Consider the following 115,343-nt stretch of genomic DNA (forward strand, 5'->3'; position numbering starts at 1 on the left):
GGCCAGCTCGCGCAGCGACTTGCCGTCCAGCAGCCCGTCCTTGCATGTCACCCGCGGCGCGGTGTCCACCGGGACGATCTCGCAGGGCATGACCGACTCGGAGTAGCCCGGGATGCTGGCCGCGGGCGCCGGCACGTAGGCGTCCGGAGCCGGCTTGTTCTTCTGGGCCCACGCGGACGGGGCCCAGAGGGCCAGCGCCAGGGCGGGCACGACGAGGGAGCGCGCGACACTCATGGAGACGGCCTCTCGCGGGAAGACAGGTCAGTAGAGCTTGCGCAGGCGCGCGGCGAAGAATCCATCGAATCCCTCCGGGCCTGGCAGGGTGCGCAGCCACGCCTGCGCCAGCGGCAGCTTGAGGCCCGGGAGCACCGGCGGCTCCGCGGTCCACTCCGGATGGCTGCGCAGGAACATGTCCACCTGGTCCTGCCCTTCCTGCGGCTCGGGGGTGCACACCGCGTACACCAGCAGCCCGCCGGGCGGCACCGCCTCCTGGCAGTTCTCCAGGATGCGACGCTGGAGGGTGGCCAGCCGCGCCACGTCCGACTCCTGTCGGCGGTAGCGCAGCTCCGGGTGACGGCGCAGCGTGCCCAGACCGGAGCACGGCGCGTCCACCATCACCGCGTCGAAGGTGCCCCACGCTTCGGGGAAGGGCTCGGAGGCGTCGTGCGCATGCGCCTTCAGTCGCGACAGGAGGCCCAGGCGCTTCGCCTCGGACTCAATCTTGCGCAGCTTGTGGGCGTGCAGGTCGACCGCCACCACGTCGTGTGACTCGGCCTGATGGCAGGCCTTGCCGCCGGGCGCCGCGCACGCATCCAGCACGCGGGCGGACTCGGGGAGGGCGCCGTAGACGCCCACGAGCTGCGCGGCCTCGTCCTGCACCTGCCAGAGGCCCTCCGCGTAGCCGTACACGTCCTCCACGCGCCCCACGGGCGGCAGCACGATGCCCACGGGGGACATGTCCGTGGCGCGCGCCTCCACGCCCTGCTCGCGAAACTGGGCCAGCAGCGCGTCGCGCGTCACCTTGGAGGTGTTGGCGCGCACCACCACGGCGGGGGCCTGGTTGTCGGCCACCAGCATGGCCTCGGCGCGCTCACGGCCGAACTGCCGCACCCAGCGCTCCACCAGCCAGCGCGGGTGACTCTCGCGCACGGACAGGTACTGCACGGGGTCGGACGGGGACGGCAGGGGCGCCGAGGGCAGCTCGGACAGCTTGCGGAGGATGGCGTTGGTGAAGCCCGCCGCGCGCGCGAGGCCCACGTCCTTGAGGGCCTGCACCGTCTCCGCCACCGCCGCGCGCGCGGGCACGCGGGTGTGGAAGAGCTGGTAGGCCCCCACGCGCAGGGCCGCGAGGACCTTGTCCTCCAGGGCGTCCAGCTTGCGGTCCGCGAAGCGCGCGATGGCGTAGTCCAGCGCCATCTGCCGGCGCGTGGCGCCGTAGCACAGCTCCGTCGCGAGCGCCGCGTCGCGCGGGTCCTTGAGCGGCGACTCGGACAGCAGCGTGTCCAGCACCACGTTGAGGTACGCGTCCGTCGCGCGCACGCGCGCGAGCACCAGGATCGACAGGGCGCGAGCGTTCATCCTTCTTCCAACCGGGTCATCAGGTCCACGAGTTGCTCATCCCTCAAGCGCGTCGCCGCTACCGTGGAGAGGGTGAGACTCTGAAGGATGTCCTCCAGCAGCTCGCGGTGGCCACTCTCGGCGGGGGCGCCGCGCTGGAGCTGTTGATACTGCGTCCGCGCCCAGGTGGCCAGCTCCGCGGCGCTCAGCATGCCCGACAGCCGGTCGGCGATCTTCCGACGCACCTCGGCCCGGGTCAGGTAGCCCGGCGGCACCTCGGCGCCCTTCGTCCCGCGCCCCAGCGTCTTGCCCGCCCGCGCCCCCGGAGGAGCGCTGTCCACGGCGGCCTTGCGGCCCAGCGTCTTGCCCTTCGTCGCGTCGGCGGGACGGGCCGGCGGGGCCTTGGTCCCCGCGGCCCCCGCCTTGCGTCCGAGCGTCTTGCCCACCGGCGCATCGACGGGCTCGCGCTTCCCGCCCGTCGGGGTGAAGACGCCGCTCGCGAACGTCTCCAGGGCCTGGAGGTAGGGCTCGAAGCCACGCGAGCCCTCGACCACCATCGCGCACGCCTCGGCGACCACGGACTCGCGCGCCGGCGGCTTGAGCTGCACCGCGATGGCGGGCACGCCCACCAGCTCCAGCGCCTCCTTCAGCGGATACGAGCCGAAGAGGCTCGTGGGGTTGATGACGATGCCCGCCACGGCCTGGCGCTCGGCGTGAATCGTGTCGAGCAGGACGCCCTCATGGTTCGACTGCACGACCTTCAGCGTCTGGCCCAGCGCCCGGGCCTTCTCGCGCAGCGCCGCCTCCAGGTCCGACAGCCGTCCCCCCGCCACGTCCTCACGCTCGCCCTGGAGGGGGAGGTTCGGCCCGAGCAACACCAGCAAGGTCATCGACATCCGCGTCTCGCTCCTCGACATGTCCGCCACCGCGCCCCGTCACGTCCCGAACGGCTGAGTGCCCGGGGCCAGCTTGTGCCCGGACAGGAAGTCCGCCGCGCTCATCGCCCGCTTCCCCTCCAGCTGCAGCTCCAGCAGCACGAGCGAGCCCTCCGAGGTCGCCACCTCCACGCCCCCCGGCCCCGCCGCCAGCACCGTGCCCGGAGCGCCCTGCCCCGCGCCCACCTTCACGCGGTGCACCTTGAGCACCTTGCCGCCCAGCGTGGTGAAGGCCCCGGGCCACGGCGTGAAGGCGCGCAGGCGCCGCTCCAGCACCACCGCGGGGCGGGTGAAGTCCAGCTTGCCCTCCTCCTTCTCGATGAGGGGCGCCAGCACCATGCCCTCCGACGGCTGGGGCACGGGCTTCAGCTCGCCTCGGAGGTACGCGGGCAGCGACTCGCGCAGCAGGTCTCCGCCCAGCCGGGACAGCTTCGTGTGCAGCGTGGCGCTCGTCTCGTCCGGGGCAATGGGCTGCCGCTTCACGGCCAGCACCGGCCCGGTGTCCAGCCCCTCGTCCATCACCATCAGCGCCACGCCCGTCTCCGCGTCGCCATGGGCCACGGCCCACTGGATGGGCGCGGCGCCCCGGAAGCGCGGCAGGAGCGAGGCGTGCACGTTGACGCAGCCACGCGTGGGCAGCTCCAAGACGTCCTTGGGCAGGATGCGGCCATACGCCGTCACCACGCAGATGTCTGGCGCGTACGGGCGCAGCGTCTCGACGAACGGCGGCGTGCGCAGCTTGGTGGGCTGGAGCACCGGGACGCCCCGCGCCAGCGCCAGCTCCTTCACCGGGGGCGCCGTCACCGCGTTGCCTCGGCCCTTGGGCTTGTCCGGCTGCGTGACGACCGCCACCACGTCACCCAACTCGAAGCAGGCCTCGAGCGACGCCACGGCGAACTCCGGCGTGCCCATGAAGATGATGCGGGGTCGACTCATGATGGTGCGTATCTCCGGTCACCGCGGCCGCTCAGGCCACGGTCTTCAAGGTGCTCGAGGACGGATCCACCGCCTGGCGCTTGCGCAGCTCCAGGGCTTCCAATGACGCCAGCGCGGCGCGCGCCTCGGGCGTGGTCGCCACGGGCCGCAGCGCGCCCAGCGCCTGCGCCAGCACGTGCGCCTCGTCCGCCTCGCGCTGACGGATGCGGTCCACCGCGTCCGAGAAGCGCGCGAAGAAGGTGCGCAGCTCGTCGCCGCGCCGCAGCGGCCGCAGCCGGGGATAGCGCCCCGCCGCCAGTGCCGCCACGTAAAGGCTCATCACGTGCACGGGCCCTGCGACCCGGTGCGTGAAGAGCAAGCCGAACAATCCCAGCACGCCGCCCAGCCCCACCACGCCCACCGCGGTCAGCGCCAGCAGCGTCCCCGCGCCCGCCGTCCCCGCCTCGGCCGCCACCTGCACGCGCCACGCGAGCAGGCCAAAGACACCCATGCTCACCGCGCCCAGACCCGCGAGCAGCAGGATGTACTTGAGCTGGAATTCTCGGTCGAGCAGGTACGTCCGGCGCGCGATGCCCGGACGCGCCGCGTTGCGAGTGGCTTCGGACATGTCGTTGACCAGCGTACCCCAGGTACCTCGGGTGGTTTGCTTCCTTCGTCAAGACAGGTCTACACCCAAAGACACGCCAACCCCGCGTACGCAAAGGAGCTCGCATGTCTCGCTCGTTCGTCGCGCTGTGCCTCAGTGTGTCCTTTCTCGCATTGGTCGGGTGCAAGAAAGACCCGGCCACTCCGGACTATTGGGAAGAATACCTTGCACGTATCCGACGGGCGGATGACCGGGTCCGCCTCATCGAGTCGATGCGCAGCTCGGGCAAGGCCAACGCGACCTTCCTGCCCATGCTGCACGCGCAGCTCGCGGCGGAGCACAAGCCCGAGGTGAAAGGAGCGCTGGCGCGCGCGCTGGCGGACGTGCACGACGTGTCGTCCGTGGAGCCGCTGAAGGCCGCGCTGGACCCGAGCGCGACGGATGCCTCCACGCAGTTGGCCAACAAGGAGCTGGTCGCGGCGCTGGGCCGCATCGGGGACCGGGGCGCGGTGCCAGCGCTCATCCCGTTCCTGCGCTCGAAGGACAACTACACGCGCATCGAGGCCGTGCAGGTGTTGGGCGCGATGAAGTCGCCCGAGGCGGTGGAGCCGCTCATCCAGCTCGCGACGGACGAGGCCACCGAGCCGTTCCTCAACCGCAAGGCCATCGAGGCGCTCGGGCAGATTGGCGACGCGCGCGCGGTGCCGGTGCTGCTGCGCATGCTGACGAAGGAGCGCCGGGGCGTGTCCTTCTACGCGGAGAGCAGCTTCGCGCTGTTCCAGTTGGGCGCGCCCGCCGCGGACGCCCTGCTCCCCGCGCTGGAGGGCAAGGACGTGGAGCTGACGAGCTGGGCGAAGAACCAGGGCATCAACCCGGCCAGCTACGCGATGAAGGCAGCGCAGGTGCTGGGCGACCTGCGCGACCGCAGGGCGGTGGAGCCGCTGGTGCGCCAGCTCGGCTACACGCATGCGGATCCGCGCATCCAGGCGATGGTGCGCATGCAGGCGGCGGACGCGCTGGGCCGCATGCGCGCCACCGAGGCCGTAAAGCCCCTGGCCGCGATGGTCGTCGAGCCCGACCCCACCGTGCGCCGCACCTACGTGCGCGCGCTCACGCTCCTGGGTGGCCGTGACGCCCTGCCCGCGCTGGAGAAGGCCGCGAGCACCGGGGACTGGTACGCCCGCGAGGTGGCGGTGAAGGGGCTGGCCATGCTCGGGGATGCCCGCGAACGTCCACTGTTGGACAAACTCGCCGCGGGCGAGGCCGCGCGCACCACCGCCGAGTGCAAGCAGGCGGAGGAGACGGGCTGCGACAACCCGGCCGCGCTGGGGAAGAAGCGCAGCGACGCGCTGGTGGGCTATGCGCAGCTCCTGGAGGCCGGCCAGGCCTGTACCCAGGACGCGGGCTGTTGGACGCAGCGGCTGGAGAAGGCGAACGGCGCGCTGCTGGAGCGCACCGCGCTGGAGCTGGGTCGCTCGGGCGCCCCGGCGAGCGTGACGCCCCTGGCCTCGCGACTGGGCGAGCACGACACCGAGGTCCGCTCCGCGGTCATCCAGGCGGTGGACTGGCTGGTGGAGACGCCCGCCACGGCGAAGCAGGCCCGCTCGACGCTGCCCGCGCTGCGCAAGCAGCTGGATGACGAGAAGGGCAACACGCACCTCGTCGGCGTGAACGAGGACCTGCGCCGGCTCGTGGTCAAGCTCGAGCGGACCTGAGGCCCTCGCCCAGCGTCATCAACTCCGGGGGCACGCGCTCCACGGCGCGGTGCAGAACGCTGAGCTGGCGCACCAGCCGCTCTTCCTGGGTGCGGGACAGCGCGTCCGTGCCCTCGGGCGAGGCGTGGGCGGGTGGCAGCGGACGGGGCTCGCGGCGGTCCTCCAGCGACTCCGCCAGGTCCTCCAAGGCGCCGCTGGCGTAGCGGGTCAGCGGCGCGAGGTCATTGTCCGAGTGCCAGTCGCGGCGGGCGGCCAGCGCCGTCACCGCCGCGCCGAACCGCCGCGCGTACGTGAGCAGGGCCATCGCTGGCTCCAATTGCTCGGGCGGCCCGTGCCATTCCCCCAGGAGCCGCTGGAAGGAGTCCTCCGCGGCCAGCAGCGCCAGCCCCACGCGGCGGCGCGCCTCGCGCAAGCTGACGTCCCCCTGCGACGGCCGGGGCGAGGACACCTGTCGCAGGTAGTCCCGGTCCGCGCGCAGCACGCGCGCCACGCGCTCCGGGAAGCGCTGGTGCTCCGGGCTGGGCCACAAGAGGCGCACGCTCACGAGCGCCAGCGCGCCACCGAACAGCGTGTTGAGCAGCCGCACGCCCGCGAGCCGCCAGTCCCCGGTTTGAATCTCCGCCAGCAGCACCAGCGCCGGCGCGAGCAGCACCTGATACGCCGTGAAGTTCATGGGCCGCAGGCTGACGGACACGGCGATGAGGCACACGACGGCGACCAGCAGCCCCACGCGGTGGTGCACGGTGTACGCGAGCCCCGCCGCCAGCGCGCATCCCACCAGCGTGCCGGCGAGGCGCTGCAGCCCCTTCTGGAGCGTGAGGCCCGAGTACGGCTGGAGAATCACGATGACGGTGATGGTCACCCAGTACCCGTGATTGAGGCCCAGCCACTCGCACAAACCCGTGGCCACCGCGGCGGTCAATCCCAGGCGGATGGCGTGCCGGAAGATGACGGACTCGGGCGACAGGTTGTCGCGCAGCGGAGCCAGCCATGAGGGCCCCGCGATGCGCCGGCGGGAGAATGGCAACTCGCTCCGCTCGGGCAGGGGCTCTCCGCGCGTCAGCCGCGTGCCCACGTCCAGCGCCACGGCGACGTACTCGCGCAGCCGCTCGAGCAGCGCCACGAGGTGCTGCCCGTGCGCGCGCTCGGACTCCGTCATCGGCCCCAATTCCTCTCGCGCGCGCAGGGCTTGCGCCACCGGCTCCGCGTCCCAGGTCCCGCCCTCTGGCTCGGGCACGACGCCTTCCTCCAGCACCCCAGCGAGTCGCTGGGCATCCGTCGCGAACGCCGCGAGGGCCCCCTGAGCCTCGGCGCGGATGGAGCGGAAGCGGGCCTCATGCGGCGCCGCGTCCAGGGCCTCGGCGAAGGCCGTCAGGCGCAGGAACAGGGCATCCGCCGCCTCGAGCAGCACGAGCAGGTGCTCGCCCCGGCCACTCTGCTCCTGGCTCCGTCGGCGGATGGCGCCCAGCGCCGCTCGCGCGGACTCCATCGCCTGACGGATGGCGGCGCCGCGCCGCGCGGACTCGCGCGTCCAGGACTGGGGCTTCACGCCCTCCAGGGGCCAGCGGCTGACCTCCTCCGCGTAGCCCGCCAGCTCGCGGTAGCAGCGGGCGATGATGCGACGGATGGGCAGATAGGGCCGCAGCGGCCACAGCACCAACGCGAGGAACATCGCCCACGCGCCGCCCAGCACGAAGAAGACCGCCTGCGCGAGCGCCCCCTCGAAGCCCCGCGCGGGCAGCGCCAGCGACACCACGAAGAGGTTGGCCAGGAGGATGCCCACGACGCCCGCGGTGTCGCCGTAGCAGCGGGCGAAGCCGCACGCCGTCACCCAACAACACGTGAGCACGACGTCCACCCACAGCGGGCTGGGGATGGCGCTGATGAGGCCACCCAGCGCGCCCAGCAACGTCAGGGTGCCCATGGCCAAGGCGCGAGAGCGGTAGGGCCCGCCCCGGTCCACCAGCGTCACGAAGAGCCCGGCCATGCCGGACCACGCCGCCGCCGGCCGGTGCAGCAGCGCGGACACCAGCAGCGGCACCCCGAGCGCCAGCGCGGCCCGGAGCCCCGCCTGCAACGCGGGCCGACCGGCCTCCAGGTGGAACAGGTGCGTGACGTGGCGAGGCAGCACGTGGCGCATGCGCGTCCGCTCAGGCCTGCTCACCCGACCACGCGAGGACACCTGGCCCCGCGACGGCGCGGAAACAGTCGTGGAGCCAGGCCCCCGCCATGCGCGCCGCGCCCTCCAACGGGAGCTGCTCCTCCAGGAAGCGCGAGAGGCCCGGCAGCGAACGCAGGGCCTTGCGCCCACGCAGCGCCTCGAACGCGTTGAGGACGACCGCGTGGCCGTCCGCGTCCTCCTGCCCCGCGAGCAGGAGCGTGGGCACCCGCACCTGCGCCAGCGCATCCCCCGCCAGGTCCGGCCGCCCGCACAGGGTGACGACCGCCTGCACGCCGAAGGGCTGATAGGTGGACGCCACCAGCACCGCCGCCGCGCCGAGCCCCAGTCCCAGGTAGCCCACCGGCAGCAGCGACAAGCCCGCGTCGCGCTGGAGCCAATCCCGCGCCACCTCCAGCCGGTGCGCGAGCACCGTCACCGTGGCGTCGTGGCGCAATCTCCAGGCGTCCGCCTCGGACTCGTCCGCCGTGCGCAACGCCAGCCTCAGCGTGGCCAGTCCCCCGGCATGCAGCGTCCCCGCCACGCGCTCGGGCACTCCCACCGCGCGCCCGTCCTCCGGCTCGCCCGCGAGCAGGACGAGCCCGGAGGCCCGCTCGGGTACCTGGAGGCGCCCCGACAACAAGCGCCCCGCGACCGCGATCTCCACGCCCCGCTCGTGCACGCGCATCCCCGCTCCTCTCGTGGACGGCCCCGCTCGCTCCCTCGGGAGGACGGTGCCGCCCGAGGGCCTCGGGCAAAGCTGGGTCGTGCGCGTGGAGCCGGCCAGACGGGGGCTCTCGCCCCGTTCAAAGGCGGGCGAGCGGACAGGCCCGCCTCAGCTCGCTTCGCGCTCGGGGCCCAGCTCCTCGTCGTCCTCGGCGGGCCCGTCCTGGAAGGCGCTGGGGAGCAGGCTGAAGGGCAGCACCTTGGCCAGCGCCGCCAGGAGGAGGATGCCCCCCGGCGCCGCGAAGATGGCCAGCGCGGGGATGGCCTTGGCCACGTCGATGAGCTGCGCGCGCATGCGCTGACGCTCGTCCGGGGTGAGCTTCTGGCGGCGCGCCATCTTGGTGAGCAACACCGCCAGGTCGCCCGTCTCGCGCGCCTCCTGCATGAGCCGGTGGAAGTTCTTCTCCAGCGTCTCCTGCATGCCCGCCATGAGGTCCTCGCCCATGGCGCCCGCCGCGTCGGACACGGTGAAGACATCCACCAGCGAGCGGTGGCGCGCGTAGAACTCGGCCATCTCCAGCTCCAGCCGGCGCAGCTCCTCCTTGGGCACGTGGAGCGCGTCGGCCAGTTCGTCGATGAAGAAGCGCTCGCGCCGGGTGCGGCGCCCGTCCACCAGCGCCGCCAGCAGGGTCTGCTCCAGCAGGAAGTGGCGCACGTCCACGCCCCGCACCCGCCGCACCACGTCCCGCACCCCGCGCTTGCGCTCGAAGGACTGGCGCACCGCCGCCTTCAGCTCGGACTCCATCGCGTGCGGCAGCCGCAGCCCCTCCACCTGCCGCAAGATGGCTCGCCGCGCGGGCAGCGATGGCTGCCGGTCCACGCACGCCAGCGCCGTGAGCACGTCCACCAGCAGCGCCTTCTGCTTCGCCGCGAAGGCGATGCGCCGCCGGGCCATGATGGGCTGCAACCGGCCCCGCGAGAACAGGTCGATGGCCTGCCGGCAGAAGAGCTGCGCGTCCGCGTACTGCGCGCCGTTGTGCAGCACCAGCCCGTAGACCGGGTCTCCCGCCAACGACGGGGCCCGCTTGTCGAGGGCGCTCTCCACCTTGCCCGCCAGCCGCTTGGACACCGGCTGCCCCGAGGCCCGCCGCGCGTCGATGTCGCACGCCAGGTCCAGCTCCCCCGAGAGCACCGCGAACAACACGAGCAGCGGCTCTCGGCCCGTCACCGGGGGGGCGCCCACGAGCCGCGCCACGTCCAGCGCCATCCGCGCCAGGGTGCGCACCACGGCCAGGAAGAGCTGCCCCGCCATCGCGTCCGGGGACGGGGCTTCGGCGCCCTCGGCCAGGGCGGACTCGGCGGGCGTCCCGTACAAGAGCCCCGAGGCCCGCAGGGTGCGGTGCAGATACGCCCGCGCCTGGGCTCGGCCGGGGCTGGGGAAGCCCTCGGGAGACTCCGGAGCGGGCGCGCGCGCGTGCGCGGAGACCGCCTCATCGAGGAGCACGGTCAACCAACCCGCCTTGCCGAAGTCCCACGCCGACACCGGTACACCCCCGGGCCCGCCACGGTTCCCATTTCCCGGCGGGTGGCGGGAGATAACCCAGCCGCCTCCGCGTTTCCACCCACCTTCCGCTCGATCATCAGGCGGAGAAGCGGGGCCGGACACCCCCGCTTCTGTCCAACGGGGGACCGGCCCTTGGGACTACAGCGCCGTGGCCTTGCCGACCTCCAGCTCCTGCACCTTGGCCCCGCCACGCAGCTTCTTCAACGCGCCGCGCAGTTCCTCGGGCGTGCCGCTGAGCGCCGGGAACGTCCCGAAGTGCATGGGCACGATGGTCTGCGCCTTCAAGAGCCGCGCCGCGTGGGCGGCCTCCTGCGGGTCCATGGTGTAGTGCCCGCCAATGGGCAGCAGCGCGACGTTGGGCTTGAACTCCTCGGCGATGAGCGCCATGGACTCGAACGCCCCGGTGTCCCCCGCGTGGTACAGCGTGGGGCCGTTGTCGATCTGGATGACGTAGCCCAGGGGCGCTCCCGCGTACTGGGCCGGCGCCTTGGGATCCGCCTGGTAGCTGCTGGAGTGCACCGCCTGCACCAGGTGGATGGTCGCGTCCTTCACCCGGAACGTGCCGCCAGGGTTGGCGCCCAGGGCCTGGGCCTCGGGCAGGCCCAGCAGGTTCACCAGCTCGAACGAGCCGAACACCTTGGCGCCCGTCTTCTGCGCCAGGGCCTGCGTCTCGCCCACGTGGTCGAAGTGGCCGTGGGTCACGAGGATGGCGTCCACCGCCTCGGGCCACGGCGCGCCCTGCGGGGCCTTGGGGTTGGTGAGCCACGGGTCCAGCGCCAGCACCGCGCCGCCCGGGGTGCGCACCACGAACGCCGCGTGGCCCCACCACGTCACCTCCGTCTTGCCGTGGGTGGCCGCGGGACCCTTCGCGCCCTTCGCCTCCCCGGCGGGCTTGGCCGCCTTGGCCGCCGCCGCGGGCTTCTGCGCCGGAGCGCCCTGGGCCATCGCGGTCCCCGACAGGGCCAACACCGCGCCCATCACTGCCGCCTTGAAGTTCGTCCGCATCGCTGTCTGCTCCTGGGTTGGAACGACGAGAAAGGCCGGCCCGCCGAATACCACTCCCCGGGCGGGACGAGGGGGGCTCGGGCCCCCGGCTGCCTCGGAGCAGACAGATGCCTGGAGCGCCGCCTGGGCTCAAGCTTGTTTCGACATTCCGTGGGGAGCGCGCGCTACGCTGCCGCTCCACGTGGACCATCGATTCCAAGTCAGCCTCCGGGGGGTCATCGACCTCCTCTCCCATCACCTGTACAGCTCGCCGGGCGTCTACGTGCGGGAGCTGCTCCAGAACGCCACGGACGCCATCCGGGCCCGCCAGCACCTGGAGCCCCAGCACTCCGGCGCCATCCGGCTGGAGCTGATGGAGAAGCAGGACGGCGGCGCCACCACCCTCGTCTTCACCGATGACGGCGTGGGTCTGACGGAGGAGGAGGTCCACCGCTTCCTGGCCACCATCGGCGAGTCCTCCAAGCGCGAGGCCCTGGAGGCCCGGCGCAACGACTTCATCGGCCAGTTCGGCATCGGCCTCTTGTCGTGCTTCATGGTGTGCGACGAGCTGCTCGTGGTGACGCGCTCGGCGCGAGGCGCGGGCCCGACGCTGGAGTGGCGAGGCCGCCACGACGGCACCTACGACGTCCGCCCCGCCGCGCACCCGCTGGAGCACCCGGGCACCCAGGTGTTCCTCACGGCCCGCGCGGACATGGCCGAGTGGTTCACCCCCGAGCGCGTGCGCAGCCTCGTCCTGCACTACGGCGGGCTCCTGCCCTTCCCCATCCACCTGACGGCGGGAGGGCAGACCGAGCACCTCAACCCGGACGGCGCTCCCTGGAACGCGAGCTACGAGTCCCCCTCGGAGCGGCGCAAGGCCCTGCTCGACTATGGGCGGCAGGTCTTCGACATGGACTTCCTGGACTACATCCCGCTGCGGGCCACGTCCGGAGACGTGCAGGGCGTGGCCTTCGTGCTCCCGGCCTCGCCGCACTTCAACGCGAAGCAGAAGCACCGCGTGTACCTCAAGTCGATGCTCCTGTCGGAGAGCGCGGACAACCTGCTGCCGGACTGGGCCTTCTTCGTGAAGTGCGTGGTGAACGCCAACGCGCTGCGGCCCACCGCCAGCCGCGAGTCCTTCTACGAGGACGCGGTGCTGGAGCGAGCGCGGACCTCGCTGGGCGTCGCGCTGCGGCGCTACCTGATGGACCTGGCCCGCGAGGAGCCTCGCGCGCTCCAGCGCCTCATCGCGCTGCACGGCCTGTCCATGAAGTCCCTCGCATTGGATGACGACGACTTCTTCCGGCTCGTCATCGACTGGCTCCCCTTCGAGACCTCGCTGGGGATGATGACGCTGGGGGACTACCGCCGCGCGTATCCCCTGGTCCGCTACACCCCCACGCTGGACGGCTTCCGGCAGGTGGCGCGCGTGGCGGCGGCCCAGGGCCTGTGCATCATCAACGCGGCCTATACCCACGACACCGCCCTCCTGGAGCGGCTGCCCCAGCTGTTCCCCGAGGTCCGCGCGGAGCCCTTCTCCTCGGCGGAGCTGCCCCAGAGCTTCGAGGAACTGACCGACGACGAGCGGCACGCGGTCCGCTCGCTGGTGCGCGTGGCAGAGCGGGCCCTGTTCCCCTTCCGCTGCGGCGTGGAGGTGCGGAAGTTCCTCCCCGCGGAGGTGCCCACGCTCTACAGCACGGACGAGGAAGGGGCCTTCCGCCGGGAAGCGGAGCGAGCGCGAGAGGGAGCGGACGACCTGTACGCCGGCGTCGTGGCGGGCGTGCTGGAGGGTGAGCAGGGCCAGCAGCACGCGCGGCTGTGCTTCAACTACCTGAACCCCGTGGTACGGCGCATGGCGCGGGTGCCGGACCGGGAGGTGATGAAGCTCTCAGTGGAGATGCTCTACGTCCAGTCGCTGCTCTTGGGACAGCACCCGCTGAGCGCGCGGGAGATGACGCTGCTCAACCAGGGGCTGCTGGGGCTCATCGACGCGCGGCTCGGGGATGACGACGAAGGGCCGGAGTCCGATGGCGGCCCGGGCTCGCGGGAGGTGCACTGATGGCGGGCGACTGGAATGACGAGGCGGATGCGCTCCTCGAGCGCGCCGAGCACCTGCCCTACGGTGACGCCAAGACGCGGCTCCTCGAGGAGGCCGTGCGGCTGGCGGATCTCCACGGCGACATCGACCGAGGCTACGCGCTGCGCGGGGAACTCATCGACGCGGCCACGTTCGGCGGCGCGGCGGACAAGGTCCTGGTGGCGTTCGCGTGGTGCCGGGGCCAGCAGAAGAAGGACCCGAAGCGCTTCGACCCGGAGGAGATGCTCTGGAAGCAGAAGTGGGTCGTGGGGCTCCTGGACGAGTTCCCCAGCATCTCGCGCCAGCAAATCACCGCAGCGCTGGATGACCTGGAGCAGAGCTTCGCGCGAGTGAACGCCGGGAAGCGCGCGATGCTCAAGCTGCGCTACCTCACCGCCATGGACATGGGCGAGGTCGACGAGGCCGAGCGCCTGTGGTCCGCGTGGGTCCAGACGCCGAGAGACCATCTCACCGACTGTCGCGTGTGCGAGCTGGACGACGAGTTGGATCACCACGTGCGGCGCGGAGAATGGGAGCTGGCGCTGCGCAAGGCTCGCCCGCTCCTGGACGGCCGGCAGTCCTGCACCGAGGTCCCACACCAGACCTTCGGGACGCTGCTGTATCCGCTGTTCCGACTGGGGCGGATGGAGGAGGCCCGGGACTGCCATCAGCGCGGCTATGCGCTCATCGCGAAGAACCGCGAGTTTCTCGCCACGGTGGGCGAGCACCTGGAGTTCCTCGGGCTGACGGACAACCTGGAGCGAGGGCTGGCGCTGTTCGAGCGACACCTTGGCTGGGCGCTGGAGCATGCGAGCCGCCGCGACCGCTTCACCTTCTACACCGCGGCCAGCTTCCTGCTGGGGCGCGTGATGTCCGCGGGCCGAGCCACCGCCACGCTGCGGCTGCCACGGGACTTCGAGCTGTATCAATCAGGCGGCGCCTACGAGACGCGGGCGCTGGCGACCTGGGTGGATGCGCAGTCCAAGGACCTCGCGGCCCAGTTCGACGCGCGCAACGGAACGGACCGCTTCGCCCGACTGCGCCAGCGCGCCGAAGCGCTCGGCACCGAAGTCCGTCCGTTCGCCCTCGAAGGCTGACGCCCGATACGCGGTCCACGCCCCCCTCGCGCGAAGAGATGCGCGAGGGTCTCGCCCCGCCAGGCGTCACGCCTCGCTGACGGCCTCGTCCTCCGCCGCATGAATGCGCGCGACGAAGCGCTCGGCCGTCGCGGCATCCACGTGATGGATGCGAGCCATCTCGCGAGCGATGTCTCCGGGGTTGTCGCCCATGCGCAAGTGCATGCGGATGTTGTGCTCGAAGGGCTGGAGCACGCGGAACGCCTCGTCACCGGAGGCAGGAGGACGCGGAGCCTCACGCGGCTTCATCTGCCCCAGCTCGCTCCTCGCGCGGAAGTAGTTCACGAGGTTCGAGAAGAGGAAGTACCACGTCATGAAGAACGAGATGGTTCCCCACCAGCCCAGCGTGACGTTGCGCAGGGTGTGATGGAACAGGGCGCGGTTGAGACAGCTCCGGCACAGCTCTCCCTCAGTCGAATACTCGCGGCGCATGAACAGCATGCCCACGTTGTGAGAGAGCCGAACGGGGGCCGCCGGTTCGGGGAGCAAGCAGGAGTCGCAACGCATGTCCGCTCACCATAGCGCAGGACGCCTCGAAGACCTCCCCCGAGGCGCCCCTCCCCAAGGTCGCATCAGCGCTTCAACTTGGAAAACGGATTGTTGAAGGGCTCCGGCTTCTTCTTGGCCTCGGGATTTCCCCCGGAGGAACTCGGCGCGGGCCGCCCGGGCCCCGAGGAACTCGGACGCGACGGGGGCGCGCCGCGAGCCACCGGCCGCTCCGTCGTCACGCCCCGCCCCGCGCCATGAGCCCCGGCCACCGCGGGCTTGCCCGAGGGCCCAGGCGCGCCGCCCTCCTGCACCGCGCGCACGGAGAGCGCCAGCCGCTTGCGAGCCAGGTCCACGGTGAGGACCTTCACCGTGAGCCGGTCGCCCACCTTCACGACCTCGGACGGGTCCTTCACGAAGCGCGTGGAGATCTGCGACACGTGCACGAGGCCATCCTGGTGCACGCCCACGTCGACGAAGGCACCAAAGGCGGTGACGTTGGTCACCACGCCCTGGAGCACCATGCCCTCCTTCACGTCCTCCAGCGTGCGCAGGTCATCGCGCATCACCGGCGCGGTGAAGTCACCGCGAGGGTCCCGGCTCGGCTTCTCCAGTTCGGCGAGGATGTCCTGGAGCGTCGGCGCGCCCAGGTCCGCGCTCAGGTAGCGCTTGAGGTCCACCTGACGCACGAGCCCCGCGTTGCCCACGAGCGCGGCCACGTCCACGCCCAGGTCCTTCGCCATGCGCTCCACCACCGGATAGCGCTCCGGATGCACGGCGCTCGAATCCAGGGGCTCGGGGCCGCGCACGCGCAGGAAGCCCGCGGCCTGCTCGAACGTCTTCGGCCCCATGCCGCTCACCTTGAGCAGCTCGCGGCGCGTGGTGAAGCGGCCCTTCGCCGCCCGGTGCGCCACCAGCTTCTTGGCCAGCGACGGACCCACGCCGGACACGTGCTCCAGCAACTGCGGCGACGCGGTGTTCACGTCCACGCCCACCGCGTTCACGCACGAGTCCACCACCTCGCCCAGCTTCTTCTTCAAGAGGCCCTGGTCCACGTCGTGCTGGTACTGGCCCACCCCGATGCTCTTCGGGTCAATCTTCACCAGCTCGGCCAGCGGGTCCTGGAGCCGACGCCCGATGGACACCGCGCCGCGCAGCGACACGTCCAGCTCCGGGAACTCCTCACGCGCCACCTCGGAGGCCGAGTAGATGGACGCGCCCTGCTCGCTCACCGACACCACGGGGACCTGCGAGCCCATGGCCTTGAGCGTGTCGCGCACGAAGCCCTCCGCCTCGCGACTGCCGGTGCCGTTGCCCACCGCGATGAGCTCCGGCCGATGCTTCTGCACCACCGCCGCCAGCACCTTCGCGGCCCGCGCGCGCTCATCCGCCGAGCGCTCGCTGTAGAGCGTGGCCACTTCCGCGACGCCGCCCGTGTTGTCCAGCATCACCAGCTTGATGCCAGTGCGCAGGCCCGGGTCCAACGCGAGCACCGCGCGAGCCCCCGCTGGCGCGGTCAGCAGCAGGTGTCGCAGGTTGTCCCCGAACACACCGATGGCGCCCTTGTCCGCGCGGGCCTTCAGCTCCGCGCGCAGCTCGGACTCCAGCGAGGGGCCCATGAGCCGCTCCCACCCGTCCTCCACCGCCGCGCGCAGCTCGTCCGCGAAGAGCGACTGGGGCCGGGTCACCACGCGCCCGGCCAGGAGGCCCTTCACCTCATCATCCGGCAGAGAGAGCTTCACCTTGAGCACGCCCTCCTCCTCGCCTCGCAGGAGCGCCAGCACGCGGTGCGAGGGGGCCTGGGACAGCGGCTCCTCATGGCCGTAGTAGTTCTCGAACTTGGTCGTCTCGCCCTTCTTCGCGGCCACCACGTCCGAGCACAGCGTGCCCTTGCGAGCGCACACCTCGCGGGCCTCGCGTCGCAGGACCGCGTCCTCGGTGACGCGCTCGGCGCAGATGTCGCGCGCGCCCGCCAGCGCCGCCGCCAGGTCCTCCACGCCCTTGCCCGCATCCACGAACGGACGCACGCGCGAGTCCCGGTCCTCGCCTCGCCGGCCCTCCTGCTTCCACAACAGGTCCGCGAGCGGCTCCAGGCCCTTCTCACGCGCGATGGCCGCCCGCGTGCGCCGCTTGGGCTTGTAGGGCAGGTACAGGTCCTCCAGCTCGGTGCGCGTGCGCGCCTGCTGCAGCGCCCGGGTCAGCTCGGGCGTCAGCTTCCCCTGCTCCTCGATGGTCCGCAGGATGGTGTCGCGCCGCGAGTCCAGCTCCGCGCGCTCCGAGGCCCGATCCAGCACGGTCTGGATCTGCACCTCGTCCAGCCCACCGGTGGCCTCCTTGCGGTAGCGCGCGATGAACGGAACGGTGGCCCCATCGGCGCTCAGCGCGAGGGTGCGGTCAACCTGCTCGGGCGCGATGCCCAGCTCTCGGGACAGCTCTGCGGCGTAGGGATGCATGGCGTCGCGTTCTATACCCCGGGCCTCCCACACCGCCCAGAGACCCGTCGTTCCGCGCGCCCGCCAGCCAACGCCCCGCCTCAGCGCGCGGGGACACCCCGCCACTCGGCGCGCAAGAGTCCCCACTGTTGCTGATCGAACCGCTCGCCACCGTGCACCACGTGGCCGCGCAGCGTGCCCTCGTGGGTGAACCCCAGCTTGCGCGCCACGGCCTGCGAGGCCGCGTTGTGCGCGAGCGTGACCAACCCGACGCGCTGCAGGAAGGGCAGCGTGAACAGCTGCTCCAGCATCAACCCCACCGCGCGCGTGCAGACGCCCTGTCCCTGGTACGCCTCGGAGATCATGTACCCGATGACCACCCGGCCATGGGTCCGGGACAGCTCGCGCGCGGACAAGGTGCCGGCCAGCGTCCCCTCCACCTCCACCATCCAGCGAAAGCTCTTCGCCTGAGGCTGCGTCACGTCACAGCTCGCCTCCGCGAGCCGCTTGAGGAGCGACTCGCGCGAGTCCTCGTCGGACGAGACGAAGCGCCGCGAGGTGGGCTCGTCGCGCAGGGCCAACCAGAAGTCCAGGTGCTCCGGGAGCGCCCGGGTCAGGCGGATGTTGGCAGGGGGCATGACGTCTCCACGAAATAGACCCGCGCGTGCGAGCGAGGGCCGCGCCGGGAGGCATCCTGCCACCTGCCCACGCGGCCCTCACGTTCACTCGGCCCGAGAGGGCGAGCGCCGCCTCAGAGGGCCTGGATGTCGCCGGCCTTCACGCGGAACGTCTTGCTGAAGGCCTTCGTGGCGAGCTCCTCCGCGGACCGCTTGGAGTAGTCCTTGCCCACCTCGGAGCCCGGGATGAGATGGAACGTGGCGAGCGCCTCGTCGGCCTTCACCTCCAGCACCACGAAGCCGTTGGCGTCGCCCTCGGCGAAGCGGAGGTTGGGGTTGGCGCTCTGGAGCGTCTTCTCCATCTCCGTGATGACGTACCGGTACACGGACGAGCCCTCGCTGTAGCCCGCGGCCATGACCGCCAGGCCCGCCAGCCCCTTGATGGAGCTGGAGGTGATGGCCGGCGTCGTCAACGTGGGGACGCCCTCCTCCACCGACGCGAACGAGGCGTGGATGTCGCCGGAGATGAACAGCGCGTTGTTGACGTTCTGCTTGAGCCCGCTGAGCAGCATCTTCTTCTTGGTGGGGAAGCCGTCCCACTGGTCCGCGCAGAAGTAGAAGCGCTGGCGCAGCGTCGGGTCCGCCACGTCCGTCTTGTCGCGCAGGTCCCAGATGAGCGACGACAGCGACGTGGAGCTGACGACGATCTTCCAGGTCTGCGACGCCTCGCGCACCGTCTGCTGGAACCACGTCTCCTGCGCGGTGCCCAGCACGTTCTCGCTGGCGCCCTGAGAGGCCTGGAACTTCACCGCCGAGTACAGGTCGAACGTGTCCTTCACCACCACGTAGCGCGAGCCCTGGATGTTGAAGAGCGAGCTCTTGCCCATGTGCACGAACGCCACGCCGCGCGGCTTGCCCGACGGCGACACCATCAGCGCCGAGGCGCCCACCTGCTGCAGCACCTGGTTGGCGTAGAAGAGCGACACGTTGCCCTTCACCCACGTCGCGGCCTTCTCCGCCGCCGCGTCCCGGCTCAGGCCCGCCTTCTGCGCCTGCGCCACATAGGCCTGCTGGAGCACCGTCTTCTGCTGCGCGTAGCCCGCGTCATCGATGTTCACGTACGCGAACGTGTCCGCCTGGAAGGCCTGCTTCACCGGATCCGGCTGCGAGGCCAGCACCGCCGTCAGCATCGCCTGGTCCACCGCCACCGAGGCCGGGTACGCGTCCTCGGGGATGATGTGGTCCGGGCGGAAGGTGCGGTAGTCGAGCACCATCAGCTTCACGTTCCGGCCGTAGTCGAACGAACGGTAGATGTGCGTGTCCGGATAGCGGGGAATGGCGCCCACGTCGATGGCGCCCTCGTTGCCCGTGGACAGGTCCAGCGGGATGTACTCGAAGAAGGCCTGCTCCGAGTTGCGCTTGCGCGCCTCCGAGTTCTCGTCCGTCTTGCCGTCCTCGTACGTGGCGTGGGAACCCCAGCTGTCGTCGGAGAACTCGTGGTCGTCCCACACGATGATGAACGGATAGCGCTCATGCACCGCCTGCAGCTGCTTGTCCGAGCGGAACGTCTTGTACAGGTCCCGGTAGTTGGACACCGAGTTGGCCGCGAGGAACGCCGTCACCCCGGAGCCCTGCGGCAGCGCGCTGGCCGGATCACTGAAGATGACCGAGCGCCCCGCCCCGGACTGGAACGACTGGTCGCCCGTCGTCTCGTAGATGTAGTCCCCGAGGAAGACGACGAAGTCCAGGTCCTCGTTGAGCTGCACCAGCCGCTGCCAGGTGTTGTAGTAGCGGCCAATGAAGTCCTGGCAGCTGGCGAAGGCGAACTTCACCGCCACGTCGTCGCCCGCCGCGGGCGCCGTCTTGGTCCGGCCCGTGTTGGTGGTGTACCGCTTGCCGTCCTTCTCGTAGGTAAAGCGGTAGTAGTACGTGGTGCGCGCCGACAGGTTCGTCACCTTCACGCTGAGGGTGTTGTCCGTCGCGGCCCGCGCCGTCAGGTCCTTCTTGTCCAACACCAGCGCGCTGAAGTCATCGCGCGTGGACACCTCCAGGCGCACCGTCAGGTCCGCGCCCGCGCGATCCGGATCCACCGCGCGCACCCACAGCACCACGCTGTCGGGCCGGGGATCTCCCGAGCACAGCGACTGCGGGAAGTAGCGCGTGCCCTGGTCCGTGGGCGTGTCTTCGTCAGAGCAACCAAAGGTCGTGCTCGCGGCAACTGCGACCACGGCCTGCAGGAACGTTCGGCGTTTGAGGGTGTCGAACACGGCAAGGCTCCGCTTCACTTGGGGGTGGGGTGACAGACCGCCGGAGTCTATGGCCGCCCTCGCTCCCGCAAGAAACAGCGCAGTGCCGTCGCTGTCACTGACTTGACGCGTCAGATACGCGCCGCCGCAGGCCGTGTCCCACGAGGGGAGCACTGAAAGGAAAAGGGCTGTCCATCCGAGGACGGACAGCCCCTGCGCTGCGCTCCCGCGCGCCCGAAGGCGAGCGAGCGCGGTGCTACTTCACGGCCTTCACGCGGGGCCGCTTCTCTCCGTCAGCGGCGGGCTCCGCGGGCTCGGCCGGCGCGGCGGCGGGACCGCCCTTGCTGATGCCGTACTTCTCCAGCACCCGGGCCTCGATCTCACGCTGAATCTCGGGGTGCTCGCGCAGGTAGTCCTTCGCGTTCTCACGCCCCTGCCCGATGCGCTCGCCCTTGAAGGAGAACCAGCTGCCGCTCTTCTCGATGATGTTGTCGTTCGACGCCAGGTCGATGAGGTCTCCCTCACGCGAGATGCCCGAGCCGTACATGATGTCGAACTCCACTTCCTTGAAGGGAGGCGCCACCTTGTTCTTCACCACCTTCACGCGGGTGCGGCTGCCCACCACGTTCTCGCCATTCTTGATGGCGCCCACGCGGCGGATGTCCAGGCGCTGCGACGCGTAGAACTTCAGCGCGTTTCCGCCCGTCGTCGTCTCGGGGTTGCCGAACATCACGCCAATCTTCATGCGGATCTGGTTGATGAAGATGACGCACGTCTGGCTCTTGGCGATGGTGCCCGTGAGCTTGCGCAGGGCCTGGCTCATCAGACGGGCCTGCACACCCATGTGCGCATCGCCCATCTCGCCCTCGAGCTCCGCCTTCGGAACGAGCGCGGCCACCGAGTCCACCACCAGCACGTCGATGGCGCCCGAGCGCACCAGCATCTCGGCGATCTCCAACCCCTGCTCGCCGGTGTCCGGCTGGCTGAGCAGCAGGTCATCCGTGCGAACGCCCAGCTTGCGCGCGTAGCCCACGTCCAGCGCGTGCTCGGCGTCCACGTAGCCGCAGATGCCCCCACGCTTCTGGGCCTCGGCGACGATGTGCAGACACAGCGTCGTCTTACCGGAGGACTCCGGGCCGAAGATCTCGACGATGCGGCCCTTGGGCACGCCGCCCACGCCCAGGGCGATGTCCAGGGAGATAGAACCCGTGGAGACGGCCTGGATGTCGCGCAGCAGCGGCTCGTCCTTGCCCAGCCGCATGATGGAGCCCTTACCGAACTGCCGCTCCACCGCGGACATCGCCAGCTCGATCGCCTTTTCCTTCTCCTGATTCACAGACATGTCGTCGCCCCTTCGGCTTGGTAACGGCGGGCCACCCCGGCCCACCTGAACGCGCTTTTAGTTACGCGATGGGTAGACCCTAGTCCACCCCTCTGACATCCGTTCTGCGTCCTGTTCATCAGCTCTCGCGGTGGGCAAGCAGGACCACGGCCGCCAGCCCCGCCAGGCCGGACACCCCCCCAGCATCCAGTGGAGTCATCAATGACACCACCACGCCCAGGCCGGACAGGACGACCAGGAGGGACAGCGCCACCCGGTAGAGGACGGACTTGGGGGGCGCCGCGCCCAGCAACACCATGAGGACCAGCGACAATCCGCCCTGGGCCAGGGCCCACTCGCTGGGCGAGTCCGGGTGGAGCAGCTGGTAGCCAGCCTGGAGCGCCACCCCCAGGCCCAGGAGCAGCAGCGGCAGTCCCATCCGGCCCAGGCCCTTCCCGCCCCCGCGCTCGGCGCGCAGGTGGGCCAGGTCCTCCGGCCGGACCTCCAGGGCGAAGGGAAACCCGAGCGTCAGGAGCCCCTCCACCGCCGCGGCACGACACGTCCGGCCCTGCGCATCCTCGAGGTCGGCCAGCACGCCACCCTCCAACAGCCCGTGGAGAAGGTCCGCCGCCTCCCGCCCCTCCGCCTGCTTCACCACGTCCCCGATGAGCTGGTTGAGCTGTGAACAGAGCGCGGGCCGCCGAGACGACTCCGCATGTCGGGCCTCTTCCGCCAGCGCCAGCACCGCCCTGGGTCCAGTCCCCGCGGGAACCGGCGCCGGCACCTGGGGCGACTCGGGCGGCGTCCAGGGCACGACCTCCGAGGCCACGGCCTCCGAGCCGGTGACGTCCGAGAACGAGGCCCCGTCCCCACTCTCCCGAGGTGACATGGGAGGCCGTATGCGCGAGCCGTCTGGCACGCGGGCACTGTACGCATGCCCCCGGCAGGGGTTCAAAGCCCACAGCCGCGCCTCGGACGCTCGGATGGCGTCGGAATGGCCGGGGGAGTGGTCGGAGCTTAAACTGATTTACCGTGGATTCCAGCTCCTTCAAGTCCGTGGAGGTGCCCTCGCGTCGGTTTGGCCGCTACGTGCTGCGGGCGCGGCTGGGTGGCGGCGGCATGGCGGAGGTGTTCCTGGCGGACGCGCAGAACGCCCGGGGTGAGCCCTTCAGCGTGGCGCTCAAGCTGATGCGCAAGAACGTGTCGCCCGAGGCGTTCGCGGACGAAGCGGACCTGATGGGCCTGTTGCAGCACCCCAACCTGGTGCAGCGCCTGGAGATAGGCGAGGCCTTTGGTCGGCCGTTCATCGCCATGGAGTTCCTGGTGGGAGGCGACCTGGGCGGGCTGCTGCGCGCGCTCCAGCGCCAGAGCCGCCCCCTGCCCCGGGCCATGGCGGTGCACGTCGCCATCGAGGTGCTGCGCGGGCTGGCCTACTTCCACCTGGCGCGCACGCGCAGCGGCCGGCCCCTGGAGCTGGTGCACGGCGACATCAACCCCGCCAACGTCTTCTTCTCCGCCGAGGGCGAGGTGAAGCTGGGCGACTTCGGCGTGGCGAAGGCGCACGGCGTGGAGGCGGTCGGCCCGGCGGACGGCGTCGCCGCGGGCAAGCTGCACTACCTCTCGCCCGAGCAGACGCGCGGCGAGCGCCTCACGCCCGCCTCGGACGTCTTCGCCGTGGGCATCATGCTCCACGAGCTGATCATCGGCGCCAACCCCTTCCGCCAGCCGGGAGAGAGCGACCCCGAGACAGTGATGGCCGCCATCCGCGCCGCGCGCTTCACCGCGCCGGACTGGCTGGACAAGCCCATGGCCGCCATCCTCCGCAAGGCGCTCGCGCCGGACCTCGGCGGTCGCTACCGCTCGGCGGGAGAGCTGGCCGGAGCCCTCTTCACCTGGGCCCTGGACACTGACCAGAGTCCCTCGCGGCTCGACGTGCGCCACTGGCTCATGGCCGTGCTGGGACTCATCGGCTGAAGAACGACGAAGCCCGGGCTCCCCACTCGAGGAGACCCGGGCCCGGGGACACCGAGGCGACTCGGCGCGCCGCTACTCCACCGTCACGCTCTTGGCGAGGTTGCGCGGCTGGTCCACGTCGTTCCCGCGCATCTCCGCCACGTGGTACGCGAGCAGCTGGAGCGGGATGGTGGCCACCACCGGCGCGAGCAGCGCGCTGGCCGGGGGGATCCGGATGACGTGGTCGGCGAGCGTGCCCACCTGCGCGTCATCCTCGTCGATGATGGCGATGACCTTGCCGCCGCGCGCGCGCACTTCCTCGATGTTGCCGATGATCTTCTCGTACGCCACATGCGGCAGCTTGGGCGCGATGACGACCACGGGCATCTTCTCGTCGATGAGCGCGATGGGGCCGTGCTTCATCTCGCCGCCCGCGTAGCCCTCGGCGTGGATGTACGAGATCTCCTTGAGCTTGAGCGCGCCCTCGAGCGCCACCGGGTGCATGGGGCCGCGGCCGAGGAAGAGGAAGTCCTGGGCGTTCATGAACTCACGCGCGACCTTCTTCACCGCGGGCTCGCACTTGAGAACGTCCTCGACCATCTTCGGAATCTCAGCCAGGTGCGTCAGGTGCTCCTGCGCGGCCTTCACCGTGAGGGTGTTGCGCAGCCGGCCCAGCTTGACGGCCAGCATGTAGAGCATCACCAGCTGCGTGGTGAAGGCCTTGGTGGAGGCGACGCCAATCTCCGGGCCCGCGTTGGTGAGCACGGAGATGTCCGCCTCGCGGGTCATCGCGCTGCCCATCACGTTGCAGATGGCCATCGCGGTGGCGCCCAGACCCTTGGCCTCCTTGAAGGCCGCCAGCGTGTCCGCCGTCTCGCCGGACTGGCTGATGGCGATGGCCAGGTGCGTGCTGTCCACGATGGGGTCGCGGTAGCGGAACTCACTGGCCAGCTCCACCTCCACCGGCAGGCGCGCCAGCGACTCGATCATGTGCTTGCCCGCGACGCCCGAGTGCCAGGACGTGCCGCACGCCAGGATGGTCACCTTGGTGAGCGAGCGGACCTTCTCGGGGGTCAGGTTCCAGCCCTCGAAGTGGACGTCGCCCTCGGTCAGGAGCATCCGGCCGCGCAGCGTGTCCGCGATGGCGCGGGGCTGCTCCCAGATCTCCTTGTGCATGAAGTGCTTGTGGCCGCCCTTCTCCGCCATCATCGGCGTCCAGTCGATGCGCTTGGTGGAGCGGTTCGCCTTCTGGCCCTGGCGATTGAAGATCTCCACGCCCGTGGCGGAGACGATGGCCAGGTCGCCCTCCTCCATGTAGACGAAGTCGCGGGTGTGCTCGAGCACCGCCGGCACGTCGCTGGCGACGAAGTTCTGCCCCTCGCCCAGCCCCAGCACCATGGGCGACGCGTTCTTCGTGCACACCAGCCGGTTCGGATCCGCCGAGGACACCACCGCCAGCGCGTACGTGCCCTTCACCTGCGCGATGGCCGCGCGCACCGCGTCCGGCAGGTCCTTGCCCTGCTCCTGCGCCTCGGAGATGAGGTGCGCGAACACCTCCGTGTCCGTCTCCGAGGAGAAGACGTGCCCGCGCGCCCGCAGCTGCTCCTTGAGCGCCAGGTGGTTCTCGATGATGCCGTTGTGAACGACCGCCACGTTCTTGTACGTGTGCGGATGCGCGTTCTCGTCGGAGGGACGCCCGTGCGTCGCCCACCGGGTGTGACCAATGCCCGTCGTGCCTTGGGGCAGGTCCTGCCCGACGCGACTCTCCAGGTTCTTCAGCTTGCCCGTGGCCCGGACGACGTTGAGCTGCTTGCCGCTCACCACCGCCACGCCCGCCGAGTCATACCCGCGATATTCGAGCTTCTTCAGACCCGAAACGAGGATGGGGGCCGACTCCTTGTCACCGACGTATCCAACGATCCCGCACATGGTCAGTCCTCTCTCTCACGCCCTTGCCCGCCAGAGCAATCCGCGGGGTTCCCGTTCATCCTGGGGGCAGTTCAGTGCCTGCCCCCCAAGCAAGAGCCGCGCCGCGTCAGCCCGTCTTCGCCGTCGGAGGGGTCTCCCCTCCTGGCTTCGCGGACTTGGACTGTCGCGCCTTCTTGGCCGCCACCCAGCCTTCCTTCACGACCTGCGGCGCGCGTGACACAGCGAGGCTCCCCGGCGGCACATTTTTCGTCACGGTGGTGCCCGCCCCCACGTAGGCCCCGTCGCCCACTTTCACCGGCGCGACCAGCTGGCTGTCCGAGCCGATGAACACGCCGTCCCCCAGCTCGGTGAGGTGCTTGTTCACGCCGTCATAGTTGCAGGTGATGGTGCCCGCCCCGACGTTGCACCCCGAGCCGATGTTCGCATCGCCCAGGTACGCCAGGTGGTTGGCCTTGGAGCCCCGCCCGATGCGCGCCTTCTTCGTCTCCACGAAGTTGCCCAGATGCACGTCCTCGGCCAGCTCCGTGCCCGGACGCAGGCGAGCGAACGGGCCGATGATGCACCGGCCGCCCACCACCGCCTCCTCGAGCACCGAGTAGGGCTTGAGCGTCGTGCCATCCGCCACCTGGGAAGCCGTCACCACGCAGCCCTGCCCGATGGTGACGTCGCGCCCCACCACGGTGCCCGCGGCGAGCGTGACTTGCGGCCCCAGCTCCGTGTCCGGCCCGATGCGCACGCCCTCCTCGATGAACGTCGAGGCGGGGTCCATCAGCATCACGCCCGCGCGCATGTGCTGCTCGTTGATGCGCTGCTGGAGCACGCGGGCCCGAGCCGCCAGCTCCACGCGGTCGTTGACGCCCGCGGTCTCGGTGGCATCCACGTCCACGGTGCCCACCGGACCGCGCTTGGCGGCCATCTCCACCAGGTCCGTGAGGTAGTACTCACCCTGTGCGTTCACCGGCTGGATGTCCGCCAGCGCGGTCCACAGGAAGTCCGCGTCCACCGAGTAGATGCCCGCGTTGCACTCGCGCACCCGCCGCTGCTCCGGGGTGCAGTCCTTGTGCTCCACGATGCGCGCGACCTTGCCGCCCTCGCGGATGACCCGGCCGTAGCCCGTGGGGTCCTCCAGCGTGGTGGACACCATGGCCAGCACGCCCCCCGCGCGGTCATGCGCGGCGAGCAGCGCCTCCAGCGTCTCGCGCCGCAACAGCGGCACGTCCCCGTAGAGGATGAGGACGCGGCCGGAGTGGCCCGTCATCGCGCCCTGCGCCGACTTGACGGCGTCCGCCGTGCCCCGCTGCTCCTTCTGGAGCGCGAAGCGCAGGGGCGCGTCCGGGAAGTGGGCGCGGATGGACTTCTCCACCTCGGCCGCCTGATGCCCGACCACCGGCACCACGGGGGACGCCCCCAGGTCCAGGGCACGCTTCAACGGATAAGCACAGAGGGGCAGGCCCAGGATGGGATGAAGGACCTTCGCCTTCTCCGACTTCATCCGGGTGCCCTTGCCCGCGCACAACACCACCGCCGCCAGAGCTGTCATGCGGCGCAGGATTAGGGACAGCCGATCACCCCGTCAACCGCGCGCTGGGGGAGGGGAGCGAGTCTTGCCCCCCTCATGTGTCTGCGCGCGAACGGCTACGCTCAGCGCGTTGCACAAGATGGTGATTCCAAAGCAAGGCCGCAGGAACGTCGTCACCCGTGAAGCCCCGGGAGCTGCCGGAGCCTTCGGCTTTTCCGGTATGGACGGCGTGCTCATGCACTCCTCCGTTCGCGGCGCATACGGGTGTTATGATGCACCCTCCCAGAGAACACTCCAAGAGGAATAGTGTTGTCCCACTGAAACCATGGTGGGCACCGCACACTTCGTACATAGGGAAGGGGCTGAAGTTCCACCGGGGCAACCCATTTCCCGCCCTGAGGGTGGGACTTCCGTTCACCGGGTAACACGCCACCCCGAAATCCGAGGGTTGGGGCCCGGAATCACCCACCGCCAAGAGGAGGCGAAGTGAGGCACGAGCGCGTAGGACGTGGAAGCGGGACCTGGGCGCGGGGACTGGCACTGGCGGTGGTGCTGGTGTCCGCCGCGGCCTGGGCGGCACGGCCCTATCGCGGAGGCGCGGTGGCCACGGCCTATCCCCCCGCGAGCGCCGCCGCCCTGCAGATGCTGGAGCGCGGCGGCAACGCGGTGGACGCGGCGGTGGCGGCGGCCTTCGTGGCGGCCGTGGTGGGGCCCTATCACTCGGGCGTGGGCGGCGGCGGCTTCGCGCTCGTGCACGACGCCAAGTCCGGCCAGACGCGGGCGCTCGACTTCCGCGAGGTGGCGCCCAAGGGGGCCTCTCGCGACATGTACGTGAAGGACGGGCGGCTCGTGCCGGGCCTCTCCACGGATGGGGCGCTGAGCGTGGCCGTCCCCGGCGCGGTGGCGGGCTACCTGGAGCTGCTGGCGACGCACGGCAAGCTGAAGCCCTCCGTGGTGCTCGCGCCCGCCATCCAGCTGGCGCGCGAGGGCTTCTGGGTGACGCCCAAGTACCAGCAGATGGCCACGGGCCGGCTCCAGTGCCTGCGCAAGGACCCCGAGGCCGCGCGCATCTTCCTCGCGCCCAACGCGAAGGGGGAGCTGGACGTGCCGCCCATCGGCTACCTCGTGAAGCAGCCGGACCTGGCGCGCACGCTGACGCAGCTGACCAAGACGGGCGCGAAGGCGTTCTACACAGGCCCGGTGGCGCAGGCCCTGGTGAAGACGGTGAAGGACGCGGGCGGCGTGCTCACGGCGGAGGACCTCGCCGGATATCAGACGCGCCAGGCCACGCCGCTGGAGGGCGCGTACCGAGGCCACCGCGTGCTCACCATGCCGCCGCCCAGCGCGGGCGGACTGGCCGTGCTCCAGGTGCTGGGAATGATGGAGCAGCTGCGGCCCCAGGGCGTCCCCTACCGAGACGCGGACTCGCTGCACCTCTACGCCGAGGCCGTGCGCCGCGCGTACGTGGACCGCGCCAAGTACCTGGGTGACCCGGCCTTCGTGGAGGTGCCCCTGGCGCGGCTCGTGTCGCCGGGACACATCGCGGACCTCGCGGGGAGCATCGACCCGAAGAAGGCCACGCCGAGCGCATCGCTCCTGCCTCCCGTGGCGGGCGCCGCCACCTCCACCCTCCCCTCCCAGGACGCCGGCCGCATGACGCCCGAGCCCGAGCGGAAGAACACCACGCACATCTCCATCGTGGACAAGGACGGCAACGCCGTGGCGATGACGACCACCGTCAACTACAGCTTCGGCTCGTGCCTGGTGGCCAAGGGCACCGGCGTGCTGCTCAACGACGAGATGGACGACTTCGCCGCTCAGCCCGGCGTGCCCAACGCCTACGGCCTGGTGACGGGCGAGCCCAACGCCATCCAGCCCGGCAAGGTGCCCCTGTCCTCCATGTCCCCCACGCTGGTGTTCGCCAAGGACGACCCGAAGCGCGTCCTGCTCGCGGTGGGCAGCCCGGGTGGCTCCACCATCCCCACCACCGTCATCCAGGTCATCGGCAACGTCGTGGACCAGGGCATGGACGTGACGCGCGCGGTGGCCGCCGGCCGGCTCCATCACCAGTACCTTCCGGACGAGCTGTGGGTGGACAAGTGGGGCGTGGAGCCCGCGACGCTGTCCGCGCTGGAGGCCAAGGGCCACCGCATCCGCCGCGTGGACGCCTGGGGTGACGCCGAGGCGGTCTACAGCGACCCCCGCACGAACCTGCGCTACCCCGCGAGCGATCCCCGCAACGAGGGCGCGGCGCTGGGGCAGGATTGAAGTCCACCCCCGCCCGCGACGCCTGGAGGACGCGCCCGTGCCCGAGCCCCTGCCGCTCTTCGATGCGCACCTGCACCCCGAGGGCCTGAGCGATCAGGACCTGGAGTCGATGCGCTTCTTCGGCGTGGAGCGGGCGCTCGTCGTGGCCCACCACTTCCCGGAGCCCACGCCCAAGGCGCTCCGCGAGCACTTCGACCACATCGTCGAGCGGCAGCTCCCCCGACTGGAGCGCCTGGGCATCCGCGCCTACGCGGCGCTCGGCGTCCACCCGCGCTGCATCCCTCGGCGCGGCCTGTCCGAGGTGCTCGGGCACCTGCCGGATTACTTCCAAGGCGGGCGCGTGGTGGCGCTGGGCGAGACGGGCCTGCACAGCGGAGGCGAGGAGGAGGAGGAAGCCTTCCTCGAGCAGCTCGCGCTGGCGCGGCGCCTCAAGCTGCGCGTGCTCGTGCACACCCCCACCCAGGACAAGGAGCGCACCACGCGCCGCATCCTCACGTTGCTGCGCCAGTCCGGCGTGCTGGCGTCCCGGGTGCTGGTGGACCACGCCAACGCGCGCACCGTGCGCACCATCCTCGAGGTGGGACACTGGGCGGGCCTGACGCTGCACCCCGATGAGCTTCGCGCCGAGCGCGCGGTGTCCGTCGTGCGGCGGCTGGGCAGCGAGCGTCTGGTGTTGAACTCCGACGCGGGCGATGGCGCGGGGGACATCCTCGGGCTGGCGCGCGTGGCGAACCTGCTCGCCAAGGCCCGGCTCTCCGAGCGCATCGTCCGCCGTGTCGCGCGGGAGAACGCCGAGCGCTTCCTCCAAGTCCACGACTGACGCGCAGCCCGCCCGCAACCCAAGGAAACGCCCGCTCCGCGTCCCCATAGACGTGCGGACCGCGCGTCCGCTCCACCACTTCCGGCGCCCCTCGACGAGTCTCCATGCGCTTCACCCTCGCCGCCGTCACGGCCTCCGCGCTCGTGGCCTGCACTCACGCCCCGACGGCGTCTCTCCCGAGCCCGACGCGGGCCCCCGTCCCGAACGCGGGACGCACGCTCTCCGAGCGCCCGGCCGCCTTCCTGGCGGGCTGCCAGCAAGACATCCAGCGCGCACGCGCCCTGCTCACGCAGCTCCAACGCCAGCCCACACCGCGCGAGCCGCTCGCCACGCTGACGACGTACGACGACGCGCTGACCCTGCTCAACGACGCCGTCACGCGCGCGACCATCGGAACCAACGTCCACCCCGACGCGGCCTTTCGAAAGGCCGCCACCGAGTGTGAGCAGCGAGCGGAGCGGGAACTCACGGACCTGTCGCTCGACCGAAGCATGCATGACGTCCTCGCCTCGCTCGACATGTCGGGACAGGACGAGGGCGCGCGCCGCTGGGTCGCGCTGCAACTGAAGGACTTCCGCCGCTCGGGCGTGGACCGTGACGAGGACACGCGACAGGCGGTCCGCGTGCTTCAAGCGGCGCTGGTGCGCTGGGGGCAGGAGTTCGTCCAGCACATCCGCGAGGACACCCGCACGGTGCTGCTGTCGCCCGAGGAGTTGGACGGACTGCCCGAGGACTATGTGCGCGCGCATCCCCCGGGCCCGGACGGCCGCGTGCGCGTCACCACCGAGTCCGCGGACACCATCCCCGTGCTCACCTATTCGCGCAGCGCCCGAGCACGCGAGGCCGTGTGGCGCGCGGGCCTCCAGCGCGGCTATCCGACCAACGTGGACACGCTGAAGCGGCTGCTCACCGCGCGCCACGAGCTGGCCACCACGCTGGGCTACCCCCACTGGGCCGCGTACTCCACCGAGCCGATGATGATGCGCACGCCCGAGGCCGTGGCGGACTTCATCGACCGGCTCGCGGCGTCCACGCAGGAGCAGGCCCGCGCGGACGCCGCCGCGCTGCTGGCGGTCAAGCGACTCGACACGCCCGAGGCCACGCGCGTGGACCCATGGGATGAGCGCTACCTGAACGACCAGGTCCGCGCGCGGCGGTACGACTTCGACTCGCGCACCCTGCTGCCCTACTTCGAGTACACGCGCGTGAAGCAGGGCGTGTTGGAGCTCACCTCGCGACTGTTCGGCCTGTCGTACCGCCGCGTGCCAGACGCACCCGTGTGGCACCCAGACGTCGAGGCCTACGACGTGTACGAAGGCACCGAGCGCCTGGGCCGCTTCTACCTGGACATGCGCGAGCGGCCGGACAAGTACCCGGGCTCGGCGGAGTGGGACATGGCGGCGGGGCGTGCGGGCCGCTCGCTGCCCGAGGCCGTGCTGACCTTCAACTTCGCGCGGGCTGGCAGCGAGCCCACCTTGCTGCGGCTCGGAGAGGTGAAGGCCTTCCTCCACGAGTTCGGCCACCTCCTCCATCACGTCCTGGGCAATCACTCGCGCTGGGCCGGCCTCTCCAGCACGTACACCGAACGCGACTTCGTGGAGGCGCCCTCCCAGCTCCTGGAGGAGTGGCTCTGGCGCCCCGAGTCGCTGCGCACGTTCGCGCGCCACTACCAGACGGGCGAGCCCATCCCCCTCCCGCTCATCGAGCGGATGAACCAGGCCACCGGCTTCGGCAAGGGGCTCTGGGTGCGCACGCAGCTGTTCTGCACGGCCTTCAGCTTGCGGCTGCATGAGCGAGATCCGCGCGACCTGGACGTCGTCGCCCTGGAGAAGCAGATGCAGGAGAAGTACACGCCCTTCGCCTACGCCGAGGGGACGTACTTCCACCTGTCCTTCGAGCACCTCGAGGGTTACGGCGCCACCTACTACACGTACCTGTGGTCACTGCTGCTCGCGAAGGACCTCTTCACGCCCTTCGAGCAGGAGGGGCTGATGAATCCCGCCACCGCGCTGCGTTACCGACGCACCGTGTTGGCGCCCGGCGCGACGCGGGACGCCGCCGCGCTGCTCCATGACTTCCTGGGGCGCGACGCCAACGACACCGCCTTCTTGCGCTGGCTGGACAACGGCTGAGCACGGGTGCCCGGAGCCTGTAAAGACGAAGGGCTCCCGGCTGTGAAGCGGGGAGCCCCGAGTGTTGTGAATTCGTCAAATCACGCCGTCCGAGCGACGCGGAGTGCGCCGCTCAGTGCACGACGGGTACGAAGGAGCTCTCGGGGTGCAGCGAGATGCCGCGCGCATCCGGATCCAGCCGCACCTGCACGGGAACGCCCTGGTAGCGGTAGTGGGCCAGCGAGTCCGCCGCCTCGTCGAGCAGACGCTGGAAGCGCTCCTCCAGCTCCACCGCGATGAGCAGCATGGTCTCACCGGCGTCCGCGACTCCGGGCCGATGCACCTGGCAACGCTGGAAACGCGCCCAGCGACCGTTCTCCATCTTCACCAGCTCGCCGTCGTAAGCCATGCGTCGCTCCTCTCGGAAAATCCGACCGACCCAACATAGGGGGCAATTAACTCGCTGTCACCCCCTGCCTTGAAAATTCGTGAAAGCGCCCAGAATCTCGTTGGTTAGACGACGCTTCGGGTGAAGTTCGGGGGCAAGGCCAGCGGTGCGAGCCCAAAACTGTAAATTTGCCGACTGGTCAATGCGGTTAACCTGCCCCGGAGGGCGGGGTCGACCGGCCCCGGACAGCGGCCCGGGACTTCAGGGCGATCAGCCGGAGGGGGCGCGACTCCAACGCACTGCGGCCGAGCGAGCCGCGAACAGGGGCGGTCATGACGCGTGGCACAAGGCGCCCGCATCCCTTAAGTTGCGGGGAATGAAGTGGCCCCTGCCATTCCGTAAGGAGCGCGCGACCATCCAGTCCGTGGACGCGAAGGACCATGCCGAGCGACTGCTCGCGGAGTCCTTGCGCATGCTCGGGCAGGTCTGCGCGAAGGTCGCCGACGCCATCGAGGCCCAGCGGTTGGAGCGCCAGGGCTACGCGCACAACACGTACCTGGAGCGGTTGGATCGCCCTCGCCCCGGTGACGAGAAGAAGCCGGAGTAGTCTTCCGGCGAAGATGTCCCTTCCCCCCGACGTCCCCGAGCCCTGCCTGGCCCATGCGCCCACGTGGCGCGAGCAAGGCATCGCCATGCCCCTGCCCGCCGTGGACGACGCGGAAGGCGAGCGCCTCCCCACGGGGCTCCCGCGCGTGGTGGATGCCCACGTGCACCTGTTCCCCGACCGCGTCTTCGAGGCGGTGTGGCGCTGGTTCGACCGGTACGGTTGGCCCATCCGCTACAAGCTGCACACGCCTCGGGTGCTCTCGTTCCTGCTGGAGCGAGGCGTGAGCCGCGTGGTGGCTCTCCACTACGCGCACAAGCCGGGCATGGCGCGCGCGCTCAACGCCTACGTCGCGGAGGTGTCACGGGCCGAGCCGCGCGTGGTGGGCCTGGCGACCGTCTTTCCGGGTGAGGAAGGTGCCGGGGAGATTCTGGCGGAGGCCTTCGCGGCGGGGCTGCGGGGCGTGAAGCTGCACTGCCACGTCCAGGCCTTCGCGCCGGACGCGCCCCAGCTCCACGAGGTGTACGCCGCCTGCGCGCGAGCGGGGCGGCCGCTCGTCATGCACGCGGGGCGCGAGCCCTCCAGTCCGAGGTACCCGGTCGACCCCCATGCGCTGTGCGCCGCCGAGCGCGTGGAGCGGGTGCTGCGCGACCACCCCACGCTCCAGCTCTGCGTGCCGCACCTGGGCGCGGACGAGTTCACGGCCTACGCGCGCCTGCTGGAGCGCTACGACAACCTCTGGCTGGACACGACGATGGCGGTGGCCGGCTACTTCCCGGTCCCGCTCCCCCGCGAGGCGCTGACGGTGCGGCCCGAGCGCATCCTGTACGGCACGGACTTCCCCAACCTGCCCTACGCGTGGGATCGCGAGGTGAAGACGCTGGCCTCCATGGGCTTGAGCGACGCGGTGTTGGAGGGCGTGTTGGGCGCCAATGCCCTGCGGCTTTATGGCGAAAGCTGAGCGACGAAGACGCCCGCGGGTGAACGCGACGGGGTGTTGAAAAGTGGCGACGCCCCTTCCGCAATGAAAGGGGCGTTCCCATCTTCGTGCCCATAGAATCCGCCGTTCCCGCAGTTGTTGCCCTCCCTGAGGCCCTGCCATGTCTCACATCCTGGTCGTCGATGACGATGCGAGCCACCGCACGCTCATCTGCGATGCCCTCGAGGAGATGGGCTACCGCACGGAGCAGGCGGGCAATGGCCGCGAGGCGTTGGACCAGCTGGAGGGCGACATGCCGGGCGCGGTGTTGCTGGACCTGCGCATGCCGGTGATGAGCGGTTGGGGCCTGCTGGACGCGCTGAAGAAGATGCCGCGCGCGCGCGCGCTGCCCATCATCATCATCTCGGGCTACGGCTTCGAGTGGGAGGCCGAGCTGGTGGGCGCCGCCGGCTACATCTCCAAGCCCGTGGACCTGGACAAGGTGCGGATGACGGTGCAGCAGATCGTCGGTCCGCCCGAGATTGCCCTGGTGCACTGAGCGTCCGTCATCCGGGGGATTGTTCGCCCCACCCAGCCTCGGGTGAGATGGTGGGCACTCTCCATGACGCCCCCCTCTCCTGCTGACCTGGCCGTCGACGCCCGCGGGCTCGTGAAGCGCTTCGGCGGCTTCACCGCGCTCCAGGGCCTGGACCTCCAGATTCCCCGTGGTGCCTTCTACGCGTACCTGGGGCCCAACGGCGCCGGCAAGTCCACCTCCATCGCGCTCCTGACCGGCGTGTATGGCCCGGACGCGGGCACCATCCAGATGCTGGGCATGGACGCCGTTCGCCAGCCCATGGAGGTGAAGCGGCGCGTGGGCGTGGTCCCCGAGGAGCTGAGCCTCTTCGAGCGCCTCACGGGTCGCCAATACCTCACCTTCTGCGCGCGCATGTACGGCTTGGACGGAGACGAGGCCGCCGCCCGCGCCACCGAGCTGCTGGAGCTGACGGAACTCACGTACAAGGCCGGCTCGCTGGTGGCCGAGTACTCCAAGGGCATGCGGCGGCGGCTGGCCATCGCGGCGGCGCTCATCCACGCCCCGGAGCTGGTGCTGCTCGATGAGCCCTTCGAGGGCATCGACGTGCTCGCCGCGGGCGTCATCCGCGAGCTGCTGCGCGAGCTGAGCCGGCGCGGCGTGACGCTGCTGTTGACGACGCACGTGCTGGAGATCGCCGACCGGCTGGCCACGCACGCCGGAGTCATCCGAGGCGGGCAGATGCTCGACCAGGGGCCGGTGGGCGCACTGCTGGAGCGCCACGGGGCCAGCTCGCTGGAGGCGGTGTTCGAGAAGCTCATCGCGGTGCCGGCGGCGCGCAACGCGCGGCTGTCTTTCTACGCGGAGGCCCCTGCTCCCGTGGGAGCCCTGCATCGGGAGTCCGCGTGAACCGCCCTCCCGTTCCAGGGTTCTTCCAACACCTGCTGCTGCTCTGGGACCTGCGCCTGCGCATCGGGTTGAACCGCGGCCCGGGGCGCAGCCGGCTCCTGGCCGTGGGCGCGTTCCTCGGGTCCAGCGCGCCGGGCGTGTTCCTGGGGTTGTTCTTCTTCAAGCTGATGCGGCTGGGGCCCATCGCGAACAGCAACGTGTGGCCGTACTTCATCCTCAACCTGCTGTGCTTCGTCACGGCGGCGACGTGGGTGACGTGGCCGCTCTTGTCCGCCGGCGTGGATGACCATTCCGAACTCAGCCGCTACGCGGCGTTCCCCATCTCACCGTTCCGCCTGCTCATCGCGTCCACCGTTTCGAGCCTCTTCGAGCCGCGCGCGCTCGTGTTCTACGCGCCCCTCACGGGAGCGGCGTTGGGCTACGCGTCGGTGTACCGGCTGGCGGCGCCCTGGCTCGCGGTGGTGCTGTACGTGCTCTTCGCGCTCTTGTGCGCGGCGTGGAGCCGCGTGGGCCTCTACGCCGTCATCAACGTGCTGCGCGAGAAGCACAGCGCGGAGATCATGGGCGGCGGACTGGTGGCCTTCCTCGTGGGCGCGTCGTTCATCCCGCCCATCGACACGTCGTGGCTGACCGCGGTGGGCGAGGCCGGCGTCAGCGCGCTGGACATGACGCTCATCATCAACGCGGCGGTGGCGCTCGGGCGCGTGCCCCCTGGCTTCTTCGGAGATGGGCTGGGTCAGCTCGCCTGGGGACGCCCCGGCGTGGCGCTCATCGAGGCGGGCGGCCTGCTCTTCTTCACCGTGCTTGGCATGGCCGTGGCCTACGCGCTGCTCATGCGCTTCCACAAGCAGGCGGGCCGCGCGGGCCCTCAGCTCAAGGAGTCGCAGGACCGCGATCCGTTCTCACGCACGCGCACGCGCTACGACACGTTGGTGGCGCGCGAGGTGCTGGACCTGTGGCGCAACCCGCGCGCGCGGCTGCTGGCCTCGGTGCCGTTCATCCTCGGCATCCTGCTCAAGCTCCTGTCTGGCCGAGACCTCTTCGTGTACCTGCTGGGCCGGAGCGCGGATGCGTGGGTGATGGGCGGCCTGTGCATCTACGGCGCGGTGGTCATCGCCTCCACGTTCTCGCAGAACACCTTCGCGTATGACGGGCAGGGCTTCGCCGCGTTCCTGGCCGCGCCGCTCGAGCTCGCGGACGTGCTGCGCGCGAAGAACCGCGTGCAGGGCCTGGCCGCCGTGCTGATGGCGGTGCTGGTGGGCATCTTCTACCGGCTGTACTTCGGGTTCGGCACGCCGGTGGACTTCCTGTGCGCCATGGGCGCGGTGGTGGCGGTGGTGCCCGTGCTCTTGGCCGCGGGCAACTTCCTGTCGCTGTACTTCCCGGTGAAGTTCCACGCGAACCTCAAGCGGCGCGACAAGGTCCCGCTCACCGCGTCGATGCTCGGCATCCTCGCGGCGAGCCTCGGCTGCATGCCCTTCGGCTGGGCGCTGCGGTTGGCGGGCAAGGCGGGCCCCACCTGGCAGTCGTGGGTGATGATCGTGCTGTGCGCCGGCCTCTACGGAATGCTGTACCGCGCGGTGCTTCCCTGGGCCATGCGCCTGCTCGACCTGCGGAGGGAGATTGTCCTGCGCGCGGTGACCCGAGAGTAGCCACCGCGCACAGGAGACACTCAGTAGGCCACGCCGAACTTGCTGGCCTGCTTCTTCACGCTGTCCATGACGTTGGTGTCGAAGGCGTCCTTCTTGGTCGACGCGTTGCGAGTGAGCCACGCGTCGCGGTCAGCAGACAGCTTCGCGGCCTTCTCCTCCAGGGTCTTCCGCTCGGCGCCGAGCTGCTTCACCTTCGCGGCCTGGGCCTCCTTCGTCATGCCCTGAAGCTCCATGGGCACCTCGTCGTCGCGCAGCGTCGCCAGCTCCGTGGGCTTCTCCACCAGGTCCACCGCGCCTCCCACCGCCACGGGAGCACTGCTCACGGCGGCGGGCGCCGCGCCTGAACTCGCGCCGCGGGACTTCTTCATGAAGCTGATGCGCTCCGCCGCCGCCTCCGGGGCAAGCTCCTTCATGGCGTCCGCGCGAGCGCGGTTCGCGACCTGGGCCTCGTGCTTGCCGGCGTACAGCGTCTTGGTGGCCAGCTCGGCGCTCACCTTGGACAACTCCGCGTCATACGGGGTCGCCACGGCCACCATGCCTCCGGACTGCGCGATGGTGTCGAACGTGCCATCGGTCAGCTTGGCCACGTAGCGCCAGGACTCCTCGGTGGAGGGGTCCTCACCGCAGCGGACGGTGTTCACCACGATGTGCCGCTCGCGGGCCGCTCCCGCCCACTTCTTGAAGTTCCACGCGTCGTGCCGGTCGGCCGGCGGCGCGTCTCCCACCAGGAAGATGACCTTCATCACCTCACGCTGCTGGCTCCACTTCAGGAGCGACACCGCCTCGCCGAGGCCGCGGCCCACGTGCTCGGGAGTGTCGCCGCCGCCATCCGCATCCAGCTTGCGCAGCTGCGCGAACACCGAGTCGAGGTCATCGGTCAGGTCGAACCGCTTCGTCACATAGGCATCGCCCACGTCGCGGTACGCCACCAGCGCCACCTTGAGGCGCGGCGTGGGCTTTCCCTCGGAGATGCGGGACGCGATGGAGAAGATCTTCTGCTTGGCGCCCTCCAGCAGTCCGCCCATCGAGCCCGTCGTATCCAGCACGAACGCGACCTCGATTTCAGGCCGAGGTGCCTGGGCCTGCCGGGAGTCCATCTGCGACACCTCGGGCTTCGGCTTCGGGTCCGCGATGGGCGCGCGCGACTCCGGCGGAGGAGGCGCGGCCTGCGCGAGGAGGGGAACAGCGGACAGGGCGGTGGCGAGCGCGGCCGTCCACGCGGCGCGCGAGAAGGACTTCAGGTTCATGGGGCGTTCTCCAGCAGGCGGGCGCCCGGAAACGGCCCTGCTCGGGCGCCTCCCCCTGGAACGGGCGAGCCCGCCAGAAGGTCTACGCCTCATGCGAGATACTTTCCGCGCGCCCCCGAGATGTTCCGGGGCGCACGGCCCTGCAACGAGTGCTTGCCGCACCGCGATGCGCGGCCCATGCTGACACCGCTCCAACCCCCAGGAGGCTCAGCCATGCCGAACCCCTTCCGGCGCCTCGTCGTCCTCACCGCCATGCTCGTCACGGGGATGGGATGCGGTAGCGGACCGTACTATCGACTCGACTGGAGTCTGCCCGACACGGTGACGCTCGTGCCCGGTGAGTCCACGACGATTCCCGTGTCTGTGCGGCGCGTGGCCAGCGTGCAAGGCGAGACGCACATCACGCTCCAGAACGCCCCCGCCGGTGTGACGCTCGCCCCCGACGTCACCATCCCCGAGGGACAGGACTCGGTCTCCGCGACGCCCACGCTCTCCGTCGCCACGGGCACGGGCGCGAGCCTCCAGAACGTCAGCCAGATGCTGCTCGTGGCCGAGGACCCCGCCAACGACTTCGCCTCGGGCAGCCGCATCTACCTGTCCGTGCTGGCCCCGCCCGCGCCGCAGCCGGAGTTCTCGGTCTCGGTGGAGCCGCGACAGGTGGACTTCGCCCCCGGCCAGCGCAAGGAGGTGACCATCACCGTCACGCGCGCGGCGGGCTTCACGGGGCCGCTCACCGTGTCGCTCGACACGCCGGTCAAGCGCATCACGTTGGATCCGCTCACCTTCTCACCGGACCAGACGAGCGCGACCATTTCCGTGCGCGTGGAGCCCGGCGTCAGCCCCATCCCGGTGCCCACCCGGCTCGTCGTCACCTCCGAGACGGGCGCGAAGGCCACCACCGGAATGACGTTCAACGTCCGCCAGGTGAACTGACGACGCGAGGCCCGTGAGCACTTCGCTCACGGGCCCCGTCGTGTGACCTCACGCGAGGTCGAACAGCAACGCCTCCATGGGCGTCTCGGCGATGAGCGTCAGCGCCTGCTCCTCCGACACCGCCACGCCGTCCCCTTCCTTCACGCGGACGCCGTTGAACGTCCCCGAGCCACGCGCCACCTGCAGCCAGGCGTGACGGCCCGGCGCGAGCGTGAAGCGGGCCTCCTCACCCTTCCCGAGCAACGTGCCGTAGAGCGCCACGTCCTGGTGCACCGTCACCGAGCCCTCGCGCCCGTCTGGCGCGGCCAGGAGGCGGAAGCGTCCCTGTCGCTCCTCGGGCGCGAAGCGCTTCTGCTCATAGCTGGGCTCCAGCCCCGGACGCTCCGGGAGGATCCAGATCTGCAGCAGGCGCAGGGGCTCGTCGGACGCGTTCTGCTCGCTGTGCCGCACGCCCGTCCCCGCCGTCATGCGCTGCACCTCGCCCGGACCGATGACACCGTGCGTGCCCATGCTGTCGCGGTGCTCCACCTTGCCGTCGAGCACGTAGGTGATGATCTCCATGTCCCGGTGCGGATGCGTCCCGAAGCCCCGGCGCGGCGCCACCCAGTCGTCGTTGATGACGCGCAGCGAGCGGAAGCCCATGAAGTTCGGGTCGTGGTAGTCCGCGAAGGAAAACGTGTGGTGCGTGTCCAACCAGCCATGGTCAGCGTGGCCTCGGGACTCAGCGGTTCGCAGGTAGAGCATCTCCAACTCCTTCTTTCTTGTTGCAACTCAGATGCATGAAGCCGCCGGACGATTCGTGCGGGAGGCGACCCGCCGAGCGCTCAAGCCGCCTTGTCGGATGCGGCGGCGTGCGCGGGCACCGCCTGCACATCCAGGGAGATGTCCACGCGCTCCCCCACGAGCACGCCGCCGGTCTCCATTGCCTGGTTCCAGGTCAGGCCAAACGCCTTGCGGTCCAGGTGCGTGCTCGCCTGGAAGGCGAAGCGCTCGGTGCCGAAGGGATCCTTCACGCGCCCGAGCAGCTCCGCGTCCAGCACCACCTCGCGCGTGACATCCCGAACGGTGAGCTCGCCCACGACGCGATAGCGCGCGGCGCCCGCCGCTTCGACCCGCGTGCTGCGGAAGATGAGCTTGGGGAACGCGGCCACATCGAAGAAGTCTTGCGAGCGCAGGTGGTTGTCCCGCGCCTCCACGCCCGTGTCGATGCTCGCCGCGTCCAGCTTCACCTCCACCGATGCGCGCGTGAGGTCGTCCCCGTTCAACACCAGCTTCCCGGCGAAGCGCGTGAAGCGGCCGTGCACCTTGGCCACCACCATGTGCCGCACCGTGAAGCCCACCGTCGTGTGTGTCGTGTCGAGCTGCCAGGTCTAGATGGCCATGGGCCCTCCTCGGATTCCGTGTTCGCGACTGAGCCCCCAGAGCAACCGCCGGGCCATGCGTAACCTGCTGGAATCACGTCACCGCAGGATGAGGCCCGGTCGAATTCATCTCATTTCGATAGCATTCCCCTGTCGTTTGGAGAGAGGTCGGGCGATAGGCCCGTCGCTCGCTCTCGGGCGTCAGCCGGGCGGTACCGGCGGCGTCGGCGCGGCGCTACGTTGAGGAGAGCCATGAACATCGACCCAACCAGACGGCAGGCCGCGCGCGCGGCGCTCGCGCTCGACGACGAGGCGCTGCTGAAGGCCTGCGAGGTGGACTACTTCATCGCCTCGGGCCCGGGCGGGCAGCACCGCAACACCACGGCCAGCGGCGTGCGGCTCACGCACGCGCCCACGGAACTCTCCGTCACCGCCACCGAGCGGCGTAGCCAATCGCAGAACAAGGACACCGCCGTGCGACGCCTGCGCGAGGGCCTCCAGGCGCTCACCTTCGTGCCCAAGGTCCGCAAGGCCACCCGACCCACCGCGGGCTCCAAACGACGCCGGCTGGATGCCAAGCGTCGCACCTCGGAGAAGAAATCCGCACGAGGTGGAAAGGACGGATGGTGAGGCGCGGACACGCGGATTCACTCCGCGTGACGACCCGTCGCAGCAAGGGTTCGTAAACTTTGCGACCCCGCAGAGATTGCGTACCGCACCCGCTTGCGCGCCCTCCGCGCGAGCTGTCGCGCCCGCGAAGAATGACAAGGGTTTGTCATCACGGCGCGCAGGGCACGGTGCGTGCAGCCTTGGGCGCCACCCATGGCCCCCCTCCATTCCGTCTCCTCTCCTTGCACGCTCCGTCACGCGCACGCGCGGTCGGTGTCGCCGCGAGCGTGGCGCTGGGCTCCGCTCTGCCTGGCCCTGCTGGCTCCTCTCGCGTGGGCAGAACCCACTGAGTTCACCCAGGCCGCCGCGACGGCAGAGGTCGCCTCCGGAACGGTCCGCGTGCAGAAGGACCACGACGTGGCCCTCACGGTGCGCGGCGCCGAGCGCGTGCAGGTCAGCGCGCCGGAGACCGCACAGGCCGGCATCACCGAGCCGGATCAAATCGGCATCAACGGCCTGAGCCCGGGCACGACGACGGTGCTCGTGTGGCGCAAGGGAGTGCGTCCGCTGCGGATGACCGTCGAGGTGACGCGGTGAGGGCTGCGGACACTCGCGGCATGACGCTGCTGGAGATGGTCATCGTCGTCGCCATCATCGCGGTGCTGGCCGCGGGCTCCTACGCCACGGTCGAGGGGATGGGCGCGCGCAGCGGTCCCACGCGCGCCTCCAACGACCTGACCAGCGCGCTCTCCGACGCACGCGCCCGAGCCGTGGCGCGCACCGAGGATGTCTGGGTCATCATCTATCCGGACATTGATCCGCAGGGCACGAGCGGCGCGGGCTCCGGGGCCTGGTTCATGGTGGAGGACCGGCAGATGACCTTCGGCTCCGCCACCGCCGCGCCGGGCGAGCTGCGCTTCTCCAGCTTCCTTCCGCCCAACACCATCCAGCCCGCCGTGAGTCAGGGCCGGCTGGTGGAGGCCAACTATCTGGACAAGTACACGCGTCGCAGCGCGCGGTTCGGCGTCGCGGGCGGCCTCGCGTTCGACGGCATCTTCGCCTCGCTCCCCGCTTCGCCGTGCAGCTTCTGCAGCGGCTCGCCTCGTCGAGGCGCCATCGTCTTCCGGCCCGATGGCTCGGCGCGCTTCGTGGATGGAGCAGGCGCCGCCGTCGCGCCCACCGGCACGGGCGCCGCGGGCCGGGCGGCCTCGCTGGGCATCGTCGCCGCGGATAGCTCGAGCGAGTTCCTCTTCGCCATCTCCGGCCCGGTTGGATTCATCGAAACGAGGTACCGCTGATGAAACCCGCGTCCTCCTTCCTCCGACGCTCGACGGCCCGCCGCGGCGTCACCCTCATCGAGGGACTGGCGGCCTCCGCCATCCTCGCGCTGGGAATCTCCGGCGTGTTCGGCGGGCTCGTGCTCGCCAGCCAGCAGAACACGAGCGCGGGGCGTCTCTCGCAAGCCAGCGCCGTGGCCCAGCAGGTCCGCGCCGGGCTGCAGACCCAGGGCCGGGCCCGACTGCTCGCCAGCACCGGGCCGCTGCATTCGTCGCGATGCAGCGCGGTCGCCGCCGTGCGTGAACTCGCGGATGGCCTCGACACACTCGCGGGCGCCTGTGTCATCGACCTGGACGCCTTCGAGGACGCCGCGCCCGTGGTGAGTGACCTCGTCCCCAGCTACGCCCCGGAGGAGCGTGAACTCTACCGGCGGGTGCTCGTGTGGACCCCGGCGACGGAGATCGACACGGTGGCCGTGGTGGTGTCGTTCCGTGGCGGTGGCTCGCGGCGCTTCGTGAAGCAGTTCGTGGCCCTCTACAACCCAGCGGTGAACGGCGCGGGGGTGGAGCTGTGAGCCGGACCTCTCGTCGCGCGGGCTTCACGCTCGTCGAAATCCTCGTGGGCATCACGGTCAGCTCGGTGGTGCTGCTCGCGGTGGCCGCCACCGTCATCGCGGTCAACAACGTCTTCAATGGCCACAGCGTCTCCAAGCAAGCGGTGGAGAACGGGCGCGTGGCCATGGACTACGTCGAGCGCACGGTGCGACTCGCGGGCTACGGGTTGGATCCGTCGCTCGCGTTCGACTTCAGCACCGCGACCATTCCCGGCGCGACCAAGGACAACTACACCGAGGCGCCGGCGGGGCCAGTCCCCTGGGGTACCTTCGTCACGGACGACCTGGCCTTCCGCTACCGGGATCCGTCGTACCTGCGCCGCGGACGCCTGGGCAGCGGTGGCCCGCCCTTCACCCTCACGCTGGACGCGGCCACGCACTTCGATGAGTCGTTCCGCGCGGGTCAGGCGTTGATGCTGGCCTGCCCGGGCGGCGCGATGAACTTCCTGGCCCGCCTGGACGCGGACGTGGCCGCGACCGCCAACACCGCCACGTTGACCGCGGCCATCGCGGGGCAGACGCCGCCCGCGTGCCTTGGGTCATCGGGCGGTGAGGCCCCCTTCGTCATGCTCGTGCACGAGCGGCGCCTGCGCATCCTCCCCTTCGGCGGCAGGCCCTACCTCGTCGTGCAGCACGGCTGGCAGGCGGATGCGGACTCGGATCCGCTCGCCGTGGACGTGGAGTCCTTCCAGGTCAGCTACGTCATGAACCGTCCGCCTTCGGACTCGACGTGCTGCGCCGCGCAGCCGGCACCGGATGCCACCGGCAACTGGGTGTTCGGCGATGCAACGGGCGCCGATGCGCTGCCTCGTCCCACCGACTCGGCGCCCACGTACGACACGCCCTACGACAGCGCGACGCGCTTCAACGGCAACCCCGCCAACATCCGCGCCATTCGCGTGGGCCTGACCGTGCGCTCGTCGCGACTGATGCCCACGCGAACGCTGAGCGCGGCACGCCTGCTGGGCAATTCGCCCGCGGCGGGCGTGCCGGATTCGTACTTCCGCACCACGCTCGAGTCTTCCGTACGAGTGCCCAACATGACCTCGCGCGCCTTCTTCATCCCCGCGCTCCGCAACTCCGAAAACCCCCAGGACCGCAAAAACCTCTGGGGAGGATGATGGCCATGCACCGACGACTTTCCTCCCGCCGGGGCAGCGCCCTGGCCTTCACCCTCATCGCCATCGCCGTGCTGCTGCTGCTCGTCGTGGGCGCCATCGCCTTCACGGGCCGCAACCAGTCCGCCGCCATGGCCAAGGCCCGAGGCGACCGCACGAGCGCATGCTCGGAGACAGCGCGGCGCTATCTGCTGTCGCGGCTGCGCGTCTTCGGCTCGCCCATCCCCATCACGGAGCTCAAGCTGGAGCAGGTGCTCCCAGATGACGCGACGGCCTCGGAGCGCAGCACACTGCGCACCGGTCACATTGGAGCCGTGGGCAGCATCGCCACGGCCACGGACATCCCCTCGGGCACTGTCAGCAGCTCCTCCACCCAGGTCAGCGACGCAGCCAATACGCTGCGCGCGGGCCCGCTCGGCGGCGCCTACTACCGCGTGGTCGTCATGTGCGACGAGCCCGGCGGACGTCAGGCCGAGACTGAGTTCCTCTTCCGATTCGGGCTGTAACCCCCTTCGCCTTCCACCGGAGCCACCATGAAGGTTCTCCTGTCTGCCCTCTCGGCGCTGGCGGTCATCCTGCTCGCGCCCCCCGCGCACGCGCTCGACCCCGCGGCGTGCACCCTCCAGTCCACGTCTCGCCTGGACGGCCTGCTCAACCCCGCGCGAGGAAGCGATGAACGCTTCTTCACCGCGCCCAGCGGCCCGCCCAACATCCTCATCATCCTGGACACGTCCGGCTCGATGGCTCAGTGGCCCATCGCCTGGAAGAACGACGACACGTACACGTACAACAAGTCGTCCGGAGGCACCGACCCCGGCTGCCGCCAGGAGAACATCAACGCGCTCAACTACGACGCGAGCGTGACGTATCCACGCATGTGGACGGCGCTGAACACCAAGACGTCCAACTGGTTCGAGCCCACCAGCTTCTACCGCTTCGACGGCACTGGCAGCGCGGGGCAGGTCAGCTTCGGGATGAACAACAATCCCATGCGCTTCGACCTGCCGCCCACCGGCACGACCATCAACACCAACATCGACTCGGCGTGCAACGATGTCACGGGCAACACCGCCAGCGCGCTGTCCGCGTGCCGCGCGTGCCTCCAGACGCGCGGGTACTTCCAGTACAAGACGGACCGCCGCCTGGCCACGGGCAACTTCCTCAACTTCTACTCGCCGCGCGGCCACTCGGCCGTCAACGTCATCTCCCAGGTCATCAACGATTCGCCCAACGCGCGCTTCGGCATCATGACCTTCTCCGCCGGCAGCGGCGCCACGGGCACGGTGAAGTGGTCGGGCTGGGACGTGGTGCGCTTCGCGCCCTTCGGTCCGTCGTGCACGGACTCCACCAGTCTGGTGGCGCGCACGTCCTACCGGGGCAACCTGCTCACCAAGATGAACGCGGGCCTGCGGTTCAACACCGCCACGCCGCTCACGCAGGTGCTCTGGGGCGCCAGCTACTACATGCGCTCCAGCGCAAGCGGCACGGATCCGTTCCCGGGCTGGTTCTCGAGCTACCCGGCGGACACGGGCTTCAATGACTCGAGCCCCGCGGGACAGTCCTCCATCTGCTTCACGTGCGGCTTCAACTCCATCATCCTCCTGACGGACGGCGAGCCCAACGAGCCGAGCGACGACTCCGCGCAGCCCCCCTCGACCATCCGCGACCTGGATGTGCCGTGCGTGAACTGCTCGGCGGCGGCCCAGGGCGACAAGAGCGGCGGCGACAAGAGCCACATCCACCGCATCGCCAAGTGGATGGCCACCCACGACATGCGCCCAGAGCTGGACGGCGTGCAGCCCGTCGCCACGTACACCGTCGGCTTCGCGCTGACGAACACGCAGGCCCTCAACCTGCTGCGCACTACGGCGCAGGCCGGCACCGGCAAGTTCTACGCGGCCACCAACTCCAGCCAGCTCAAGACGGCGCTCCAGTCCATCGTCGATGACGTGCAGAGCCGCAACATCTCGTTCGCCTCCGCCGCCATCTCGTCCTTCCAGACGGGAAACTCCACGCTCAGCGCCCTGATGCCGCGTCTGGCCCCGGGCCAGTCCAACGCCGCGTGGAAGGGCGACCTCTGGCGCTTCAACCAGTTCAACGAGTTCGTGCAGGACGTGGATAAGAACGGCGACGGCGACAAGGCGGACATCTTCGTCGTGGACCAGGACAATGACGTCGTCGTCGAGGACAACAACGGCGCGTTCGTCAAGGACGGCGGCAGCACGCCCGCGCGCCAGTACTGGGAGGCCCGCCGGGGACTGCTGGCGCGCACCACGGACTCGCGAAAAATCTACACGGTGACGGACTCGAACCACGACGGCCGCATCACCTCCGACGACGCGGTCATCGAGTTCTCCAAGGCCAACGCGGCCACCCTCCAGGACTACCTGGGCGTGCTGGGCACGGGCATCTGCCCGAAGCTCCTGGCCGCCTCGCCGCTGGACATCGATGACGGCAGCCTGCTGGGCAGCCTCAAGCTCAGTCGCGCGGACGCGGCGACCGCGGTGGGCCTCACCGTGCCCTCGGTGATTGATCAGGCGTGGCTCGACTCCCTCTGTGTCCGCACGCTCATCGAGTACGTGCGCGGACGAGACCTGGCCGACGAGGACGAGGACAACAACCGCACCGAGCCCCGCATCTCCGTGCTGGGCGACATCTTCCACTCGTCCCCCGTGGTGGTGGATCCGCCGGTGGACAAGTTCATCTGCGACCTGGGTCTGCACAACCAGTGCGCACGCACGCTCTACAGCCAGCAACTGGGCGTGGTCGCCACGCCGCTCGAGAACGAGAGCATCTCCCGCTGCGGCAACACGCTCACCGTGGATGCCTACGACGCGTTCCTGAACCGCTACCGCCTGCGCGACAAGCTCGTGCTGGTGGGCGCCAACGACGGCATGCTGCACGCGTTCCGGGACAGCACGGCCTCGGAGACCTGCGTGAGCGGCCTCCCCATGGTGTCCTATACCCCCAGCACGGGTGACGAGGTCTGGGCCTTCATTCCCCCCGACCTCCTGTCGCGCCTGCACGAGCTGGCGTCCGGCCACAACTACTACGTGGACGGCGACATCATGGTCCGCGACATCTGGGCGGACGGCTCCGGCGGCACGCCGAGCGACAGCAAGAAGCAGTCGAACGAGTTCCACACGCTGGCCATCCTGTCCGAGGGACGCGGCGGCGTTCACTACCTCGCGCTGGAGCTGACGGCGGACGCGACCAACCAGTTCCAGGCCCCGAAGCTGCGGTGGATGTATCCCCAGCCGGACTCTGCGGAGGCCGCGCTGTTCGGCAAGACGCTGTTCGCGCTCAGCCCCAAGCCGCCGCCCGTGGGCCCTCTGCTGGTGGCGGGTACCTCATCGGATCCGACCCGCTACGGCACTTCCGCCCAGGAGCGCTGGATGGTGGCGCTGTCCGGCGGCTGGTCTCCTTCTCAGGAGAAGGGCCGCGGCGTGTACATGGTGGATGCGTGGGAGCCGCAGGTGAACGGCCGAGGTGACAACCTCTGGTGGAAGTTCGAGTTCAACCCGAACGCCACCGGCCAGCAGGCCAGCCCGAGCCGTGCGCTCACCGACGGCGTGGTGGCCCCCGTCGCGCTGGTGGACTTCGGCGCGAAGGGTCGCGTGGAGGCGGACGGCTTCTTCGACACCGCCGTGTTCGGCGACATGCGCGGCCAGCTCTGGGTGGCGCGCATGTCCACGGTGGGCGTGGTGGACACCACCACGAAGCTCATCGGCAACTGGAGCGCGGCCCGAGCCTTCCAGCAGGACCGCGACGCGACGGGAGGAGGCGGCGGCAACAGCATCCGAAACGTGTCGCCCTTCTTCTACGTGCCCTCCATCGGCATCCAGGCGGACGAGGGTGTGATGCGCGCGCTCGTGGGCACGGGTGACCGCTACTCGCTGCTCGACGCGAACGCGGGCGGCTGCCGCTTCGACAATCCCCAGGCCTGCGCGAAGTACCAGTGCACGCAGGTGGAGACGGACTACGCCGTCAACCGCAAGGGACTCAACGTCCTCCACTCGCGGCACCTCTGGCAGTCGGGGGAACTCAACACGGCCGACCTCTCGGTGGGCAGCTCCTCGCAGCCGGACTGCGGCAACCCGGGCGACACGGTGGTGACGGCCTCGTTCACCAAGGAGCAGGTGCTGGGCTGCCCAGGCGGACCCGCGGGCGGCTACGTGAACCTGCGCCCGAAGTCCGCTGCCTGCGGCCGCACGCCCGAGGGATTCTTCCGCTGCGAGGTCACCTCGACGTCCGACACGATGTACTCGGACCTGGACCTCACCATCCCCGGAGCCGCGCTGACGGGCCTGGGCAAGAACCGCTTCTATGGCGTGCGCGTCTACGGCGGTCCCAACCAGACGTTCGAGGAGAACCTCACCACGTACTCGGCGGGCGGCCCGCTGACGGCCAGCGCCTTCGACGACCGGCGCCTCACGGACCGGAACAGCGCGAGCCCCACCGCGGGTGACCTGGTGGACGTGACGAACACCACGTGCGCGGTGACCGGCGCGTGCACGGGCAGCATGGCGACGCGCTCGGGCGCGGGCTGGTTCCTTGAGTACACCGATGGCCTGTCGCACAAGACGGCGGGCGGTGCGTCCACCGTGGCGAGCTGCACGCTGTGGAACTCGCTCTACCCGTCCAACGACAGCGCGGTGTGCAGCAACTCCTCGGCCAAGAGCCGGTTCTTCCAGGCGGACTTCATCACGGGCGCGCCCAACTGCGCCGCGTCCTTCAAGCAGTCGGGAGGCTACGTGCGCTACCAGGAGCGCTCGGTGCTGGCGCCGCCTCCGGAGCCCGCCACGGCGGTGATGGTGTCTCCGGGTGGCAAGGTGAAGTACAGCACCGTCCTCCAGGAGCCCGGGAAGAAGCAGGCCACCACGGTGGACGTGAGCCAGAGCAGCGACGTGCTCCAGAATATCTACGAGCTGCCGCTGACGCGTGACCAGCACGAGTGCCGCCACGTGGATCCGGCCCGCTGCGCCGCGGCCCCCTGAGACCGCGCTCCGCTCCGATGCAGCATCTCGCGGCCCGGTGCGCCCCTCGTGGCGCGCCGGGCCGTGTCGTTTCGTCTCCACCGCTCCGTGCGCGGGCGCGGCATACTTCGCCCATGCCCACACTCGAAGATGCCATCTCGCTCGCCACGGCGGCGCACCGAGGCCAGCGCGACAAGGCGGGCCAGCCCTACATCCTCCACCCGCTGCGGGTGATGTTCCGCGTGCACTCGGACCTCGAGCGCACCGTCGCGGTGCTCCACGACGTTGTCGAGGACACGCCCTACACGCCCGAGAAGCTCCGCGAGCTGGGCTACGGCGAGGACGTGCTCAGCGCGCTGGACTGCCTCACGCGCCGCAAGAGCGAGAGCTACGAGGCCTTCATCGAGCGGCTGCGGCCCCACCCGCTCGCCCGTCGCGTGAAGCTCGCGGACCTGGAGGACAACATGGACGTGCGCCGGTTGAGCGCCGTCACCGAGAAGGACCTGGAGCGGCTCGCACGCTACCGCGCCGCGTGGTCGCGGCTGCTGGAGACCTGACGACCCCTCGTTCGTGCAGGGGCGCGTGAAGTCGCCGCGGCGCCCCGTGAGCACGTGCAGCGAAGGCGGGCCCTGGAAACGCCACGGCCCGGCGCGCCACGAGGGCACACCGGGCCGAGGATGAGACGCCCGGAGGCGTCAGCGCACCGCGCGCCTTACGCCTTGGCGAGCTGGCGCAGCACGAACTGCAGGATGCCGCCGTGGCGGTAGTAGTCGAGCTCGTTCGGCGTGTCGATGCGGCACACGGCGGTGAACTCCTTGGTGCCGTTCGTGCCCGTGGCCTTCACCGTGAGCTTCTTCTGCGGGGCGAGGTTGTCCGCGATGCCGGTGATCTCGAACGTCTCGCGGCCCGTGAGGCCGAGCGACTGCGCGTCCTGCCCCGCCTCGAACTGGAGCGGGAGCACGCCCATGCCCACGAGGTTGGAGCGGTGGATGCGCTCGAAGCTCTTGGCGATGACCGCCTTGACGCCCAAGAGCTGCGTGCCCTTGGCGGCCCAGTCACGGCTGGAGCCCGTGCCGTACTCGGCGCCGGCCAGCACCACCAGCGCCTTGCCATCCGCCTGGTACTTCATGGAGGCGTCGTAGATGCTCATCTGCTCGCCGGTGGGGATGTGGACGGTGACGCCACCCTCCACGCCCGGGACGAGCAGGTTCTTCAGGCGGATGTTGGCGAAGGTGCCGCGCACCATCACCTCGTGGTTGCCGCGGCGCGCGCCGTAGGAGTTGAAGTCCTTGGGCTCCACGCCCTCGGCCATCAGGTACTTGGCCGCGGGGCTCGCCTTGGCGATGTTGCCGGCGGGCGAGATGTGGTCCGTCGTCACGGAGTCACCCAGGAGCGCCAGCACCTGCGCGCCCTTGATGTCCTGCGTGGCCTTGGGCTCCTTCGGGAGGTTCTCGAAGAAGGGCGGCTTGCGCACATAGGTGGACTTGGGCTCCCACTGGAACGTGGAGCCCTTGCTCACCTGGAGCTGCTTCCAGAGCGTGTCGCCCTCCATCGCGTTGGCGTACTGGTGGCGGAACTGCTCGGGCTTCACGGCGGACTTGATGGCCGCGCGGATCTCCTCGTCCTTCGGCCAGATGTCCTTGAGGAACACGGGGCGGCCGTTCGGGTCGATGCCCAGGGGCTGCGTGTCCAGGTCCAGCCCCACCTCACCGGCCAGCGCGTAGGCCACCACCAGCGGCGGGCTGGCCAGGTAGTTCATGCGCACGTGCGGGTTGATGCGGCCCTCGAAGTTGCGATTGCCGGAGAGCACCGCGGCCACCACGAGGTCGCCCTCGGTGACGGCGTTGGACACCGTCTCGGGCAGCGGGCCCGAGTTGCCGATGCACGTGGTGCAGCCGTAGCCCACGACGTGGAAGCCCACGCCCTCCAGGTACGGCAGGAGGCCGGCGTCGCGCAGGTACTCGGTCACCACGCGGCTGCCCGGGGCCAGGCTCGTCTTCACCCACGGCTTGGGCTTGAGGCCGCGCTCCACGGCGTTCTTCGCCAGGATGCCCGCGGCCACCAGCACGGCCGGGTTGGACGTGTTGGTGCAGGAGGTGATGGCCGCGATGACCACCGCGCCGTGGCCGAGCTGGTAGCTCTCCCGGCCGTTCTTCACGGTGACCGCCTGGGCCAGCCGCTCCGGCGGCACGGGGGCCGCGGGGGCCTTGGCCTTGCCGCCGCCCTCGTCGTCCTCGCCCTTGCTCTTGCCCGCGGCCAGCATCTCCACGAGCGACTTCTCGTAGCCGGCCTTCATGTCCTTCAGGGGCACGCGGTCCTGCGGACGCTTGGGGCCCGCGAGGCTGGGCACGATGGAGGCCAGGTCCAGCTCCAGCGTGTCGCTGAAGAGGGGGTCCTGCGCGTCATCCTTGCGCCACAGGCCCTGCTCCTTGGCGTAGGACTCGGTGAGGGCGACCACGTCATCCGGGCGGCCGGTGAAGCGCAGGTAGTTGAGGCTCTCCTCGTCCACCGGGAAGAAGCCGATGGTGGCGCCGTACTCGGGCGCCATGTTCGCGATGGTCGCGCGGTCCGGCAGCGTCAGGCTCTTGAGCCCCGGGCCGAAGAACTCCACGAACTTGCCCACCACGCCCTTCTTGCGAAGCATCTGCGTGACGGTGAGCACCAGGTCCGTGGCGGTGGCGCCGGCGGGCAGCTGGCCGGTGAGCTTGAAGCCCACGACCTGCGGAATCAGCATGGTGATGGGCTGACCGAGCAGCGCGGCCTCGGCCTCGATGCCGCCCACGCCCCAGCCGACCACGCCCAGGCCGTTGATCATCGTGGTGTGGCTGTCCGTGCCCACCAGCGTGTCCGGGTACACCGTGGTGCCCTGACGGAACGTCACCTGGGCCAGGTACTCGAGGTTGACCTGGTGGCAGATGCCGATGTCCGGCGGAACGACGCCAAAGCCCTTGAACGCGCTCTGGCCCCAGCGCAGGAACGCATAGCGCTCGCGGTTGCGCTCGAACTCCAGCTCCGCGTTCTCCTTGAAGGCCGCCGTGGTGGCGAAGGAGTCGATCTGCACCGAGTGGTCGATGACCAGGTCGGCCGGGTTGCGCGGGTTGATCTTCGCGGGGTCACCGCCCATGGAGGCGAGCGCCTCGCGCATGGCGGCCATGTCCACGACGGCGGGCACGCCCGTGAAGTCCTGCAGGAGCACGCGCGCGGGGTGGAAGGAGATCTCCACGTCGGGCTGCGCCTTGGGGTCCCACGCGAGCATCTTCTCGATGTGCTCGCGCTTGACCACGCGCCCATCCTCGTTGCGCAGCAGGTTCTCCAGCAGCACCTTCAGGGAGAACGGCAGCCGGTTCACCGAGGGGTTCGCCTTGGCCAGCTTGGCCAGGCTGAAGAAGTCGTAAGTGGCCGCGCCCACCTTGAGCTGGGCCTTCGTGCCGAAGCTATCCGTCATGTTCCTTGCCGTCCTTCCGTGCCGGGATGCCGCGACTTCTAGGCCCCTCTCCCCGCTCTTGCAAAGGGTTCCTGCGAGCCCCGACAGTGAGCGGACGGTCCGTCCCGGCGAGGACGTCACGAGGACCGCGGGCGGGGTGGAATTCCCCGCCCACGGCACGTCTGGAAATCAGCTCTGGGTGCTCGCCGCGGCAGGGGCGGGCTGCGTGGAAGGCCCCTCGCAGACGAGCGCCTCGTCCGCCTTGACCTCAGCCTTCGCGGGCGTCGCCTCGGTCACCGGAGCGAAGCTTCCACACTGGCACGGGCCCTTCCGGTTGTTCTCACAGTACGCCACGCTCTGCGTGCCATTCGGGCACTGGCACGTGAAGACATCCCCATCCATGCAGAACGCGAACGCACTGCCAGCGGGGAGGACCAGCGTCGCAACGGCCAGGAGCCCCTTCATCAGCTTCGTCGACATGGATGCACCTCGAGGAGGACGAGGACCCGGTCATCGGGCCTTCACTCCAAGTATGCGTCCTTCAAAACAATCCGGAAACAACGTTCAGCCTGAATTCAATGGAGATACAATTCAGAGCAGCCCGTGAATGAACTGGAGCATGCGCTCCAGCGCCTTGCGCCACAGCGGACGGCGTCGGAAGTCACTCAGGCGGACCTCGCGGCAGGCCTCGCAGTCGGTGCGGAAGGCGCCTTCCAGCTCCTGGCCCAACCGAGCGTCCGCGAAGACCGCGTTCACCTCGTGGTTGAAGGCGAGGCTCAACCGCTCCAGGTTGAACGACCCGATGGTGCCCCAGGCCCCGTCCACCACCGCCGTCTTCGCGTGGAGCACGCCGCGCGTCCATTCGAAGATGTGGATGCCCGCGGACAGGAGCGACTCGTAGAAGGCCCGGGTGGCGTGCTCCAGCAGGGGATGGTCACTGCGCGCGTTGAGCAACAGGCGCACCTCCACGCCCCGCTTGGCCGCGTCTCGCAGCGCCGAGACCATGCGGCGATCCGGCACGAAGTAGGCCGCGGCGATGAGGACGCTGCGGCGCGCGCGGTGGATGGCGTGCAGATAAGCGCGGTGGATGCTGCGACGGCTGGAGAGCACCGCCAGGCTCACGTTGCCCGCGCGCGGCGTGGCTCTCCGGCGGCGCCGCCCTCCGGCCCAGCGCTGGAAGCGGTCCTGGAACATCATGCGCCACGTGGCCAGGAAGCAGCGCTCCAGCTCATGCACCGCGGGCCCTTCGATTCGCAGCACGTCGTCGCGCCACGGAGCGCACTCGCCCTCGGGCGCCCAGTGCTCCGCGATGTTCACCCCACCGGTGAAGGCCACCTCGCCGTCCACCACGAGGATCTTCCGGTGGTCTCTCGTCAGCAGGTGGCGCAGGCCCCGCGACAGGCTGAACGGCTTGAACGGGCGGATGTCCACGCCCCGCTGGCGCAGCGACTCGAAGAAGCCGCGCCGACGGGTCCATGAGCCGACCGCGTCGTAGAGCACCTTCACGTGCACGCCGCGCTCGGCCGCCTCGGTGAGCGCCTGGCCGAACAGCTCCCCCACCGCATCGGCCATGAACATGTACGTCTCCAGCCGCACGTACCGGCGCGCGCGGCGGATGGCCGCGAGCATCGCCGGATACGCCTCCACCCCGTCACGCAGGAGCTGACACGCGTTGCCACCGAGAATGGAGTGGCCGCGAGGCAGATAGTGCCGGGCCAAGAGCCGACTGGAGACGCCCGGGCTCCACTCCGGACGGGGCGTGTCGACGTCCACCGCCGGGGCTGTCTCGTGCCGCACCTCCAGCTCGCGCATGGTGCGGCAACGGTGCGGACGACGCGACGGCGCGGCAACTGCGCGACCGTCGCTTCAGCGACCCGAGGCCCGTTGCGCTGTCTCGAACCGGACGGACTACAGCCCGTACTCGATGCGCTTGTTCTCCGCGCGGGTGGCGCAGGGCTGGTCGTACTCGGGGAAGTACTCCTTCATGTGGTCCAGCGTGGAGGCGGCGGCCTTGTAGTTGCCCTGGTTGTAGTAGCCCTCCACCTCCAGCAGCAGCTTGGAGCAGGTGCGGTCCAGCTCCTGCTGCGCCGCCTTCATGCGCTCCTGCGCCTCGAAGTAGAGGTCGGGCTTCGGATCCGGGTGGGCCTCCAGCATCAGCCACGCCTCGCGGAAGGACTTCCACGCCTCGTAGCGGTTGCGCGCGCCGATGTCCGGCGTGTCGAAGTTCTTGCGCCCGCGCTTGTACGAGTCCGAGGCCGCCTGCACGAGCTGCGCGGGCGGGAGCTCCGGCAGCAGCGCCTTCTCCACCCAGACGTTCCAGATGCGCCAGGTGTCCTCGCCAGGAGGGTTCTTCGTGTTGTCGAAGATGATGCGGTTGGGCTCGCCCTTCTTGAGCTGCTGCGGCGGAATCATCAGCTCCAGCGAGCGGTCCATGCTGCCCAGCGTGTCCGGGAGCACCTTGCCCACGTCCACGCCGTTGACGCTCACCACGACCTCGTCCTTGGAGATGTTCTGGGACTGGTAGTGGAGGATGACGACCGCGCGCGTCGCGGCGGTGTACTCCCACTCGAACACCTTCATGTCCGGGCGGTTCCACGTCACGTCAGGCCCCAGGCCGAACGAGTCGCCGATGGGCTGCTGGCTCAGGCGCACGGGCTCCTCGCCCTTGGCCTGCTTGTCGCCATTGCCGCCAAGCACCAGCCAGTACGCCACGCCGAACAGCGCGAGCACCACAGCCACGCCACCGCCCATGATGGACGTGCGGACCGTCGAACTCGCCTCCGCCCAGAACAGGCGGAGGTTGGCGACGAGGCCCGGCGACTCACGACGGATGCGCGCGCGATCCGCCGCGGACAGCCCGCCGCCCTTCGCCGCGGGCGCCGCCCGAGCCACCGCCGCCGGACCCGCGGGCCGACGCGTCGCCGGAGGACCCGAGGGGGCCGCCTTCGCCAACGCGGCACGGCTCCCACTTCCGCTTCCACCCGACTGGGACGGAGGCGAGCGGGAAGGCCGCACGGCGGCCAGGTCCATGCGCGTGGACTGCTCGCGGATGCTCGACAGCTCCTGCTCCTCGGCCCCCGCGGGCGCGAGCGCCGAACCGCCCTTGTTGCGCTTCTGCTTCAGGGAGTCGACGGAGACGATGCGCGTGCTGTTCGACTCGTCCTGGGCGGGGACCTCTTCCTCGCCCGTCGTGGAGTCCTGCGCCAGCGCGAAGACGAACGTCACCGGCCCCAGCGTCAGCGTGTCGCCGTCCGCGAGCGGGTGCTGCGTCGCCTGCGAACCGTTGACGACGGTGCCGTTCGAGCTGCCCGCGTCCTCCACGATGTAGCCATCTCCCTCGAGGAAGATGCGACAGTGGCGGCGGGACACACCCGGGTCGTAGAGCACGACATCGCACTCTGAAGTGCGACCGATGAGCACGGAGTCCTGATCGAAGACGAACTCCTTGCCAGCATCTTTTCCCTCGGAGATCGTCAGCTGGAAGGCCATGAGCTTTCAATAAGCCTAGCGAATTTAGCCAAGAGAGGCACGTGCCGCGCGGGCAACAGCGGCTCGGGCGGCCAGAGGCTCCATCACCTCCGCCTCACCGCCGAAGGACAACACCCACTGCGTGAGCCAGCGCTCGCTGTCTCCGGCGACCATCACCTCCACGCCCCCATCCGAGAGCGGGCGAGCATCCCGGCCGAACCGCTCCTTCACGTACGGAGCGGCGATGGGCGAGAAGCGCACCCGCACGGACGCCTCGGTGCGGCTGCGGGCGGGGTTGGGGACGTCCGCCCGGGCATTGGGGGGCGGCTCGAACGCCGTGTCCGTGACGGCCAGGGCCTCCATGCGGTCCAGCCGGAACAGGCGCGCGTCCTGGCGCGTGTGGCAGAAGCCCTGGAGGTACCACTGCCCGCGGTGGCTGAGCAGCTCGTAGGGTCGCACCTGGCGCGGCTCCGACGGGCGTCCCGGGCTGGCGTAGTCGAACGTCACCTCGCGCCGCTCCAGGATGGCCCGCGTGAGGGGCCCGAGCGCCTCGGGGGCCTCGGCGGAGGCGTCAATCTTCCGGTACATGCCGCGGAAGCGCTCCAGCGCGGCGGGCGGGATGATGCCCTCCAGCTTCTGGAGGGCACTGCGCAGCGCGTCCCCGGTGGCCGGGCGGAGCAGCTCCGCCGAAGCAGCCAGGGCCGCGGCCTCACCCGCGGTCAGCCGGGGCGGCGCGAAGAGGCGCTGGTCGAGGTCCACGTAGACACGGTCGTTGTCCACGTAGATGTCGATGTAGTCGTCGGGGTTGAAGGGCGGCCGGCCCACGCACGTGAGCAGGTCCAGCTCCTCGAGCAGGTCCTCGCGGCTCACGTTGAGGGCGCGGGCGAGCGCCTCCACCGTCACGCCGGGGTGCTTGGACACATACGGGACGAGGAACAAGAGGCGGCGCAGCCGCTCGTGGACGTTGCTCATGCGCTCACCTTGTCCCCGACCTCGGGGGCGTGCTTCTCCACAATCCGCGTGGCCATGTCGCGCAGCCGCGACCGAGCCCCTTCGGGTGACTCCACCCGGCAGTCGGCCCCGAGCGAGAGGCAGAAGCGGATGAGGCCGTCCAGATAGGTGACGGGCAGGCGCGCCCGCACGACGCCATCCTCAGCGGGCTCGAGCACGGCGCCGGGGAACAGCCCCGCCGCGCGAGACGCCAGCGCGCCGGACAGCCGCAGCACGACCTCCTCCATCGCGTGGATGCGGTGCTGCCACGGGAAGTACGCCACGTGCGCGTCGAGCGAGAAATCCGCCGGCACCTCGAAGTCCGCCGTGCGCGGCTTGGCGGTGTTCACCTTCAGCTCGCGGATGCGGTGGACCTGGAAGGCGCGCAGACCGCCGCGCAGGTGGCAGTGTCCCACGAGCGTCCAGACGCCACGGCGCAGCGCGAGCCCATACGGGTCCACGCGGCGTTCGGTGACGCTCGGATGCTTGGGGCTCGCGTAGACGAGCTGGACCCACTTGTGCGTGGCGCAGGCGTCCCAGAGCTGCTCCAGGCGGGCGGAGACTTCCTTCTCCTGGCCCTCCTGGACCGCGCCCAGCTCCATGCGCACGCGCGGGGTGGGCAGCGACTCGCCGGCGAAGAAGCCAATCTTGCGCAGCGCGTGCGCCAGGTCGTCGCGACCGGGGAAGGCTCCAGAGGCCAGCGCGGCAGAACCCGCCGCGTAGAGGACGGCCAGCTCCTCCTTGGAGAGGTCCGCCTCGGGCAGGTAGTAGGCGTCGCGGTCGACGATGTAGCCGTCGCGCCGCTCGTCGTCTCCTTGGACGTAGGTCAGCGGGAAGCCCAGCTCGACAAGTTCCGCCTTGTCGCGCTCGAACTTTCGCTCGGCCGCGTCATCGGAGCCGCCGTAGTCGGACGGGAAATGCTCCCGAAGCTCGGCCCACGAGGTGGGTTCACGGGCGTCGAGCAGCAGGGCCACGAGGTCGAGGATGCGTTCCGTGCGGTCCATTCGAGAAGACCGGCGACGATGACGGACAGGACCCGGGAGATCAAGGGACCCGCGAGTAGCCGGGCGTGAGGACGTGGAAAAACCTGGGGCGCGGGTTTGCACGGGGCGATCCGTAGCCCCCAATACCTGAACAAGCAAGCAGGTAACGCAAGGTGCGAGCCCGTTCGTTCGGCAAGCATCGGACGACCTTGGACGTGGGGCTCGCGATCGGCCTGCGACTGGGATATTCCTAGGCCGTATACGATTTGAGAAGCGCCAGGAGGCAGGCGCACACTGGCTGCCCGCCGCGAGGCCGACGCGACGGACAGTTGCTTCCCGAGGGACCACCGTGAATCACACCCCCCTCCTCCTGAAGTGGGCCGCCGGCCTGGTGCTGGTGGTGCTTGCCTTCGTCGGCACGCCCGCGCTCGCTCGCAACGAGCCCCTCTATTTCGCTCTCGAGGTCCGGCGGGACGGTCGGCTCATCGCGCAGCCGAAGTTGCTGGGCGAGTCCGGCCGCATCCTCCGTGCCGAGCGCCGCATCCCGGGCGCGCTCGTCCCCGATTACAGCCTGGTACTGACACCCAAGGGGGAGGGAAATTCCTTCCGCTTGGAGCTGGACCTCACACTGCCGGAGGCCCACGGGCACTCCGAGCTGGCCCTGCTGCACGGCCAGGAGCGCAAGCTTCAGCTCGGCCGGGTACCGGGCGAGCTGGAAGTCTCCCTGCTGCTCATGAAGGTGGACTCGCCTGAGTTCCGCGCGCTCATGGACCTCGGCGAGGACAACGGCACGGTCACCTCCGCCTCCTGCTCCATGTAGGAGGGACCCCTGCGGCCATCCGGCCTAGAGCACCGCCAGGTCATCGCGGTGCACCGCCTCATCCAGGTAGCGGTAGCCCAGCACCCCTTCGATGTCCGAGCTGTGGCGGCCCGCGATGCGGCGAAGCTCGTTGGCGTCGTAGGCGCTGAGCCCCCGCGCGAAGGCGTGACCCGTCCCGTCCACGAGGTCCACGGGGTCCCCTCTTCCGAAGTCGCCGTCCACGCCCCGCACGCCGCTTGGCAGCAGGCTGCGCTTGTGGTGGACGATGGCCTCGCGCGCGCCTGCATCCACCTGGATGCGCCCTCGGGGACGGAGCGCGTGGGCAATCCAGGCGGTGCGCGCGCTGCGGCGTCCGCCAGACGGCTCGAAGAGCGTGCCCACGGGCTCGCCTTCCAACACGGCCCTCAGCCGGCCGGGCACCGCGCCCGAGGTGATGACGCACGGGATGCCCAACTCGGCGACCTGCCCCGCCGCGCGCACCTTGGTCATCATCCCGCCTGTTCCGACGCCGCTGGAGGTGCCACCGGCCAGCGCGAGCACGTCGGGCGTCACGGCCTCCACGGACTCCATCAGGCGCGCGGTGTCATCACGACGGGGATCCGCGGTGAACAGGCCCTCCACGTCCGACAGCAGGACCAGGGCATCCGCCTCCACCACGCCCGCCACCAGACCGGCCAGGGTGTCGTTGTCGCCGAACTTCAGCTCGTCCACCGACACGGTGTCGTTCTCGTTGATGACGGGCACCACGCCCGCGCCCAGCAGCCGCTCCAGCGTGTGCTTCACGTTGAGGTAGCGGCGGCGCTCCTGCACGTCCTCGTGGGTGAGGAGGACCTGGGCCACGGCCCGTCCCTCGCGACCGAACGTCTCCTCGTAGGCCTGCATCAAGCGGCTCTGCCCCACCGCCGCGCACGCCTGCTTGCCAGGGATGTCCTTGGGGCGGGAGGGCAGCGCCAGCCGCTCGACGCCCAAGGCGATGGCGCCGCTGGACACCACCACCAGCTCGCGGCCTTGCGCGGCCCAGAGCAGGTCGTGCCCCAGGGCCTCGAAGTGTTCACGGTTGAACCGGCCCGTCGTGGACGTCAGGGCATTGGTTCCAATCTTCACCACCACGCGACGAGCCCCACGCAGGGCCTTGCGTCCGGATACGCTCACGTCGAGCAGCGTAGGACGGAAACGGAAAGGACGCGCGCGTCCCGTGTGTTGTCAGGGGTCACGGGTATTCCGGAGGGGTTCCGTCATGAAACCCACCGGGCGCCGGTCCATCGGAAGTTCCGGAAGGGGCTCGGGCCACTCGCCCCGGCCAGGAGAGCGAACGTTTGAAGGAAATCTTCGGCAACACCCTGGGTCTCAAGGCGAACGAGCAGCACCGGCTGCGCAACACCTACCGGCGCCGCGTGTCGCCGCATGAAATCGTGTCGCCCGAACTCGCCCGCCACCTCACCGAGCTGTCGCGTGAGACGAACCGGCAGATTGGCGTGCTCATCAACCGCAAGGGAGACATCGAGGACGTCGTCGTGGGCAACGCCCACAAGCTGGAGCTGCCGGACATCGGCCGCGCGCGCGCCGGGCAGGTGCGTCTGCGTGGCCTCCGGCTGGTCCACACCCACCTGAAGAGCGAGCCCCTCACCAAGGACGACCTCACGGACCTCGCGCTCTTGCGCCTGGACTGCGTGGCCGCCATTGGCGTGGGCGACGAGGGACTGCCGGGCGTGCTGCACTACGCCCACCTCGTGCCAGAGAACGGCACCGGCGAGTTCTGGCAGGTCACCACCCTGCCGAGCGTGCACGTCGAGCAGCCCGACCTCGCGGCCACCCTCAACGCGCTGGAGGACGAGTTCAGTCGCAAGGCCGCCGCGCGCGCGGTGAGCGGCCGGGAGAAGGCCATCCTCGTGGCGGTGTGTCTGGATGGAAACCGGGCGCGCGCCGAGGCGAGCCTCGCGGAGCTGAAGGAACTGGCGCGCACGGCGGGCGTGGAGGTCATCGACAGCGTGCTCCAGGTTCGCCGCGAGGCGGACCCGCGCTACCTCATCGGGCGCGGAAAGCTGGAGGACCTCAACCTGCGCTCGATGCAGTCCATGGTGGACCTGCTCATCTTCGACAAGGACCTCACCCCGTCACAGGGACGCCACATCGGCGAGGCGACCAGCCTCAAGGTGCTGGACCGCTCGCAGCTCATCCTCGACATCTTCGCGCAGCGCGCGCAGAGCGCCGAGGGCAAGCTCCAGGTCGAGTTGGCGCAGCTCAAGTACCGCCTGCCTCGACTGGTGCAGAGCGACGACTCGCTCAGCCGGCTCGCGGGTGGCATCGGCGGACGCGGCCCCGGCGAGACGAAGCTGGAGATCGATCGCCGCCGCGTGCGCGACCGCATCACCCACCTGGAGAAGCGCATCGACCAGGTCAGCCGCGAGCGCAGCGTGCGCCGAGCCCAGCGCAATCGGCGCGAGCTGCCCGTCATCTCCATCGTCGGCTACACCAACGCGGGCAAGTCCACGCTGCTCAACGCCATCACGCAGTCCGAGGTGCTGGCGGAGAACAAGCTGTTCGCCACGTTGGACCCCACCAGCCGCCGCCTGCGCTTCCCCACGGAGCGCGAGGTCATCATCACCGACACGGTGGGCTTCATCCGGGACCTGCCCAAGGACCTGGTCGCTGCCTTCCGCGCCACGCTGGAGGAGCTCTACGACGCGAGCCTCCTCTTGCACGTGGTGGACGCGGGAGACCCGGCGCGCGACGAGCAGGTGGAGGCCGTGGAGGCCATCCTCGAGTCGCTGGGGCTGATGGACAAGCCGCGCCTCATGGTCTGGAACAAGGCGGACCTCGTGTCGCCCGAGGACCTGGAGGCGCTGCTGCGCTCGCGCGGCGGCGTGGCCATCAGCGCGGCTCGACGCGATGGGTTGGAGTCCCTGTTGGCCAAGGCGGACACCACGCTCTTCGCGGAAGGCGCCTCCGAGGCCATCGGCGTCGTCTGAGGGTGGGCGGGTTGCGAGCGGAGGAGGGCTCCCCTAGAGTCGGGGAGCCGTGTCCAATCCGCTCAGCCTGCTCGTCCCGCTGCTGACGCTTCAGATTGAAGGGCTGCCGGGACAGGACCCGGGACCGCAGTACGTGAAGCCGGTCTCGTCCCTGTCCCCGAAGTACTTCGAGTTCCTGGAGCAGAACAGCCACATCATCTACCCCGCCATCGCGGTGCTGACGCTCGTCATCATCGCCGCCGGCATCCTCCAGGCGTGGAGAACGCAGGACCTGGACGGCCTCCAGAAGAACCAGTTCAAGAAGGCCATCGTCAACGAGCTGCGGCGCAACATCAGCGGCCTGCCCGGCGACGTGCTGGCCAAGGCGGTCGGACTGGATCGCCTGAAGACGAACCGCCTGCTGGAGCAGATGCAGCAGGAGGGCATGGTGCTGAGCCACACCAACTCCCAGCGGCTCACCGTGTGGCGCGTGCGTGGCGCGGCGCCCGACGCGAACGTGCGCCGGGCCTGAAGGTCCGCGCCCTCCCCGCTCAGACGCCCGCCAGCTCCGACTTCGGCTGGCGCGTCATCAGGTCCACCACGGCCGTGCGGGCGTTCTTGTCCTCGTAGGCAATCAAGTACACCTGATGGCAGATGGGCAGCTCCACGCCCGTCTTCACCGACAGGTCGCGCGCGCTCTTGGCCGTCTTCACGCCCTCGGCCACTTCCTTCATCTGCGAGAGGATGTCCGGGAGCTTGCGGCCCTTGCCCAGCTCCATGCCCACGTGACGGTTGCGGCTGAGCTCACCGGTGCAGGTAAGCACCAGGTCGCCCATGCCCGACAGGCCCGAGAGCGTCAGCGGGTTGGCGCCCTTGCGCACCGCGAGGCGGGTGATCTCCGCCAGCCCGCGCGTGATGATGGCCGCGCGCGCGTTGTGGCCCATGCCCAGGCCGTCCGCCATGCCCGCCGCGATGGCGATCACGTTCTTCAGCGCGCCGCCGTACTGCACGCCCACCACGTCGTTGGACGTGTACGAGCGGAACGTCTCGGTCTGCAGGGCCTTCTGACAGCGCAGCGCCACCTTGTCCCAGTGCGACGCGATGGTCACCACCGTGGGCATGCGGCGCGCCAGCTCCTTGGCGAAGCTGGGGCCCGAGAGCACCGCGAGGTACGGGTGGAACTCCTCGGGCAGACAGTCCTCGAGCAGCTCCGTCATGGTGAGGAGCGACTCGTTCTCGATGCCCTTGGACACCGTGATGATGGGCACGTGGCGCGGCAGGAACGCCTTGGCGCGCGCCATCACCTCGCGCGTGGCGTGGCTGGGCGTGGCCAGGACCACCAGCTCCGAGCCCGTCAGCGCCTCCTCGAGGTTCGTCGTGGCGTGCACGCGCTCGGAGATGGGGATGCCTGGGAGGTAGGTGGCGTTCTCGTGCCGGGTGTTGATGGCCTCGACGGTGGCCGGCTCGCGCCCCCAGAGCTGGACGCGCTCGCAGTTGACCGCGAGGACGTTCGCGAGCGCCGTACCGAATGAGCCAGAGCCAATCACACTGCCGCGCATGGATGACCTCTTGTCGTGGAGAAAGCGGGCCTCACCAGAGGGCCGAGACCACGCCGACGGATATCGCCGGCATGAACGAGGCGCTGCCCTCCGCGCGGCTGTGGAAGTCGCCGCCGAAGGACAACACGTAGGAAGTTCTCGCGGTGATGGGCGACTCGAAGCCCGCGCGCGCGAGGAAGGTGCCCGTCGTCGTCGACGCGGGGGGCAGGCCTCCCAAAGGCGTGCGCTGGACGGGCTCGGTGTCCCAGGCGAGCTGGTAGCGCAGGTCCAGGAACAACCGCTTCGCGCGCGGCGACTGTCCCTGCCATGACGCCACCACGCCGGACTGGAGGTTCCAGTTGCGGCGCCCGCTCAGGTAGCGCGCGCCTCGCTCCTCCGTCTCGGCCGGGCGGAGGAACAGCGCGCGGCCGCCCTCCACCACGAACCCCAGCGCCGCGCGACCGTTGTCCACGCCATCCAGCAGCGTGAGGCGCGCGCCCACCCGGCCCTCGTTCATCATTCCGTAGAGGCTGTCCAACCCCAGCGCCACGTCGAGCCGGGGGAGCACGCCCACCACCGCGCGCAGGGACAAGAGCGGAAAGCCGACCATCAGCCCCACCACGACCCGCCCCGAGCCCGAGGAGCGGGCGCCGAGGAGTCCCAGCCGATTGGGCTCCAGCGGCGGGCTGGGCGGGAGCGCCTCCTCCACGGGGGGCGTCTTCGGCGCGGGAACGACGAAGGTCGATGGAGGTGGCCCCTCGGGTGCGGCGAGTGGGGGCGCCTCCGTGGCGTGCGCCTCGGGGAGCGGCGAGACCGGTCCGGGATACGCCTGCCACGACTCGGCATCGGGGACGGCGCTGGGCCCGGGTGACTCCGCGGGAGCGCGGCTTCCCGATGGGCTCGGCGGCGCGGGCGTCTGCGCGCGCACGAGCGTTCCGAGGAGGAGAGCCGGCAGGAGGAGGAGTCGGGGGGCACGCATGGGAACGCGGCCGGCAGCTTAGTCCACGGCGCACCAGGGAAACGAGGGTGGCTCGCCCGTTGGCCGGCCGGCCATGCGTCGCCCTCCGCAAAACCGCCACGGGCCCCCACCAATGGGTGGCCACGCGGCGCCCTCCCCGGTCTACCATCCGCGCCCGCGTTCGGTGCGTAACCGAGGAGAGACGACGGGATGAGGGTTGGACGGGGCGCACTGTTGTTCGCGTTGGCGCTCGGCGCGTGCAAGCCGCGCGCGGTCACGGAGCCGGACGCCGGTGCGACCTCGGTGCCTGGCCGTCCCGCCACCGTGACGATGCCTGGCTGCGAGACCCTGTTCCCAGCCGACGTGCGCGAGCTGACCCTCAACGGCTTCACCGTGAAGGAGTCGCGCGCGTGTCCGACGTGCGGCCCGGTGTGCACCTTCCGCTCGGCGGCGGAGCCCGAGACCACGGTGTCCATCGTCTATGACTGCCAGGAGCACTACGCCACCGCGGACGTGCATGCGCTGCTTGAGCCCACGCTGAACGCGGGAGGCATCGAAGTGCCCGCCCTGGGACGCGCCGCGGCTCGCCGCAACCCGGTGCAAGGCATGACGCAGGTGGTGGCCTGGGACGATGACTCGCCCTGCGCCGTGGTCGTCACGTGGCTCGGAGGAGACACGGAGCGGGCGCTCGACGTGACTCGGCTCGCGCTTCAAGTCCATTCGGATCCTGGGCACGCCGCGCATCCAGGGCCTGCGTCAGAGGACGGCGCGCTCACGGACGCGGGTGACAGCGCGCTCCCCGGCGCACCGAGCGCGACGGGCTCTCGCGAGGACACGCTCCTGCCCTCCGACCTTCCGACTCCGTCCAGCGCCAACTCGCCGACGGTGCCGGCACAGCGTCCGAGCACGCCCGGCACAGCGTCTCCCGCGGTGCGCCCGAATCCCGTTGGCGCGGGCTCCCCTGCGACGCCCGTGGTGCCTTCGCGCGGTGCGACCGTGCCCACCGGAGGACGTCCGCCCTCTTCGGAGGCGGGGACGGCGCTCGGCGCTCCGAGCGGCGTGACGACACCGCGCCCGGAGACACGGCCTGCGCGCCCAACGGAGAAGTCCGCGCATGACGCGGGCACTTCGCCTTCTCCTGCTCACAGCTTGAGCGCGCACGACGCGGGCACGCTTCCCCACGCCCAAGCGGCCCCCGCGAACGTCGCGCCCCGTCTGGCTGACGATGCGGGAACGCCTGCGCCCGTTGGCGCTCACGAGTAGTCGCGGCGAAACGGCCTCGCCTCGCGGGACTGGGGCCCAATCCCTTTCGTGGCCATGTTGCTCGCGAGACAACATGGGTTCTTCGAGGGGTTGCCCTCGCGGCAACACGCCGTGCCCGTCCATCTCTCTGCCCTAGAGGGAGAAGCCACCGTGCCGTGATTCGGCACGCGCCCTGCTTTGGGCCCCGTCACGGCTCGATGAGCCGCGGACCCAAACAGGACGACACATGCATACGACCCTCGCCTCTCTCTTGAAGGCACGACCGCACCGCGTCTGGTGGGCGGGCGCCTCCGTGATGGCCCTGCTCCACGGCAGCACCGCGCTGGCCGAGACGTGCCCCACCCCCACGGTGGCCCTCTGCCAGCAGATGGACTTCCTGCAGAGTTCCTGCGGGCAGCAAAGCCAGACGAAGTGCGGCGATATCCTCTCCGCGGAGTGGAAGAAGAAGCTCTCGACCTTCCCCAAGCGCTCGTCCCAGCTCCCTGCCTCCATGGGCGGACAGGTCGTCACCACCAGCTACCTGGCGCGCGACCCGTCCAAGGATCAGCTCTCCGGCCTCGAGGACACCTTCGCGGGCACCGTCCTCAAGAACCAGCAACTGTATCGCAAGCAGTTCAAGAACCTCGACGAGGGAGACAAGCTCCAGCAGGAACTGCTGAGCAAGTGGAGTGGGAACGGCGAGGCCGTCACCTCGTGCCAGGAATACGTCGACGAGAAGTACAACGACTACAGCCGCTTCGAGGCACGCGCGGGCCAGTTCGGCACGGACTACCTCGCCGTGTTCAACGCGGCCAATGCCGCGGAAGGCGGCATCGCGGACCGCAAGCTGTATGACCGGTCCGGCAACACGCTCGCGCCCATCTGGTCGACGCAGCGGCTGGAGAAGAACGCGTACTACCTGTTCGCCCCCGGGCCCTACCCCGACGGGACCACGGCGTATGTCTTTAGCGACAGCCTCTTGAAGCAGGTCAACCCCAAGGGCCGCACGTGGTTCGTCGCCACGGACAAGTGGCACCAGACCCTGGCCGCGTCGCTCGCCAACTACCACGTGGACGAGCTGAACAACCTCCAGGCACAGCAAGAGGACTTCGCCGCGCTGCTCGACCGCCGAGCCCAGGCGTGGAGCTTCTACCAGGCTGAGCTGGCTCGCATGAAGGCCGCGGATGTGGACCCCAAGGAGCTCAACCAGGTCACCGCCAAGAGCCTGTATGAGATGGACGCCGCCATCGAGCGCAGCCTCGAGAGTGGCGCCAAGCAGGGCTGCCTCAATCTCGCGGCCAACACGAAGTGCGATTGGTCTCCGCGCCGCTACAAGAAGATGCTCGACGCGGCGATGTTCCCGCGCCGGCAGGCGGACTACCAGCGCTGCCTGACGCTCACGGCCAATGACTTCGGGCCCGACAGCTTCGTGCGCAACTCGGACAAGCTGGGCATCGAGGGCCTGAAGGGCGACCACACCCTCAACGTGGCCCTCCTGGATGAGTACCTCACCCGCTACGCCGGTCAGCTCGTGGGCAACATCACGCCGGTCGACCCCTCCACCGGCCTGCGCCGCGCCGGGGCCGAGCGCAGCGGCAACAGCCTCCTGGGCAACGACACCTTCGGGCTCGCGTATGACTATGCCGGAGGCTGGGGCCTGGACTTCGGCGCCGCGCCCCTGGGCATCAACACGGGAGGAGCCCGGCTGTGTGACGCGAACCTGCGACTGTATGGGCGCTTCAGCGCGAACGCCGTCGTCTTCGGAGGCCGCGCCGAGGTCATCAACGCGAGCGCCCTGGGCGAGACCGAGACCGCGAGCGTGCACCTGCAGGCCAACCTGCGCGTGCTGGGCATGGACATCGCGCCCTTCCCGTACGATCAGCACTTCCCCGCGCGCTTCAACGTCTCGGCGAGCCCGTCGCGCGCTGGCACCATCTTCTCGGCCAGCGGCACGTTCGTGGTCGTCTTCATCCCCGTCACGGTGACGGCGGGCCTCAACGGCGCCGTGGGCCTGCAGCTCGGCCTCAATGGTGGCGTCGCGCGCGACTGCGTCAACGACACCGTGGGCGTGGACCTCAATGGCAACGTCACGCCGTTCGCCCGGCTGGATGCGATTGCCTCCGTGACCGTGGGCCTGCCGGGTATCGCCACGGCGGGCGTCATGGGCACCCTCAACCTGGTGCGCGCGGACATCCCGCTCACGGGTCAGCTGGGCCTCTACGTCACGTCGCCGAGCCACCCGACATTCCCGTCCATGCTCGTGCTGCACACGGGCACGTCGCTGGGTCTGAACCTGGAGGCGCTGTCTGGCCGGGTCGTCGTCTTCGCCACGCTCGGCCCTCAGTACGGTGAGCTCGAGCTGGCCTCGTGGGCGGGCCTCGCCTACCACACGACGCTGTTCAACGACTCGTTCGAGACGCCGCTGGCCTCGCTCCGCTAGCGGCAGCTCCGCAGTCGCAGTCCCTGGCCCCGGAGCGCTCCCTCGCGCTCCGGGGCCCCTGCCCCACCGCCTCGCCCGAGGACCTTCCATGCTCCGCAATTCCTCTCTCGTCGCCCTCGTGGCGGCCACCCTCCTGTTCGCCCTGGGGATCGTCTTCCTCCCGCGCCTCGGCCTGGATTCCGCTCGCGCGCCGACAGGCTTCGCGGTGAAGCCAGACTGGGTCCCCGGCACGCGCTACGCCTATGCGTTGCACTGGCAGAGCCTCCAGCGCGTCCCGAGCCTGCTGCCGCAGGGCCAGGGGACGCCCTCGCTTTTGGAGGCCCAGCTGCGGCTCTCCGGCACGCTCGTGCTGCGGGCGCTCGAACGGAATGACGACGGGTTCGTCCTCGGCGCCGCGCTCGAGGACGTGGCGGAGCACGCGCTGGAGTTCCAGGGCCAGGATGTCTTGCCTGACGAAGCCTCCGTCACCGCGGCCTTCCGTGGACACGAGGCGTGGGTGGAGCTGAGCCCGCGGGGCACGCTCCGCGCCATTCGCTTCGCGCCGGATGCGCCGGAGCTCTTCAAGCAATCGCTCCAATGGCTCATCACCGAGACGTTCCCCTCGCTCCCCGCCACCGAGGTCCAGGCGCGCGCCGGGGCTTGGGACTCGGCCGAGGCCACGGCCCTGGGCCACGTGCCCGCGCACTACGCGATGGAGCCGGACGCGTCGCTGACGCTGCGTCGCACGCGGGGCCTCTACACGCAGCTCCACAGCGCGCCTGCCGGTGTGCCGCCGCACACGGTGACGTCCGAAGCCCGCTTCACCTTCGCGCCCGAAGGACACCTGACCGACGTCATCCATCAAGAGACGGTGCGCGCCGAGGCGGAGGACGGCCTGGACACGCGCGAGCTCTTCCAACTCCACCTGCGCGCGGTGACGCGCTTCGAGTCCACCGGGAAGTTGGACCTCGCGTCGCGCTCCGAGGTGCGCCAGCCCGGCGCGATGTACACGTCCACGGACGCCGAAGAAAAGCTGCTGACCCAGCGCGCGGACGGGCTGACCTTCGACACGCTGCTCAACGACCTGTTCACCCACGGCAACGCGGGCGAGATGCCCGAGAACGGCCGCTGGCTGTGGCGCGCCACGGGCCTGCTGATGCTCCATCCCGAGCGATGCAAGGAATTGGCGGTCTACTTCCAGGACCCGGGCACCGAGCCCTCGGGGCAAGCGCTGGTGCTCGACCTGCTCGTGGGCGCGGGCCACGCCGAGGCCCAGGCCCAGCTGCGTCGCCTCGTCGATGACCCCGCCGCGCGCCGCACGCCACAAGCGCATGGACTGCTCTTCCAACGCCTGGGGCTCGTGGCGCACCCGACTCCCGAGACGGCGGACTTCGTCGCCCAGCACCTCGCCACGGCCATCACGCAGAACGACACGGACCTGCGCGATGCCAGCGCCCACTCGCTCGGCGCGGTGGTGGGACACCTGAGCGTGGACGCGGATCCGACCGTGGTGGCGCGCTACAACCAGGTGCTGACCGAGGGGCTCGCCAGCGCGCGAGCTCCCGACGCGCAGCGCACGTACCTCCGAGCGTTGGGCAACGCGGGCCTCGCCGAGAACATCGCGCGCGTGCTGCCCTTCGCCGACGCGGCCGACCCGGGCGTGCGCGAGGCCACCGCCACCGCCTTGCGCAAGACGCCCAGCCCCGACGCCACCGCCACGCTCCTCCACCTGGCGCGCGCGCCCGAGCAGCGCGTCCAGGCCGCGGCGCTCGACTCGCTGCGGGAGCATCCGCTCGATGCGGCCTCGCTCACGATGCTGCGCGACGTCGTCGTGGGCGGCACGCTGCGCCCCGGCTCCGAGTCGCTCGTGGCGAACCTGCTGGAGCGTCGGCTCGATGGCGGCCCCGTCGTCGTCCAGGCCCTCCAGGCCCTGTCCCTGCGCGCTCGCGAGGACCCTGTCCTGCGCGCTCGCGTGCTCCAGCTCCTCGCGCGAGCGGCCCTGGTGGCCTCGCGCTGAGTCCGCAGTCCCACTCCCGCCTCACGACGGACCTCGCATGAAACCTCAACCACTCTCGCTTCTCCCTGGCCTGTTGCTCTCGGCGTTGGTGCTCTCGAGCACCGCGCTGGCGGGCCCCGCCGATGACTTCGTCCGTGGCGCCAGCCTGCGCGTCAACCACGCCACGGTGACCTTTGACGGCCACGCGTACAGCGCGACGGACTATGTGATTGCCAAGAACTCCGGCTCGCTCAACCTCGTGCTGAGGGCGCAGGACTTCGGCTTCGCGTCCGACCTCGTGGTCCACATGACGGGCTCGCGCTCCGGCAACACCGTGACGTGGGACTTCGACGACTGGCTGCCCACGCCCTATGACCTGGGCGGCTTCTACTCCTTACGGCGCGTCTACGGTCACCTCGTGGCGAACGTGGAGCTGGTGTACGGCACGGACTCGCCCGCCTGTGGCGGCACCGCGCTGTGCCCCTACAACGTGCGGCTGCGGCTCGGCGCGGGGACGTGGCTGCGCGTGGCGGGGAGCGGACCGTTCTGGCACCCCAACTTCGACGAGGCCATCTCCGTCTCCACCTTCACCGCGTTCGGTGGGCTGCCGCGTCCTCGCCTGTCCTGGCTCAACCTGCAGCGCCCCGCGCGCTATTGCGTGGGCAGCGCGCCCACGTACTTCGCCGGCGAAGTGACGCTCAGCACGCCAGCGCCCACGGGCGGAGCCTGGGTGGACTTCACCAGCAGCTACGGCGCAGGGATCTCCGTCGCGGGCCTGTACCTGGCCCAGGGCCAGACGTATGGCCGCTTCGACGTGCGCGTGGCACCGGGGTTCGAGGGGACCGCGCGGCTGACCGCTTCGTCCGGTGGCGCGGTGGCCTCCGAGCTGGTGGAGATGAAGCAGAGCCCCTTCTGCTTCAAGTCCGTCGACTGGCTGAACATCAAGGCCGTGCTGTGTGAGAAGTGCCTGCTCGTGCGCGCCGTCAACGCGCGCGGCGACGTGCTGGGCCAGCAGGGCGGCTCGGATGTCGTGGTGACCGCGCAGGGGACGACGCTCAACCTCGCCAAGCTCATGGGCGCGGAGCACGTGGATGGCTCGCGGCTCAATGTCTGGGGCCAGGTGACGGGCACGGCCCTCATCAACGGCACGGCGCAGTCGTTCCTGTTCGACACCACGAACCTGAAGGCGAAGCCCACCGTGCTGAAGGCGGGCGCGGCGCTCGGACTCAATGACGTGGGCACCGTGGTGGGTTCGCAGACCGATGGCAAGACGACGCGCGCCTTCCTCTTCGATGGGCAAGAGGTGCGGTCCTTGCCGCTCCAAGCCGAATGGAGCACCGCGGTCGCGGTGAACAACCGCGGCGTCGTGGCGGGCAGCTATGACAGTGGCAAGGGGCACCGCGCGTTCCGCGCGTTCCTCGACACGGCCGAGGACCTGGGCGACCTGGGTGGCGGCGAGAGCGAGGCGCGCGCCCTCAACGAGCAGGGCGTGGTGGTGGGCACCGCGAAGACCGAGAAGGGCACGTGGACCGCCTTCCTCTCGCGTCCCAAGGAGGGCCTCAAGGACCTGGGCTCGCTGGAGAAGCTCCCGTTCAGCGTGGCCACCGCCATCAACTCAGCAGGCTGGGTGGTGGGCATGGCTCACGACGGCAAGCCCGACGGCACGCGCCGCGCGTTCCTCTACACCCCGGCCGAGGGCCTCATCGACCTCACCTCGCGCGTCTCACCCGAAGCGAAGCTGACCGTGCTGGAAGCGCTCGACATCGATGACTCCGGACAGGTCCTCGTCCGTGCCCAGCGCGATGGCAAAGACGGCTTCTACCTGCTCGCGCCCTGACTCCTTCCCGGTACTCCTCCCATGAAGAACTCTCTTCTGAACTGCATTCTCTTGATGGCCGCCAGCGCGGTGATCGCCTCGGGCTGCAACGGCTGTGGCGGTGGTCCCACCTGTGACAACTCCCGCATCGCGCAGCAGGGCGGATGCTGCCGCACCGACAGCGCCACGCCCTGCGATGGCTCGCTCACCTGCAACAATGGCGCGTGCACGCCCTGCGGCGCCGCGGGGCAGCAGTGCTGCAACACCGGGGTGACGGAGACGTGCGCAGCGGGCCTGAGCTGCGAACTCCAGTCGAGCGGCCTGCACACCTGCAATGACTGCGGTGGACTGAACGAGCGCTGCTGCCAGGGCAATCGCTGTGAGAACACCTTCACGTGCAACACGGACACGAACCGCTGCATCAGCGCGGCCTCGGTCCATTGCACCGGTGGCGCCAACCACTACGTGATTGGGGTGAGGGACAGTCAGCTCTGTGGCCAGAGCACCCTGGACATCAACGCCGACACGCCCGAGCAGGCGCTGGAGTGCGCGCGCACCATGCCCCTCCCGCCAGGCGGCTCGCTTGTCCCCGCCCCGGCCGTCCTCCAGACGTTCCAGATGTGCTTGTCCACCACGACCATGGGCGTGCAGCGGCGCAACATCCGCGCGTTCAGTGACTACGACGCTCGCCAGTGCGCCTTGAACACCTGCGAGAACTGCACGGACGCCCGCTTCGACTGCTGAAGCGCCCTTCCCGCCCCACGGCCCCGCCGGAATCCTGACAGCCTGATGTCAGGAACAAGGGGATACGGATATGTCTCCGTCGCTCGCGGTGGTGAGCGACGGGGACTGGGAACGGGAATGGTGAAGCGGAACTCCGGAGTGATGGGCCCCCGCGCGCTCAATCGCGCGCTGCTCGCTCGGCAGATGCTGTTGCGGCGTGCGCGGCGCCCGGCGCTGGAGGCCATCGAGCACCTGGTGGGCATGCAGGCCCAGGCGCCCAATCCGCCCTACGTGGGGTTGTGGACGCGGCTGGAGGGCTTCGCTCACGACGAGCTGTCTCAGCTCGTCCTCGCGCGGCAGGTGGTGCGCACCGTGATGATGCGCAGCACCATCCACCTGGTCTCCTCGCGGGACTGCCTGACGCTGCGCCCCGTGCTCCAAGGCTTCCTGGAGCGCGCCATGCTCGCGAGCCGCCACGGCAAGGGCATCGCGGGCATCGACCCCGCCGCGCTCACGGCGGCCGGTCGCGCGCTCATCGAAGAGCGCCCGCTCACACTCGCGGAGCAGGGCGCGAAGCTGGCGGAGCGCTGGCCGGGCCGCGACCCCACGGCGCTCGCGCAGGCCATCCGCACCTGGGTGCCCTCCGTCCAGGTGCCACCGCGCGGACTCTGGGGCGGCAGCGGACAGGCCCAGGTCACCTCCGTCGAGGCGTGGCTGGGACAGCCCCTGGGCACCGACACCGCGCCGGATTCCTTGGTGCTGCGCTACCTGGCCGCGTTCGGGCCCGCCACCGTCAAGGATGTGCAGCTCTGGTCCGGGTTGACGCGGCTGCGCGAAGTCATCGAGCGGCTCAAGCCCCAGCTTCGCGTTTTTCATGACGAGCACGGCGACGAGCTGCTCGACCTCCCCAACGCACCTCGCCCCGACGCGGACGCTCCCGCCCCGGTGCGCTTCATCGCCGAGTTCGACAACCTGACGCTCTCCCACGAGGACCGCTCGCGGATCATCTCCACGGAGGACCGCTCGCGCATCGCGACCCTCAACGGCATCGTGCCCGGACTCATCCTGGTGGATGGCTTCGTCGAGGGGACCTGGAAGCTGGAGCGCCAGCGCACCGCCGCCACGCTGCACATCCTGCCGTTCCGTCCCTTGGCCGCCTCGGACCGGACGGCCCTCGCCGACGAGGGCGCGAAGCTGCTCGCGTTCCTCGCCGGGGATACTCCGTCTCAGGACGTGCGGTTCGGCGCGGAGAAGCGCTCCGCGCCGGCCCAGCCTAAAGCGTCTGCAGGTACTCCACGAGGTCGTCCAGCTCGGCGGGCTTGAGGTCCGCCGTCAGGCCGTGCGCGTTGCTCGTGCGGCCCTGCTCCAGACGCGCGCGGAGCGTGCCCGCGCTGCCGTCGTGCAGGTACGGCGCCGTGCGCGCCAGCCCCAACAGCGAGGGCGTGTTGAGTCCGGCGCTGATGACCTTCGCGTCATCGTGCACGAGCCCCACCATCACGAACGTGCCCACGTTGGCGTTCTTGTTGTTGGTCAAGGTGGCGCCCTCGTGACACGTGTTGCAGCCCGCCTTGACGAACACCTGGGCCCCGCGCTCCTGCGCCGCGCTGGGCGTCGCGTGCTTGTAGGGATTGTCCGCCGCGGGAATCGTGTCGATGAAGCCGCCGAGCTGAGACACCAGCGTGGCGTCCAGCGAGGTGCCGCCCATGCGCTGCCGCACGGTGGCGTTCATGAACTCGCGCAGCGTGGGGAACTCGCCGCTCCAGTGGAACGGGCTGGTGGACGTGGTCATGCGGCCGGCGAGGCTCGGTGTCTGTCGCGGCCCATCCGGGAAGCCCCACACGTGGCCGTCCTCGCGCCCCTCCAGGTGACACGAACCACACGACACGCTCACCGAGGGGCTCGTCATGCGCGAGTCCAACGCGGAGAAGAAGAGGCGACGTCCCGCGACCACCTCCGGCGCCAGCAGCTCGCCCGCGAGCGCCAACCGAGGGCCCTCCTCGCGCACGTTGGCGTCGTGGTCCGAGCCATCGCTCACGAGCGTGCTGAGCGTGTGGTCAAAGGCGTTGTAGACGTAGGCCCGCTTGCCATCCCGGGTGATGGCGATGCCCGTGGGCCCCGAACCCACCGGGAGCAACTGCCGCACCGAGCTGTTCGAACTCTCCGACAGGTCGTCGCCGGTCCGCCGGTTCGTGGGGAGGATGGCGACGTTGTCCGTCTCGCGGTTCACCAGGAACAGCCACGAGCCCGAGGGGTCCACCACCGCGGCCACGGGGCCCTGGATGGGATTGGCGAACTGCGGGGACGTCACCATCGTCGGAGGGAAGTCCGGCGTCTCGCCCGCCGGCGGGCCGCAGCGGTTCAGCTCATCCACCACGGGATGGGCGTCATCCGACTCGAAGGTGATGAGGCCCGGGGTGACGACGCCGCCGCCCGAGGGATTGCACGGCGTGCCGCCGCCATACAGCGAGTCACCGCCCTGATTGGGCGTGGGCGGGGACGACGTCAGCGGATCCGCGCGCGCCCAGAGCATCGGGGCGAAGAGGCGTCGCCCATCCGGCGTCGCGACCACCTCGGCCATGCCGCGCGCGCGGAAGGAGTGGATGCCGTTCGCCTGCCCGATGGGCGGCGGACTGTCCGCGGCCGTCTTCGAGCCGTCTTCGGAGAAGCCCGCGCGGACCTGGTTGGCGCGCACCAGCAGGTCCGTCCCCTCGCGCGTCATGCGGGGGCGATCCGCGTCCGACAGGTCCACGGTCACCACGTCGCCCCGACGGAACAGCGAGAGCACCGCGCGCCGGCCCTCGTCCAGGAGCGCGATGCCGCGCGGCTCCTCGCCCACCGGCAGCTCCCAGCGTGGCGTGAGCGAGCGCGTGTCGATGGCGGTGAGCGTGCCGTGCGCGGTGGAGTCCAGCGCGGTGCTGTTCACCACGTAGAGCGTGTCGCCGTCCGGAGACACCGAGAGGCCCGTGGGCTCCACGGACACCGGGATGCGCGCCGCCTCCGTCCACTCGCCTCGGCGGACGACGGAGACGCTGCGCTCGGCGCGGTTGGAGACGTAGACCGTGTCATCCGGCCCCACCACCACGCGCTCGGGTCGGAGGCCGACCTTCACCTCGCCCACCTTCTCGCGGCGCGCGGCGTCCACCACGGCGAGGATGCCGTTGTCCGCGTCCACCACGTAGACGAGCGAGTCATCTCGACTGAGCGCCACGGAGCCAGAGGCATTGCTCCACGTGGCCTCCACCCGCCGCTCCCCACATCCCGCCAGTCCCAGCACCGCCACCATTGCCGCGGTCCGCAGCTGACGCTTCATGTGTCGCTCCTTCGCGGCCTCGCGCGGCGCGGGAATGCCCCTTCCGCCCAGCGCATGGCTGCTGTCCTGCCGAGGAGAGGCGGCCGGCCCTGGTCGCTCACCCTCCCGAGGCCCCCCATGCTCGCCCATCCCGGCTCCGAAAGTCGATTCCTTCCACACCGAGCGTCCGGGTGGCGGACAGTGCCACGCGCCCGCTGGGTGAAACGTCGCGAGCATGGGACGTTCGGGCCGTGTAAAGGTGGGGAGTCGTGTCCCGCCAAGCGCCCGTCATCCTCAGCTTCCGGCGCACCTTCGCGCTGCTGCTCCTGCTGGTCGTCCTACCGTCCGCGGGCCTCTCCGGCTTCGGCGTGGTGGCCATCATCAACGAGCGCGCCGCCGTGGAGAAACGCCTGGAGGCCGCCTGGCGCGGCACCCTGGAGACGCTCTCCCAGGAGCTGCCGCTCGCCATGGACTCCGGACGCCTGGAGGAGCTGGGCGGCGGCATCTTGCGCTTCGCGCTCCCCAACGGAGAAGTCCTCTCCGACCCCGACAGCACCTTCCACGTGGTGGATGGCAAGGTGAGCACCCTGGACCCGCAGCTCGCCGAGTCCCTGGTCACCCTGGTGCCAGAGGTGGGCGCGCTGCCCACCCGTCCCACGGTCTTCTCGCTGTCGGCCGGAGGCCGGGCGGTGCTGCTGGCCGCCGAGCGCGATGGCAACGGGGCGCGCGGCGTGCGGCTGTCCGGGCGAGCCGTGGAGGAGCTGCTGTCGGACAAGGCGGACCGGCGGGTGAGCAACTCAGAGCCCGTGCGCTTCGCGCTGCTCCCGGTGCCACGCGACGGGGGCGAGGGCGGGTTGGTGAACCGGCTCATGTCCGAGGTGGCGCAGGCGCGGCAGAACGCGCTGGGGCCGCCGGTGCTCGCCGAGCGGGTGCTGCCCTCGCCGCTCCAGGACTTCCGCCTGGTGGTGCTGCCCACGGGCGAGGACCCGGTGGCGCGCGCCTCCACGCGCAACCGCGCGGTGTATGGCGTGCTCTTGGGCCTGTTCTATCTGACGCTCACCTTCGGCGTCGTCTACACGGCGCGGGTGCTGTACCGGGAGGCCCGGCTGTCGCGCATGAAGACGGACTTCGTGTCGCTGGTGAGCCACGAGCTGCGCACGCCGCTCACATCCATTCGGATGTTCATCGAGACGCTCGCCCTGGGACGCTTGAAGGACCCCACGCAGACGCAGGAAGTGTTGAACCTGCTCACGCAAGAGACCGAGCGCCTGTCCAATCTCATCGAGCGGGTGCTCGACTGGGCGCGCATCGAGAGCGGGCGCAAGGTGTACCAGCGCGAGCCTCGGCCAGTGTCCGAGGCGATGGACATGGCGCTGCAGGCATTTCGCGCGCAGCGGCTGGAGGGCGGCATGGACCTGCGCGTGGATGCGCCGGCGTCCCTGCCCCGCGTGGAGATGGACCGCGACGCGGTGGCGGGCGCGCTGCTCAACCTGCTGCAGAATGCGTACAAGTACAGCGGTCCGACGGACCGGCGCATCCGGCTCACCGTGCACCAGAGCCGCAAGTGGGTGGAGCTGTCCGTGGAGGACAATGGCGTGGGAATCGCTTCCAAGGAGCGCCGCCGCATCTTCGAGCGCTTCTACCGGGTGGATAACCTGCTGACGCGAAAGACCGAGGGCAGTGGCCTGGGCCTGGCCATCTCCAAGCGCATCGTCGAGGCACACGGCGGCCGCATCACCGTGCGCAGCGAGGTGGGCAAGGGCAGCCGCTTCACCATCCACCTGCCGGTGAGCAAGGCATGAGCGAGGAGAAGACACAGCGCATCCTGGTGGTGGAGGACGACCTGTCCATCCTCACCGGCCTGTCCATGAACCTGCGCTTCGAGGGCTACGAGGTCCTCCAGGCGCAGGACGGGCGCACGGGCCTGGCTCGCGCGCTGGACGAGGCGCCGGACCTGATGGTGTTGGACCTGATGTTGCCGGAGCTCAACGGCTACGAGGTCATCCGCGAGCTGCGCCAGCGAGGCAGGGACACGCCCGTGGTGGTGCTGTCCGCGCGGAGCATGGAGACGGACAAGATTCTCGGGCTCAACCTGGGCGCGGACGACTACGTGGTGAAGCCGTTCGGGTTGCAGGAGCTGCTGGCGCGCATCAAGGCCGTGCTGCGCCGCCGCTACGGAGGACCGCCCGCGGCGCCGAGCGTGACGTTCGGAGACGTGAAGGTGGACCTGGGCCTGCGCACGGTGGCGCGCGATGGCCAGCCGGTGGAGCTCACCGCGCAGGAGTTCAAGCTGCTGGCCCACTTCCTGGCGCACCCTGGCCGCACCTTCACGCGCGAGGAGCTGCTGTCCGGCGCGTGGGGCTACAACTACGAAGGCAGCGCGCGCACGGTGGACAACTTCATGCGCCAGCTTCGCCTCAAGTTCGAGCCGGACCCCGAGGAGCCTCGCTACTTCCTCACCGTGCGCGGACTGGGCTACCGCTTCGAGCGCTGAGCCGCGGGGCTTACCCTTCATCAGGTGAGGGCCAGAGACCTGGCGCTCACCGAAGGGCGGGAGTCCATTCATAGACTTTGACGTCCACGGAGGTCTCCGCGGCGATAACGCCGAGGATCTTCCTGAGAACTCCTGCGTCGCTGCCTCCGAACAGACAGGCCTGAGTGTCGACAGGCCCGTCTCTCAATGCGCTTTTGCAAACCATGATCGCATCAGCCCGCTCGTACAGCCCACAGAAAGGCCCTGCGGGAGCAGGCTCCCTGAACCCCAAACTGCGCAAGAGCGGCGCAAGCTGAGACGGAACATCGGGCTCGTTGCTGGAGAAGACGCCCTCGCACTGCTGGGGCATCCGCTCAACCCCAAAGCTCATGAGGGCGCCCCACGACAACATCTCCCGCAACGTCTCGAACCGGTCGTGAAGTTCGCCGCCTCGCGCATGCCGCATCGTGACTCGCGCATCTGCTCGGGCTGGAGCATCGAGGTCGTAGAAGAGGTGTAGCGGCATCACCTCATCGGACGACTCCGCGATGAACAGGAACCGGGGATCTGCTGCGACCAACCCTTCTGAGTAACATGCCAGCACGCGCTGCGCGGAGAAGTCGAGTCTCGGATAGGCCAGCGGCCCCATGCCTTGCCCCATCCGAGACAGGAACCAGCGATAGAAGGCAGGCAACGGGCGGCCCGCAATCCGCTCGATTCGCGCAACCTCGTCAGACGGGGCGCCACGCCACTGCGCCGAGAGCCCGGGCACAACTCGCAAGAGCAACGCCTCCAACTCGGGCTCTAGTTCTTGTGCAGGCACTGCTCCTCCTTCTCGTCACCAGGGCACAGCATCAATGGGACAATGAGTTCGCAAGATCGACACGGGGGGACCGTCGAGCCATGCGCAAAGGGCTTCGCGACCACCTGAGCATTGCGCTCATCGAAGAACTGTATCGGGGCGGCTGTCGCATTGCCCTTGCTATGAAAGAACTGTTCCGTGAGTCCACTCGGGTAGGCACCTGCATCAAGAGCGAGCGCGAGGGTCTTCTGAGCAGCGCAGGTACCTGGTGGGTATGCCGCAGGCCCCGAGCGGTTGAGCGAGCTCTTCTCTGCACGGATGTCAGCCACGTCCCAAACTGCTTTCGCGTTCAGATCCCCGAAGCGCGCCACCAGGAAGTCCCTCATCCGAGCACGCGTCGCAGCGTAGACCTTGTCATCCGCATCTGGGACATCGATTGAGAGGGACCCAGCGGGCGCGTGCCATCCCAGCTGCGTCACGGCTTCACTGAACTCCCGCAGCGTCACGGCGGACTGGTCCGCGTATTTCTTTCCGCACTTGCACTGGACCACTCCCAGCATCGTTACCAGACGGCGCCCCTTCTTGGCGTTGACCATTGTCTCGAGCTTTGCGGCCAGGGCGGCGGCATCCACCTTCGTTTCCTTCGTCTCCTCCAAGGCTCCGTGCTGCGCCTTGCACAGGGGGCATTGCTCATTCCCGTCGACCACCGTGACCAGACCGGTGTGCTGAAGCACCCCCATCATCGTCGCCGAGTTCGCCGGGCTCCCGCTCGGTCCGCAGTTGTTCAGCATCGGGTCCCCGAGCAGATGGACGTTCTTGCCCTCGATCTTCACGTCCATGGACCCAGGCCCCACGAAGCTCGTGGGACCTTCCACGTTCGCGGAGACCAGTCCGCCCCCAGTCCCCTTGCTGGCCGCATCTCCCTCGGAGCCGAAGGTGGCTCCCCGAATCGCGACCTTCTTGCCTTCAATCGTGACGCTCGTTGAGTAGTTCTTCGGATCCGTCCCGCTCTTGCCGATATTGGGCAGTGGCGTCGGCACGAACGGAGCCGGCGGCCCTGGCATTGTGCACATGTTGGGCAACGTGGCCGCGGCAATCCCATCAGACCCTTCTGTCACCGGAGTCTTGGGCGCATTCACTGACACTTTCGGCATCGGAATGACTCCTCATGACACCTGCGGCGCTTGCAGGAGCATGGCGCCCCGCAGCCCCGAATCGGAACCTGCCATCACCAGTGCACGGGGCCCTCGCGCATACCCGCGCGCGAACGCACGAATCGCCAGGATGCCCCCAAGCGCTCCGAACGCGGCCCCCACATCCCCCCAGCAATCACTGGGGGCCTTGTACCCAGTTGATTTCCACACCGATGGCGCGCGCAGAGCCACGAAGCCCCACTCCTCACTGCGGTAGCGCTCACCATTGATGTCTGCGTAGACAGCGTCGGCGCTTTCCCGGGGAAGTTCGAGTCCCGAGACGGCGCCGTGGACGGCTCGGGTCATCCCCACGCCCAGCGAACCGGTGTCACTGTCGCGCAGGAGCTGCTCCTGCGCCGTGCTCGCCCCTCGCACCGTGGCCAACGAAGGGAGGTTCAGGCGACGGCGCATGCCCGGATTCATCAGCACCAGGGCCCCCACTCCCTCGCCAGGCGTGAACCCACTGCGGACTCCTGGCTGCGCGAACCGACGGTTCCGCTCCAACCACTCGAACGTCTCCGGGTGGAGATAGCTCTCAGCGCCGAGCACCAGAAACACGCCATCCCTGCGCTCAGCGCCCGCGCGCAGGACTCGGTCGACGGCCTGAATGGCGCCAGCGTGTCCCCGCCCCGCAATCTCGACACGCGCATGGGGCGTCTTTCCCTGAAAACGCGCGGCCACGGAGTCAGCAAGCCAGGCCGCGTCGCCCTCGGAGAACCCCGGGCGGGTTTCCGGGAGCGACAGCAACACATCGAGCCTTCCCCCCAAGAAGACCTTCGGGTCGAGCTTGGTCTCGAGTTCCTCCAGGACACTCTCGACCATGGGCTTCAGGCGGTCTCGGCCGTCGAGTCCACGCCCGAGAAGTGAGTCAGCGGCAACCACGACGGGGGACCCGCGCGCATCCACGAAGGGATACTCAGCGTAGCGCGAGATGCCCGCACGCACTGCCGCCGCGCTGCTCTCCGCCGAGTGCCCCACGGGCGTCCGTGCGCCAACGGCCACCACATCAACCTGGGCGCTCATCGCGAACCTCCGAGTTCGACGACTTCCGTCTCGTCCAGATAGTCCGCGTCCGAAGCACGGACTCGCAGGGCGCTCTGCCACACCAACGCGAGGCGTCTGTCTTCAGGCTCCACGAGAACTGTCACCAAGCGACCGCCGTGCTGCTCTCGCCGCGTGCCAATGCGCGTCACAAATCCGAGCGAGATGCGCGGCAGCTCGAAGCGCAGCACGCCGTCGGGCGTCATGTTCAGGAGTTCGACTCGCTCCGCCCCGACCAGGAAGGTCTCGGTCCGCTGGTCCGTGGGAGCACTCAGCGCGAAGGTGGCATCGAAGTCATCCGGAAGCAGCGGCTTCTTCGATTGCGCCCACTCCACGTCATACGTTCCCGCGAACTTGCGTCGCGGCATCCAGGCTGCGTCGATGGCGCCAAATCCCGCCGGTCCCACTTCCGAGGGAACACCCCGGGGATACTCGATGGAATGGGCAAGCGTTCCATCCACATGGGCGTCTCGGACACCCTAGCCACGCCCGATGGGGTTCCGTTCGTCGAGGCGATGCTCGCGCGGGTCAGGCGCGGTGACATCCTTCCCCCCAAACGCCAATTCATATCGAATCGGGCGCGTGGTGAAGGGCCGAGGCGTCGTCACTTTCACGCCGCGCCAGCCGGCCTCATACAAGCGCTCCCCATGAACGAGCAGTTCCTTGGAGAGCCGCCCCACCCGCAGCGAGACCGGTACCGTTCGAGCAGGCGTTCCTCGCGGCGCATGGGCATGAGCGTTGACCAGGACGTCCGTTCCTGGCTTCGCAGCGAGAAGCTCGGAGTCGTAGCGCAGGCTCGATTGACCGGGCTCGCCAAAGTATTCGGGCACCAATATCGGAGGCCGCTGCGCGTCCGCGAGCAGCAGCGTTCCCCTGGCGCAATGGCAAACGTGGCCTTGACTGCGACAAGCCACCAATGGACCCCGTGTTTGTCGCGAGTCCAGTTGCGCTCAACCGCGAACGCAGTGCGATTCTTTACCCCCACATGGAGGAGGACGTTAGGGAGCCACCATTCCACTGTCAAAGACTGCTCAGGAAGCCAGGCGCGAGTGGCTTTGGAAGGGCTTGGCAGGCGAGGCGCAGGGAGTCGTCAACTTCCCAACAGTGTGCAGTTGGCCCAGACGGACTCCGCGGAGAAGCGAACCGTCGAGGTCGCCGCGGGGCTCACAGCCCCGCGACCCCGAGGTAGCGGCTGTCTTCCAGGTCGAAGGGCTTGCCGTCGAAGCGGCCGTAGCGCTCGCGCGGGGTGAGGCCGATGGCCGTGAGCGCGGCCTCCAGTTCGTCCGGCGTGAAGTGGCGCAGCTTGAGCCTTCGGATGGGGCTGGCTCCGCCGGGCACGCGACGCTCGCGCAGGTGCCGGGCGAACAACGGACGCTTCGGCTCCACCGCTCCACCCGGTGCATCTTCGTCACGCGCGAGCACCGGCTCACGGGGGGCGTTGAGCACGTCGAAGACGAACGTCCCGCCCGGCGACAAGTGGTGGCGCACCGTGGCCAGGAAGCCATCCAGGTCATCGCGCGTGGACATCAGGCCGAGCGCATGCTGCGGCGCGAGCACCAGCGGGAAGCGCTCCTCCAGACGCAGCGCGCGCGGATCCACCGAGTGGAAGCGCACGCGCGCGGACACGTCTTCGGATTCGACGCCGCGGCGCTCCTCGGCCAGGCGGACCATCACCTCGGACGGGTCCACGCCCACCACCGTGAAGCCATGGCCCGCGAGCGCCCACGGCACCCGACCGTTGGCCGAGCCCAACACCAGCACCGGTCCGCCGTGCTCGGTGGCCTGTCGCGTGTAGAAGAGAAGGTCCGGCTCCTGTCCCACCAGGGACAGCGGGGTCCGCCCGCGCGCATCGTTCCCAGACATTTGCCCAGGCACTAGCACGGTTCGGGCTCGGGCCGGGACCTCCCGTACCCAGGATGGGAAGTCGGCTGCCCACCCCCTGTCCGAGAGCGGACGCCCCGCGCGGCTCGGACTCCCGGATTCCCTGGCATCGGGCTTGCGAGGCCGCGGATGGGGAAGCGGGCCTCCCTACGAGTGCCCGACTTTTCCTCCTGGGGGATGGGCGGCCTATGAAGCGGGGATGGAGAGCGACCCAAGCGCTCGTCATGGCGAGCGCGATGTGGCTGGCGGGGTGTGGTTCGAGCGGAGGTCACCCGGCACAGGGAGATGAGGACGCCTCCACGGACCCGACGGGAGAGCCAGGACCTCCGGACTCAGGCACCGACCTCGGGGACGGCGGAGACTCGATACCGGACGCAGGCGACGATGCGGGTACTCCGGACGCAGGCCCTCCCGACGCGGGGTCGGATGCGGGCACTCCGGACGCGGGCCCTCCCGACGTGGTGCTCACCTTCCCCGCGACGCCGGGCTGGCAGTTCTACGGCCCCCAGCAAGGCGGTCCGCGCTTCGTCTTCGCGGTGTCGTCCGACCAGGGCGGCAACATCTGGGTGGCGGGCGGCGAAGAAGGGCTCTTCCTGCTGAAGAAGGGCGAGGCCACCTTGCGCCACTTCACGATGGCGGACGGACTGCATCCCTACGGCCTCATGCGCGACGGCAAGGGCGGCCCGCCGCCCGGGGACAAGTACCTCAAGGTCATCTCCGTGGCCGGAGGCAAGTCCGGCACGGTGTTCGTGGGCTACGAGGGCAAGCCCGTGGCGAAGGGCAAGCCCACGTGCGAGGACGAGTGGGACCAGGCGGACAACGAGGGCCGCCCGCCCGACGCGAGCGTCTACAAGAGCGGTGACGCGGACAAGGTCTCGCTCCAGCAGGACGGCACGCTGCACGTCGTGCACTACGACATCCACACGGGGCCCAACAAGATCGCCGTGGAGAAGCGCGGGCGCGAGAAGGTCTGCACCATCTACCGCATCGCGTATGACCCCAAGACGAGCAGCGTGTGGTTCGGCGGCAACCACGGCTTCGCTCGCGGCGACGCGGAGTTCGATGGGCACGTGCCCTCGTGGTGCTTCGACCCGCGGCCGTACACCCAATCGGGCTTCCGCTGGGACTACGTCTGCACGGGCGTGCTCGAGCACGTGCACCCCGCCATCAACGGCAGCGCGCCCAATGGCGGCGACGTGCTCCTGACGGACCGCTACTTCGGCGTGGCCGTCACCGAGAACAGCGACGTGTTCTTCGGCGGGCAGATCCGCTCGACGCGCTTCTATTACGGCTCCAACGCCAACAATTACTGGGAGGCGCAGAAGCAGACGGAGAACGCGCCCTACGTGTCCAACCGCATCGACATCTGGCAGGACCACGTGCAGGGCGAGAGCTGGCCCTACCCCACCGAGGCGGACCGCGTGGACGACCACGTCTCCGCGATGTCCATGGCGGACAACGGCGACGTCTGGGTGGCCTCGTTCACGCACGGCCTCGCGCGGCTCAGCCCGAGCGGACAACTCCAGGGCACCGTGACGAGCCAGCTCATCAACTACACGCCCGCGGGCCGAGGCAAACCCGCCATGGCGCCCACGTCCGCCGTCGCGGTGGACCATTGGGACGGCAGCGTGTGGGCCGGCGGCAACTGGTGGGGCGGCATCACCCGGTTGAAGGGGGGCTCGGCGATTCCGTATGGAGACGCCGCGCTGGGACGTCAGCTCATCTTCGGCAGCGTGGCGGACATCCAGATGGACCGCTCCAGCCCCAATCGGAAGGTGCTCGTCGGCTTCGCGGGCTACCTGGGCACCGATGGGCGCGTCGTCCCGGGCGCCCTCGGCATCTACACGGGCGAGTGAGCGCTACCGGGGAACGGTCCGGTACTTCTCCAGCAAGGCCTGCTGCCGGCTGACCAGTGACACCTGCCGCCCCGCGAGCCACATGCCCAGCGGGCGGCTGGACACCTCCAGCGGGTCTCCGTTCCAGAGCACCACGTCCGCCGTGGCGCCTGGAGCAATCCGGCCGACGTCCAGGTTGAACGCGTCGGCCACGTTGGCCGTCATCGCGCGCAGGGCCTCGGTGTGCGGCAGGCCCCAGGCCACCGCGTTGCCCGCCTCCTGCGCCAGCGTGCGCACCATGCCGGGCTCGCCCATCCCCGAGACGAGGACCTTCACCCCGGCTTGCGTCAGCAGCACCGCCGCATCCAATCGGCTGCTCAGTCTGTCGAAGTCCGCGGGCAGGTTCTGCGTCGGCTGGAGGATGACGGAGACCTTGGCCGCGGCCAGCTCCGGCGCCACCCGCCACGCCTCGCCACCTCCGGCGAGCACGAGCCTCAGGTTGTACTCGCGCGCGAGTGACAACGCCGCGCGGATGTCCGACTCACGGTCGGCGTGGACCACCACGGGCATCGCGCCCGCGAGCACCGGCTGCAGCGCCTCCAGGTCCAAACGACTCGCCGCCAGCTCGCGCAGCCGACGCGTGTCGAACTCCGCCTTGCGCCGACCGTACTCGCGCGCGTCGAACAACAGCTCGCGCAGCCGCTCCAACACCATGGCGCGCGAGCCCGAGACCGCGTTGCGCCCCAACAGCCCCAGGTTCACGTGCATGGCCAGCGACGCGCGACGCAGCCGTCCGTCCGTGTCCACCGCGGCGCTCTGCCCCGCCACCAGTCCTCCCGAGGGTACCGACACCACGCTCGTCACGCCGCCCAGGCGCGCCACCGGGAACGCCGCCGACGCGGGGTTGAGGCTGTCACTCGCCTGAAGCGCCGCGCGCAGGTCCTTCTTCGCCGCGTCGCCGCGCGGGCTCTCGTCCTGCGTCGAGTCCTCCTGCAGCACCTCCACCAGGCCCAGCCCGGTGAACGGCTCCACGAAGCCCGGCGTCAGCACCCGGCCCTTCCCGTCCACCTCGCGACATCCCGCGGGCGCCGAGACGCCCGCGCCCACCCGCGCCACCTTGCCGCCGTCCACCACCACCGTGGCGTCGCGCAGCCACTCCGCGCCGGTGAAGGCCGTCACGCCGCGGAACACGGTGCAGGCCCCCGGCTCCACCGCCAACGGGCGCGAGCACGTGGCGTCCTTGCCCGACTCGCAGCGCGCCGTCAGTCCCAGCGCCGCGAGCGTGGGCGCGGACGCGGGACGCGCCACCAGGTGGCCTGTGGCCTCGGCCAGCGCGCCCACCTCGAAGTCGCTGTCGTCCACCGGGCCCGTGGCGGCGTCAAACGTGACGACGCCGTCCGCCCAGACGCGCTCCGCCCGCGCGTAGACGCTCAGCGGATGTCCGCGCCACAGCACCACGTCCGCCATCTTCCCCGGCTCCAGCGAGCCGGTGACGTCGTCCACGCCCATCACCCACGCGGGATGGAGCGTCACCCAGCGCAGCGCCTCCTCCTCGGAGATGGGGATGCCCGCCTCACGCGCGCGCCACAGCGCCTTGGCCGCCTCCTGGTTGAGTCGCTGGATGCCATAGGGCGAGTCCGAGTGGATGACAGCCCGGCCTCCCGCCTGGGACACCAGCCCCGCGTTCTCCGGGATGCCGTCCCACGCCTCCAGCTTGTAGCCCCACCAGTCCGCCCAGGTGGCCACCGCCACGTGCTCGCGCGCCAGCGCGTCTCGCAGCTTGTAGGCCTCCAGCCCGTGGTGGAAGGCGCGAATCTGGAAGCCCGCCTCGCGCGCCACCTGGAGCATCACGGCCATCTCGTCCGCGCGGTAGCAGTGGTTCTGCACCAGGATGTGGCCGCGCAGCACCTCCGCCAGCGTCTCCAGCTTGAGGTCGCGCAGCGGCGCGGGCCCCGCCTCCTCGCCCTGCTTCTCGTGCTTGCGGCGCCAGTCGTCCCACTTGTCCAGGTACTCGCGCGCCTGCGCGAAGGCCTGTCGGTAGCCCGCCACGTTCCCCATCCGGGTCGACGGCGCCACCTTCTTCTCCAGACCGTATGTGTTCCGAGGATTCTCGCCGCACGCCATCTTCAGCACGTCGCGAGCGCCCGGGAAGCGGACCTCGGCGGCGGAGCGTCCGAAGTGCAGCTTCACCGGGAAGCCGCGCCCGCCAATCAGGTTGGCGCTGCCGGGCAGCACCAGCAGCGACGTGACACCGCCCGCCGCGGCTCGGCGCAGGCCCGGGTCCTGCGGCCAGAAGGAGTGCTCGGCGGAGACCTCGGCGGTGACGGGGGCCGTGGCCTCGTTGCCGTCGTCGTTGGAGAAGCTGGCCGGCGAGGAATAGACGCCCAGGTGGCTGTGCGCGTCGATGATCCCCGGGGTGACGTACATCCCGGTGCCATCCACCTCCTCGGCGCCGGGCGGCGAGCGCACCTCGGAGTCCCGTCCCACCGCGACGAGCTTTCCGTCCACGAACGCCACCGCGCCGTCCGCGATGGCCGGACCCGAGGCTGGCATCACCGTGGCATGACGCACCACCACCGCCCGAGCCTGCGTCCACGTCCGGCTGGGCGCGGAGGGCTCGCGCAGTTCCTTGGAGTCCGGGAGCGTGGGCGGGACGGTCGCGCAGGCCGTCACGAGGAGCAGCAGGCAGGAGCGCTTCATCATGGGGGGTCGGTCGTACCACGAGCGCCCGGGCCTCGCCCGCGCCTGCCCGGCAACGGGGCGACCGCGATGGCAGGACGCAGGAAATCACCACGCGGCGCGAAGCCGTCTAGAATGCCGTCCCGTTCATGCCCCCCTTTCCTCCGTCCCCCATCCCCACGCACACGGTCGTCGGCACACGGGCACAGGGGGAGCGGCTGTCCGCACAGCAGTTCCACCTGGTGCTCCTGGATACCGAGCGCGCTGGCACCGTCTATCCACTCGCCAATGAAGCCCTGCGCGTCGGGAAGTCGTCCGACAACGACGTCGTCATCGACCACCCCACGGTGAGCCGCAACCACCTCGTCGTGCAGCGCCAGGGAGATCGCTTCCTCGTCCAGGACCTCGGGTCCACCAACGGCACGTTCCTCGACGGCGCCCAGGTGCGCGAGGCGTACCTGCGCCCCGGCGCGCTGCTGGAAGTGGGCGACGTGCGCCTGCGCTTCAGCCCGCAGATGGCGCCCGTGCAGGTGGAGCCCACGGTCGAGGACCGGCTGGGCGACCTGGTGGGCCGCAGCGTGCCCATGCGGCAGATTTTCGCGCTGCTCCAGCGCATCGCGCCCACGGACTCCACCGTGCTGCTGGTGGGCGAGACGGGCTCGGGCAAGGGCGCGGGCGCCAAGGCCATCCACAAGTTGAGCCCGCGCGCGTCCGGGCCGCTCGTCGTCTTCGACTGCGCCAGCGTCTCCGACTCGCTCATCGAGAGCGAGCTGTTCGGCCACGAGAAGGGCGCGTTCACCGGCGCGGTGAGCCAGCGCATCGGGTGCCTGGAGCGCGCCAACGGCGGCACGCTGTTCCTGGATGAAATCGACGACCTCGCGCTGGACCTGCAGCCCAAGCTGCTGCGCGCCATCGAGGATCGCGAGTTCCGCCGCCTGGGCGCCTCGACCCCCATCTCCTTCAACGCGCGCATCGTCGTGGCCAGCAAGAAGGACCTGTGGGCGGAGACGCAGGCCGGCCGCTTCCGCGAGGACCTCTACTTCCGCCTGTCTGTCTTCACCGTCGTGCTGCCGTCCCTGCGCGACCGCAAGGAGGACATCCCGCTGCTGGTGGAGGCCTTCGCCGGCGAGGGCCTGTGGGCGCGGCTGCCGGAGAAGATTCGCGAGCAGTTCCTCGGGCACACGTGGCCGGGCAACGTGCGCGAGCTGCGCAACGCGCTGGAGCGCGCCCGTCACATGGTGGACATCCCCGAGCTGGCGGGGGACAGCCTGCTGCGCGAGTTCACCCGGGACGTGCCGGCGGCCGAAGGCGACTCGCTCTCGGTGGAGTTCACCGGCCCCTTCAAGGTCTGCAAGGACGACCTGGTGCGCGCCTTCGAGCGCGAGTACCTCACGCGCCTCCTAGGCCGCGCCCGGGGCAACATCGCCCGCGCCGCGCGCGAGGCCGAGCTGGACCGCAAGCACCTGTACTCGCTGTTGCACAAGTACGGGCTGGTGCAGAGCGAGAGCGACTGACGCGGGGCCGCGGGCCTCAGGGCGCGCGGCACGCCGGGTCCAACAGCTCCGGCCGGTACTCGAAGTGCATCGTGTCGTAGTGGTACCAGCGCCCTCCCCAGATGAAGCCCTCGGCCTCGAAGGCGTCCACGAGCACCTGGGGGATGGCGTTGGCCCAGCGCACCGGCTCCTTGGGCTTCTGCCATTCCCAGTAGTGCGAGCGCGCCACGTTCAGGTCGAGCGACACGCCGTAGGAATGCGCGCTCTGCCGCTTCGTGTTCGCGATGGTCCGCCAGTTGAACGTGCCGCCCACCTTGCTCACGAACGGGCGCAGCGACGCGTCGGCCGCGAGCAGCGCCTCCACGCGCTCGGCCACGCGGCGGAACGCGGGCGCCACCTTCGCGTGCACCCGCAGCGTCGTGCCCGCGAAGACGACTGGCACCAGCGCCGCGCGGACCTGCTCGGCGGAAGCGCCGTAGGTGGCGTGGAACAGCGGATCCCACCGGATGCGGCCCGGGTCATCATTCACGCCCGTCACGGGCACCACCGGCCCGGCCCGGTACGGCAGCGACAGCGTGTCCTCCAGGTCCGGTGCGTCCAGGCGCTCGTCGAACGACTTCACGCGCCCATCGTCGAACGGATACGTGGGCCCCTCCGCCGCGAGCTGGAAGCCCCAGCGCCCCCCTTCTTCCTGGACGGGCCGCACCGCCGGGTACCACTTCGCCAGGCACGCGAGCGCGGCGGGCGGAGCGGCGCTGCCCGCGTCAGGCCCGGAGGCCCAGGCAGCGGACGAGGATGCGACGAGGACGAGCAGCGTAAGGCGCGGAAGCCGGAGGGGGATGGACACGGGGCGGCATCTTCTCACCCCCGGACGCGGAGGGGGACCCAATGGCAGGCATTGGACATCTCTTCAAAACCCGCCCAGTCGTATGAACCCTCGTGGCATGGTGACACGGGATTCGCTGTCAGCCCCCCATTCAAGGAGGATGAAGATGCGTCGATCTCGCTGGCTCGGAGTGACGGTTGCGGGCTTCCTGGCGCTGCAGGCCACGGGATGCTTCGGGTCGTTCGGCCTGACTCGGAAGATCTGGCAGTTCAACAAGGACGTGTCGGGGAACAAGTTCGTCCAGTGGCTCATCTTCCTCGTCTTCGTCATCGTCCCTGTCTACGAGCTGGGCACGCTCGCGGACGCGCTCGTCGTCAACAGCATCGAGTTCTGGTCCGGTGACAAGGTGGTGGGCAGCGCGGACAGCCCGGACGGCAACACGCGCATCGTGCGCCTCAACGACACGGACACGCTGGAGATGTCGCGCGACGTGGAGACCGGCGTGATGCGCATGGAGCTGCGCCGCGAGGGACAGGCGCCGGTGGTGCGCTACTTCGAGCCGCTCGAGGACGGCATGGTCGCGCGCGACGACACGGGCGCCCTGCTCATCCGCGCGCAGGAGCAGCAGGATGGCGCGGTGGTGGTGACCAACGCCGAGGGCACCGCGCTCACCGTGCACGCGCGCGACGCCGTGGACACCGCGCGCCAGCTGTTCCTCCAGGGCGGCGCCGAGGCCCTGGCCCAGTACGCCACGCACCAGGCCCCGCTCGCATCGCAGGCCCTGGCGCTCAACACCTGCGCGGCGCGCTGAAGCCCCTCCGCGCGGACCGACCGCGGAGCCCCCTGAAGGGCTCCGCGCGTCACCCCGCGACTCAGGGCTGCTCGGGAGGCGGCTTCACCTCGCCCGTCTCGGGGCCGAAGCCCGCATCGAGCGCGGTGGCGGAGAAGGTGCCTTCCATGCTGCGGCCGGCGCCGTAGGCATCGCCCTTGCGGAACGACAGCGAGAAGTCACCCGAGGTGGCCTCACCCGGGTTGCCGCCCTTGTCGAGCACCAGGTCTCCGCGCTCCACGGGGCCGAACATGCGCGCGGGCTCGCCCGCCGCCACGTGCACCACCGAGGCGCGGTCCTTGCCCGAGGGCGTCGTGCCGCCCAGCGGAAGCTTGGCCCCCGGCTTGAGGTCCAGGCCCTCGGTGTCCACCGTGAGGCGGGCGACGAGGTCCACGTCCATCCCGTTGTTGCGGAAGTAGCTGACCTGGAACGCCTCGGCGTTGCGCCGCACCTCCACGCGCGACACGTCGCCCGTGGGGAACAGCTCCGACACGCTGCCCGACAGGGAGTTGTCCCCCCGTCCACACGCGAGGATGCCCGCCGCGCACGCGAGGCCCGCGAGCCCCAAAGACACGAGCCCCCGGCCTCCGCGCGTCATCGCTCCACCGCGAGCGTGAGGGTCCCCGAGGACGGCACGCGATAGAGCACCACGCGCTTGCCCGACGACAGGAACGCCAGCTTGGGAGACCAGCCGCCCGCGCTGTCCACCAGCACCTCGCGCCACGTGCCGGAGATGCGCGTGGAGATGAGGAGCTGATCATCCGCGGGCGTGCAGCTCGTCTCGTTGCGGCCCGCCTCCTGCGAGCAGACGTGGAACGCGATGGCCGGCTCGTGCGTGGTGGGGTCGAACGCCAGCGACGGATACCAGCCGCCCGAGCCCGCCTGGAACACCGGGAACGGCAGCGACCAGTCCCCCGCCACCGTGCACTTCGTCGCGGTGGTGCCAGCGCACTCCGTATACGTGAGGCGGTCCGAGTTGCGGTCCACCACCGCGATGCCGAAGCCCTCCTGCGTGTCGTACGCCAGCGAGGCGCCGAGCTGCGTGTTGCCCACCGCCTGGACCTGCAGCGGCGCGGACCACGTGGCGCCATCCGCGGTGCGCCGCTGGAAGAACACGTTCTGGCCCGTGGCGTCCGGTCCACCAAAGGCCTGGTCGCTCACGAGCGCCGGCTGTCCGCCCGCCATGATCATGTTGATGTGGCCACCGTAGGCCTTCTTGGAGTCACCGCCCGCGGCGACCACGCGGTGCTGCCACGTGGTGGGGCCACCCGTGGCCACCTCCAGGTCGCTGCCCGCCCAGTCCTGCTGCGGGAACTGGCCGTCGTGTCCATCGCGGTACGCCACGATGGCCTCCGAGCCCGAGAACACGAGCGCGGGGTTGAGCCCCACCAGCAGGCCCGTGTCGCTGACGGCGTTGCCCGCGCGGGCCTCGTCGCCCCGGCGCACCGCGATGCGCTCCGTCCAGGTGCCCTGGGCGTTGCGGTACGACAGCGCCATGTCGCTCTGGAACCAGAGCACGGATTGATCGCTCCCGCCGCCCAGGTAGGCCACCACGGGCTGACCGTCCGGCCCGAACGACAACGACACGCCGAACACGCGCTGCACCGTGGCGATGGCCTCGAAGGTGCTCGCCACCTGACCGTCGCGCACCTCGCGGTAGCGCAGCTGGAAGTCCTTGTCGTTCAGCTTGGCGAAGTACACCACGCCGATGCGATCCTGCGGCCCCACCGCCATGGCGATGGACGAGATGCGGTGCAGCTCGCTGGGGTCGGCGTCGACGGTGAGCCGCACGAAGGGCGAGCCCGCGTTCGGATCCTCTCCGGGCTTGGGTCCACCATCCGGGTTGCCCGGCTTGTCGTTGCCACACCCCAGCGCGAGCGCCAGGCACAGCGCATAGGCGTGCCGTCTCATGTGCATCGTCTCCTTGGTTGTCTGCCGCATCGGGACGCCATCCTATTCCAGCGTCCCACGCGTGCACCTCGCGCGAATGCACGCCTGCCCGTCGCCAACGCGTCGCGAGGCGGAGTGGTGGCTGCACCCCACATGACGTGGACTCTCACCCTCACTTCGCGATGCAGTAGCGATGCAATACAGCGCGCCAGACACGCGCTAGGCTTCGGGGCCTATGGCTCGCGCGCGTCCGTCCTCGAAGCGTCTGTCTCGGCGCTCCTTCATCCAACGCCTGACATTCCTGGGAGGTGGCGTGGTGCTGCTGGGCGGCATCGCGTGCAAGCGCGGCTCGGATGCGCCGCCTCCGCCCGCCCCCCCCGCGTCCACTGGCACCACGGCGAAGGGACAAGCGCTGCGCACCTTCTCGCGCTTCGAGTACGCCACCGTGGCCGCCGCCGCCGAGCGATTGCTGCCGCGCGACGAGGACCCCGGCGCGCTGGACGCGGACGTGCCGATCTACATCGACCGCATGCTCCAGACGCCCGAGCTGACGCAGATGCGCCATGACTTCGTCACCGGCCTCGCCGCGATGGAGCGCCGCGCGCAGCGCATGTTCCAGACGGGCTTCGCGCAGGCCACGCCCGCGCAGCAGGACGAGCTGCTCGCCATCTTCAAGGACAGCCCGCAGGGCAGCGGCGAGGCGCACTTCTTCGAACTCCTGATGGTGCTCTCGCTGGAGGGCTTCCTCGGAGACCCGTCCTACGGCGGCAACCAAGGCAAGGTGGGCTGGCGCCTCATGGGCTTCGACATGGTGGGCACCGTGGCCATGGCGCCGCCCGAGGGCTACGACGGCCCGAAGTGCCTGCGCGAGTGCGGGAGCCACCGGTGAGCAAGCCCGAGGTGGATGTCTGCATCGTCGGCAGCGGCGCGGGCGGAGCGCCCCTCGCGTTGGAGCTGGGCCGCGCGGGCTTCAAGGTCGTGGTGCTGGAGAAGGGCGCGCATTACCAACCGCGCGACTTCGTCCACGACGAGATCCTCAACAGCCGCCGCAACTTCTTCATGCCGCTGCCCTGGGAAGAGCCGCACCTGGTGCGCCGCGGCCCCAAGGAGCGCTACGAGCGCAGCAACACCGCGTGGACCGCCAACTGCGTGGGCGGCGGCACCGTGCACATGAGCGGCTACTTCTACCGGCTCAAGCCGGTGGACTTCCGCCTGCGCTCCACGCTCGGCCCCATCCCCGGCAGCACGCTGGCGGACTGGCCCATCTCCTACGAGGACCTGGCGCCCTTCTACGACAAGGCCGAGGCCGAGATGGGCGTGTCGGGTCAGGCCGTGGCCCATCCCTTCTTGGAGCCGCGCTCCGGCCCCTACCCCCTTCCTCCGCTCGACACGCACCCCATCTCGGGAGAAATCGACAAGGTGTGCTCGGCGCTCGGCTGGCACTCGGTGCCCACCGCGCGCGGCATCATCAGCCGCCCGTACAAAGGCCGCTCCGCCTGCGCGTACTGCGCGCTGTGCGGCAGCTACGGCTGCGAGATGGGCGCCAAGAGCGGCACCAACGCCAGCCTCATCCCCGCCGCGCTCGCCACGGGCAACGTGGAGCTGCGTCCCGGCTGCATGGCGCGCTCCATCGAGGTGGACGCGCGAGGCCGCGCCCGCAGCGTCGTCTACCTGGACCCCGACGGCGTCGCGCAGGAGCAGCCCGCGCGCATCATCGTGTCGTCGTGCACCGCGGTGGAGAGCGCGCGCCTGCTCCTCAACTCCACGTCCAACCGCTTCCCCAAGGGGCTGGCCAACGGCAGCGGGCTGGTGGGCAAGAACCTCCTGTTCAGCTCGTTCGGCGAGTCGCGCGCCACCTTCCGTATTTCCAAGCAGAAGGCCGCGCGGCCCTGGCTCACGGACCCCTCGCCCTTCGTGAACCGCAGCCTCCAGGACTTCTACCTGATGCCGGACGCGCGCTTCGGCTTCCGCAAGGGCGGCACGCTCGGCTTCATGTGGACGCACCCCAACCCCATCTTCGCGGCGGTGGGGATGGCGGGCTCGGGCAAGAACGGCGTCTTCGGCAAGGAGCTGAAGGACCGCATGCGCGCGTATCGCGACTCGCGCATCCTCCAGTTCGAGGTCTACGCGGAGTTCCTCCCCACGCCGGGGACGGCCGTCACCGTCGAGTCCGGCGTGAAGGACAAGTACGGCATCCCCGTGGCCGCCATCACGTTGGACCGGCACCCCATGGACTTCGCCGCCACGCGATTCCTCGTGGACCGCGGCGAGGAGGTCCTCATGCGGTTGGACCCGGATGACGTGCAGCGCGTGGGCATCGCGGGCGAGACGACCATCCTCCAGCACGGCACGTGTCGCTTCGGAGACGACCCGGCCAGCTCGGTGCTGGACAAGAACTGCCGCGCGCACGAGGTGCCCAACCTCTACGTCGTGGACGGCAGCTTCATGCCCACCGGAGGCAGCGTGCCCTCCACGCTGACCATCGCCGCCAACAGCTTCCGCGTGGCGGACCACCTGGTGCGCACGCTCAAGGGGTAGAGCCGCGACGGCGCGAGCGCCCTGGCGCGCTCGCGCTACCGGTTGCGCAGCGGCGTCACGTCCACCTTCACCACGTAGCGCGCCTGCATGTCGGACTGAATCTGGATGAGGTGGTCGCCCACGCCCGTCACGTCCGCCTCGCGGGTGAACTCGCCGAACTTCTCCATGCTGTCGATGGCGAGCTTGCCGGTGATGGCCTCCCGCTTGCGCGAGCGGCAGCCCTCCTCCTGGAAGACGATGGCCGTCTCCTCGCCCGCCGCCGTCACCTCCTCCAGATAGAAGTGCACCTTGATGGTGGAGGCCTCGGGCACCTGGACGATGAGCTGCGTGGAGCCCGGGAAGCGGCCCTCCGCGTAGCTCTCCGGCCCGAGGATGCAGCCAGCAATCTGGCTGCACACCGGCCACGAGGCGTTGCAGGCATCCAGCACGCGCGGCCCAATGAACTGCTCACGCGAGCCGCCACAGGCAGACATCATCGCCAACGACAAAACACTCACCACCATCTGGGCCCGTCGGCCAAACACTGTTACAAGTGAAACCATCTTCTCAACCTCATCCAAGGAGTGGATGTCCATGCGCCTGAAGACCCTGTGGCTGCCCATCATCCTCATTGCCGCGGCGGGCTGTGGAAACGATGACGAGAAACTGCCCAACTCGCCCCAGTTGGTCATCGACCGCAATGCCATGCAGTTCGACACCGAGTACAACAGCGGCACCTACGTAGGGCGCTCCACCTACAACACCCTCTACATCCGCAATGGGGGCCTCCAGACACTGGAAATCACCGACATCGCCGTCTCGGGCCCGAGCGAGTTCAAGCTCACGCCCCCCGAGGGGTGGACGGCCGGCCAGCCGCTGAAGCTGGAGACGAACGCGAAGACCTTCATCCAGGTCACGTTCTCGCCCAAGAAGGCGGGGGACTTCACGGGCAAGCTCACCGTGCAGTCCAACGCCGCCAATACGCCGTCGCTGGAGATTCCGCTGACGGCCAAGGGCATCAATCCGTAACACGCAACAGCCGGGCGGGAGCGTTGGCTCCCGCCCGTGCGCAGCGCCGGGCGGAATGTCTGGCATTGCCGCCACCGCGCTCACTGGCGGGTGAACTGGCAGCCTCCCGCCCACTTCGAGCCCGCGCCGCCATCCGGCAGCGTCGTGCCGCCATCCTGGGTCACCAGCGGGCACTGGTACTCGTTCTTCCCATCCGCCGTGACGTACGAGCGCGGGTACGTCCCGTAGCCGGTGCGCAGCGTGTAGTTCACGTGCGCGTAGTCGGTGCGCTCGGTGGCGGACACGGCCAGCTTCATCTGCCCGCCGCGGATGAAGCGCCGCTCCAGACAGGCGCAGGCGTAGGGCGCGAGCGTGACGGTGGTGGTCGCCGCCGTCTTGTCCATCTTGTAGAGCGGCTGGTAGCTGCTGAGCGGCGCGGAGTTGGTGGTGTGCCACGCGCGCATCGCATCCCCGCGGAAGGCCAGCGTCAGCGGGTCGCCCGTGCTCACCGTGGAGACGGGGTAGCAGTTGGGGCCCATGCCCGCGTCGGGCACGGTGCCGCCGTCCGGCGAGCCGCCCTTCATGTCGCCGTCGCAGAACGTCACGTCCAGGGCCAGCCCGTGCGGCGTGCCGCCGTCCGCCAGGTTCTGCACCTGCCACTGCACCAGCCACGCGGAGTCCTCGGGCTCGGGCAGCGCGGGGAGCTGGTAGATGTACGTGTCCACGTCGGAGGGCACCGCGTCGTAGTCATTCGGTCCGCGCACGCCCAGGCCGGTGACGCGGTCATTGGGGCGCAGCCGGCCGTAGCCGTGCGACAGCTCGCCCGACACCGCGAACGCGCTGTCACTGCCCGGCGCAGGCAGGCTGCCCGCGCCCACGCTCGCGAGGGTGAGCGCGTGCGGCTGCTCGACGCCGCCGCTGTAGGCCGACACCTCGGCGGTGTCCTCCGCGTCCCAGACCACCTCCAGCTTGTAGTCGCGGTCCTCGGCCCAGCGCTTCGTCTCGCGCACCACGAAGACATACGTGATGGAGCCACCGTGGCCAGGCACGGGGATGGCGCCCTGGAAGTTGCTCAGGCCGGGGAAGCGCGCGGGGTCCGCCTCGGAGCGAGACGAGTGCACGCACATCGCCTGCGTGTACGCGTTGCAGTAGTTCTCCACCAGCGCGCGGGCGCTCGGGTTCTCCGAGTAGCCCTTGGGGCACGCCACGGGGTCGGTGACGCAGGCCGTGCGCTGCGCGGGCAGACCCGTGCCCGTCACCACCTGGGTCAGGACCAGCACCTCGCGGTCCGGGAACACGCCCTGCGGCAGGGGCAGCGGCTCGAACCGGCCGCTGTTGGCGCCACCCGACTGCGGCACCACGCGATAGCGCAGCACCGAGGGCGCGGACGCCGACGGCAGCCGCACCGCATACCAGTCCGCGTCCGCCGTGTAGCCCAGGCGTCCGGTGAACGTCAGCGTCGCGCCCACGCTCCCCGGCGTGGTGCCGTCCATGGTGAGCAGCGTGGCGCGCTCCGCCACGTCGTTGTCGCCGTTCTGGTCCTGCTTGTCCTCCTCGTCCATGACGCGCACTTCCACGTCATAGGGCTGGCGCAAGTCCCCCTGCGGCGCCTCCTTGTCCGTCCCCGCCTGATAGCCCTTCACCACCAGCGTCCAGGTGCCCGGGTCCTTCACCTTGCGCGCCGTGGCGAGCACGCCCGGATGGACCTTGGGTGACACCTGGTCCTCGGACTCCTTGCCCAGGGCGCCCGGACGGCGCAGCTCATAGGACAGGCGGTAGTTGGGCATGAAGCCCTGGTCCGGCGCGGTGACGCGCACGTAGGCGATCTTCCCCGCGGTCAGCGGGAAGGAGTACTGGTCCACGTCCCCTTGCGTGGACAGGTAGCCGTGCTGCGTGCCCACCAGCACCGCGCCCTGCGCCGCCAGCGGGATGGCCGTGGGCGTGGTGTCATTGGGCTCGTTCGTGTCGGGGTCTTCCACCACCTCCACCGTGAGGCGGTACGGATTGCGCGCGTCGAAGTTGGGGCGCGAGGGGTTGCTCGGAGAGTCCTGCACGAGCAGCAACAGGCGCGTGCCGCCCTTGGCGTACGGCAGGATGATGTCCACCGGCTGGGGCTGCCCCTGTCCTGGCACGTCCTTCTTCATCACCAGGCTGCGGTCCTTGCCGTCCGCGCCCGGCTCCAACAGGTTCAGCGTCAGGTTCACCGCCGTGCTCGACGCGAGGTACGCGCCGGTGATGTGCACCAGCGTGCGCGCGTTGGCATTGGCCGGGATGGTGATGCTGTACCAGTCCTGGTCGCCGCCCTTCACGTCCCCCTCCAGCGCGAGGAAGCGATCCAAGGGCTGGCCGGGCTTCAGCTCGCAGTCGGGCAGCGTCAGCGCCTCGTCGCGGCTGTTGCACAGGTCCACCACCGTGGGGTTCTCGGGCGGTGGCGGCTCCCCGCCCCCCGAGGAGCAGGCGGCGGCGAGGAGCAGAGCGACGGGCAGGAGTCGGGCGTGGGTGCGCATGGGGCTCTAGGGGGTGGGCCGGCCGAAGCAGCCGTCCACGAAGTCCTCGGGGTTGACGCGGATGACGCCGTCCGGCGGGGACTTGATGCCGCCCACCGGGTAGCGCACGTTGTCCACGCGGAAGGTCCGCACCAGCGTGCGCGAGGACGGCTCATCCGCGGGCACCATGGCGAAGGACAGGTACAGGTCGTTGTGGCCGGCGCCACGCAGAATCACGCCCGCGTCCGGGCCACCGGCCACGCCACCGTCGGACACGAAGTCCTGCGTGGGCGCCAGGAGCACGTTGTCCACGCGGAAGCGGTAGCACTGCCGCCCGTTGACGTCCGGCGGGCCGTCCGCGAGCACGCTGTAACGGTAGCCCTCCGACGCCAGGTGCGCGGTGTCCACGGAGAGCGGGCGCATGTGCATGCGCAGCTCCGCGCGGCTCGTCAGCCCGTCGTTGTCCGGGTCCTCGTCCAGGTCATCGCTGGAGCCCTGCGTGCCGCCGCGCCACTCCACGCCGTCCGGGACGCCGTCGCGGTCGCTGTCCACCAGCGAGGCGTTGGTGCCGATGAACTGCTCATCGCAATCCAGCAGGCCGTCGCAGTCCGTGTCCTGGTCGCGCAGCGCGGGCGGACAGCCCTTGTCCAGGCCACCGCCATCCGGCAGCGCCACTTGCGTGGGATTGAAGTCCACGCCGCGCTCCCGGTAGTACACCTCCACGCCGTCGCTGAAGCCGTCCCCGTCCGTGTCCTTCCGGTTGGGGTCCGTGCCCAGCTCCGCCTCGCGCGCGTCGCTGAGGCCGTCTCCATCCGTGTCCGCCTCGCCCTGCGGGCTGCCCGGTGGCGCGGAGAAGTTGGAGGCCACCAGCTCCTTCAGCGTGAAGGCGCGGCGCACCTGACCGAACTGGAAGTTGAGGAAGTTGATGGGCTCGTTGTTGCGGAAGTCGCGGAAGTTGCCGCCGCCCCGCCCCGCCATGTCCTCGAGGAGCTGCGCGTCCTGGTTGATGATGCGCAAGGGGCAGCCACCATCGCCCACCTCGCCCGTGTCCGTGACGTCGCAGCGCGTGGTGACGGGCTGCGTGGGATTGAAGACGTGCACGGTGTTGACCTTCACGTCCTCCACCAGGTCGCGGAGCTGGCGGATGCGCACCACCGCGTCGCCGCCCACCAGCTCGTCGCGCTGGTCGTTCGTGGGGTGACCGTCCGACAGGAAGATGACCGAGTAGCGCGCGAGCGCCAGCGCCTGCGCGCCATCCGGGTTCTGCCGCGCGCGCGAGATGTCCGTGTTGATGAGCGAGTAGATGTCCGCCAGCGGCTTGACGAAGTCCGTCGAGTCCCGGTTCGGGGAGGTGTCCTGGTTGCGGAAGGTGAGGAGCTGCTCGGTGAGCTTGTTGCGCGCGGCGGCGTCCAGCTTGGACACCTGCACGAAGCCATCCTCGGGCGGCGGGCCCGGGTTCTGGGTGAGGAACGCCGTGGTGCTGCCGGCGAACAGCATCACCGCGATGGCGACCTCCTCGTCCTGCGGCAGGTTCTCGATGAGGTCCACGAGCGCGGTGGCGCGCGTGCCATCTGGATCGCTCACGCGCATGGACTGGCTGGCGTCCATGGCGACGACAATCTTGATGGGCCGGCGGACCTCGTTGGCGCCGAGGGTGCAGAAGCGCCCATCGAACGCGACGGTGCGGTCCGCGGGCACGTCCGTCTCGCGGCGCGGGTCGTAGAGGTAGCTATCGGTACAGGCCACCACCACGGCGAGCGCCGCCAGGCTGGCCACGAGCAGACGTCCGGTGCGACTCACGTCTATTTGCTCCCCTGCGTCGGCGTCACGCCGACACACTGTCCCTGGTCCTTCCACGGGTCCGTCATCTGCCGAGGCTCACGGAAGTCCCTGCTCTCGAAAGCCAGCTCGGGCCCCAGTGGAACACGGATGCTGGGGGGAGCGTACTGGGCCCAGGCGCAGGCCGTGTGCCACACGCCGTAGTCCGTGGCCACGCCACTCTCCGGGGCCTCCGCGAACCAGACCTTGAAGAGGTTGAAGCCCTGCTTCACGCCGGGCCGCGAGGGCTTCGGCTTCTTGGACTCGTCCGTGCTGTCCTGCGTGGTGACGAGTTGGAGGTTCGTCACCGTGAAGTCGTAGCAGATGCTCTGGTCGGGCCGCACCTCGGCGATCTTCGTCTCGTACTGGTAGCCGAAGCGCTCGTAGAAGGTGCGGTCGCGGCGCGTGGGGTCGCTTCCGGCGCGCAGCTCCGCGTCATCCGGAATGCCGTCGCCGTCCGTGTCCAGCCCGGCCACGGTGGCCTGCAACGGATTGAGTCCCCACTTGGACTCCAGGCCGTCCGGCGCGCCGTCGCCATCGCTGTCCACGATGCCCTCGCGCGTCTTGAGGTACTGCTCGGCGAACTGCGACAGCGCATCGCCGTCCGTGTCGCTGCACGAGCACTTGGGCGTCAGCGGAGACGCGGGGTTGCAGCCCCGCGCGTCCAGGTCGTTGGAGGGCCGGAAGCCCTGGTCCCACCTGCGCCACTCGAAGCCGTCATCCAGACAGTCGCCGTCGCTGTCGGTGTTGAAGGGGTTCGTCTTCAACTCGACGCTGTTGTCCTGGTCGTCCGGGACGCCGTCGCCGTCGCTGTCCAGCACCCGCTTGTCCTCACCGGGAGCCGAGCTGAGCGACTCCACGAAGAGCGTCTTCATCACGTTGGGCGAGGCGAAGGACGAGTAGTCCAGCGCGCCCAGGCCCAGGTTGGAGATCTCCGCCGTGTCGTTGAACTCCTGGTACACGCCGTTGCCCATGTCCGCGAAGCGCTTGAGCAGCCACGAGGCGATCTTCTTCGCCGCCTGCGGGTACTGCGCCTGGGGCACGCCGGGATACGTGCCGTAGATGTCCTGGCAGATGGGGCCACACGCGCGCACGGCCTCTTCGTTGAAGAGCAGCACGGTGTGCATGCGCACGTCGCCCACGTTGTACTGGTCCTTCAACTCCATCAGCCGGCGCACGTAGCTGAAGAGCTGGTAGTTCTGGTTGCGGTCCGTGCCCACCTCGAAGCCGGTGATGGCGTCCGTGGTGCTGGTGGCGTTGCAGAAGCTGGTCAACGAGTCGCGCCACGTGAGGTCCGGGGAGTCCGGGCTCGCGTACGCCGTGAGGTTGTCGTTGGCCGAGCAGCGCGGATACGGCGTGCCGTCCGTGAGGAACACCACCACGTAGCGCGTGCGAGGCAGCAGCTCCGGGTTGCTCACGGAGGTCTTCTCGATGTCGCTCGCGATGACGCCGTAGGCGTAGCTGAGCGCGCCCTGGTAGTCCGTGCCCTTGCCGAGCTGGGACTGCAGGCCGCTGATGTAGCTGTCGATGTTCGCGTCCGGCTTGGCGAACCGGTCTCCCGTCACGTTCGCGGGCCAGACGTTCTTCACGTTGGTCTCGAACGGCGCGATGGACACCGTGATGTTGCCGCCGCGGTTGTCGTTGATGTCGCGGAACTGCTTCACCAGCTTCTTGAGGGCGCGCACCCGCGCGGGCTCGGTGACGCCCGGCGGGATGATGGCCTGCACCTCGGCGCGCTCGCAGAAGCCGCTGCCCTCCTGCGAGCCCGGCGGATCCGACACGCACATGCTGCCGGACTCGTCGACGACCACCACGACCTTCACCGGGAACCCCGAGGGGTTGGGTGGGCGGGTGCACACCCGACCGGTGAGGGTCAGGCGGTCATCGAGGTTCGTCTTCTCCTGAGCCTTGGGCTCCAGCAGCGTGTCGGAGCAGGACAGGAGGGTTACGGCCAGGAGGCCCGTCACCCAGAGCGGTGAAGCGGTGAAGCGGCGCATGCGAAACGAGCCTCCTGTCATGGCAATGAGATTACTCCGTCCGACGGCGGCGCAGCAGCAGGCCGAGCAGCGCGGCGCCGAGCGCGGCGGCGCTGGTGCCAGCCGGCAGCGACGTGCAGCCCGAGCCTTCGTCGTCCTTGCCCACCTTCAGCTTCAGGCTGGCGATGGAGCTGCGCTGCGCGGGGAACACACGGTCGGCGAACGCCAGGTTGGCGGTGAGCTGCAGCTCGTACTCACCCTCCTTGTCCGGCTTGAAGTTCGGCACGCTGCCGTCCACGTAGGCGTATTCCCAGTGACGGCTGTAGGTGACGGCGCCCTTCGGGTTCTCCACCACGGAGTTGGAGCCGGACGGACGCTTCACCACGGTCCACGTGTACTCGATGGCCGCGCCGTTGCGGTTGGCGAAGAGCGGCGGGCGGATGGCGTCGCCGGCCTTGTCCAGCGTCATGCTGCCGCCGGTGCCCACGGTGAACGGCGACTTCGGATCGAGGCAGGCCTCGGCGTTGTTCTTGTCCAACACGAGGCAGAAGTAGTCGTCACAGGCGTCGCCCTTGCCGTCGCCGTCATCGTCCGACTGGTCGCGGTTGGCCACGAGCGGGCAGTTGTCCGGCGCGCCGTCGAGGACGCCGTCGTTGTCGTCGTCCACGTCGCACGCGTCGCCCTGGCCGTCGTCGTCCGAGTCCTTCTGGTCCGTGTTGGCCACGCCCGGGCAGTTGTCGTAGCTGTCCGCGATGCCGTCCTTGTCATCGTCCGTGCGGCACAGCGCGGGGTTCTCCGGCGGGCCCTGCAGCGGGTTGGCGATGAGCGGGCAGTTGTCCTGGCCGTCCGGCACGCCGTCGTTGTCGTCGTCCGTGTCGCAGACGTCGCCCTTGCCATCCTTGTCCGCGTCCGCCTGGTTGGCGTTGGAGACGAGCGGGCAGTTGTCCGCGGCGTCCAGCTTGCCGTCGTTGTCGTCGTCGGTGTCGCAGTCATCGCCGATGCCGTCGCCGTCCGTGTCGAGCTGGCGGACGTTGGACTGCGCCGAGCAGTTGTCGCAGGCATCGCCCACGCCATCGCCGTCGCCATCGAGCTGATCGCGGTTGCTGGCGAACGGGCAGTTGTCCTTGTCGTCGGCCTTGCCGTCGCCGTCCGCGTCATCGGTGTACGACAGCGTCTTGCCGTCGTCGGTGTAGGCCACCCAGACGGAGCAGCCGCAGCCGCAGCCGCACCCGCCGCCCTCCTCCTTCGGGCGACCGCATTCGTCGCCCAGGCACTCCGGATTGTCGGGCGCGTCCTGCGCCTGAGAAACATTGGGGGTGAGGACCAGGAATGCGCCAAGCGCCAGCGCGGGAGCAATGCGTGCGAGTGTCATGTTGACTCCTTTCAGCGCGGGACTCTTAGCAAGAGGCGATCCGTCGCCCAGCGATGCATCGAGTTCAGCAGTTTCAAGCTCTTGGACGACGACTGAGACATTGCAAGGCAGGTGTGTGGGGGGCGCTCCCCAGTGAGAGCGAGGGGGAGACCCCACACCTTCACGGCGTCAGATTCCGAGCACGAAGTCCTCGGGCACGAAGCGAACGGTGCCCGCGGGGGTGCGTCCGTCCTGGGTGCTGTAGCGGAAGTCCTGGATGAAGAGCGAGCCAATGCCCGCGCCGCGCGGATCATTGTCCCGGCCGACTTGCAGGTACAGGTAGACCTCGTTGGTGCCGGCCGGGATGCGGACCCCGGGGATGACGGGGTTGGGGCGCTCGAGCGTGGGGACCAGCGAGACGTTCTCCGCGCGGGCGCGGTAGCACGGGCGATTGTCCACCGAGGGCGCGGCCTCTTTCAGTGAGTAGCCGTAGCCGCGGTCGCGGTGGAAGTCGAGGTCGGCGCTGAGCGGATCCGAGTGTGCCTCCACCTCTTGCACGTTGGTGAGGCCATCGCGGTCGCTGTCCTGGAGGTCCTCGGGGACGAGCGGATTCGTATGAGACAGCGCCTCCACCAGGTCCGGCAGGCCGTCGCCGTCCGTGTCGCCCATGCAGGGGTTGGTGCCCAGCACGCGCTCCTCGCAGGTGTTGAGGCGGTCGCCGTCCTCGTCCAGGTTCACGTTGCAGCCGTTGATGATGTCCACCTTGAGCGGATCCAACCCCATGCGCAGCTCGATGCCGTCCATGAGGCCGTCCTGGTCCGTGTCCGGCTGCGTGGGGTCCAACCCCATGGCGCGCTCGTCGTCGTCCGACACGCCGTCACCGTCGCTGTCCGGCATCAGCTGACCGTCGCGCACCTGCACGTTGCGGTTGAAGGCGAAGAAGCGCTTGAGCTTCAGCGCGTTGTTGAGCGGCGCGTAGTTGAGCGAGCCCAGCGCGGAGGGCAGGCCCGCGATGTCCGTCTCGATGGGCTCGCTGCCGCTGGCCTTGGCGATGACGGCCACCTCCGCGCGCGTCACCGGATCCGGCGTGGCGCCGCGCACATAGATGGGCTGCACGGAGACCTCGCCCGCGCTGTACTGCTCGGTGAGCGCCTTGAGTTCTCCGGTGGCCGCCGTCAGCTCGCACTTGCTGCACTCGGCATCACACAGGCGCTGCGCCGCGGGGCTCTCACCGCAGTTGGCGCCGCTGCGCAGGGCCTTGCAGCGCGAGTCGATGCCCTCGTTGAAGCCGGGGTTGGCGCAGCTCAGGTCCTCGCTGCGAACCACGAGGCCCACCACGTAGCGCGTGCGCGCCACCGCGCCGCGACACGACGTCTGCATGTCGCCGGACAGCAAGCTCTTGGAGAGCTTCAGCGCGGAGCGGATGCTGTTGGGCCCCGACTCCTGGTAGCTGGAGTAGCGCGGCAGCACCTCCTGGAAGCTGGAGGCATCCGTGAAGCTGCCTTGAATGCCCGTGGCGAACGTGTGGTACGCGACGAGCCCGAAGGAGATGTACGGGCCGGAGAAGCGACTGGTGAGCGAGGCGAGCCCATCCGTCGCGAAGCCCACCATCTCCGTCTCCACGCCCGCGCCGCCCTGCAACGCGAAGAGTGCCTTGACGGGGAACGCGTCGCCGCCCGCCACCGGGACGCAGATGTCGCCCTCGAACGCGGCGCGGTCCTTGGCGCCGCCAGCGCGACCCTCGAGCGCGTACAGCCCCGCGTCGGAGCAGGACAACAAGCACAGGACTGGAACGAAGAGCGGAGCAGCCCGCGAGAGTGCGCGCATCACTGGGATTGTAGACCTCAGGCCCCCGAGGTGACGCAAGTCACGCCGTGGAAACCCATGACCGGCACGCAGCGGGGCCAAGGAATTCGGCCGGTCGTGGAACAAGGTGGCGCGAACGGACCGCGCCATAGGCTCGGTGGCGCGAACGGACCGCGCCATAGGCTCGGTGGCGCGGGCGGACCGCGCCATAGGCTCGGTGGCGCGAACGGACCGCGCCACGGGCTCGGGGTTACAGCGTGAGCAGGAATCCGAGCAGATCATCCCGCTCCTCCGGAGTCAGTGCCGAGGCGTTGCCGTGACGCGGCCCCGACATGTCGAGCACGGCGCGCAGCGCGAAGCGCGAGCCCACCGTCAAATGGTCTCCCTCCACCGCGTAGCCCGCGGCGCCGCTGGTGAGCATGGGCCAGATGTCCCACGCGCCCACCAGCGAGGGCGGCGCCGCGCCCACCACCTGGTCCTGCATCTCCAAGCGCAGGGGCAGCGCCACGGGCGTGCCCACATCCAGGTACTGGCCTCGCGTCGCGGGTGACTCGTCCAGCGTGTAGAGCGGTGCGGGGTGACAGGCGACACAGCCTCCCTTCCCCTCGAACAGCTCTCGCCCGCGCGCGGGGTGACCCGTGCGCCCATCTGGCAGCGGAACCTCGTCCCGAGGGGCGCCGGCCGCGTCCCGGTAGGGATTGGGCGGCGTGGTCATGAGCGAGGTGAAGAGCGCGAGCGCCTCCACCTCCTCCTCGGTGGGGTTGGGATTGTGGAAGCGGTTGCGCCCGCCCACCGTGCGCGCCGTCTCCGCGATGCTGTGCGTGCTCGCGGGCGTGAAGTACGGCGGGGTGTCGCGGCTGCCCAGCGCCGTGGTGGAGCGGTAGATACGCATGGGCCGCGTCTTCTCGTAGAAGACGCCCCCGGTGTGCCCCTCCAGATGACACGCATCGCAGCTCATGCCGGTGCGCCCCAGGTCCGCGTAGTAGAGCACCTGACCCAAGCGGCGCCGGGCCTGCGCGCGCGGCGACTCCACGGGGAGCTGGCGCAGCACGCGCGCCCCTCCCTTGCGGGCCTCGCTCACGTCCACCACCGCCACTGTGTGCGTGAAGCGGTTGAGCACATAGAGCGTGCGCCCATCCGGAGACAGCGCGAGCGCGCGCGGTCCCGAGTGCAGCTCATCTCCCGCGCGGCCCTTCGTCGACAGGTCGCTCGCGGGACGGATCCGCGGCGTGCCCTCAGGAGGAGGAATGGCCAACTCCTGGAGGACCGCGCCGCGCGCCGCCTCGTCGCTCGTCACCAGGGCCTTCACGTCGAGCACGCGCACGCGCCCCAGCGCCACATCCGCCGCGTAGAGCAGCCCCGCCGCGTCGTCCAGCGCGAGCCCTTCCGTGATGCCCGCGCCGAAGCCTCGGTGCCGCACCATCTGGCGCCGCGCGGGGTCCAGCACCGCCACGCCGCTGTTCGCGCTCACCTCCATGCGCTGGGCGTTGGGCCCCACGTTCGGCCCCAGGCTCGCCATGAAGACACGCGCCCACTTCGCGCTGGCCACGAGCGCGCGCGGCGCCTTGCCGCCCATCACCTGCGCGCGAAACGGCTCGGTGTTGCCGCCCACGATGGAGACGCCGGGCCGCGGCACCACCGTGCCCACCTCCGCGCCGTCCTCCTCACGAAGCAGCACCACTTGCCCGGTCTGGAGACTGCCCACCGACAGCAGCCCCTGGAGCCGCGCGAGCGCGCGCGGGTTGGGGTCCACCGGCGTCACCCAACGCTCGCGGCCATCGTCCAAGCCCACGGCGCGCACGGTGTCGCGGATGTGCTCGGCCACGAAGGCCACGCCGCGCGCGCCATCCACCTCCAGGCCTTCCGCTCCCTCGGGGGCGGGAAGGATGCGGGGCGCCTGGTCCAGCGCATCCAGCGCGTACAGCCGCAGCTCCGGTGCGAAGCGGTGCGCCACACCGAGCCACGCACGTCCCGCCGCGTCCTTCCACGTCGCGAGCGCGCTGGGACCGTCCGCTGTCGCGAGCGACACCACGCGCCCCTGCTCCACGTCCAGCGCGTACACGGTGTCGGTGGGAGGCGAGGCGATGAACAGCGTGCGGCCATCCGGCGAAGACACCATCGCCGCGAGGTCCGCGAACGCCGCGTCGTTCACCACGGTGAGCCGCGCCGACCCTTCTGGCGCGGGGCCCGCGTCCGCCGCGAGCGTCACGTCCACCACGGCCTGGGGCAGCTCGGCATCCAGCCCGACCTCCGCGGGCAGGCGCGCATAGGCATGACGCGCATCGACGACCGCGAGCGGAAGCTGGCGCGAGAGCGGGGCGCCCAGGGCCAGCTTCAACCCCGGCACCAGGTTCTCGCCGTACACCGCCAACGGCTGTGATGTCTGATTGCTGGTGAGCTTGGGCCCCACCGACACGAGCCTCGGACGAGGTCCCGCCAAGGGGGGCGAGGAAGACACCCCCGACGCGGGCGTGGCGCCGCGCAGCATGAAGAAGCCCGTGGCGCAGAGCACCAGCGCGAGCGCGCAAAGCACCACTCCATTGCGAAAACCACCCATCACGATGACTCGGAGCCTCCGCGCGACAGCATCCACCATCCCTCACGATGCCGCGATGACTTCGGTTGCATCTGCTCACATGAATTGCAAGCGGCGCATGAGGATTCTCACGCCACCTTTCCAGTCGGCTGGCAATCCTGGCCGCTCAGCGTGGAGCGTCCGCCACACTGGGGTGGAGTGCCCCCCACACTTGATCCCACGCACACGTCACGCGGCACGGGACTGTGCGTTGACAGCTTGGGGCGCGCATCGCTTAACCTGCCGATGATGCGACGCTTCCTTCTCTTCTCCGCCGTCGCCGTTGCGCTCGGCTTCGGACCGCTCCCCACCGCCAGCGAATCTTGGGCTCAGGGGCGGACTCGCTCACCTCGAACCGCGAAGGCCGCCAAGCCCGTGTCTGGCAAGGCACCCAAGAAGGGGGGCAACAAGACGCCGCCGCGCATCGAGCCGCGCGCGGGCTCCGCTGTGAATGACCCAGTGACGGGTGACGCGGCCACCGCCTCGGCCGCTCCGCCACAGCGCGGACCGGCACGCATCGACTTCGATGACCGGCTCATCCAAGGCCAGACAAACAAGTCCGGTGCCGTGTATCTGTATGACCGCAAGGAGCTGAAGACCCGGTCGATGATCCGCGAGCGCGAGAGCTTCCGCTCGGAGACGCTCGCCACGGTGTACGACCAGTAGGGCGGCGGCGCCCACCAGCCCTCGAAGGGAGCGTCACCGTTGAGCGGTCAGCCCACTGTCCTGCAAGTCGTTATCCTCCGCGACGGCCTCCTCGTGGGCACGGAGGTGTTCATCCCTGGCACGTACGCGCTGGGCTCCGACCCGTCGTCTGATTTGCGATTGGACGACCCCACCGTGGGGCCGCGCCACGCAGTGCTCTATTTCCAGAACGGGCGCACCGCCATCCAGGACGCGGGCTCCGCCACGGGCGTCTTCGTCAACGGCCACCGCGTGTCCGCGTGTGAGATCCGCTCCGTGGACGAAGTGCTGTGCGGACCCTTCGTCCTGAAAACACGCGTGCTCGCGCAGCGCCCGCCCGAGGCCAAGCCTCAACCGCCGCCCGAGGTCGCCGCGCTGTTGGGCAGCCCTGCACCCGCGCCCGGCGCGCCGCAGCCGCCCGCGGCCGCGCGGCAGCTTCGCCCCACGCCGAGCCCGGTGCCTTCGGCGTCTCAGCCACTGGCGGCCACCGTCCCCGCCGCGCGCGTTCCGCTTTCCGTCCGCCCGCCCGCCGAGGCGCCCCAGGCCCCCGTCGCCGCGCCGCCTCCGGCACCGCCCGCCATGGCGCCCGTGCGCGCCGCGCCGCAGCCGATTCCCACGCCGCAGCCCACGCACGCGCATCCGCAACAGCCGATGCACGCACAGCAGCAAGCGCATGCACAGCAGCAGGCGATGCATGCGCAGCAGGTGCAGCAGCAGGCGATGCATGCGCAGCAGGTGCAGCAGCAGGCGATGCACGCGCAACAAGTGCAGCAGCAAGCGATGCACGCACAGCAGGCGATGCACACGCAGCAGCAGGCGATGCACGCGCCACAGCCGCAGCCCATCGCGCCGGTGCCCCCCAACACCGTGCCGTCCGTGCGCCGTCGCTCCTCGCCGGAGCCCGAGCCCACGGAGTCCGGGCTGCTCCTCGCGGATGATCTCCTGGCGGACATGCCGCCCATGCCCGTGGCGCAGGATGACGGGCCGCTGCTGCGCGAGACCGCGCTCCCTGCTCGGCCCACGCATGCGCCGCGCATCGAGGGCGGCAAGGGCGCAGCGCAGCTCTACCTGGAGCTGTACTGGGGCGCCGTGCGCCGCGACGCGCGCCGCTTCGCTCCCGACGCGAAGAAGCCCGTGCTGGCCTCGCAGGACGAGACCGCGCCCATGCCGCTGTGGGGCTTCACCTTGCCCCAGCAGGACGCGGCCTTCGTCCTCGCCGAGTCGCGCAACGGCGCCTTCCGCCTCTACGTCCCGCCCGGCACGGACATCGAGAAGTCCGGCTCGGATGGTCGCTTCGCGCCCGTCACCACCGCGGCGCTCGAGTCCGATGGCAGCCGTCGCTTCATCACCTTGCGCCAGGGCGCCGCCGCGCGGCTCACCCAGGGCCAGATGTCGCTGGTGGCCTACTCCGCCCTCGTGCCCGAGCGCGTCTTCGTCAATCCGCTCAAGGGCCTGCCGTGGCTGACGCTCGCGCTCCTCGCCATCTTCGGCGGTGGGCTCGGCTCGTTCATCGTCACGCGCCCCAAGCGCTCGGACACCGCGGACTTCACGCAGAAGAACCTGCCGCCCGTGGCGCTGCGCCTCATCGCGCCGGAGCCCAAGAAGAAGGAAGAGGCGAAGAAGAAGCTGGAGGCCATCAAGAAGAAGGCCGAGCCCGTCAAGGAGAAGGTCGTCGAGAAGGCTCCGCCCAAGCCGGTGAAGGAAGTGGCTCCGCCGGTGAAGCCTCCCCCTCAAGTGGAGAACAAGGCCCTCAAGGCGCTCGCGAAGCTGTCCGCCGCGGGCCCTCCGGCCAATGACCTGCTCGCCGCGGTCGACAAGCTGGGCAGCGGCCCCGGCAGCAAGAACGTCAAGACCTCCAACTACAAGCTGTCCGGACTCATCGGGAAGGCGCCCATCGCCAACGCGGGCACCGGCATCTTCGGGCTCGGCGGTGGAGGCAAGGGCGGCGGCGCCACGCTCGGCGCGGAGCTGCTGCGCGGCAAGGGCGGCGGCGGAATCGGCGCGCTCGGCGCGGGCAGCGTGGGCAAGGGCGCGGTCGGCGGCACCGTCACGCGCGCCACCGCGCGCAGCATCTCGTCCGCCCAGGGCACCGTGGATCGCGAGGCCGTGGCCAAGGTCATCAACAGCCACTTGCAGGACGTGCACTCCTGCTACGAGCGCGCGCTGCTCAAGGACCCCGGACTCGCCGGCAAGGTCGTCCTGGAGTGGAGCATTGGCCTCAACGGCAGCGTGACGTCCGCGAAGACCAAGTCCTCCACCCTCCGCAATGCCTCCGTCGAGGCCTGCATCCTCAGCAGCTTGAAGACGTGGACCTTCCCCGCCCCCAAGGGCGGCATTGTCATCATCACGTATCCCTTCCTCTTCAACTCGGTTGGCTACTGACGCGGGGTCCCCCTCCCCTCGCCACGGCCCGCCACCCGCCAGGAAACACCCCACCGTGCGATCCGTTCTGCTCATCCTCCTGTGCCTGGTGCCCGGCTTCGCGCGCGCGCAGGCCGAGGCGCTCGAGAATCCCGGCACCGTCTCCGCGGTGCAGGACCGGCTCTACCGCATGCACCACGAGCTGACGCTCGGCGTGGGCGTGCTGCCCGCTGACGCCTTCTACAAGGGCTTCGTCGGCGCGCTCGGCTACACGTACCACTTCAGCGACACGTTCGCGTGGCAGGTGGGCCGGGGCATGTACAGCTACAACGTGCAGACGGGCCTGCGCCGTCAGCTCGAGCGCGACTTCGACGTGGCGCCCACCGCCACCGCGTTCGAGGACCAGGTGCAGTGGATGGTGGGCTCGGACCTCGTGTGGAGCCCGCTGTACGGCAAGACGTCCATCCTCAACAGCAGCGTGGTGCACTTCGAGGCGTTCCTCCTGGGCGGCGGCACCGTGGTGAAGGTGCACCGCTCCGACGGCTTCCGCCCCGCCATCAACCTGGGCGTGGGCCTGCGCATGTTCTCCGGGAAGACGGTCTCGTTCCGACTCGACGTGACGAACAACGTCGTGTTCGCGGGCACCTCCCGCATCATCAACGTCCCCACTGTTCAGCTGGGCACCGCGTTCAACTTCGGCGCCACGGAATGACACCCCGCCCTCTCATCGCCGCCGCGCTTGCGAGCGCCGCGCTGCTCGTGTTCCCACCGGCCGCCTCCGCCGCCGTCCCAGACGGTGGGCTGGCCATGCCCCCGCCCCCCACGGGCACCACCACGCGCGCCAACGCGTCACCGGCGGACGCCGGCACGCCCCCGCCCGCCGATGGTGGCACCCCCTCGACCGCCGCCGAAGCGCCTCCCCCTCCGCCCAAGAAGGTGGAGGCCGGCGTCTTCGACCAGGCGCTTCAGGACTACTTCGCCGGCAAGCCGCGCGCCGCCGCGGGCCCGCTGTATGCGTGGCTCCAGGCCACGCCCCGCACGGACGAGAACTACGCCTGGGGTCAGTACTTCCTCGCGCGCAGCCTCATCGACCTGGGCCTCACCCACGCGGGCGCGTCCTATCTGGCGCGCATCGCGCGGGAGCGCACCAACCCCAACGTGCTGCCGCGCGCGCTCGACGTGCTCAAGGACCTCACCGACCGGCCGCACGACGAGGTGATGATCGACGAGCAGGTCTTCGGCGCGCTCGACCTGGGCTTCCTCCCGGACGAGACGGGCGCCTATGCCCACTATCAGCAGGGCATGGTGGACCTGCGCGTGGGCAACGAGCGATGGGCCAACACGCACTTCTCCAAGCTGCCAGAAACCTCCTCCGAGGCCAGCCGCGCCAAGTTCGCGCTGCTCGTCACGCGGCTGCGCCAGGTGAAGGACCCCTCGGACGAGATGGTGAAGGACTTCCTCGGCCTGTCCGAGGACGACAAGCTCACCCGCGACGCGCGCAACGAAGCGGCGCTCGCCGTGGCGCGCCTGCGCTACGAGCGCAAGGACTACCCCGGCGCGCTCGAGGCCTACGGCAAGGTGAAGCTGCCGGAGTTGGACCCTGGCCGCGCCAGCCTCTACCTGGAAGAGGCGTGGACCCGCTACAAGCTGGGTGAGATCCGCGCCGCGCTGGGCATCCTCACCACCCTGGATGCGCCGTCCTTCCGCGACGAGTTCCTCCCGGACAAGTACCTCCTGCGCGCGCTCATCTTCCGCGACCTGTGCCAGTACCTGCCCGCCAAGCGCGCCGCCAAGGAGCTGACGCGGCGCTACGCGGACTCGCTGGAGTCCGTGCGCGGACGCGACGACCTGACGCAGGACGTGCGCCTGCGCCGGGCCGCCAATGCCCACGGTGGCACGCGCCGCGCCGCGCGCTTCGTGGAGGTGTTGGACCTGGAGGGTGAGCGACTGGGCCGCTACGCCGGCAGCTTCGGCGACCGCCTCTTCGCGCACCTCACCAAGCTGTATGACCTGGCCCACGCCGAGGGCGTGCGCGTGTACGAAGCGCGACTGGCCGAGGCCGTGCGCCAGGAAGCGGACACGCTGCTGCGCGCGTCCGAGCAGGTGCGCCTCATGGAGTACGAGGTGGGCCTCAAGCTGTACGAGCGCGTGAAGAAAGGCGCGAAGGTCGTGTCGCCACAAGACGAAGAACTCCTGTCACCCGCCCAGGTGGCCTTCCACTTCGACGGGGAGTACTGGAACGACGAGCTCAAGTCGTACCGGGTCCGCATCGAGAGCCGCTGCATCGAGGAAAACCCATGACCGGCACGCTCACCGGCCTCATCGCCGCCGCGCTGCTGACCGCCACGCCCCCCAGCGGCGTCACCCGCCCCGGCCCCAACCTCAACCCCATCGTCTCCAAGGCGAAGGAGCGCGAGGAGCTCATCTCCAAGCTCAAGCGCGACATCTTCAAGGTGGACCGCGCGCTCGGCGAGACGGAGAAGCTCATCTCCAAGAGCCGCAACGCGCCGTACCTGCCGGACCTGCAGTTCCGTCTGGCCGAGCTGTACGTGGAGAAGAGCCGCTACGTCTATTACCTCCAGGCCGAGTCCCGGCCCGAGGGAGCCAGCGGCGCGCTCGTCTCCCCGGAGACGCGCCTGCTCAAGCAGAAGGCGGTGCAGCTCTACTACCGCCTGCTGCGCGAGTACCCGGACTTCAAGGACGGCGACCAGGTGACGTTCTACCTGGCGCACGAGCAGCGTGAGCTCGGTCAGTTCGACGAGATGCTCAAGACGCTCGGGGACCTGACGCACAAGTTCCCCAACAGCCCGCTGCGCCTGGAGGCCGAGCAGATCCTCGGCGACCACTTCTTCGACAAGGCGGACCTCGTCGAGGCGGAGAAGCACTACCAGGCCATCCTGGAGGCGCCGCCCTCGCCGGTGCACGACCTGGCCCGCTACAAGATGGGCTGGATCCGCGTGAACCAGGCCAAGCACGCCGAGGCCGTGACGTTCTTCGAGGCCGCCGCCGCCAGCGCTCCCTTGCCCGGCGTGGACGTGAAGAAGGCCCTCAACGTGAAGCGCGAGGCGCTGCTGGACCTCGTGTACAGCTACACCGAGGCCCGTCCGCCCAAGGGCGCGCTCAACTACTTCGAGAAGCTCAGCGAGAGCCGCGCCACGTACTCGCTCGCGCTCGACAAGCTGAGCAACCGCTACTTCATCAAGCAGCAGTACGAGTGGGCCATCCCCGCGCTGCGCAAGCTGATGGAGATCCAACCGGACCCCGAGCTGGACCTGGAGCGCAGCCAGAAGCTGTATGACTCGCTCAAGGCCGCCAAGGGCAAGGTGCTGCCCGACCCCGAGGACATCCGCTTCCTCGTGCGCGCCGCGGTGCAGAGCAAGACGGACCCCGAGCTGGCCGAGGGCGAGCGCAAGAAGCAGCTCGCCGAGCTGGAGGAGATGGGCCGCGACCTCGCCACCCAGGTGCACCTGGCCGCGCAGAAGAAGGACGAGAAGGACCTGTACCTGAAGGCCGCCGCCGCCTACCGCGAGTACCTGGGCCTGTTCCGGCCGGACCAGTACGTGCGGCCCATCATGAAGAACCGCGCGGACGCGCTCTTCGCGGCCAAGGAGTTCCCCGAGGCGGCCCGCCAGTTCGAGGAGCTGGCCCGCTACGAGGAGAAGGCCAAGGACGGCAAGGCGGTGGAGGCGGCCCTGTACGGCGCGCTGCTCGCCCACTTCTCCACGCTCAAGCCCGAGGAGGCGCTCAAGCGCAGCGCCTTCGAGGTGGCGGACGCGCGGCAGGCCCTGAAGCTCCTGGGCGCCGACTACGTGGCGCGCTACCCGCAGAGCGCCAACGTGTTGGACGTGAAGTTCAACATCGCGCGCGCCTACTACGAGGACGGCGAGTACCCGAAGGCGGCCGAGCTGTTCACCGCGTTCGCGCTGGCGCACCCGGCCTACAAGGACGCGCCGGTGGCCGGAAACCTGGCCCTGGACAGCCTCAGGCAGGTGAACGACTTCAAGAAGCTGGACGAGACGGGCCGCAAGTTCCTCGCGTCCGCCCTGC

87 protein-coding genes and 3 pseudogenes (2 of these 90 only partly in view) are annotated in these 115,343 nt (G+C 69.9%); 43 read left to right on the forward strand and 47 right to left on the reverse strand.

The annotated features are described in order from the left end of the window. The 5 genes in view from JGU66_09620 to JGU66_09640 are tightly spaced (at most 45 nt apart) and all read right to left on the reverse strand, a layout consistent with a single transcriptional unit that may run on beyond the window. A protein-coding gene (locus JGU66_09620) for a YARHG domain-containing protein (protein ID MBJ6761021.1) crosses the window boundary here: on the reverse strand, positions 1 to 234 show its 5' end (the start). 804 nt of this gene lie to the left of the window's left edge; only the first 234 of its 1,038 coding nucleotides appear in the window; it begins with the start codon at positions 232 to 234; its stop codon lies beyond the left edge, outside the window. 27 nt (positions 235 to 261) lie between these two features. Next, positions 262 to 1,578 (reverse strand): 16S rRNA (cytosine(967)-C(5))-methyltransferase RsmB, encoded by a 1,317-nt coding sequence (gene rsmB, locus JGU66_09625; GenBank protein MBJ6761022.1) that lies wholly within the window; start codon positions 1,576 to 1,578, stop codon positions 262 to 264. Then, positions 1,575 to 2,447, reverse strand: coding sequence for a 3-dehydroquinate dehydratase (locus tag JGU66_09630; GenBank protein ID MBJ6761023.1), 873 nt, complete (start codon positions 2,445 to 2,447; stop codon positions 1,575 to 1,577). The genes rsmB and JGU66_09630 overlap by 4 nt, the downstream gene beginning before the upstream one ends. Before the next feature lie 45 nt (positions 2,448 to 2,492). Then, positions 2,493 to 3,428, reverse strand: a complete 936-nt coding sequence (locus JGU66_09635) for a methionyl-tRNA formyltransferase (GenBank protein MBJ6761024.1) — start codon at positions 3,426 to 3,428, stop codon at positions 2,493 to 2,495. 31 nt (positions 3,429 to 3,459) lie between these two features. Then, complete coding sequence (locus JGU66_09640) at positions 3,460 to 4,035, reverse strand: signal protein (protein MBJ6761025.1); 576 nt, start codon at positions 4,033 to 4,035, stop codon at positions 3,460 to 3,462. Between the two features lie 104 nt (positions 4,036 to 4,139). Between JGU66_09640 and JGU66_09645 the strand changes: the two genes are divergently transcribed. Further along, entirely contained in the window at positions 4,140 to 5,729 is a 1,590-nt protein-coding gene (locus JGU66_09645; GenBank protein ID MBJ6761026.1) for a HEAT repeat domain-containing protein, read from the forward strand. On the opposite strand, the gene JGU66_09650 is transcribed toward JGU66_09645, so the two are convergent. The 4 genes from JGU66_09650 to JGU66_09665 all read right to left on the reverse strand — a co-directional run bounded on the left by JGU66_09650 (position 5,710) and on the right by JGU66_09665 (position 11,122). Continuing rightward, positions 5,710 to 7,869, reverse strand: coding sequence for an FUSC family protein (locus JGU66_09650; GenBank protein MBJ6761027.1), 2,160 nt, complete (start codon positions 7,867 to 7,869; stop codon positions 5,710 to 5,712). The two genes, JGU66_09645 and JGU66_09650, sit on opposite strands and share 20 nt — an antisense overlap. A 10-nt stretch (positions 7,870 to 7,879) precedes the next feature. Further along, positions 7,880 to 8,575, reverse strand: coding sequence for a hypothetical protein (locus JGU66_09655; protein MBJ6761028.1), 696 nt, complete (start codon positions 8,573 to 8,575; stop codon positions 7,880 to 7,882). 147 nt (positions 8,576 to 8,722) lie between these two features. Next, positions 8,723 to 10,096 (reverse strand): hypothetical protein, encoded by a 1,374-nt coding sequence (locus JGU66_09660; GenBank protein ID MBJ6761029.1) that lies wholly within the window; start codon positions 10,094 to 10,096, stop codon positions 8,723 to 8,725. Between the two features lie 159 nt (positions 10,097 to 10,255). Beyond that, the gene (locus JGU66_09665) at positions 10,256 to 11,122 is read right to left on the reverse strand and encodes a metal-dependent hydrolase (protein MBJ6761030.1); all 867 of its coding nucleotides are present in this window, start codon (positions 11,120 to 11,122) and stop codon (positions 10,256 to 10,258) included. Between the two features lie 181 nt (positions 11,123 to 11,303). Here JGU66_09665 and JGU66_09670 point away from each other — a divergent pair, with 181 nt between their 5' ends. Continuing rightward, the gene (locus JGU66_09670; protein ID MBJ6761031.1) at positions 11,304 to 13,160 is read left to right on the forward strand and encodes an HSP90 family protein; all 1,857 of its coding nucleotides are present in this window, start codon (positions 11,304 to 11,306) and stop codon (positions 13,158 to 13,160) included. Next, on the forward strand, positions 13,160 to 14,275 hold the full coding sequence (locus tag JGU66_09675) for a hypothetical protein (GenBank protein MBJ6761032.1): 1,116 nt from the start codon (positions 13,160 to 13,162) through the stop codon (positions 14,273 to 14,275). Before JGU66_09670 ends, JGU66_09675 begins: the two co-directional genes overlap by 1 nt. Before the next feature lie 66 nt (positions 14,276 to 14,341). Here the strand turns inward: JGU66_09675 and JGU66_09680 are convergent, their stop codons facing one another. From JGU66_09680 to JGU66_09705, 6 genes are all read right to left on the reverse strand, one after another. Continuing rightward, positions 14,342 to 14,821, reverse strand: a complete 480-nt coding sequence (locus JGU66_09680) for a hypothetical protein (GenBank protein MBJ6761033.1) — start codon at positions 14,819 to 14,821, stop codon at positions 14,342 to 14,344. 65 nt (positions 14,822 to 14,886) lie between these two features. After that, entirely contained in the window at positions 14,887 to 17,253 is a 2,367-nt protein-coding gene (locus tag JGU66_09685; protein MBJ6761034.1) for an RNA-binding transcriptional accessory protein, read from the reverse strand. A gap of 80 nt (positions 17,254 to 17,333) precedes the next feature. Then, on the reverse strand, positions 17,334 to 17,870 hold the full coding sequence (locus tag JGU66_09690; GenBank protein ID MBJ6761035.1) for a GNAT family N-acetyltransferase: 537 nt from the start codon (positions 17,868 to 17,870) through the stop codon (positions 17,334 to 17,336). 113 nt (positions 17,871 to 17,983) lie between these two features. Next, positions 17,984 to 20,116, reverse strand: a complete 2,133-nt coding sequence (locus tag JGU66_09695; protein ID MBJ6761036.1) for an alkaline phosphatase D family protein — start codon at positions 20,114 to 20,116, stop codon at positions 17,984 to 17,986. A gap of 235 nt (positions 20,117 to 20,351) precedes the next feature. After that, positions 20,352 to 21,437, reverse strand: a complete 1,086-nt coding sequence (recA, locus tag JGU66_09700; protein ID MBJ6761037.1) for a recombinase RecA — start codon at positions 21,435 to 21,437, stop codon at positions 20,352 to 20,354. A 118-nt stretch (positions 21,438 to 21,555) separates the two neighbouring features. After that, a complete protein-coding gene (locus tag JGU66_09705; protein ID MBJ6761038.1) occupies positions 21,556 to 22,305 on the reverse strand; it encodes a hypothetical protein in 750 nt (249 codons plus the stop codon). Between the two features lie 143 nt (positions 22,306 to 22,448). On the opposite strand from JGU66_09705, the gene JGU66_09710 reads away from it, so the two are divergent. After that, positions 22,449 to 23,390: a serine/threonine protein kinase gene (locus JGU66_09710; GenBank protein MBJ6761039.1), complete on the forward strand. Its 942-nt coding sequence runs from the start codon at positions 22,449 to 22,451 to the stop codon at positions 23,388 to 23,390. Between the two features lie 72 nt (positions 23,391 to 23,462). On the opposite strand, the gene glmS is transcribed toward JGU66_09710, so the two are convergent. Together glmS and glmU are read right to left on the reverse strand one after the other, a co-directional pair. Then, the gene (glmS, locus tag JGU66_09715) at positions 23,463 to 25,298 is read right to left on the reverse strand and encodes a glutamine--fructose-6-phosphate transaminase (isomerizing) (GenBank protein ID MBJ6761040.1); all 1,836 of its coding nucleotides are present in this window, start codon (positions 25,296 to 25,298) and stop codon (positions 23,463 to 23,465) included. Between the two features lie 106 nt (positions 25,299 to 25,404). Beyond that, complete coding sequence (gene glmU / locus JGU66_09720; GenBank protein MBJ6761041.1) at positions 25,405 to 26,838, reverse strand: bifunctional UDP-N-acetylglucosamine diphosphorylase/glucosamine-1-phosphate N-acetyltransferase GlmU; 1,434 nt, start codon at positions 26,836 to 26,838, stop codon at positions 25,405 to 25,407. 465 nt (positions 26,839 to 27,303) lie between these two features. Here glmU and ggt point away from each other — a divergent pair, with 465 nt between their 5' ends. The 3 genes from ggt to JGU66_09735 all read left to right on the forward strand — a co-directional run bounded on the left by ggt (position 27,304) and on the right by JGU66_09735 (position 32,037). Further along, positions 27,304 to 29,085, forward strand: coding sequence for a gamma-glutamyltransferase (gene ggt, locus JGU66_09725; protein ID MBJ6761042.1), 1,782 nt, complete (start codon positions 27,304 to 27,306; stop codon positions 29,083 to 29,085). 37 nt (positions 29,086 to 29,122) lie between these two features. After that, complete coding sequence (locus JGU66_09730) at positions 29,123 to 29,905, forward strand: TatD family hydrolase (GenBank protein ID MBJ6761043.1); 783 nt, start codon at positions 29,123 to 29,125, stop codon at positions 29,903 to 29,905. Positions 29,906 to 30,009: 104 nt separating this feature from the next. Further along, entirely contained in the window at positions 30,010 to 32,037 is a 2,028-nt protein-coding gene (locus JGU66_09735; GenBank protein MBJ6761044.1) for a Zn-dependent oligopeptidase, read from the forward strand. 112 nt (positions 32,038 to 32,149) lie between these two features. Here the strand turns inward: JGU66_09735 and JGU66_09740 are convergent, their stop codons facing one another. Then, on the reverse strand, positions 32,150 to 32,425 hold the full coding sequence (locus JGU66_09740) for a hypothetical protein (GenBank protein ID MBJ6761045.1): 276 nt from the start codon (positions 32,423 to 32,425) through the stop codon (positions 32,150 to 32,152). 355 nt (positions 32,426 to 32,780) lie between these two features. Here JGU66_09740 and JGU66_09745 point away from each other — a divergent pair, with 355 nt between their 5' ends. From JGU66_09745 to JGU66_09765, 5 genes are all read left to right on the forward strand, one after another. Next, the gene (locus JGU66_09745) at positions 32,781 to 33,011 is read left to right on the forward strand and encodes a hypothetical protein (GenBank protein MBJ6761046.1); all 231 of its coding nucleotides are present in this window, start codon (positions 32,781 to 32,783) and stop codon (positions 33,009 to 33,011) included. 13 nt (positions 33,012 to 33,024) lie between these two features. After that, positions 33,025 to 33,969: an amidohydrolase gene (locus tag JGU66_09750; GenBank protein MBJ6761047.1), complete on the forward strand. Its 945-nt coding sequence runs from the start codon at positions 33,025 to 33,027 to the stop codon at positions 33,967 to 33,969. 139 nt (positions 33,970 to 34,108) lie between these two features. After that, a complete protein-coding gene (locus JGU66_09755; GenBank protein ID MBJ6761048.1) occupies positions 34,109 to 34,486 on the forward strand; it encodes a response regulator in 378 nt (125 codons plus the stop codon). 63 nt (positions 34,487 to 34,549) lie between these two features. Continuing rightward, complete coding sequence (locus JGU66_09760) at positions 34,550 to 35,371, forward strand: ABC transporter ATP-binding protein (protein MBJ6761049.1); 822 nt, start codon at positions 34,550 to 34,552, stop codon at positions 35,369 to 35,371. Then, positions 35,368 to 37,023, forward strand: a complete 1,656-nt coding sequence (locus JGU66_09765; protein ID MBJ6761050.1) for a hypothetical protein — start codon at positions 35,368 to 35,370, stop codon at positions 37,021 to 37,023. Before JGU66_09760 ends, JGU66_09765 begins: the two co-directional genes overlap by 4 nt. Before the next feature lie 20 nt (positions 37,024 to 37,043). Here JGU66_09765 and JGU66_09770 read toward each other — a convergent pair whose 3' ends face one another. Further along, on the reverse strand, positions 37,044 to 38,270 hold the full coding sequence (locus tag JGU66_09770) for a VWA domain-containing protein (protein ID MBJ6761051.1): 1,227 nt from the start codon (positions 38,268 to 38,270) through the stop codon (positions 37,044 to 37,046). 213 nt (positions 38,271 to 38,483) lie between these two features. On the opposite strand from JGU66_09770, the gene JGU66_09775 reads away from it, so the two are divergent. Continuing rightward, complete coding sequence (locus tag JGU66_09775; GenBank protein MBJ6761052.1) at positions 38,484 to 39,203, forward strand: hypothetical protein; 720 nt, start codon at positions 38,484 to 38,486, stop codon at positions 39,201 to 39,203. A gap of 48 nt (positions 39,204 to 39,251) precedes the next feature. On the opposite strand, the gene JGU66_09780 is transcribed toward JGU66_09775, so the two are convergent. Together JGU66_09780 and JGU66_09785 are read right to left on the reverse strand one after the other, a co-directional pair. Next, entirely contained in the window at positions 39,252 to 39,947 is a 696-nt protein-coding gene (locus JGU66_09780; protein ID MBJ6761053.1) for a pirin family protein, read from the reverse strand. 80 nt (positions 39,948 to 40,027) lie between these two features. Next, positions 40,028 to 40,585 (reverse strand): annotated as a pseudogene (locus JGU66_09785) (YceI family protein). Positions 40,586 to 40,816: 231 nt separating this feature from the next. On the opposite strand from JGU66_09785, the gene JGU66_09790 reads away from it, so the two are divergent. The 8 genes from JGU66_09790 to JGU66_09825 all read left to right on the forward strand — a co-directional run bounded on the left by JGU66_09790 (position 40,817) and on the right by JGU66_09825 (position 49,715). Continuing rightward, positions 40,817 to 41,194, forward strand: a complete 378-nt coding sequence (locus tag JGU66_09790) for a peptide chain release factor-like protein (GenBank protein MBJ6761054.1) — start codon at positions 40,817 to 40,819, stop codon at positions 41,192 to 41,194. A 252-nt stretch (positions 41,195 to 41,446) separates the two neighbouring features. Further along, positions 41,447 to 41,770: a pilus assembly protein N-terminal domain-containing protein gene (locus tag JGU66_09795; GenBank protein MBJ6761055.1), complete on the forward strand. Its 324-nt coding sequence runs from the start codon at positions 41,447 to 41,449 to the stop codon at positions 41,768 to 41,770. Continuing rightward, positions 41,767 to 42,471, forward strand: a complete 705-nt coding sequence (locus JGU66_09800; GenBank protein MBJ6761056.1) for a prepilin-type N-terminal cleavage/methylation domain-containing protein — start codon at positions 41,767 to 41,769, stop codon at positions 42,469 to 42,471. The genes JGU66_09795 and JGU66_09800 overlap by 4 nt, the downstream gene beginning before the upstream one ends. Then, entirely contained in the window at positions 42,471 to 43,025 is a 555-nt protein-coding gene (locus JGU66_09805) for a type II secretion system protein (GenBank protein ID MBJ6761057.1), read from the forward strand. The genes JGU66_09800 and JGU66_09805 overlap by 1 nt, the downstream gene beginning before the upstream one ends. Then, the gene (locus tag JGU66_09810; protein ID MBJ6761058.1) at positions 43,022 to 44,185 is read left to right on the forward strand and encodes a PilW family protein; all 1,164 of its coding nucleotides are present in this window, start codon (positions 43,022 to 43,024) and stop codon (positions 44,183 to 44,185) included. Before JGU66_09805 ends, JGU66_09810 begins: the two co-directional genes overlap by 4 nt. A 5-nt stretch (positions 44,186 to 44,190) precedes the next feature. Then, positions 44,191 to 44,688: a hypothetical protein gene (locus tag JGU66_09815; GenBank protein MBJ6761059.1), complete on the forward strand. Its 498-nt coding sequence runs from the start codon at positions 44,191 to 44,193 to the stop codon at positions 44,686 to 44,688. A 27-nt stretch (positions 44,689 to 44,715) separates the two neighbouring features. Then, positions 44,716 to 49,179, forward strand: a complete 4,464-nt coding sequence (locus tag JGU66_09820; GenBank protein MBJ6761060.1) for a pilus assembly protein PilY — start codon at positions 44,716 to 44,718, stop codon at positions 49,177 to 49,179. A gap of 113 nt (positions 49,180 to 49,292) precedes the next feature. Next, entirely contained in the window at positions 49,293 to 49,715 is a 423-nt protein-coding gene (locus JGU66_09825) for a GTP pyrophosphokinase (GenBank protein MBJ6761061.1), read from the forward strand. Positions 49,716 to 49,870: 155 nt separating this feature from the next. On the opposite strand, the gene acnA is transcribed toward JGU66_09825, so the two are convergent. The 6 genes from acnA to JGU66_09855 all read right to left on the reverse strand — a co-directional run bounded on the left by acnA (position 49,871) and on the right by JGU66_09855 (position 58,044). Then, positions 49,871 to 52,603, reverse strand: coding sequence for an aconitate hydratase AcnA (gene acnA, locus JGU66_09830; protein ID MBJ6761062.1), 2,733 nt, complete (start codon positions 52,601 to 52,603; stop codon positions 49,871 to 49,873). A gap of 168 nt (positions 52,604 to 52,771) precedes the next feature. Beyond that, positions 52,772 to 53,062 carry a hypothetical protein gene (locus JGU66_09835; protein ID MBJ6761063.1) on the reverse strand — a complete coding sequence of 97 codons (291 nt, stop codon included), beginning with the start codon at positions 53,060 to 53,062 and terminating at the stop codon, positions 52,772 to 52,774. A gap of 111 nt (positions 53,063 to 53,173) precedes the next feature. After that, positions 53,174 to 54,394, reverse strand: coding sequence for a cardiolipin synthase B (locus tag JGU66_09840; protein MBJ6761064.1), 1,221 nt, complete (start codon positions 54,392 to 54,394; stop codon positions 53,174 to 53,176). Positions 54,395 to 54,490: 96 nt separating this feature from the next. Then, positions 54,491 to 56,071 (reverse strand): FHA domain-containing protein, encoded by a 1,581-nt coding sequence (locus tag JGU66_09845; protein ID MBJ6761065.1) that lies wholly within the window; start codon positions 56,069 to 56,071, stop codon positions 54,491 to 54,493. Between the two features lie 24 nt (positions 56,072 to 56,095). Next, positions 56,096 to 57,022 (reverse strand): WYL domain-containing protein, encoded by a 927-nt coding sequence (locus tag JGU66_09850; GenBank protein MBJ6761066.1) that lies wholly within the window; start codon positions 57,020 to 57,022, stop codon positions 56,096 to 56,098. Continuing rightward, positions 57,019 to 58,044 (reverse strand): WYL domain-containing protein, encoded by a 1,026-nt coding sequence (locus JGU66_09855; protein MBJ6761067.1) that lies wholly within the window; start codon positions 58,042 to 58,044, stop codon positions 57,019 to 57,021. Before JGU66_09855 ends, JGU66_09850 begins: the two co-directional genes overlap by 4 nt. Before the next feature lie 328 nt (positions 58,045 to 58,372). Here JGU66_09855 and JGU66_09860 point away from each other — a divergent pair, with 328 nt between their 5' ends. Next, positions 58,373 to 58,843 (forward strand): hypothetical protein, encoded by a 471-nt coding sequence (locus tag JGU66_09860; protein MBJ6761068.1) that lies wholly within the window; start codon positions 58,373 to 58,375, stop codon positions 58,841 to 58,843. 24 nt (positions 58,844 to 58,867) lie between these two features. On the opposite strand, the gene proB is transcribed toward JGU66_09860, so the two are convergent. Continuing rightward, a complete protein-coding gene (gene proB / locus JGU66_09865) occupies positions 58,868 to 59,995 on the reverse strand; it encodes a glutamate 5-kinase (protein ID MBJ6761069.1) in 1,128 nt (375 codons plus the stop codon). A gap of 164 nt (positions 59,996 to 60,159) precedes the next feature. On the opposite strand from proB, the gene hflX reads away from it, so the two are divergent. Beyond that, positions 60,160 to 61,812, forward strand: a complete 1,653-nt coding sequence (gene hflX / locus JGU66_09870) for a GTPase HflX (GenBank protein MBJ6761070.1) — start codon at positions 60,160 to 60,162, stop codon at positions 61,810 to 61,812. Between the two features lie 94 nt (positions 61,813 to 61,906). Continuing rightward, the gene (locus JGU66_09875; protein MBJ6761071.1) at positions 61,907 to 62,323 is read left to right on the forward strand and encodes a hypothetical protein; all 417 of its coding nucleotides are present in this window, start codon (positions 61,907 to 61,909) and stop codon (positions 62,321 to 62,323) included. A gap of 19 nt (positions 62,324 to 62,342) precedes the next feature. Here the strand turns inward: JGU66_09875 and JGU66_09880 are convergent, their stop codons facing one another. Both JGU66_09880 and JGU66_09885 read right to left on the reverse strand, forming a co-directional pair. After that, entirely contained in the window at positions 62,343 to 63,350 is a 1,008-nt protein-coding gene (locus tag JGU66_09880; GenBank protein ID MBJ6761072.1) for an NAD(P)-dependent glycerol-3-phosphate dehydrogenase, read from the reverse strand. A 31-nt stretch (positions 63,351 to 63,381) separates the two neighbouring features. Then, the gene (locus tag JGU66_09885; protein ID MBJ6761073.1) at positions 63,382 to 64,038 is read right to left on the reverse strand and encodes a hypothetical protein; all 657 of its coding nucleotides are present in this window, start codon (positions 64,036 to 64,038) and stop codon (positions 63,382 to 63,384) included. A 459-nt stretch (positions 64,039 to 64,497) separates the two neighbouring features. Between JGU66_09885 and JGU66_09890 the strand changes: the two genes are divergently transcribed. From JGU66_09890 to JGU66_09915, 6 genes are all read left to right on the forward strand, one after another. Then, positions 64,498 to 65,550, forward strand: a complete 1,053-nt coding sequence (locus JGU66_09890) for a hypothetical protein (GenBank protein MBJ6761074.1) — start codon at positions 64,498 to 64,500, stop codon at positions 65,548 to 65,550. Positions 65,551 to 65,776: 226 nt separating this feature from the next. Continuing rightward, complete coding sequence (locus JGU66_09895) at positions 65,777 to 67,969, forward strand: hypothetical protein (protein ID MBJ6761075.1); 2,193 nt, start codon at positions 65,777 to 65,779, stop codon at positions 67,967 to 67,969. 88 nt (positions 67,970 to 68,057) lie between these two features. Then, on the forward strand, positions 68,058 to 69,965 hold the full coding sequence (locus JGU66_09900; protein ID MBJ6761076.1) for a HEAT repeat domain-containing protein: 1,908 nt from the start codon (positions 68,058 to 68,060) through the stop codon (positions 69,963 to 69,965). 37 nt (positions 69,966 to 70,002) lie between these two features. Next, a complete protein-coding gene (locus JGU66_09905) occupies positions 70,003 to 71,781 on the forward strand; it encodes a hypothetical protein (GenBank protein ID MBJ6761077.1) in 1,779 nt (592 codons plus the stop codon). Between the two features lie 21 nt (positions 71,782 to 71,802). Next, entirely contained in the window at positions 71,803 to 72,504 is a 702-nt protein-coding gene (locus JGU66_09910; GenBank protein ID MBJ6761078.1) for a hypothetical protein, read from the forward strand. Positions 72,505 to 72,693: 189 nt separating this feature from the next. Further along, on the forward strand, positions 72,694 to 73,806 hold the full coding sequence (locus tag JGU66_09915; GenBank protein ID MBJ6761079.1) for an AlkZ family DNA glycosylase: 1,113 nt from the start codon (positions 72,694 to 72,696) through the stop codon (positions 73,804 to 73,806). Here JGU66_09915 and JGU66_09920 read toward each other — a convergent pair. Then, the gene (locus JGU66_09920; GenBank protein MBJ6761080.1) at positions 73,757 to 75,793 is read right to left on the reverse strand and encodes a c-type cytochrome; all 2,037 of its coding nucleotides are present in this window, start codon (positions 75,791 to 75,793) and stop codon (positions 73,757 to 73,759) included. The genes JGU66_09915 and JGU66_09920 overlap by 50 nt on opposite strands. Positions 75,794 to 76,041: 248 nt before the next feature. Between JGU66_09920 and JGU66_09925 the strand changes: the two genes are divergently transcribed. Next, complete coding sequence (locus JGU66_09925; protein ID MBJ6761081.1) at positions 76,042 to 77,574, forward strand: two-component sensor histidine kinase; 1,533 nt, start codon at positions 76,042 to 76,044, stop codon at positions 77,572 to 77,574. Further along, on the forward strand, positions 77,571 to 78,266 hold the full coding sequence (locus JGU66_09930) for a response regulator transcription factor (GenBank protein MBJ6761082.1): 696 nt from the start codon (positions 77,571 to 77,573) through the stop codon (positions 78,264 to 78,266). The genes JGU66_09925 and JGU66_09930 overlap by 4 nt, the downstream gene beginning before the upstream one ends. A 46-nt stretch (positions 78,267 to 78,312) precedes the next feature. On the opposite strand, the gene JGU66_09935 is transcribed toward JGU66_09930, so the two are convergent. The 5 genes and pseudogenes from JGU66_09935 to JGU66_09955 all read right to left on the reverse strand — a co-directional run bounded on the left by JGU66_09935 (position 78,313) and on the right by JGU66_09955 (position 83,144). Beyond that, positions 78,313 to 78,774, reverse strand: a complete 462-nt coding sequence (locus tag JGU66_09935; GenBank protein ID MBJ6761083.1) for a hypothetical protein — start codon at positions 78,772 to 78,774, stop codon at positions 78,313 to 78,315. Positions 78,775 to 79,049: 275 nt separating this feature from the next. Then, complete coding sequence (locus tag JGU66_09940) at positions 79,050 to 80,201, reverse strand: DUF4150 domain-containing protein (GenBank protein MBJ6761084.1); 1,152 nt, start codon at positions 80,199 to 80,201, stop codon at positions 79,050 to 79,052. 12 nt (positions 80,202 to 80,213) lie between these two features. Further along, positions 80,214 to 81,263 carry a hypothetical protein gene (locus JGU66_09945; protein MBJ6761085.1) on the reverse strand — a complete coding sequence of 350 codons (1,050 nt, stop codon included), beginning with the start codon at positions 81,261 to 81,263 and terminating at the stop codon, positions 80,214 to 80,216. Next, a pseudogene (locus JGU66_09950) lies at positions 81,260 to 82,266 on the reverse strand (DUF2169 domain-containing protein). The gene JGU66_09945 and the pseudogene JGU66_09950 overlap by 4 nt, the downstream one beginning before the upstream one ends. 179 nt (positions 82,267 to 82,445) lie before the next feature. Then, positions 82,446 to 83,144 (reverse strand): class I SAM-dependent methyltransferase, encoded by a 699-nt coding sequence (locus JGU66_09955; GenBank protein MBJ6761086.1) that lies wholly within the window; start codon positions 83,142 to 83,144, stop codon positions 82,446 to 82,448. 206 nt (positions 83,145 to 83,350) lie between these two features. Between JGU66_09955 and JGU66_09960 the strand changes: the two genes are divergently transcribed. Further along, positions 83,351 to 85,018 carry a hypothetical protein gene (locus tag JGU66_09960; GenBank protein MBJ6761087.1) on the forward strand — a complete coding sequence of 556 codons (1,668 nt, stop codon included), beginning with the start codon at positions 83,351 to 83,353 and terminating at the stop codon, positions 85,016 to 85,018. A 3-nt stretch (positions 85,019 to 85,021) separates the two neighbouring features. On the opposite strand, the gene JGU66_09965 is transcribed toward JGU66_09960, so the two are convergent. Next, the gene (locus JGU66_09965; protein MBJ6761088.1) at positions 85,022 to 87,700 is read right to left on the reverse strand and encodes an amidohydrolase family protein; all 2,679 of its coding nucleotides are present in this window, start codon (positions 87,698 to 87,700) and stop codon (positions 85,022 to 85,024) included. Positions 87,701 to 87,825: 125 nt separating this feature from the next. Here JGU66_09965 and JGU66_09970 point away from each other — a divergent pair, with 125 nt between their 5' ends. Beyond that, positions 87,826 to 89,190 (forward strand): sigma 54-dependent Fis family transcriptional regulator, encoded by a 1,365-nt coding sequence (locus JGU66_09970; GenBank protein MBJ6761089.1) that lies wholly within the window; start codon positions 87,826 to 87,828, stop codon positions 89,188 to 89,190. 16 nt (positions 89,191 to 89,206) lie between these two features. Here the strand turns inward: JGU66_09970 and JGU66_09975 are convergent, their stop codons facing one another. Then, positions 89,207 to 89,875 carry a M15 family metallopeptidase gene (locus JGU66_09975; protein MBJ6761090.1) on the reverse strand — a complete coding sequence of 223 codons (669 nt, stop codon included), beginning with the start codon at positions 89,873 to 89,875 and terminating at the stop codon, positions 89,207 to 89,209. Between the two features lie 280 nt (positions 89,876 to 90,155). Between JGU66_09975 and JGU66_09980 the strand changes: the two genes are divergently transcribed. Beyond that, complete coding sequence (locus JGU66_09980; GenBank protein ID MBJ6761091.1) at positions 90,156 to 90,806, forward strand: DUF3332 domain-containing protein; 651 nt, start codon at positions 90,156 to 90,158, stop codon at positions 90,804 to 90,806. 61 nt (positions 90,807 to 90,867) lie between these two features. Here the strand turns inward: JGU66_09980 and JGU66_09985 are convergent, their stop codons facing one another. Continuing rightward, on the reverse strand, positions 90,868 to 91,422 hold the full coding sequence (locus JGU66_09985) for a hypothetical protein (protein ID MBJ6761092.1): 555 nt from the start codon (positions 91,420 to 91,422) through the stop codon (positions 90,868 to 90,870). Beyond that, positions 91,419 to 92,735 (reverse strand): hypothetical protein, encoded by a 1,317-nt coding sequence (locus tag JGU66_09990; GenBank protein MBJ6761093.1) that lies wholly within the window; start codon positions 92,733 to 92,735, stop codon positions 91,419 to 91,421. The genes JGU66_09985 and JGU66_09990 overlap by 4 nt, the downstream gene beginning before the upstream one ends. Positions 92,736 to 92,949: 214 nt before the next feature. Here JGU66_09990 and JGU66_09995 point away from each other — a divergent pair, with 214 nt between their 5' ends. Both JGU66_09995 and JGU66_10000 read left to right on the forward strand, forming a co-directional pair. Continuing rightward, on the forward strand, positions 92,950 to 93,603 hold the full coding sequence (locus tag JGU66_09995) for a gluconate 2-dehydrogenase subunit 3 family protein (protein ID MBJ6761094.1): 654 nt from the start codon (positions 92,950 to 92,952) through the stop codon (positions 93,601 to 93,603). Further along, complete coding sequence (locus tag JGU66_10000) at positions 93,600 to 95,252, forward strand: GMC family oxidoreductase (GenBank protein ID MBJ6761095.1); 1,653 nt, start codon at positions 93,600 to 93,602, stop codon at positions 95,250 to 95,252. Before JGU66_09995 ends, JGU66_10000 begins: the two co-directional genes overlap by 4 nt. Before the next feature lie 35 nt (positions 95,253 to 95,287). Here the strand turns inward: JGU66_10000 and JGU66_10005 are convergent, their stop codons facing one another. Beyond that, a complete protein-coding gene (locus JGU66_10005; GenBank protein MBJ6761096.1) occupies positions 95,288 to 95,857 on the reverse strand; it encodes a hypothetical protein in 570 nt (189 codons plus the stop codon). Here JGU66_10005 and JGU66_10010 point away from each other — a divergent pair. Continuing rightward, positions 95,820 to 96,260: a hypothetical protein gene (locus tag JGU66_10010; protein ID MBJ6761097.1), complete on the forward strand. Its 441-nt coding sequence runs from the start codon at positions 95,820 to 95,822 to the stop codon at positions 96,258 to 96,260. The two genes, JGU66_10005 and JGU66_10010, sit on opposite strands and share 38 nt — an antisense overlap. Before the next feature lie 80 nt (positions 96,261 to 96,340). Here JGU66_10010 and JGU66_10015 read toward each other — a convergent pair whose 3' ends face one another. The 6 genes and pseudogenes from JGU66_10015 to JGU66_10040 all read right to left on the reverse strand — a co-directional run bounded on the left by JGU66_10015 (position 96,341) and on the right by JGU66_10040 (position 108,104). Further along, entirely contained in the window at positions 96,341 to 98,746 is a 2,406-nt protein-coding gene (locus JGU66_10015; GenBank protein ID MBJ6761098.1) for a hypothetical protein, read from the reverse strand. 6 nt (positions 98,747 to 98,752) lie between these two features. Beyond that, a complete protein-coding gene (locus JGU66_10020) occupies positions 98,753 to 100,525 on the reverse strand; it encodes a VWA domain-containing protein (GenBank protein MBJ6761099.1) in 1,773 nt (590 codons plus the stop codon). A gap of 2 nt (positions 100,526 to 100,527) precedes the next feature. Continuing rightward, positions 100,528 to 102,540, reverse strand: a complete 2,013-nt coding sequence (locus tag JGU66_10025) for a VWA domain-containing protein (GenBank protein ID MBJ6761100.1) — start codon at positions 102,538 to 102,540, stop codon at positions 100,528 to 100,530. A gap of 31 nt (positions 102,541 to 102,571) precedes the next feature. Next, on the reverse strand, positions 102,572 to 103,891 hold the full coding sequence (locus JGU66_10030) for a thrombospondin type 3 repeat-containing protein (protein MBJ6761101.1): 1,320 nt from the start codon (positions 103,889 to 103,891) through the stop codon (positions 102,572 to 102,574). Between the two features lie 168 nt (positions 103,892 to 104,059). Continuing rightward, positions 104,060 to 105,697: a calcium-binding protein gene (locus tag JGU66_10035; GenBank protein MBJ6761102.1), complete on the reverse strand. Its 1,638-nt coding sequence runs from the start codon at positions 105,695 to 105,697 to the stop codon at positions 104,060 to 104,062. Between the two features lie 229 nt (positions 105,698 to 105,926). Continuing rightward, positions 105,927 to 108,104, reverse strand: a pseudogene (locus JGU66_10040) (MtsA protein). Between the two features lie 351 nt (positions 108,105 to 108,455). Here JGU66_10040 and JGU66_10045 point away from each other — a divergent pair. The 5 genes in view from JGU66_10045 to JGU66_10065 are tightly spaced (at most 55 nt apart) and all read left to right on the forward strand, a layout consistent with a single transcriptional unit that may run on beyond the window. Further along, positions 108,456 to 108,917 (forward strand): hypothetical protein, encoded by a 462-nt coding sequence (locus JGU66_10045; GenBank protein ID MBJ6761103.1) that lies wholly within the window; start codon positions 108,456 to 108,458, stop codon positions 108,915 to 108,917. A 39-nt stretch (positions 108,918 to 108,956) separates the two neighbouring features. Then, a complete protein-coding gene (locus tag JGU66_10050; GenBank protein MBJ6761104.1) occupies positions 108,957 to 111,317 on the forward strand; it encodes an AgmX/PglI C-terminal domain-containing protein in 2,361 nt (786 codons plus the stop codon). Positions 111,318 to 111,372: 55 nt separating this feature from the next. Continuing rightward, positions 111,373 to 112,008 (forward strand): outer membrane beta-barrel domain-containing protein, encoded by a 636-nt coding sequence (locus JGU66_10055; GenBank protein ID MBJ6761105.1) that lies wholly within the window; start codon positions 111,373 to 111,375, stop codon positions 112,006 to 112,008. Further along, positions 112,005 to 113,597: a hypothetical protein gene (locus JGU66_10060; GenBank protein MBJ6761106.1), complete on the forward strand. Its 1,593-nt coding sequence runs from the start codon at positions 112,005 to 112,007 to the stop codon at positions 113,595 to 113,597. Before JGU66_10055 ends, JGU66_10060 begins: the two co-directional genes overlap by 4 nt. Continuing rightward, positions 113,594 to 115,343, forward strand: partial view of a tetratricopeptide repeat protein gene (locus tag JGU66_10065; protein ID MBJ6761107.1) — the 5' portion only. 1,523 nt of this gene lie beyond the right edge of the window; only the first 1,750 of its 3,273 coding nucleotides appear in the window; it begins with the start codon at positions 113,594 to 113,596; the stop codon falls past the right edge of the window. The genes JGU66_10060 and JGU66_10065 overlap by 4 nt, the downstream gene beginning before the upstream one ends.

Source organism: Myxococcaceae bacterium JPH2, from assembly GCA_016458225.1.
Taxonomy (GTDB): Bacteria; Myxococcota; Myxococcia; order Myxococcales; family Myxococcaceae; genus Citreicoccus.

Bases quoted from the DNA above. Each gene is read 5' to 3' on its own strand.
- rsmB (MBJ6761022.1), bottom strand. From the start codon at position 1,578: ATGAACGCTCGCGCCCTGTCGATCCTGGTGCTCGCGCGCGTGCGCGCG.
- JGU66_09630 (MBJ6761023.1), bottom strand. From the start codon at position 2,447: ATGACCTTGCTGGTGTTGCTCGGGCCGAACCTCCCCCTCCAGGGCGAG.
- JGU66_09635 (MBJ6761024.1), bottom strand. From the start codon at position 3,428: ATGAGTCGACCCCGCATCATCTTCATGGGCACGCCGGAGTTCGCCGTG.
- JGU66_09640 (MBJ6761025.1), bottom strand. From the start codon at position 4,035: ATGTCCGAAGCCACTCGCAACGCGGCGCGTCCGGGCATCGCGCGCCGG.
- JGU66_09645 (MBJ6761026.1), top strand. From the start codon at position 4,140: ATGTCTCGCTCGTTCGTCGCGCTGTGCCTCAGTGTGTCCTTTCTCGCA.
- JGU66_09650 (MBJ6761027.1), bottom strand. From the start codon at position 7,869: ATGCGCCACGTGCTGCCTCGCCACGTCACGCACCTGTTCCACCTGGAG.
- JGU66_09655 (MBJ6761028.1), bottom strand. From the start codon at position 8,575: ATGCGCGTGCACGAGCGGGGCGTGGAGATCGCGGTCGCGGGGCGCTTG.
- JGU66_09665 (MBJ6761030.1), bottom strand. From the start codon at position 11,122: ATGCGGACGAACTTCAAGGCGGCAGTGATGGGCGCGGTGTTGGCCCTG.
- JGU66_09675 (MBJ6761032.1), top strand. From the start codon at position 13,160: ATGGCGGGCGACTGGAATGACGAGGCGGATGCGCTCCTCGAGCGCGCC.
- JGU66_09680 (MBJ6761033.1), bottom strand. From the start codon at position 14,821: ATGCGTTGCGACTCCTGCTTGCTCCCCGAACCGGCGGCCCCCGTTCGG.
- JGU66_09685 (MBJ6761034.1), bottom strand. From the start codon at position 17,253: ATGCATCCCTACGCCGCAGAGCTGTCCCGAGAGCTGGGCATCGCGCCC.
- JGU66_09690 (MBJ6761035.1), bottom strand. From the start codon at position 17,870: ATGCCCCCTGCCAACATCCGCCTGACCCGGGCGCTCCCGGAGCACCTG.
- recA (MBJ6761037.1), bottom strand. From the start codon at position 21,437: ATGTCTGTGAATCAGGAGAAGGAAAAGGCGATCGAGCTGGCGATGTCC.
- JGU66_09705 (MBJ6761038.1), bottom strand. From the start codon at position 22,305: ATGTCACCTCGGGAGAGTGGGGACGGGGCCTCGTTCTCGGACGTCACC.
- glmS (MBJ6761040.1), bottom strand. From the start codon at position 25,298: ATGTGCGGGATCGTTGGATACGTCGGTGACAAGGAGTCGGCCCCCATC.
- glmU (MBJ6761041.1), bottom strand. From the start codon at position 26,838: ATGACAGCTCTGGCGGCGGTGGTGTTGTGCGCGGGCAAGGGCACCCGG.
- JGU66_09735 (MBJ6761044.1), top strand. From the start codon at position 30,010: ATGCGCTTCACCCTCGCCGCCGTCACGGCCTCCGCGCTCGTGGCCTGC.
- JGU66_09740 (MBJ6761045.1), bottom strand. From the start codon at position 32,425: ATGGCTTACGACGGCGAGCTGGTGAAGATGGAGAACGGTCGCTGGGCG.
- JGU66_09745 (MBJ6761046.1), top strand. From the start codon at position 32,781: ATGAAGTGGCCCCTGCCATTCCGTAAGGAGCGCGCGACCATCCAGTCC.
- JGU66_09750 (MBJ6761047.1), top strand. From the start codon at position 33,025: ATGTCCCTTCCCCCCGACGTCCCCGAGCCCTGCCTGGCCCATGCGCCC.
- JGU66_09755 (MBJ6761048.1), top strand. From the start codon at position 34,109: ATGTCTCACATCCTGGTCGTCGATGACGATGCGAGCCACCGCACGCTC.
- JGU66_09760 (MBJ6761049.1), top strand. From the start codon at position 34,550: ATGACGCCCCCCTCTCCTGCTGACCTGGCCGTCGACGCCCGCGGGCTC.
- JGU66_09770 (MBJ6761051.1), bottom strand. From the start codon at position 38,270: ATGAACCTGAAGTCCTTCTCGCGCGCCGCGTGGACGGCCGCGCTCGCC.
- JGU66_09775 (MBJ6761052.1), top strand. From the start codon at position 38,484: ATGCCGAACCCCTTCCGGCGCCTCGTCGTCCTCACCGCCATGCTCGTC.
- JGU66_09780 (MBJ6761053.1), bottom strand. From the start codon at position 39,947: ATGCTCTACCTGCGAACCGCTGAGTCCCGAGGCCACGCTGACCATGGC.
- JGU66_09790 (MBJ6761054.1), top strand. From the start codon at position 40,817: ATGAACATCGACCCAACCAGACGGCAGGCCGCGCGCGCGGCGCTCGCG.
- JGU66_09805 (MBJ6761057.1), top strand. From the start codon at position 42,471: ATGAAACCCGCGTCCTCCTTCCTCCGACGCTCGACGGCCCGCCGCGGC.
- JGU66_09815 (MBJ6761059.1), top strand. From the start codon at position 44,191: ATGCACCGACGACTTTCCTCCCGCCGGGGCAGCGCCCTGGCCTTCACC.
- JGU66_09820 (MBJ6761060.1), top strand. From the start codon at position 44,716: ATGAAGGTTCTCCTGTCTGCCCTCTCGGCGCTGGCGGTCATCCTGCTC.
- JGU66_09825 (MBJ6761061.1), top strand. From the start codon at position 49,293: ATGCCCACACTCGAAGATGCCATCTCGCTCGCCACGGCGGCGCACCGA.
- acnA (MBJ6761062.1), bottom strand. From the start codon at position 52,603: ATGACGGATAGCTTCGGCACGAAGGCCCAGCTCAAGGTGGGCGCGGCC.
- JGU66_09835 (MBJ6761063.1), bottom strand. From the start codon at position 53,062: ATGTCGACGAAGCTGATGAAGGGGCTCCTGGCCGTTGCGACGCTGGTC.
- JGU66_09840 (MBJ6761064.1), bottom strand. From the start codon at position 54,394: ATGCGCGAGCTGGAGGTGCGGCACGAGACAGCCCCGGCGGTGGACGTC.
- JGU66_09845 (MBJ6761065.1), bottom strand. From the start codon at position 56,071: ATGGCCTTCCAGCTGACGATCTCCGAGGGAAAAGATGCTGGCAAGGAG.
- JGU66_09850 (MBJ6761066.1), bottom strand. From the start codon at position 57,022: ATGAGCAACGTCCACGAGCGGCTGCGCCGCCTCTTGTTCCTCGTCCCG.
- JGU66_09855 (MBJ6761067.1), bottom strand. From the start codon at position 58,044: ATGGACCGCACGGAACGCATCCTCGACCTCGTGGCCCTGCTGCTCGAC.
- JGU66_09880 (MBJ6761072.1), bottom strand. From the start codon at position 63,350: ATGCGCGGCAGTGTGATTGGCTCTGGCTCATTCGGTACGGCGCTCGCG.
- JGU66_09890 (MBJ6761074.1), top strand. From the start codon at position 64,498: ATGAGGGTTGGACGGGGCGCACTGTTGTTCGCGTTGGCGCTCGGCGCG.
- JGU66_09895 (MBJ6761075.1), top strand. From the start codon at position 65,777: ATGCATACGACCCTCGCCTCTCTCTTGAAGGCACGACCGCACCGCGTC.
- JGU66_09900 (MBJ6761076.1), top strand. From the start codon at position 68,058: ATGCTCCGCAATTCCTCTCTCGTCGCCCTCGTGGCGGCCACCCTCCTG.
- JGU66_09905 (MBJ6761077.1), top strand. From the start codon at position 70,003: ATGAAACCTCAACCACTCTCGCTTCTCCCTGGCCTGTTGCTCTCGGCG.
- JGU66_09910 (MBJ6761078.1), top strand. From the start codon at position 71,803: ATGAAGAACTCTCTTCTGAACTGCATTCTCTTGATGGCCGCCAGCGCG.
- JGU66_09920 (MBJ6761080.1), bottom strand. From the start codon at position 75,793: ATGAAGCGTCAGCTGCGGACCGCGGCAATGGTGGCGGTGCTGGGACTG.
- JGU66_09930 (MBJ6761082.1), top strand. From the start codon at position 77,571: ATGAGCGAGGAGAAGACACAGCGCATCCTGGTGGTGGAGGACGACCTG.
- JGU66_09940 (MBJ6761084.1), bottom strand. From the start codon at position 80,201: ATGCCGAAAGTGTCAGTGAATGCGCCCAAGACTCCGGTGACAGAAGGG.
- JGU66_09945 (MBJ6761085.1), bottom strand. From the start codon at position 81,263: ATGAGCGCCCAGGTTGATGTGGTGGCCGTTGGCGCACGGACGCCCGTG.
- JGU66_09955 (MBJ6761086.1), bottom strand. From the start codon at position 83,144: ATGTCTGGGAACGATGCGCGCGGGCGGACCCCGCTGTCCCTGGTGGGA.
- JGU66_09960 (MBJ6761087.1), top strand. From the start codon at position 83,351: ATGAAGCGGGGATGGAGAGCGACCCAAGCGCTCGTCATGGCGAGCGCG.
- JGU66_09965 (MBJ6761088.1), bottom strand. From the start codon at position 87,700: ATGATGAAGCGCTCCTGCCTGCTGCTCCTCGTGACGGCCTGCGCGACC.
- JGU66_09970 (MBJ6761089.1), top strand. From the start codon at position 87,826: ATGCCCCCCTTTCCTCCGTCCCCCATCCCCACGCACACGGTCGTCGGC.
- JGU66_09980 (MBJ6761091.1), top strand. From the start codon at position 90,156: ATGAAGATGCGTCGATCTCGCTGGCTCGGAGTGACGGTTGCGGGCTTC.
- JGU66_09985 (MBJ6761092.1), bottom strand. From the start codon at position 91,422: ATGACGCGCGGAGGCCGGGGGCTCGTGTCTTTGGGGCTCGCGGGCCTC.
- JGU66_09990 (MBJ6761093.1), bottom strand. From the start codon at position 92,735: ATGAGACGGCACGCCTATGCGCTGTGCCTGGCGCTCGCGCTGGGGTGT.
- JGU66_09995 (MBJ6761094.1), top strand. From the start codon at position 92,950: ATGGCTCGCGCGCGTCCGTCCTCGAAGCGTCTGTCTCGGCGCTCCTTC.
- JGU66_10010 (MBJ6761097.1), top strand. From the start codon at position 95,820: ATGTCCATGCGCCTGAAGACCCTGTGGCTGCCCATCATCCTCATTGCC.
- JGU66_10005 (MBJ6761096.1), bottom strand. From the start codon at position 95,857: ATGATGGGCAGCCACAGGGTCTTCAGGCGCATGGACATCCACTCCTTG.
- JGU66_10015 (MBJ6761098.1), bottom strand. From the start codon at position 98,746: ATGCGCACCCACGCCCGACTCCTGCCCGTCGCTCTGCTCCTCGCCGCC.
- JGU66_10025 (MBJ6761100.1), bottom strand. From the start codon at position 102,540: ATGCGCCGCTTCACCGCTTCACCGCTCTGGGTGACGGGCCTCCTGGCC.
- JGU66_10030 (MBJ6761101.1), bottom strand. From the start codon at position 103,891: ATGACACTCGCACGCATTGCTCCCGCGCTGGCGCTTGGCGCATTCCTG.
- JGU66_10035 (MBJ6761102.1), bottom strand. From the start codon at position 105,697: ATGCGCGCACTCTCGCGGGCTGCTCCGCTCTTCGTTCCAGTCCTGTGC.
- JGU66_10060 (MBJ6761106.1), top strand. From the start codon at position 112,005: ATGACACCCCGCCCTCTCATCGCCGCCGCGCTTGCGAGCGCCGCGCTG.